We start from the raw sequence: 115,343 nt of genomic DNA, 5'->3' as shown, positions 1-115,343 counted from the left end.
GCGCGCGCGGAGCGCCGCCTCCACCGCGCGGCGCAGCGCGGGCGAGGGGCGCGGCAGCCCGACGGCGTCGAGCAAGGGGTCGTCGACGAGCGCATGGATGACCTTGGCCCCGAGGGGCCACAGGGCCCTCGGCAGCACCCAGCTCAGCATGAGATCCCGCGTCGCGACGGCGAGCTTCCGGTTGTCCTCCGAGAACCGCAGGTGCTCCGCCTCGTAGTCCACGTTGAAGCGCTCGAACGCCTCGTAGCTCGGCGGGATATCCTTGATGTTCATGTGCGTCCCGACGTGCTTCCAGTAGTGGTACTGCGCGAGCTTCTCCTTCTCGGTCGGCTTGCGCCAGCCGAAGCGCTCGTTCCAGCGGATGGGCTCGAAGATGAACGTCGACAGCGTGTAGACGTACTCGTCGTTCGGGATCGTGTAGCGCCGGTGCTGCTGGTTCATGCGCCGCAGCGCCGCCCGGCCGCGCTCGCTGTCGTATCCGTTCTCCAGCATCTCGGAGAGGATGAGGACCGTGTCGTCGTAACGCTTCTGGGTGCGCTCCAGGAGCTCCCCTGTCCGCACCAGGAGCCGTGAGCTCGCGGCGATGCCGAAGACACGGAGCAGCGCGAGCTCCAGGGCCCGGTGCGTGTCCCACGGGAAATCATAGCACGTCGACAGAAATACGATCTCCTGATGATTCCTGACGGGATCGAGGTTTGCCTCGATGTGGTCGCGGATCGCATGACGCGATCGCGATCTGGGAGGGGCCCAGCGCATGGAGAACTCCTGGTGCATATCCGCTCGATGTCGCCGATGTATCCATCATACCTCCGCGTATCCTGACGGAAACGTCGTTGAGCCACTGGAACGACGATGGTGCTGAGGAGGACGAGGATGGTGGTGAGGGCGACGAGATGAGGTGAGGGCGGACGCCGCACGGCGGTCCCCGACGTCGGATGAGGCGGGCCGTCCCGGCGAGCTGGCTGGTGGCGGCGCCGGGCCCGGCCTGGGCGCGCGCGGCCCGGGCGCCTGCGGGCGGGGGGCCGGGGTGCTCGAGGAGCTCAGTCCTGCGGGCGTCGGGGCGTGCGCGGTCTGCGCGCAGGTGCCACCCTAGCTCCGTGCGGCCTGTCATTGACGACATGATCCAGGAGCTCCTCACACGCCATCGGGCGAGCGGTCGGGTGGACCTCAACGACATCGCGGAGGTCATCGATGGCCGGCCGGTCTCGTACGAGGAGGTGGAGCACATCATCGATCGGCTCGAGTCGGAGGGCCTCCGGGTCGCCGAGCCGCTCGACGCGGTCGACGTCGAGGTGCTCCGCGCTGTCCTCGCGAGCGCCAGGCGGCTCGCCGACGAGCTTGGGCGCAGGCCCACCATCGGCGAGATCGCGCTGGCCTGTGGCCATGCCCCGCACGCGGTGCGCCGGGCGCTGGAACAAGCGGGGCGGGTCAAGGCTTGTTGAGAGGAGGCGTGCGGGCCCCGCCGGGCGCGGCGCGGCAAGCCGCGGCGCGGCGCGGCGCAGCAATGCGCGCAGCGACGGCGCGCGGAGCGCGAACCAACCGAGCGAACAAACAAAACGGAAGGACAGCTTCGTTGATGCAAGACCGGAGCTCTACCGCGGTGTTACTATAGAGATGGAGGGGAGCTCTGTAGCCGTAGTCGATTGTTTCATCTACGCATCAGGGGGAAGGAAGGCTGGCCCGATGAACATCACGATCACGTTCCGGCACATGGTGGGTACCGACGCCGTCAAGAAGCACGCTCACGAGAAGGTCGCCAAGCTCCAGAAATTTCTAAGGCAGGCGATGACGGCGCAGGTGACCCTCTCCGTCGAGGGCTTGGTACACGTCGCCGACGTCCGCATCTCCTCCGGCAGCCTGGCGTTCCAGGCGACCGAGCGGAGTGAGGACATGTACGCTTCGATCGATATTGTCCTCGACAAGCTCGAACGGCAGATCCGCGATGGCAAGGGACACACCATCGCCCGAAAGCGCGGTGGCACGAGCGCCGGCGAGTACGCCGCCGAGGTGGAGCGGGAGGCTGCGGCGGCGCGCTCCAGATCGTGAGCGGTCGCGCACTGCGTGAGCTGCGCCGCTGAGGCGGCCTCGCTCGCGGCGTGAGCCGCCGGGCGCCCGGTGACCGCCGGGCGCGCCGGGGGCTTCACGAGAGCCATCGGACGCGCCGGTGAGCCGCCGGGCGCGCCGGGGGCTTCACGAGAGCCATCGGGCGCGCCCGGCGAATCGCCGTGTTCGCCGCCGGCGCGGCGGCCGCGCTCGCCGCCGGCGCGGCGGCCGCGCTCGCCGCCAGCGCGGCGGACGGCGCCCTTCGCCGCGGGGCCGCGCCCGGGATCCCGCGCGCAACCTGCCCGGGGAGCCCTGCCTCCGGGGGCCGCCCGGTCGGCCCGCGGCGACGGCGGCTCGGAAGAACACCGCACTCTGGATCGCCCCTCGCGACCGCGTCCTTGAGTCGCGTACCCGTGGTCCACAGGGTACGATGGCGACGTCGGCGCGCTTGGCCCTGGCCGAGCGCAGCGCCCGCCGTCCCACGTGCGCCATCCCAGAGCCCCTCACCTCGTCAGAGCGCCGAAATCAGCATGCAAGTCTGCGACATCTTGACCGCGCACCAGGTATCCGTCGCCAGCGAGCAGGAGGGGGTCGTCCGCTCCAAGGCCGACGCGCTCCGCCGGCTCGCCGCCCTGCTCGCGACGGGACAGCAGGGGGTCAAGAGCGAGGACATCGAGCGGGTGCTCGCCGAGCGCGAGCGCCTCCAGTCGACCGGCGTGGGCAGCGGCGTCGCCATCCCCCACGGCGCCATGGAGGGCGTCGAGCGGCTGATCGGCGCGGTCCTGCTCTGCCCGAAGCCGATCGACTTCGACGCGATCGACGGGGCGCCGGTGTCCATCATCGTCGCCGTGATCGGCCCGAAGCGGGCCACCGGCGAGCACCTCAAGACCCTGGCGCGCATCTCCCGGCTCCTGCGGGACGAGACGTTCAGGAGGCGGTTGCTCGGCGCATCGACCGGGCGGGCGGCGTTCGAGCTCATCGCCGCCGAGGAAGGAAGGTCGGTATCATGAGCGGCGCGCATAGCAGCAGACAGGAAGGGGACGCGGGCGGCCAGGGGAAGCCCCCGGCCGGCGGAGGGCGCGCGGACCGCCCCGCCCTCACGGTGCGGAGCCTGATGACCGACGAGGGGCTCGGCACCGAGCTCTCGCTGATCGCGGGCGCCGCGGGCCTCGACCGGCCCATCATGAACACCCGCATCCAGAAATCGGGGCTCGCGCTCGTCGGACACTTCCACGGCATCGTCCCGACGCGGGTGCAGATCCTCGGGCAGACCGAGCTCTCCTTCCTCCACAAGCTCTCGCGCGAGGACCGGCTCCTGTCGCTGCGCGGCTTCTTCGAGCTCGGCCTTTGCTGCGTCATCCTCACGCAGGGCGACCAGCCGTTCGAGACGAACAGCTCCGGGATCGGCTTCTTCCCCGTGCCGGAGCTCGCGCAGTGCGCCGAGGAGTCCGGGACGCCGCTCCTCATCTCGGCGGTGCGGTCGAGCGTCACCATCACCGCGCTGCACGCGCTGCTCGACGACCGCCTGGCGCCGCGCATCCGCCTGCACGGCGTGCTCGTCGACGTCTTCGGCGTGGGCCTCTTGCTCATGGGCTCGAGCGCGATCGGCAAGAGCGAGTGCGCGCTCGACCTCGTGATGCGCGGCCACCGGCTCGTGGCCGACGACGCCGTCGAGTGCGACTACCGCCCGCCCGGCATGGTCTTCGGCTCTCCGGCGGAGCTCCTCCGCTACCACCTCGAGGTGCGCGGCCTCGGCATCCTCAACGTGAAGGACCTCTTCGGCGTCACCTCGATCCGCGAGCGCAAGCGGATCGACGTCGTGGTGAAGCTGGTCGAGTGGTCCAAGGACACCGAGTACGACCGGCTCGGGCTCGACGAGCGGTACCACACGATCCTCGGCGTGAAGATCCGGGAGCTCGTCATCCCGGTGCGCCCGGGGCGCGACATGGCGTCGATCCTGGAGGTCGCCGCCCGCAACGAGCTCCTGAAGAACGCCGGGTTCCACGCGGCGCGCGAGTTCTTCGGCAACGTCGAGGGCGAGCTGCTCGGCGAGCGCACGCCGGAGGAGTCGTCGGTGCCGCCGCCGGTGCGGTTCGCGGAGGAGGGGGGCCCGCGGGGCACGGCGCCGCCCGGCCTGCCCCGGCCGCCGCGGCCCGGCCACGGGACGGACGTGCCGAGCCCGCCGAGCAGCGCCTTCCGGCCGCCGGTGGACCGGGGGAGGCCGGCTCCGGACCGCGACCGCCCGAGCTCCGGGTTCGTCGCCACGGAGTCCTCCGTGAGCCTGCCGCGGCCGAGGAGGCGAGGGTGAGCGGCGGGAGCGGTCATCAGCCGCCGTCCGAGGGCGCGCCGGGGCGCGTCGTCGTCGTCACGGGGCTCTCCGGCGCGGGCAAGTCCACGGCGCTCCACGCCCTGGAGGACCTCGGCTTCTTCTGCGTCGACAACCTCCCCACCTCGCTCGTCCGGTCGGCGGTCGAGGCGTGCGAGGCGGGCGGGATCACCCGCATCGGGCTCGGCATCGACGTCCGGGTCGGCTCGTTCCTCGCGGGCGCCACGGCGGCGCTCGACTCGATCCGGGTCGGCCGCGACGTGGTGATCCTCTTCCTCGACGCCTCGGACGAGACGCTGCTCCGGCGCTTCAGCGAGACGCGGCGCCCGCACCCGCTGACGACCGGCGGCAGCGGCGCCATCGCGATGCTCGACGGCGTCCTCCTCGAGCGCGAGCGGCTGGCGTCGCTGCGGGCCAGGGCGACCATCGAGCTCGACACGACGCGGCTGTCGACGCACGACCTGCGCCGCGTCGTCCTCGAGCGGCTGCGCCCGGCGAAGGTGGATCTGCCCACCATGTCCACCCGGTTCATCTCGTTTGGTTACAAGTACGGCATCCCGCTCGACGCCGATCTGCTCCTCGACGTCCGCTTCCTCGACAACCCGTATTTCGTCCACGGCCTCCGCGAGCTGACGGGCAACGACGAGCCGGTGCGGGAGTACATCCTGAAGAACCCGGACGCCCTCGAGTTCATCAGCAGGACGGAGCAGCTCCTGTCGTTCTGCATGCCGCGCTACGCCAGCGAGGGAAAGAGCTACCTCACCGTCGGCATCGGGTGCACCGGGGGCCGGCACCGCTCCGTCGTGCTCACCAACGTCCTCAGCGACAGCCTGCGGCGGAAGACCGGGCTCCCGATCACGGTCGTGCATCGAGACGTCGCTCGAGCGAGCGGTAGTATAGTACCCTCGGCGGGCGAGGGGTTGGCCGGGACCCCGAGCGTGGACCTCCGGCTGACGCCGCCTGGGGTGACCGCGCCGGAGTCTCGCCCGGCATCGGGCAAGAGCGTGACGGGGGGCGAGCGGTGACAACCGGGGCGGTAACAAGGCGATTTACCATCATCAATGTGCGCGGGCTGCACGCGCGCGCCGCGACGAAGCTCGTGCAGCTCGCCGGGCGGTACGACTGCGAGATCTCCCTGACCGGGCCTGATGGGCAGTCGGCCAACGCGAAGAGCGTGATGGGCGTGCTCCTGCTCTGCGGCTCGATGGGCACGCAGATCGAGGTCCGCGCGACCGGCGATCAGGCCGCCGAGGCGGTCTCCGCCATCGGCGAGCTCATCGCCTCGCGCTTCGGAGAGCCCGAGTGACGCGCGGCCCGAGCGCGCTCTCCGCGGGGACCCCGGGCGACCATCCCGTCCCGGAAGACGCCGCTCGCGACGACTCGGCGGCGTCGGGGGTCCGGAGCGAAGCGGCGGCGTCGGGCGTCCGCAGCGACACGGCGGCGTCGGGGGTCCGGAGCGACTCGATGGCGCCCGGCCGGAGCGACTCGATGGTGCCCGGCCGGAGCGACTCGATGGTGCCCGGCGCCCGGACCGAGACGCTGCGCGGCATCGCCGGGTCGCCCGGGGTCGCCATCGGCACCGCCGTGGTGATCGGCGGGCACCGGACGGACCACCCGCGCCGCCGCGTCAGCTCCAGCGAGATCGACGCGGAGGTCGCGCGCTTCGAGGCCGCGGTCGAGCGCGCCCAGGACGAGCTCCGCGACATGTCGAAGCGCCTCGGCAACCACCGCGCCGAGGCGTCGATCCTCGAGGCGTACCTGCTCATGCTCGGCGACGAGACGCTCGCCGACGCGGTGAAGCGCCAGGTCACCGACGAGCGGCGCTGCGCCGAGTGGGCGGTGGCGACCGCGTGCGAGGCGATCGCGGGCCGCTTCGCCGCGCTCGACGATCCGTACCTGCGCGAGCGCAGCCACGACGTGATGTTCGTCGGCGAGCGCCTGCTGCGCGCCTTCACCCTCCCGCCCCAGGAGCCGCCGTCCTCGCGCGACACGTCGCCGCTGTCCACCCGCAGCCTGATCGAGCTGCAGAACTCGATCGCCATGCCCGCGACGTTCGGCGCGGCGATCCCGCGCTTCTCCGGGCCGACCATCGTCATCGCCCACGACCTGTCGCCCGCCGACACGACGGCGATGGTCGACGAGCCGGTCGTCGGCTTCGTCACCGAGGTCGGCACGCGCACGAGCCACACCTCGATCATGGCCCGCGCGCTGGAGATCCCGGCCGTGGTCGGCGTCAGCGACGTGCTGCAGCGCGTGATCACGGGCGACGTCGTCGTGATCGACGGCCTGCGCGGCACGGTGATCGTGCGCCCCGGGCCCGCCGAGCTCGCGGAGGCGCGCGCCCGCGCCGAGCGCCACGTCGCGCTCGCGAAGGAGCTCTCGGAGTCGCGCCACCGCGCCGCCCAGTCGAAGGACGGCGTCAAGGTCTCGCTGCGCGCCAACGTCGAGCTCCCGGCCGAGGCGATCCTCGCCCGCGATCAGGGCGCGGACGGCATCGGCCTCTACCGCACCGAGTTCCTCTACATCGACCGCAAGTCGCCGCCCTCGGAGGACCAGCAGTTCGAGATCTTCCGCGCGGTCGTCGAGGCGCTCCGCCCGAAGCCGGTCACGCTGCGCACGTTCGACATCGGCGGCGACAAGTTCGTCTCCACCTTCCAGGTGCCGCCGGAGATGAACCCGATGCTCGGCCTCCGGGCGGTCCGGCTCGCGCTCTCGCGCCCTGACGTCTTCCTCGAGCACCTCCGCGCCATGGTGCGCGCCTCCGCCTACGGCGACGTGCGGATCATGATCCCCATGGTCGCGGGGCTCGGGGAGCTGCGGCAGGTGCGCGCGCTGCTGCACCGCGCGCAGGAGCAGGTGCGCGCGCGCGGCCAGCCGTGCGCCGACGAGATCCCGCTCGGCGTGATGATCGAGGTGCCCGCCGCCGCGATCATGGTCGACCATTTCGCGCGCGAGGCCGCCTTCCTGAGCCTCGGGACGAACGACCTCATCCAGTACGCGCTCGCGGTCGACCGGACCAGCCGCTCGCTCGCTTACCTCGCCTCGCCGTTCGATCCGTCGATCCTCCGGCTGATCACGAAGGTGATCCAGGCGGGGCAGGACTTCAGCCGGCCGGTCTCGATCTGCGGCGCCATGGCGAGCGACCCGCTCGCCGCCCTGCTCCTGCTCGGCCTCGGGATCCGCGATTTCTCGATGGAGGCCGCGGCGATCCCGGAAATCAAGGAGACGCTCCGGCGCGTGTCGCTCGCCGAGGCCGAGGCGGTCGCGGCAGAGGCGCTCGCCTACGCCACGGCCGAGGAGGTCGAGTGCTGCGTCGCCGCGGCGTTCGCGCCCGATCTCTACGACCTGCTCACGGGAGAGCGCGAGATGAAGTGACCTGCATTGCAGGCTGACCGCCTCGCCGTCTTCACCTCCTTTTCGCTTGAGCTCGCGTTCAGGGCTTCCTAGCGTGACGTCGCTTCATGAAGTCCCGTAAAGCCATGGGCGCGGCGCCGGAGGCCACGACACTGCCCTCCGAGGCTCCCCTCTCTCCGGCGCGCGTCGCGACGAGCTCGCTGCGCTCGGCGCGCGTAACGCGCGAGACGCGCGAGACCCGTCCCGCGTCCCGCGTCTCGCGCGCGCTCCTGGCCGGCGCGGTCGCGCTCGGCCTGGGCGCGGCGGGCTGCGAGCAGGAGCCGCCCCCCACGCGGCTCGTGGGGCAGGCGCACCTGACGCTGCTCCACACGTCGGACATCCACTCGCGGCTCTTCCCGTACAACCTGCAGCTCGGCCAGGTCGACGCGGGGCTCGGCCTCGGCGAGGCGACCTCGATCGCGAACGTCGGCGGCGCCGCGCGCATGTCCCATATCATCGGCCGCGAGCGCGCGCGGTCGTCGCGCGTGCTGCACCTCGACGGCGGCGACTGCTTCCAGGGCGCGCCGATCTTCAACTTCTACTCGGGCGAGGCGGAGATCCGCACCCTCGGCGCCATGGGCGTCGACGCCATGATCGTCGCCAACCACGAGTTCGATCGCGGCGCGCTCAACCTCGGCATCCAGCTCCAGCAGCACGCCGGCTTCCCCATCCTCGCGGCGAACTACCAGCTCGAGGACCCAGCGCAGCCCGGCGCCTCGCCGCTCGGCGCGATCCTGCAGCCGTTCACGGTCTTCGACCTGGAGGGCCTCCGGGTCGGCGTCATCGGCATGGGCAACCTCTCCAGCCTGACGTCCATCTTCGAGGCGCCGAACCGGCTCGGCATCACGCCGCTGAACACGACCGAGGTCGCCCAGTTCTACGTCGACCTGCTCCGCCCCACGGTCGACGTCATCGTCTTCGTCACGCACCTCGGGCTCGACGTCGACGAGCAGATGATCGAGACGACCACGGGCATCGACGTCGTGCTCGGCGGGCACAACCACATCGTGCTCCAGCCGCCGAAGCGCGTGCGCGACTGCTCGCGGTACTTCGACGAGGAGAAGCAGAGCCACTACATCCTCCTGAACGACGAGCGCTCCCCCGAGCAAGGCGAGAAGCGCCGGCGCTACTGCAGCCCGCGCGACGTGGTCCTCGCGCACTCCGGCGCGTTCGCGAAGTTCGTCGGACGCCTCGACCTCGTGCTGTCGAAGGACCCCTCGGAGCTCGGCGCGGCCTACGACCCGCTGAACGGCTTCGAGGTGGTCTCGAACCGGTACGAGCTCTTCCCGGTGACCGAGGGCGTGCCGGCCGATCCGGTCGTCGCCTCGGTGCTCGAGCCGTACGGGCAGGGGCTCGACGCGCTCGCGAACCTCGATCTCCTCGTCGGCTACGCGCTCGACGGCTCGCGCCGCGTCTCGACGAGCGGCGGCGACTCGCCGCTCGGCAACCTGATCGCCGCGGCGATGTGGCTGCGCCTCGGCATCCAGACCGACTTCGCGCTCACGAACACGACGGGCATCCGCGCCGACCTCGTGCCCGGCCCGGTGACGGTCGAGCAGATGTTCAACATCTTCCCCTTCGACAACTCGATCTCGAAGATGCAGCTCTCCGGGCTGGAGGTGCAGGACCTCTTCGACTTCGTGGCGCGCCGCTCGAGCGGCCGCGGGTGCGTGTCGCAGGCGCAGATCGCGGGCGCGCGGGTCGTCATCGACTGCACCGCGCGCCCCTCCCCGGGCGCCGCGCCCGGCGTCGCGACCCACGTCTACATCGGCGCGCACGAGCCGAGGATCGCGTGCCCGAACGGCGACGCCGACTGCCCGGGCGGCGCGGTGGGCAGCTGCGACGTCGAGGCGAACCGGTGCTGGCAGCCGATTGACCCGATCGCGACCTACGAGCTCGCGACGTCGAACTACCTCGCGCAGGGCGGCAGCGGGTTCCGGGTGCTCCAGCGCAACACGACCCAGTTCGACACCCAGGTGCAGCAGCGCGACGCGCTCCTCGACTACATCCGCGCCGGCAGCCCGTGCGGCGCGGGCGAGGACGGCAAGCTCCCGACGTGCCGCGCGGACAGCGACTGCGAGGAGGCCCTCGGCGAGGACTACGTCTGCGCGTGCCCCGAGTCGGTCGTCGAGGGGCCGGTGTGCCGGACGGGCGACGCCCCGTGCTCGGCCGGGGCGTGCGTGCTCGCGCGCTGCCGCGACGACGTGGCCGCCTACCAGCGCGGCGTCTGCGCGGCGGCGCCGACGGCCGAGGTGCGGCGGCAGTGCGAGAGCGCGCTCTCGCCGTGCAGCGCCGCCGGCGAGCAGTGCAAGTACCTGGCGTGCGTCGACCGGCGGCTCGGCAACTTCTCCGACGGCCGCCTGCGGATGGTGGGCCAGTGAGGGCGCGGGCGCGGCGCTGGGCGGGGCTCGCGGCGCTCACGGCGACCGCGGCCACGGCGCTCGCCGGGTGCGGCAGCGAGGGCGAGCCCCTCCGCGGCGTCTCGAGCTTCTGGGTCAAGGTCGAGAAGGTGAACGGGGAGGCGCCGCCCTCCGCCGACGAGCCCCTGCCGGCGAACCGCGGCGACACGGTGGACACCTGGGACTTCCGGATCGAGGCGCGCGACCCGGCCGGCCGCCGGGCGCCCTTCGACGGCGTGGTCCGGCTCAGCGTCGAGCCCGGGGCCGTGATCGACGTCGAGGCCGCCGAGGAGGGCGTCGCCGTGGGGCGCAACATCCGCCTGCGCGGCGGGGTCGCGGTGGGCGCGGTCCACGTGACAGCGGTCTACGGCCCCACCCGGCTCTGGGCCGAGGACATCGGCTACCAGCCCGCGGACCGCGACGGGCGCGACCGTCCCGTGTGCTCGAACGGCGCCAACGACGACGCGCCCGGCGACGTGCTGATCGATTTCCCCGCCGACCCCGGGTGCGCCTTCGCCGACGACGACACCGAGGAGGGCGGCTCCTTCAGCGCCGGCGCCTCGAAGCCCGTCGCCTACGCCCTGCCGCGCGTCGCCGACGTCCAGGGAGGCGGCTCGGCGACGCCTTACGCGTTCGAGGGGATCCAGATCAACACCGCGGCCCCCCAGCAGGTCGTCGTCACACGCGTCGCGAGCGACGGCTTTTACGTCACCGACCTGGCGGGCCAGGACACCGGCTTCAATCACCTCTTCGCGTTCAACTTCAACACCCCTGCCAACATGCGAGTCTGCGATCGGCTCGAGTACCTCGCGGGCACCGTGAACGAGTTCTTTGGCTTCACCGAGCTCTCGTTCCCTTCCTACGAGATCGCGCCCTTCCAGGAGGGCACGGCGTGCCCGGTCCCGGAGCCCCGCGTGCTCGACGGGCGGACGATCGCCGACGCCACGGCCATGGAGCGGCTCGAGAGCGGGCTCGTGCGCGTCGAGGGGGTCCACATCAGCAAGAACTTCGGCCCGAAGCCCGCGCGGGACAACGTCTTCGCCCCGGACCAGTCGAACTGCGACCTGAGCGGCGACGGCCAGATCGACTTCGAGAGCCCGGCCGAGGGGAGCTGCGCGAACGCGTGCTCGCGCGACCCCGAGTGCAGCGAGTGGACGGGCTACTCCGCGCGCGGCAACTACAAGGTCACGGACGGATCGAGCATGATCCAGATCCAGACGGGCACGGTGAGCGACTTCGATCCGACCTCGCACCGGGGCCGGGAGCTCGACGCGGTGACTGGCACGCTCCGGAACTTCTCGGGCGGCTCGCTCAACTGGACGATCGAGGCCCGCTGTCCGGACGATCTCGTCTGCGATGCGCCCGGCTGCGCGCCCGCCGTGAAGAGCTCGAAGGAGGCCTGCGTGCGGATGCGCAGCCTCGACGACAACGATGCGGAGACCAACTAGCCCTCTCCTCCTCTTGCCGCGGCCGCGCTGCCCCGCCGCATCACCCAGGCCCCAAGGAAGTCCACCGCCCGCCATGCACCGAAGCGCGCTCCTCGCCCCCGCTGTCTCCGCGGCCCTCCTGCTCAACCTCGCGCCGGCGGCGCTCGCGCAGCCCCAGCCCGGCCCCGCCCAGCCCGTCCCGGCCCCGGCCGCACCCGCGCCCGCCCAGGCCGCGCCGGCGCCCGCCCCGGCCCAGGCGGCGCCGGCCCCGGAGCCCGCCGCGCCGGTCCAGCCGCCCGCCGCGGTGGCCCCCGAACCCGTCGCGCCGGGCCCGGAGCGCGCTGCGCCGCCGCCGCCGCCCACGCCGCCGGCGACGCTGCCCCTGGCGTCCACCGTGCCGCAGCTGCCAGGCCCGCCGCTGGAAGCGGCGCACGCGGCGGAGGATCCCGTCCGGGTGGGCGACGCCATGGACACGCGCCTCACCTGGACCCTCGGCGACGACGACCTGCTCAACGACACGGGCATTGCGCAGCCGCTCTCGGCGGATCTGAGCATCGGCGACCGGAAGCAATACAGGCTCTTCTTCGACAACCTGAACTCCCGCTTCAGCGGGCGCGAGAACCTGACGCACCTCGCGCTCTACAGGCGGATGCCGGGGTTCATCCGCGGGCTCGATACCGAGGCCTCGCTCGTCCTCCGCGTCGACATCGCGGCGCTGTCCAGGAACAACAACAACGTCAACCAGGCGTTCTACGACGCCGGCTCGTTCATCCGCGCCTTCTATCACACGGACGGCAGGGCCGACGGGAAGACCGGGGTGGGCGTCACGCTCTGGCCCCTCGACACCGATCGCTTCCGCCTCGGCTACCTCTACGACATCTCGTGGGGCGGCACGAACGCGTCGATCAACCAGTCCATCTTCCCGCGCATCATCGGCACCGCGCCCGGCGCGAAGGTCCAGTACGACACCGAGCGATTCAGCGTATATGCTGGGTTCAAGATCGCCAGCCTGACCCAGACGCAGCTGGTGCTCACCCCCGGAACGAGCGAGGTCGAGCGGGTCAGCATCGCGCAGACGAACTACGGCCTCCTCGTCGGCGGCGGCGCCGATCTCCACCCCTACGTGCACGCCGACCTCGGCGCGGGTTACTTCCAGCAGGGCACGTTCGACTGGCCCGACGTCGCGGGCGAGCCGGCCTACACGTACGGCGCCTCGGCCCGCGTCGTCGCCCACAAGAAGGGCGAGCCGATCCCGCAGTCGGTGGACTTCCTGCTCTACCGCAACGACCCGAACCTGCCGCAGATCATCTTCAAGCCCGAGACGTACACGCCGGGCAACACGACGTGGGCGGTGAGCCTCGAGGCGTCGAACCTCTTTCAGAACCTCAAGGACTTCGAGTCCGCGGGCGTGACCACCCGCCAGGCGGCCCGCGCCGGGGCCCTCCAGGCGGTCATCAAGTCAGGGTACGCGCGCGCGAGCCTCACCGGCATCTACCGCGATCTGCCCTTCGTGCTGCGCAACCAGCCGAGCTATATCCCGTTCCAGTCGATCCCTGACGTCCGCGGCGCCTCGACGGCCGACGAGCTGTTCTTCGCCTTGGCCGCCGACTACTACATCGCGTCGGCGCGGCTCACCCCCGGCCTCGGCGCGGGGCTCCAGCTCCCCGCCTCGTTCCGGACGACCTCCTTCGACGCCTTCAGCGCGCCGATCGCCCGCACGGTGGTCGTGCGCGAGCAGGGCAACCTGTCGATCCTCCCTTACAACACGTCCGCTGTCCCCATCGTCCAGGCCCGCGTGAGCCTCAAGTGGGATATCAGCAAGATCCTCTCCGCGGTCGCGTGGGCCCAGTACGTGCGCGACAACAACGGCACCTTCATGGAGCGCGACCCGTCGGAGGGCACGGTGGCGATGCGCACCTTCGTGAACCCGGACTTCTTCGGCCTCGGCACGAGCGTCCAGGCCCGCTTCTGACGCAGCGGCCGCCGCTGCGCCCCCGCGCCCCTGCAACCCGCGCCGCACGCCCCGGGCCGCCCCGCGCCGCCACGCCCCGCGCCGCCACGCCCCGCGCCGCCACGCCCCGCGCCGCCACGCCCCGCGCCGCCACGCCCTGCGCCGTGGCGCTGCGCGCTCATCGCGGCTGGAACGCCTTGAACGCCGACACGGCCCGCTGCGTCGTGCTCACCGTCTCGACGATGCGGAAGCCGCCCCGCAGGTAGAAGCCCTCGAAGTGCAGGACGCTCTCCCCCTCGGCGGGCTCGATCTCCCAGTAGCGCGAGAGGTCCTTCGACGTGCCGAGGACGGCGATCCGCCGCCACCCGGGCGGGATCATGCCAGTCCACTCCGGCCCGCGCTTCTCCGTCAGCTCGAAGTCGTCGCGGCTGTGCTTCACCCGGAAGCTCGCGTCCGGGCCCGAGCCGATGCGCGCGTCGAGCATGCCCCCGGGCGGCCCCTTGGCCTCCTGATCCTGCCGCCGCGGCCCGCGCTTGCTCACGCGGTAGCTCGCGACCGAGTGCGGATCGAGGTAGTAGGTGCCCCCCTCCTTGCTCGCGCGCAGCCGCCCCGCGTAGATCGCCTGGCGCACGGCGCTCTCCGAGATGCCGAGCTGCTGCGCGGCCTCCGGCACCGTCACCGTGTAGCGCGCCCGCGGCGTGGCCGGCGCGGCGTCGGGCGGCAGCCGCTTGCGCGCCACGCAGTCGAGCATCACGTGGAACGCCGGGTCGCGGTACACGTCGGCGGTCGCGACGCTCCGGCCTGCGACCGAGGTCCTGTCCAGCAGCGGGTTCTCCGGGCCGAGGACGAGGTCCGTCAGCTCGGCCTCGGACACGGACGGATCCCTGGCCGCGGTCAGCACCCGGCACAGGAACGTCCCGAGCTCGCCGGTCGGCGTCGCGAACTCGACCGTCTCGCCGGACAGCAGCGTGTATTGCGTCTTCATCTCGCCCCTTCGAAGCTCGTCTCGTGCGCTCTCCCGCGCCGCGCGCCGCACGCGTGCCCGGGGCCACGCGTGCCCGATCCGTCCAGAAGGCGGACGAAGTCCCTGGATGGCGCCGCTCCCGGCGCCCGCAGGCGGATCTCACCCCATCGGGGTCGCCGCGCCGGCGGAGCCCGCCTCATGGACAGGACCGCCCGCGCGTCGCCCCTCGGGCACGCGTTCAGCGCCGCAGCTACGTATTACTGTATGCCCGTTCAGTCAGTTTCCGTCTAGTGCCTTCGCGCCCGGGTAGGACAAAACCCGTCCCGCGCTGCGGCGGTTCCGCCGTCCGCAACTATCTGAAACGACTCGTTTATTCTGTGCGCTTAGAACGCTGGAAACCCGCGGAAAAATCGTCGACCCCCGCGAAGCGGGACGATCCGGGGCGCCGGAGCCGGCGCGGTGCCCGGGCTCGCCGGAGGCGACGAGGCGCTGTTCAGTGCCCGGGGGCGTCGTCCGTTCAGGGGGTGGGCTTCTGCCGCGTCTCGGCGAGGGCCTGGATCGTGTCGGGGTCGTGGTCGCGGATGAGATCCACGCCGTTGCGCGCGAACTGGACCGCCGCGGCCAGCGCGGTCCGGCTGCGCTCGCGGTCGATGGCCCACGCCGCGTGCCGCACGAGCAGCGCGAGCTGCAGCGCCCGGCCCAGCGTGATCGCCACCCTCCGGGCGCCCGCCTCGAGGCCGTCGCGGTCGGTGGCGGACATCTCCTTGATCCACGCGCGCGCGTGGGACACGGCGCGCGACGCGGCGGTCTCCGCCTCGGCGAGCTTCGGCTCGACCACGCCGGTGAGGAGGCGCGCCACCTCGGCCGCGAGGATGTCGAGCGAGCTGTCCTTCATGATCACCCGCAGCGCGTCGAGGGAGAGCACGTTCGTCGTGCCCTCCCAGATCGTGAGGACCTGCGCGTCCCGGAGCAGCCGCGGCAGCCCCGTGTCCTCCACGTAGCCGGCCCCGCCGAACGCCTCGAGCACCTCGCTCAGCACCGACACCGCCTGCTTGGCGGTCGTGAGCTTCGTGATCGGGATGATCAGCCGCAGGAGCTTCGCCTCCGACTCGGTGAGCGACCCCGTCTCCTCGCGCCCGAGCAGCTCGATCGCGCGGAAGGTCAGGTGGAAGGCGCCCTCGAACTCGGCCTGGAGCTCGGCGAGCGTGTCCATGTGCAGCGGCTTCTCCGCGAGCGGCGTGCCGAACTGGACCCGGCGCTGGGCGTAGGAGCGCGCCAGCGCGAGCCCCCGGCGCATCCCCGCGATCGCGCTGACGGCGTTCCAGGTGCGGGTGACGTTGAGCATCGGCGCGATCGACCGAACGCCGTTCGACAGGCCCGCGACCGGCGTCGCCAGGGCGCCCTCGAGCGCGATCTCGGCGGTCGGGACCTTGCGGGTGCCGAGCTTGTCCTTCAGCCGGTTGAGCAGGATGCCCTCGCGGCGCCCTTCGTCGTCGGCGAGCTCGAGGTAGAACAGCGCGAGCCCGCGGCTGCCCTCCGGGTTGCCCTCGGGGCGCGCGAGCGCGAGCGCCATCTCGGACGTGGCCGACGAGGCGAACCACTTCGTCCCGTAGAGCCGGTAGGCCCCGTCCGGCCCCGGCCGCGCCACCGTCTCGCTCCGCCCCACGTCCGAGCCGCCGGCGCGCTCCGTCATCCACTGGCCCGACGTCCAGGCGGCGGCGGGGTCGCGGCTCGTCAGCCGGGGCACCGCGCGGTCGATGAGCGCGTGGTTGCCGCTCACGAGGAGCGTCCGGGCGGCGCCGTCGGTCATCGCGAGCGGGCAGGTGTACACGTCGCTCGACGCGTCGAAGAGGTACGCCAGCGCGAACTGGTGGACGCGCGAGAAGGCGCCGTGCGCCCGCTCGTACGCCGCGGCGACCACCCCGTGCTCGCAGGCGATCCGCGCCGCCTCCTTCCAGAGCTGCGTCACCTCGACGTGGTCGACGCGCTGGCCCCAGGCGTCCCACGACGTGAGCTTCGGCTCGTTGGGGCGGTCCGCGATCTGCAAGCGGTAGAGGTGGCCGCCGGCGAGCTCGCCCATCTCCCGCAGCGAGGGCGTGATCGACGCGGCCACCTCGCGCGGCAGCGCGCGCGAGAGATAGGACCGCAGCACGCGATCGTCGTCGTACTGGTTCCCGAGCGTGGGGGGGTCTTGATAGAAAGCCACCGGCCGACTCCTAGGTTGTGCGCCGCAGCCCGAACGGTGCGACGCGGACGCGTCGATCCGCGCGCCGCGCGCGCCCGCATGGGGGCGCGCGCGGCGACTCGCTGCCTCGATAAACTCGAAGCTACTGAACCCGTCCCATCCGGTTCAACAGGAAGCCGAAGCTGCGTCGCGGCGACGCAGCGATCGGTGAACCTCTGCTGTCAATTTCAGCGCGATGGCCGGCTTCTGTGCGCTATACGGGTGCCTTGTCGCACGAAAAGAAGCGCAAGTCGCTCTATGTGCGGTTCTTGACTTCTCCGATGCACCAATGCATATGGCTGGCGGTGAAGCTCTCGAACAAGGGTCGCTACGGTGTGCGCGCATTGTTCGATATCGCCTTCCACAACGACGGGCGGCCGACCCAGATCCGGGAGATCTCGGAGCGGGAGGTCATCCCGGCGCGCTTCCTCGAGCAGATCTTCCAGGATCTGAAGAAGGCCGGGCTCATCAGCTCGAAGCGGGGGCCGCGCGGCGGCTACCACCTCGCGCGGCCCGCGAGCGAGATCAGCCTGGGGGACATCGTCCGCGCCCTCGAGGGGCCGGTCGCGGTGATCGCGCCCGATGACGACGGCAATCCGGAGAGCTCGCCGCTCGACCCGCCCACGGCCGTGTTCCACGATCTCGCGAGCGCGATCGAGCGCTGTTTCGACTCGGTGTCCATCGCCGACGTCTGCGAGCGCGGCGTCGAGCTCGGCGTGCGCCGCAAGGGGCGGCCGGAGCGATCGACCTACGTGATCTGAGCCGATGACCATGAGAAGCCCCGACCGAGCCGCCCCGTCCCCCGGCGTCCCCCGCGCAACCGCGGGGGACGCGGTCCAGCTGCCGCCGCTGCCGTCTCACCCGCGCGTCGTCGACAGCGTGCTCGACCTCGTGGGCGACACGCCGCTCTTCGAGATCCGGCGCGTCGACGCGGCGACGCCCCGGGGGCGCGTGTTCGGCAAGGCCGAGCAGCACAACCCGGGCGGCTCGCTGAAGGACCGGATCTGCCTCGCGATGGTCGAGGGCGCCGAGGAGCGCGGGCTGCTCGGCGCGGGCGCGGGCGGCGTCGTCATCGAGCCGACGTCGGGGAACACGGGGATCGGGCTCGCGATCGTGTGCGCGGCCAAGGGGTACCGGTGCATCCTGACGATGCCGGCGAGCATGAGCCTCGAGCGGCGCCAGCTCCTCGAGGCCTACGGCGCGGAGGTCGTGCTGACCGAGCCCGAGCTGCAGATGGAGGGCGCGATCGACAAGGCCCGCGAGCTCGCGGCCGAGATCCCGGGCGCGCTCATCCTCAGCCAGTTCGACAACCCCGACAACCCGCGGGTCCACGCGGAGACGACGGCGCGGGAGATCCTGCACGCGATGGCCGGCCTCGACGCGACCGAGCGGCCCGGCCCCCGGCAGTCGCTGGCGATCGACGCGTTCGTCGCCGGCGTGGGGACGGGCGGCTCGGTGAGCGGCGTCGGGCGCGTGCTCAAGCGGCTGCGCGCCGCGACGCGCGTCATCGCGGTCGAGCCCGAGTCGTGCGCGACGATCTCGCGCGGCGAGCGCGGGCCGACGAAGATCCAGGGGCTCGCGGCCGGGTTCGTCCCCGACAACTACGATCGGCGCGTGGTCGACGAGGTGCGCACGGTCAGCGATCGCGACGCGTACGAGACGAAGGTGGCGCTCGCCCGGCAAGAGGGGCTGCTCGTCGGCATCAGCGCGGGCGCCGCGGTGCGGGTGGCGCTCGACGTCGCCCGCGAGCTCGGCCCGGACGCGAACGTGGTGACCGTCCTCTGCGACACGGGCGAGCGGTACTTCAGCCTCGACGAGTACTTCCGATGAGCGGCGGCGACGGCGAGACGGTCCGCGGGTGCGTGCTCCTCGTCGGCGCAGGGGGGATCGGCGGGCCCGCCGCGCTCGCGCTGGCCGCGGGGGGCGTGCGCGAGCTCCGGGTCGCCGACGACGACGAGGTCGAGCTCACCAACCTGCACCGGCAGATCCTGTTCGACGACGACGACGTCGGCCGCCCGAAGCTCGACGCCTTCGCCGAGGCGCTGCGCCGCCGCTTCCCGCGGCTCCGCGTCGATCGCCGGTTCGGCCGGTTCACGCCGAGCGCGGCGGCGGCCCTGATGCCGGGCGTCTCGGTCGTCGTCGACGCGACCGACAACTTCGCGTCGCGGTTCCTGATCGCCGACGTGTGCCGCCTGACCAGGACGCCGGTCGTGCACGCGGCGGCGGTGCGCTGGCGCGCGACGGTGATGGCGGTCGCGGCGGGCGGGGGGCCCTGCTACCGCTGCCTGTTCGAGGACCTGCCGACCGGCGATGCGCCGGACTGCGCGACGGCCGGGGTGGCGGGCCCTGTGTGCGGCGTGGCGGGCGCGATCGCGGCGGACCGGGCGCTCGCGATCCTGAAGGGCGACACGTCGATCTTCGGCCGGATCGCGACCTACGACGGCCTCATGGACAGGCTGCGGAGCGTGCCCGTCGCCGCGCGGTCCGCCTGCGCCCTGTGCGGCGATCGCGCCGCGATCTCGACCATCGACGCATCCCGTTACGTGAACTCGTGTGCTGCGCAAGGGGACAGCGAGAGCGGCTCCCCGACCCACGTCGAAGGGGACAGCGAGAGCGGCTCCCCGACCCACGTCGAAGGGGACCGCGAGAGCGGCTCCCCGACCCACGTCGAAGGGGACAGCGAGAGCGGCTCCCCGACCCACGTTGAACGGAGCCGCGAGAGCGGCTCCCCGATCCATCTCAACACTGGAGAGCAAGACCATGGCTGACACCGCGACCGTCCGCATCCCGACCCCGCTCCGCACCCTCACCGGCGGACAGGACGAGGTCAAAGCCGCCGGCGGCACCGTCGGCGAGCTCATCGAGAACCTCGAGAAGAGCTACCCGGGCATCCGCGACCGACTCCTCGACGACAAGGGGGTGCGGCGCTTCGTGAACATCTTCGTCGGCGACGAGGACATCCGCTTCCTCGACGGGCTGAAGACGCCGGTGAAGGGCGGCGACCAGGTCGCGATCGTGCCCGCGATCGCCGGGGGCTGAGGTGGACGACCCGCGCTATCTCCGCCAGGTGCTGCTCGCGGAGATCGGTCCAGAGGGGCAGGCGAGGCTCGGGGCGGCGACGGCGCGCGTGCTCGGCGACGGCGGCGGCGCCCCGCCGCTCGCGCACGAGGTGGCGGAGCGCTACGCGCGCGGCGCCGGCTTCGGCGCGCTCGCGGCGGGCGCGATCGACCTCGCCGCGCTCGCGCCCGCCGACCTCGTGACCTCGCCGCCCGCGCGGGCGGTGCTCGCCGGCGCGCGGGCGGCGCTCGCCGAGATGCGCGCCGCGCTCGGCCTGGGCAGCGCGCGGCCGGGGCGCGCGGGGGAGGGCGGCCCGTGAGGCACGCGCTCGTCCGCTCCCGCCGGATGGCGTCGGTCGTCGACGCCGTGGGCGACACGCCGCTCGTGCGCCTCTCGCGCATCGGCCGCGAGACGCCGTCGGTCGAGGTCTACGCCAAGCTCGAGTTCACGAACCCCGGCGGCTCCGTGAAGGACCGCGCCGCGCTGCGGATGATGAGCCGCGCGGCCGCGGACGGCCGCCTGACGAGCCAGAAGACGCTCATCGACTCGACGAGCGGCAACACCGGCGTCGCCTACTCCCTCTTCGGGGCGGCGATGGGCTTCAAGGTGGCGCTCGTCATGCCGTCGAACGTGTCCAAGGCGCGCAAGGACATCGCGCGCGCGTTCGGCACGGAGCTCATCTTCAGCGACCCGATGGAGGGCTCCGACGGCGCGATCCGCCTCGTGCGCGAGCTGGTCCAGAAGGACCCGGAGAAGTACTTCTACCCGGACCAGTACTCGAACGAGGACAACCCGCTCGCCCACTACCACGGCACGGCGCGGGAGATCCTCGACGCTGTCGGCGACAGGATCACGCACTTCGTGGCCGGGGTCGGCACGAGCGGCACCATCGTCGGGACGAGCCGGCGGCTCCGGGAGCACCACCGGCCGATCCGCTGCGTCGCGGTGGAGCCCGAGGACGCGCTCCACGGGCTGGAGGGGCTCAAGCACCTCCCGAGCTCGCTCGTCCCCGCCATCCACGACGCGGCCGCGTACCACGAGACGATGCGGATCGGGACGGAGCAGGGCTGGGACATGTCCGATCGCCTCGCGCGCGAGGAGGCGCTGCACGTGGGGCACTCGGGCGGCGCGGCCGTCTTCGCGGCCTTCGAGATAGCGAAGCGCCTGCACAGCGAACAGCAGGGCGGGTGCGTCGTGGCGATTGTCCCGGACCGGGGCGACCGCTATTTTGCGCCCATGAAATGGGAGAAACGTTACATATGGTGATGTCTTCCCACCCGTGGACCGCCGGCGGGGTCGTCCTCAAGGCGAGCGTGCTCGCGGCGGTCGAGGCCGAGGCGCTCGCCGGCTACGCGCGCGACGAGGAGGCCTGCGGCTACCTGAAGGGGCCGGCGGGCGAGCCGCTGCTCTGCGACGAGCACGTCCGGATGGAGAACATCGCGAACAAGCTCCACGCGGTCGACCCGGAGCGGTATTTCCGGACGGCGCGGACCTTCTTCGACTTCAACGGCAAGCGCTTCTCCGATGCCGTCGAGAAGGGCGCCTCCGAGGGGCGCCCGGTGAAGGTGCTTTACCACTCCCACCTCGACGCGGGCGCTTACTTCAGCCCGACCGACGCCGCCATGATGAGCGGCGGCGAGCCGCCGGCCGACGAAGGGGGCCAGATCGTGATGGGGCCCGGGCCGGCGTTCCCGCTCGCGTTCCTCGTCACGAGCGTGCGCGGCGGCTCCGGCGAGGGGGCGCCCCGCATCGCCGAGCACCGCCTCTTCGTGTGGGACGGCGCCGCGTTCGTCGCGTCGACGTTCGACGTCGTCGATTGATCTCATCGCGTCGAGGCCCGCGTCTTTCGCCCTCGCGCTGCCCGCATCTGCTTGCAGGGGTTCCGCACCCGAGGCCCAGAGAGGCCAGATTCGTAGTCGTCACTTGATCATCGAAGGAGTTGCCTAAATGTCAGGTTTTGTTGTCTGGTTCACCGGTTTGAGCGGCGCAGGCAAGAGCACGCTCGCGGCGATGCTCTCGGCCGAGCTCCGCGCCCGCTCCGTCCACGTGGAGGTGCTCGACGGCGACGAGGTGCGCACGAACCTCTCGAAGGGCCTCGGGTTCTCCAAGGAGGACCGCGATACGAACATCCGGCGGATCGGATACGTGGCGAAGCTCATCGCCCGGTCGGGCGCTTGCGCGATGACCGCAGCCATCAGCCCTTACAAGGCGATCCGTGACGAGCAGCGGGCCCAGACGCCCCGCTTCGTCGAGGTGTACTGCTCCTGCACGATCCCGGTGCTCACCGAGCGCGACGCGAAGGGGCTCTACAAGAAGGCGCTCGCGGGCGAGATCAAGAACTTCACGGGCATCGACGACCCGTACGAGGCGCCCGAGAGCGCCGAGGTGGTCGTCCACACCGACAAGGAGACCAAGGAGGAGAGCCTCGCGAAGATCCTCGCGAAGATCGAGGAGCTCGGGTACATCCCGCGCCGCGGCGCCGCTGTCGCGGTGTCCGGCGCCGCCGCCGCGGGGGCGGCCGCGGCCGGCCGCGGGCTCATCGCGCCGCACGGCGGCGAGCTCGTGAACCGGTGGGTCGAGGGCTCGGAGAAGGCGTCGCTCGCGGAGCGGGCGAAGGGGCTGCCGGTCATCGAGCTCGACGAGCGCACGGAGAGCGACGTCGAGATGATCGCGGTCGGCGCGTTCTCGCCGCTGCGCGGCTTCATGAACTCGAAGGATTACCTGCGCGTCGTGCGGGAGATGCGGCTCGAGAACGGCCTGCCGTGGTCGATGCCGATCACGCTCGCCGTCTCGGAGCAGGCGGCGGAGGGGCTCCGCGTGGGCGCCGAGGCGGCGCTCCGCACGCGCGACGGCCGCATCGTCGCGGTCATCGAGGTGAGCGACAAGTGGCGGCCGAACAAGGAGATCGAGGCGCAGGAGGTCTTCCGGACGACCGAGACGAAGCACCCGGGCGTCGCGTACCTGATGAGCACGGGGCCCGTGTACGTCGGCGGCGAGATCCGCGTGCTCGAGCGGCCGGTCGAGTCGCCGTACCCGGCGTACCACCGGGATCCGGCGGTGACGCGGGCGTACTTCGCCGAGAAGGGGTGGCGCCGCATCGTCGGCTTCCAGACGCGCAACCCGATCCACCGGGCGCACGAGTACATCACCAAGACGGCGCTGGAGATCTGCGACGGGCTGATGATCCACCCGCTCGTCGGCGCGACCAAGTCGGACGACATCCCGGCGGACGTCCGGATGCGCTGTTACGAGGAGCTCATCGCGAAGTACTATGTGAAGGACCGCGTGCTCCTCTCGATCTACCCGGCGGCGATGCGCTACGCGGGCCCGCGCGAGGCGATCTTCCACGCGCTCGCGCGCAAGAACTACGGCTGCTCGCACTTCATCGTGGGGCGTGACCACGCCGGCGTCGGCAGCTACTACGGCACGTACGACGCGCAGGAGATCTTCAATGTCTTCAGCCCCGGCGAGCTCGGCATCACCACGCTCAACTTCGAGAACGCGTTCTACTCGACCGTCGTCGGAGCGATGGCGACGGCGAAGACGGCGCCGGGCGACGCGTCGACGCAGGTCAACCTGTCCGGGACGAAGGTGCGCGAGCTGCTCCAGAAGGGCGAGCTTCCGCCGCCGGAGTTCTCCCGCCCGGAGGTCGCGCGCATCCTCATCGAGGCGATGCGCAGCTCGTCGTAGCCCTTCCGTCCTGATCGCAGCGGCGCGCGGGGCCGTCGAGCGGGGCCGCCGTGCGGCCTCAGGCATGGCGCGCCCCGCGCGTACCGTGCGCGCCGCGGCCCTCACGCTGCTGGCCGCGCTCGCCGGGCTCTCCGCGGGGGAGCCGGCGCGCGCGGACCTCAGCGACGACGCCGCGCGCGTCGCGCGGATGTGGTCGCTCTCCGGCGCGCGCGTCGCGCGCCTGCCCCCTCTCTTCATCGAGCACGGCCGCACCAGGCTGGTCGCGATCACCCCGCTGCCCGTCGGCACATCCGGCGCGGCCGGCACATCCGGCGCTGCCGGCGCATCCGGCGGCGTTGCCGGCACATCCGGCGCGGCCGGCATACCCGGCGCGGCCGGCATACCCGGCGCGGCCGGCACACCCGGCGCGGCCGGCACATCCGGCGCGGCCGGCGCGAAGGCGGACGAGTGCCTCACGGCCGCGTTCCTCGCGCCTCGCATCGTGGAGTTCACGCTGGAGACGTCGCCCCTCGCGGGCGACGTCTCCGCCCTCGAGGGCCTCGTCGAGCGGCTGCGCGGCCGGGACCCCGACGAGGAGCGCCGCGTCCACAGCGTCGGCGGGGCCGCGGTGATCACGCGGTGCGGGCCCGCGCGCGAGGAGCTTGGCCGCGTCGCGGTCGAGGTGCTCTCGCCGCGCGGCGCCTTCGACGTTGTCGTCGCGGCGTCGAGCGGGCCGCCCGAGCGCATCGAGGCGATCCTGCCGGAGCGCGCGTTCGGGCCCGTGGCGCCGCGCGGCGACCCGGGGCGGCCGGCCGAGCCCGGTCCGCTCGACGCCCGGGTCGCGCGGGCAGCGCGCCGCGCGCGCGCGGAAGGGGCGCTCCGCGTCGTGCCGACGGACATGAGCGCCTCGGTGGTCGGGACGGGGCAGTTCTCGGTCAAGCTCGCCGAGGGGTGTCACCGGATCGATCTGATGGCCGAGGTGCCGAGCGCCACGGTGCGCCGCGCGACCGACCTCGACGCCGAGGCGCGCGAGGCGGGCACGGGGAGGCTGCTCGACCGCGACAGGTCCGACGCGCCCGACGGGCGGCTCGACTTCTGCCTGGGCGAGCCGGGCGTCGTGGAGGTGCCGTTCCTCGGGGCCTCGGGGCCGGTGAAGGTCGTGCTGTCCGACGCGCAGTGGCCGCTCCCCCCGTTCGTGCCGGGGCACTTCGGCGCGCGCGCCCGGGGCAACCTGGCCGCGGCGCTGCACCGCCGCCACGCGCCCGCCCCCCGCGCGCAGCCGATCGCCGAGGCGGTCGGCGCGCAGGGCGACACGCTGGTCCCGGTCCAGGTCGAGCCGGGCCGCTGCTACTTCGCCGCCGCGGGGCTGGTCCGGGGCGAGCTGCGCGGGCTGCGGCTCTCCGTCGAGCTGGGCGACCACGCCGGCCGCGACGACGCCGGCGAGAGCAGCGAGGGCGCCGGCGTGGCCTTCTGCTCCGAGCTCGAGGAGAGCGCCGCCCTCCGCGTGGGCGCGCGCGGCAACTCGCCGGTCTGGGTGCTCGCGGTCTGGCCGATGGACTGACGTCAGCGCGGAGAAGCCAGAGATGTGAACCACAGAGGCACAGAGGCGAGAGAAGAAGGAGCGGAAATTCTCTCTCTTCTCTCGCCTCTCTTCTCTCACCTCTGTGCCTCTGTGCCTCTGTGGTTGATTCTTCTTTGTCTGGCCGAAGCTCGCCCGGCGCGCGCTCTCACGTCGCCTCGCGCCGCCCTCTCGGGCGGCGCTCGGGGACCGGCTCCGACCTGGGTCCGGCCACGGCGCCCGACTGGGCCCGCTCCGGCAGGAGCTGGCGGAGCTGCCAGGCCTGCAGGCACGCGCGCCGCTCCGCGTCCCGCAGCGCGTGCTGGTGCTGGCCCATCATGAACGCCGGCACGACCAGCATGAACAGCGTCGTCAGCGTCAGCGCCGTCATCGTCGGGATCCTCGAGTGCTCGACGGCCTGGGGCAGGATGATCATCGCCCCGTCCGTGAACTCGTACGAGGGGGGCAGGATGCCCGAGTACTCGATCCACGCGGCGGCCAGCACCGCGGCGCAGCCGGTCACGACGACGGCGACGCGGTACGCCGTCCGGTACGTGAACGAGTTGCCGTACGTGAAGATGACGAGGAGCATCGGCATGAAGAGCAGCGGCCCGAAGCCGCGCCCGATGCACAGGAAGCTCAGCACGTTGAAGACGAACCCGGCGTAGGCGTACCACTCCGCCGCCGGGCGGTGGACGACGCGCGCGGCGACGCACTTCATCAGCGCCGCCAGGGCGGTGAAGACCAGGATGCAGGCGAAGACCTGCCACTCGCGGATGCCCAGCCACACCGCGGCGACGAGCGTCGCGATCGCCGTCGCGAGCAGCTCGGCGCGGATGCCCGCGTGCAGCTGCAGCCGGTGCCGCGCCGCGGCGGCCTCGTCCAGCTCGGCGAGCACCTCCTGCGGCATCTCGCGCGGCGGCTCGGTCAGGATGCGCCGGAGCGTCTCCAGGGCGCGCTCGTTCGACGGGTCGAGGGCGAGCGCCTGGCCGACCTCGCTGAGCAGCGTCTTGCGGGCGCTCTCGGCCTCCTTCCCGCCGTCGAGCGCCTTCGCGATCTTCTCCTCGGCCATGCCCGCGTGCCGCGCGGCGAGGCCGCGGCGCAGCTCGACGTCCTTGTCGCCGTCGAGGAAGCGCTCGACCGCCTCGTAGAGCGCGCGCGCCGTCGGGAAGCGCTCGGTCGGCTCGCGCCGCGTCGCCTTCACGCAGATGGCGTCGAGCTCCGGGGGTACCTCCCGCTCGGGCGCGCGCACCGACGCCCGGGCGTCGGCGCCGTGGATGAGCGAGTCGAGCATCTCGTTGCGGTCCTTCTTCGGGTGCAACGGCTTCAGCGTCAGGAGCTCGAAGAGGATGGCCCCGAGCGAGTAGACGTCGCTGCGCGCGTCGAGCGTGTCGACGCACCCCTGCGCCTGCTCCGGCGACATGTAGCCGAGGGTCCCGAGCACGTCGCCCGGGATGGTCCTCGTGCTCATCGGATCTTCCCCCATGTCGATGGTCTGGAGCGGCGTGTCGATGAGCTTGGCGACGCCCCAGTCGAGCAGGTACACCTCGCCGAAGTCGCCGAGCATGATGTTGGCGGGCTTGAGGTCGCGGTGGAGCACGCCGCGGGAGTGCGCGAAGTCCACGGCGATGCAGACGGACGAGAACGCGGTGAGCAGCTTGCGGCGCGAGAAGCTCTGGAGCGCGGCCGCGTCGCCCTCGCGCAGCTCGTTCAGGATCCTCGCCAGCGTGAGGCCGCGGAGGCGCTTCATCGTGAAGTAGGCCGAGCCCTTGGCGTCCACGCCGAGGTCGTAGACGGGCACGATGGAGGGGTGCTCGAGCTGGCCCTGCACCCGGGCCTCGCGGAGGAACCGGTGGTGGAGCGTCGTGTCGCCCTGGTGCTCCGCGCGGATGACCTTCATGGCCACGTCGCGGCCGATGCGGCGGTCCCTGCAGAAGTGGACCTCCCCCATCCCGCCGACGCCGAGCAGCGAGCGCACCTCGTAGCGAGGCCCGTCGCTGGCGATGTCGGACAGCTCCGCCCGGGCGCGGCCGGGGTTCACCGGCGTGGGGCTCTGGCCGAGCGAATCTCCGCCTTTTCCGCGAGATTTTCGCATCTCGGGGAGCTGCTCGAGCGTCTCGAAATCGTCGTCGAACAGAGCCATGGCCTTCGGGAAGCCAGGCTCAGTCGCGCCGTGCCAGCAAAACCCCACACCGGCAGGGCTCCGCCTGCGACCCCCGGACCTCGCTACTGACGGTCACGAGCTGCGCTGCGGATAGCTGGGCTTCCTTGAGGGAAGGATCTCGTATCGGGTGGTGATGTCAACGGGGTGCTGCGTCCGTGCATGACAGCGGGCGAGCCGTGCGGCCCCGCGTCCGATCTCGCCCGATCGGGGTGGAAGCGTGTGAACCGCGTGAAATGAAGGTCGATGTCGGGCGCCCAACTACGCGCGTCGCGCCGCGTTCAGGAGGGCTGTGCGGCGCGCTGTCGGTGTGCCTCGGCACAGGGATCATGCGTGTCTGGAGACCACCGCGCGCCGCGCGCCGCGCGCCGCGATCGACGAGCCGTGGAGTCGGCGCGCGGCGCCGCGCTGCGGGAGAGCTCCGAGAGGCCCCCGCGGGCGCGGCGCGCTCACGTGCTCGACGCGCTCAGCGTCCGACGAGCGCGAGCAGCGTCTTCTTGTTGGTCAGGCCGACGTGCCGCCCGAGCGGCGCGCCGTTCTGGAAGGCGACCACCGTCGGCAGCCCGCGGATCTCGAACTGCTTCGCGGCCGCGGGCGACTCGTCGACGTCGAGCTTGACCACCTTGACCTGGCCCGCCGTCTCCGCCGCGATCTCCTCGACGATCGGCGCGAGCCGCTTGCAGGGGGCGCACCAGGACGCGGAGAAGTCGACGAGCACCGGTGTGTCCGTCTCCAGGACCTCTCGCGCGAAACTCAGATCGTTGACATCGATGACGTTCTTGCTGCCCATGGCGCTGTCCTTTCAGTGCATCTCGGGGATGAGCGGCGCTGGTCGCGATGCGATGCCCCGGCCCGGCGCCGGCCTGCTCCTCGACAGCCACGCTCGCATCAACTGTTATAGGTACGGTTTCAGTTTCCGCCAGGGGAGGGGGGCCTCCGCCCGGGCGGAGCCCGGCGCGATCAGTCGGCGCTGGAGGGCGCCGGGCGGCCGAGGTGCTGCGCTCGGAGCGCGATGTCCGCGACCGTCTTGTGCGCGAGGCCGCGCAGCAGCCCCGCGTTGGCCGCCTCGGCGACCTCGTCGAACGCCCGCTGGATCCCGGCGCCGATCGGGCACTTCGCGTTCGGCTCGCACGGGCTCGGCGCGATGGCGCCCTCCGGCTCCACGGCGGCGTACACCTCGCTCAGCCGGATCGCCTTCGCCGGCCTGGCCAGGCGGTAGCCGCCGGAGCGGCCCTCCCGCGCCTCGATGAGCCCGGCCTGCGACAGCCGGGCGAGGATGCGCCGCAGGAACGCCGGGTTCGTGTTGATGCTCGCCGAGAGCGCGTCGCTCGCGCAGCTCTCGCCGGTCTGCGCGAGCAGCGCGAGGGCGTGCGTGGCGATGGCGAAGCGACCCGAGGACATCGAAGGGCTCCTCGCGGCTATCTGAGTGTTCCGGAGGTTCCCGTGTCAAGGCGCCGGGCGCGAGACGTCGCCGTCGCCGTCGCCGCCGCCGCCGTCCTCCTCCTCGCCGGGCCGGGCGGTCCTCAGGGCGCCCTGGCGGACGTCCGGGTCAGCACGAGCGCCGCCCCCTTGCCCGCCGCGAGCCTGAGCTCGATCGAGGCGGGGACGGGCGCCGGGCCGGCGCAGCGGCTGTCGGACACGACGTGGCGCGCGCGCGCGAGCGAGCTCTCCCCCGTCGAGGTGTCGACCAGCCGCAGGTCGACGCCGGCGCCCTCGGCGTCGAGCGCCGCGATCACCTCGGCGCACGTGTTGGCCGGGATCTGGAGCGGGAGGATCTTCAGGCGCGCCGCGTCGAGCGCCACGGCCTGCGCCCCGGCGGCCGACGCGGCGCCGGTCGCGCCGGTCGCGCTCATGCGCCCGAGCAGCCGCGCGGCGGCGATCGGGTGGGCCACGAGCGCCGGCGGGGCCTCGAGCTCCTTGCGGACCTCGACGGCGAAGGGGCCAGGCTGCGCCATCGACTCGACGTCGATCCGGGCGGGGCCGCCGCTGCCGCAGGTGAAGAGCGTCGCCTGGGCGCCGCCCCGGGCGCGGCCGAGCAGGGCGTGGGCGTCGCTCCAGAGCTCCGCGAGCACGTCGGCGAGCGGCTTGCCGGCGAGCACGTCGATCCGGGCGCAGCCGGCCGGCAGCTCGATCGGCAGCGTCGTCCGGCTGCCGAGCCGCGCGGCCCCGGTCGACACGCGCGGCGCGCCGTAGCCGCGGCTCGCGAGCGCGCGGCCGTGCGCCGCCCTCACCTCGGCGAGATCGCGGCCCTCGGTCACGCGCTCGATCGACGCGGCCCCGGAGATCTCCGCCTCGGCCCCCGGCTGCGAGCGGCCGACGACCACGGCCACGAGGCCCTGGGTGCCGCGCGAGCGGATCGCGATCGAGAGCTCGATCGAGGCCGTCGAGCAGAGGAGCAGGGTGCGATCCTGGCCCCGCTCCCGGGCGCGCGCGACGATCCTGCCGGTCTCGTCCTCCGCGACCACCTCGAGCGAGGCGACCTCGTCGCTCGGCGAGACGAGCACGTCGACGCAGCGGCCGCCCTCGAGGGTGGCGCCGATCCGGCTCGCCGTCCGCGAGCCCACGGGGAGCGCGACGCGCCGGACGTCCTCCCAGCGGGCGCCGATCGCGCCGCGGTGCGCCCTGACCTTCGCCTCCAGGCCCGGCCACGACTCGAGCCGGCCGCTCTCGTCGCCGGCCCTGCCGCGCGCGCCGACGGCGCGGGCGACGGCGTCCGCCGCCTTCTCCGGGACGCCCTGCACGCCGACGCTCACCGCGCCGGCGCCCGACATGACGCGCGCCATGACGTAGAGCCGCCGCGGGTGCGGCGGGCAGACGAGGATGGAGGCGCGCGCGTCGGCGGCCTCGTCCGTGGAGAAGGCGCTGCCGTCGTCCTCGAAGGCGAACAGGTCGACGTCGCCGACCGTCGGCGACACGCGCGCCATCGCGAGCATGCACTCGCCCGCGGGCACCTCGACGAAGGCGCCGAGGCGATCGCCCTCGGACAGCATGTCCGCGCCGACGACCCGGAGCGGGCCCGCGCCGGCCTGGGCGGCGCGCCCGGCGTCCCGGCCGAGCAGGGCGCTGCCGTCGATGCGGTCCGGCAGGGCGCGCAGCACCTCGGGCGCCGGCGCGCCCGACGAGGCGGCCGCCCCGGGGCGGCAGGCGGGCGCGGCGGCGAGCAGGGCCGCGAGCGCCCAGCCCGCCCGGGCGGGCGACGGACGGGGCGCGGAGGGCAGCGGGGGCGCGGGGGAGGGGAGGGACGCGGGGTGTCGGGGACGCAAGGTCGTGGGCTCGTCGGGGCGCTCGCTCGTCGGGGCGCTCTCCAGAGAGACGAGGTTTTACTTCAGCGCGGGTACGGCATCCAGGGCGCGTCCGTCACCGCGTCGCCGCCCGTCGCCGCGCCCCGCGCTCGGCGCTCGGGGCGGGCGCGCGCGGGCGCGGCGTGCGGCGTCAAAACGCGCCGGTCGCCGCTCGCCGCGTCACGCCTCGGTCGCCTCCGCGCAGATCCGCCCGAGCGTCCGGACCGCGTGCTCGATGAGGTCGGTGAACGGGTAGCCGCAGTTCACCCGGATGTAGTTCGAGAACCGGTGCTTGGCCGAGAAGATGGGCCCCGGGGCGACGCTGATGCCGTGCTCGAGCGCGCGCTCGTTCACCTCCAGCGCGCTCGCGCCGGGCGGCAGCTCGACCCAGAGCACGAAGCCGCCCGCGGGGCGCGAGACCCGGGTGCCGGGGGGGAAGTGCTCGGCGATCGCCTCGCTCATGCGCGCGACCTGGGAGGCGAGGCGGCGCCGGAGCGTCCGCAGGTGGTGGTCGTACCCGCCGTTCTCGAGGAACTCGGCGATCGCCATCTGCGGCAGCGTCGCGCACGCGACGCTCTGCCCGAACTTGAGCTGCTCGACCTCGTCGCGGAAGCGGCCGGGGGCCGTCCAGCCGACCCGGTAGCCCGGGGCCATCGTCTTCGAGAACGACGAGCAGAGCATCACGAGGCCCTTGCGATCGAACGCCTTGGCCGGGCGGGGGCGGACGTCGCCGAAGTGCACGTCGCCGTAGATGTCGTCCTCGATGAGCGGGATCTCGCGGCGCGCGAGCATCGCGACGAGCCGCTCCTTCGCCTCGTCGGGCATGGCGCTGCCGAGGGGGTTGTTGAAGTTCGGGATCGCGAGGCACGCCTTGATGCGGTGGCGGCCCAGCATCTCCTCGAGGACGTCGAGGTCCATGCCCGTGCGGGGGTTCGACGGGACCTCGAGCGCCTTGATGCCGAGGCTCTCGATGAGCTGGAGGAGCCCGTAGTACGCCGGCGACTCCAGCGCGACCGTGTCGCCGCGGCGCGCGACCGCGCGCAGGCACAGGTGGAGCGCCTCCATGGCGCCGACGGTGGTCACGATGTCGTCGGCGGAGAGCGCGACGCCCCACTCGACCGAGCGCCGGGAGATCTGCCGCCGCAGCGCGGGCAGGCCGGGCGGCGGGTCGTACGAGACGCCCGCGCCGCCCGCGCTGCGCGCGATCGCGCTGAGGATGCGGTTCAGCTTCTCGGTGGGCAGGAGCTCGGGGCTCGGGCACGCGGCGCCGAACGGGACGATGTGCGGATCGCGCGTGGCCCGGTACACCTTCGTGACCAGGGCCTTCACGCTGACGCGCGTGGCGGTGCTGCAGGCGCGCGCGGCCCGCGGCTCGGGCAGCGCCGAGACCCGGCGGGCGCGGACGTAGTGCCCCGACTGCGGGCGCGCCTCGACGAGGCCGCGGTTCTCGAGCTGCAGGTACGCCTGCAGCACCGTCGCGACGCTGACGCCCTGCTGCCGGCTGAGCCGCCGCACCGACGGGATCCGGTCGCCCGGCCGCAGCGTGCCGCGCGCGATCAGGTCGGCGATGTGCGCGGCCACGCGGTCGTAGAGGTGGGCATCGTCCTGCGGCTCGAGGGGCGCCTGCGCGTACACGAGGGAGAGTGTACAGCCGGGCGACCGCTGCGGTACCGGTACAGCAGGCGGGCGTAAGGACCAGCACAGTCGCCTATTTTCGCAACTGTACCGGCCTCAATGCGGAAGAGACTGCCTCTGTGCCGGTCGCCCGCCAGGGCTCAAGCTCCGGCACATGAAATTGACCTCACTTGTTCCGGAGGCGCAGTCGCGCTTCCGAGATGCGGCGCGGATCGAGCTGGGAAAGGGGGGCCTGTGGACGCACCGGCTCCGGGGAGGCCCGCTCCTCCTGAGCTGTACCTCCGGCTCGGTCTGGATCACGCGCGAGGGAGCGCCGGACGACGTGGTGCTGGAGGCGGGGTCCAGCTACGGCGGCGACGGGCGAGGGCTGCTCGTGGTGGAGGCGCTCGAGCCGGCGCAGATCGCGGTGGACGCGGGCGGGGCGGGGAAGGCGCTGCGGGCGGCGCTCGAGAGGGCGCGGGGGAGCTGGCTCGTGCTCCTCTCGCTGGCGGCGCTCTACGTCGTCTGGGGCTCGACGTACCTGGCCGTCTCGGTGGCGCTCGAGACGCTGCCGCCGTTCCTGCTCGCGGGCGTGCGCTTCGTGACGGCGGGCGCGCTGCTCTACGGGGTGCTGCGGCTGCGCGGCGTCCCCCGGCCGACGCTGCAGCAGTGGGGGGCGGCGGCGAAGGTGGGGGTGCTGCTGCTCGTCGGCGGCAACGGGCTGGTCGTCGTGTCGCAGCAGTGGGTGAGCTCGGGCGTCGCCGCTGTCGTCGTGTCCACGATGCCGCTCTGGCTGGCGCTGTTCACCACCGTGCGGGCCGCGCGGGGGGGCGCGACGGGCCCACGTGGCGCGCCGGAGGTCTCCCGCGGCGAGTGGGTCGGGCTCCTCGTCGGGTTCGCGGGCGCGGCGCTGCTCCACCTCGGCGGCGATCTCCACGCGGAGCACGCCGGCGCGCTGCTGATCGTGCTCGCCCCCGTCGCGTGGGCGCTCGGCTCGCTGTACAGCCGCACGACGCCCCTGCCCGAGGGCCCGATGGCGGTCGCGGCGGAGATGCTGTCCGGCGGCGCGGTGATGCTCGGGATCAGCGCGTTCTCGGGCGAGCAGCTGGCCGCGGCGCCGTCCTCGCGGTCGCTCCTCGCGCTCGCCTATCTCGTCGTGTTCGGCTCGATCGTGGGCCTCAGCGCTTACACGTTCCTGCTCAGGAACACGCGCCCGGCGATCGCGACGAGCTATGCCTACGTGAACCCGATCGTCGCCATCGCGCTCGGCATCGCGCTCGGCGGCGAGCGCGCCTCCGCCGCGACGTGGGCGGCGGCCGCCATCATCGGCGCCGGCGTCGTCATCGTCTCGCGCGCACGCCACTAGAGCGGCGCTCACCCGCTTCGGATACGGGCCCATCTCGACGTTTTCGGTGCTCAGCGCACAGGAGTGCGCTTCCGCGCCGAAAACGCCGATCTGGGCCCGTCTCCTGTGCGGGTGAGCGCCGCTCTGCTCCGCGCGATCCTGGGGCGCGCCGTCCGCCGTAGGCAATGCGGGGGGCGCCGTGTAGTGTGCGCGGCCAGGAGGCGAGTAGATGAAGAGAGGTTTCCGGCTGCTCGGATGGGCGCTGCTCCTCCCGGGCGCGACCTCGTCGTGCGGCGGCGACATCGGCGGCGGCGCGACGGTCACCGCGGCGTCGTCGGGCGGCGGCGAGGGCGGCAGCGGCGCGAGCGCGGTGACGAGCGTGAGCTCGGGCGGCGGCGACGGCGGCGCCGCGATGGGCGTGGGCAGCGGGGGAGCCGGCGCGGGCCCGACGGGCGAGTGCGCGCAGCTCGCGCCCGGGCCCCTCGCGCCGACCCTGGTCACGGACGTGTTCGACGGCAGCGCGGACTTCGCGTTCGATGGCCAGGGCCACCTCGTCGCCAAGCAGGGGCCGAACCTCATTCGCTATGACGCCACGGGACAGACGTCGAACTTCGCGTCTCTGCCGGGCACCGTGCTCGGGCTGAGGTACCGGCCCGACGGGACCCTCGTGGCCGCGCGGCCGGACCAGGGGACCGTCGCCCAGATCTCGACCACCGGCATCGTCGACGACTACGTGGAGAGCCTCCAGGCGCCGAACGGCCTCTCCGCGGACGCGGAAGGCAACGTCTGGGCGACCGAGCTCGCCGGCAACCGGGTGATTCGCCTCGCCCCGGACGCCACGGTCGAGGTGATCGCGAGCGGCGAGCCCGAGGTGAGCAAGCCGGGCGGCGTCGTCTTCGACCCGGCGCGGAAGGTCGTCTTCTACACGAACTCCGCCGCCGGCGAGATCCGCAGGATCGATCTCGCGGCCGCGGGCGCGCAGCCGGCGCTCGTGAGCACGGTGCCGTCGGCCGTGCTCGACGGGCTCGTCCTCGATAGGTGCGGTCACCTCTACACGATCGACAGCAAGGACAGGGAGCTCTATCGCGTGCAGCTCGACGCCGGCGGCGCGGCCCTGGGAGCGCCGGAGCTCCTGGCCGCGTTCCCGACCTCGGTCGCCAATGCGCAGTTCGGGTCGGGCCCCGGCTTCAATGCAAAGACCCTTTATGTCGGCGGCGCGGCCGGCTCCATCTACGCTGTTGCCCTCGGCATCGTCGGCGCGCCCGTCCCCGCGCCGCCAGAAGCGCCATGATGAGCGCTCCTCGGCGGCGCAACGGGACGCGGGTTCAGCCGGCGCCCTCGGTCGCGGCGACTTCGCCCTTCTTGAGCTTCCCTTGAAGCTCGCCGAGCTTCCCGGCGGTCCGCTCGAGGGCGCGCGCGGTGTTCTCGAGCGCGATCCGCCCATACCCGATGGCCACCTCTGCCCAGGAGGTGCCCAGCGCGCGCAGCGTCTCGACGAGCGGCGGCTTGGCCGCCGGCTTCGAGGCGCTCGCGTCGACCTGCTCCGCCGGGGCGGCGCTCCCGTTCACGCTGTTCGCGGCCTTCGGCTCGGTGATGCTCTGGGTCTCACTCATGATCTTCCTCCCACCTTGGTTATGTCCCCCCGCGATGCACGCGGGCGTACAGAGATGATGAATCGGACGACGAAACGAGCGATGGCTCCCCGCGCCCCGCGCGTCGCCCGCTCCCACGGGCTCGCGAGGAGCGATATGCACTGGAGCGCGGAGGCCTCGTGCGCGACCATGCCAGGGCACGAGGCCGGTTTTGCGGCTTCGTCGGAGGCACAAACGCGTCGCCACGACACTGCGACGCGTCGCGTTAACTGTCAAGGCCCGATGTCGATTTTGTTGCAGTCGTTTTTCACTCGGTTGTTTGATGAGGACGCTGCGGCGGCCATCGCGTTCGCTCGGCAGGTCAAAGAAGGGAGTTTCCCTATGTCGCTCGCGCGCTGGAACAAGGCGGTGCCTTCAAGGCTCTTCGGGCTTCTCATGCTGCTGTTGTTGCTCGCGGTCCCGTCACTGGCGCTGGGGCAGCCGGCGGCCGAGCCGACGGGAGCGCCAGCCGCGGGCGCGACGCCCGCGGCGCCCGCGGCGAAGCAGGGCGCGGCGGCGCCGGCCCGCGGGGCCGCGCTGCCGCCGGACTCGTGGGCGGGCCAGCTGGAGATGCTCTCGCGCTGGGTCGAGGAGCGCGGCGCCGCGGGGGAGTGCGCCGAGCGCTGTTACGCCCTCGACCGGCTGCGCATCACCGGCGCGGTGGGTGAAGGGCCGCTCCAGTTCGAGCTCTCGGGCGGCGTGCTCGCGGACGGCCCCGTGGCCGTGCCGCTCTTCGGGCCGCCGGAGCACGTCCGCATCGAGGCCGTGCTCGACGACGGCAGGCCCGCGTCGCGCCGCGAGGCCGCGCCGATCAGCTTCGAGGAGGGCCATTACTACCTCTGGACCGCGGCGCGCCGCTTCGTGCTCCGGGGCACGCTGTCGCTCGAGGGCGACCTCACGCTCCTCGTGGCGGGCCCGCTCAACTCGTTCGAGGCCGACGTGACCGGCGGCACGGTCGCGGAGGGCGCGCGGCTGTCGGGGCTCTCGGAGGCGACGCTCCACTTCAGCCCCGACGGGGGCGCGGCGGCAGAGAGCGCGGGCCCCACGGTCTTCCAGCTCTCGCGCGCGGTGCGGGTGGGGCGCGAGATCGGCTTCGAGTACCGGCTCGTCATGCGGTCGGGCAGCGACCTCGGCGTCGTGCGCCTGCCGCTCGCGTTCGGGGAGAAGGTGCTCGACGTCGCGGGCGCGAGCGGCTTCCGGATCGAGGGCAGCGAGCTCGTGCTGCCCACCTCGGGCCGCAGCGCGGAGATGAAGATCACGGGTACGCTCCCGAAGGTCGGCGCCTTCTCGCCCGATCCGCGCTCCGCCTACGAGTGGTGGCTGTTCGAGTCCGACGCGGAGCACCGGCTCACCGTGAAGGGCGACGCGCGCCAGGTCGACGCGGCCGAGTCGCCGATCCCGCGGACCCAGGCGACGTCGCGGCTCCTGCTCGTGCAGCGGGGGCAGCGCGTCGAGGTCAACGTCGAGCCGCTCGCGGGGGTCGAGGTGCTCGCCGCGGTCGTGCGCGAGCACCGCCGCACCCTGGTCCTGACCGAGCGCGGGGACCTCGTGGCCGACGACTCGCTGAGCTACGAGAACAATGGCATCGACTACCTGACCTACGCGCCCGGCGGGCGGCCGATCTACCTCGCCACCGACGCGAAAGCGCAGCGGATCATGCACCAGGGCGCGGAGGCGGAGGAGGTCCTCGTCCCCCTGCAGACGGGGAGCCACATGATCCAGGTGCAGTCGCTGGCGCAGGCGTCGGTGCGGCCGCTCGGCGGATCGATGGAGCTGCCGATGCCGAGCTACCCGCTCACCGCGAGCCAGCTCCGGCTCACGGTCGGGCTGCCCGAGCGCGTGCTGCCGCTCGCGCTGCTCGGCGGCGACCGGCCGGTGTGGTTCGCGGACACGGGCGACGCCGTCGCCGTGGTGATCGGCTTCGTGGCGGCGTGGATCGCCGTCCGCCCCGGCGCGGCGACGAGCCGCGGTCGGCGGCGCGCGCTGCGGGCGCTGGGCGGGCTGGTCATGGCGGGCCTGTGGTTCGTGGCGCCCGCGACGTTCGTGGCGCTCCTCGTCGGGATCGCGACGGCGGCGGCGGCGTGGCTCGTGGGGCGGCTCTTCCGGGGCACGAGCCGCGCTGTCGCGATGGTGGTGCTGCTCGGCGTGGGCGGCCTGGCGCTGCTGATCGGGCTCTTCGCTGTCTCGGCGGGGCGCTACCAGGGGGAGCGCTGGGACTACGCGGAGAATGCCGCGTCGGCGCCCTCGTCCGCGCGCACGCTCAAGGACGACGACCAGGCCAAGGGAGGCGGCTCCCTCGCGCCCGGCGGCGCCGTGCTGGAGGGGGTGACGCCTGTCGCGCTGGGGCTCCCGAGCTACGCGCGGAACCTGCACGTGAGCCGCGAGCTCGTCACGCGGGACCGCGCGTTCCGCCCCGTGCTCGTCTACACGACGTCCGCGGCGCTCGTGCCGCTCGCGCTCCTGTGGCTGGCGGGGGTGGCGGTCCTCCTCAACGCGCACCGCGCGGCGCTCACGGAGCTCTACCGGCGCGCGGCCACGCGCCTGGCGCGCAGGCCCGAGGACGGCCACGACGTCGACCGGCGCGGGGGCGGCGGCAGGTCCCACGGCAGCGGGCGGCCCGCGGCAGAGCCCCAGGGGCCGCTCGGCTGACGTGGCGCGGGCGCCGGCCGGCCGGCGTGGAGCCCCGGCGCCGGCCGGCTGATTTCTCCCTGCACCGAGACGTTGAGACGGAGAGCAACTCATGACCGACAAGAACCCCCCGCTCACGCTGTGCGAGCTCGCCGATCCGGGCGTCCCCGGGCTGGAGAGCTACTCGCCGTTCTGCTTGAAGGTGCACCGCGCCCTGAAGGCGGCCGGGCTGCCGTACGCGCGCCGCCACGGCACGCACCCGGGCGTCTTCAAGCGGTACAACCCCGCCGGGAAGGTGCCCGTGCTGCTCATCGGCGACGAGCCGGTCAGCGACTCGACCGAGATCCTGCGGCGCATCGAGGCGATGGCGCCGGGGACGCTCATGAGCGGCGACCGCGCGGCGCAGGCCGAGGCGTGGCTCTGGGAGGAGTTCGCCGACGCGAGCCTCGGCGGCTTCGTGACCGCGGCCCGGTGGGCCGACGAGCGCAACTGGCCGACGTTCAGGAAGGTCTTCTTCGGCGAGCTGCCAGCCCCGGTGCGTGCCGTCCTGCCCGTGGTCGTGCGCCGGCGGCTCATCCGCAGGCTCGTGACGCGCGAGGTCTGGGACGAGGGCGCCGAGCGCTGCTGGGCGCGGCTCGAGGCGCTGCTCGACGAGCTCGAGGTGCGCGCGCCGCGCGACGGGTTCTGGGTCGGCGGCGCGCTCTCGGTCGCGGACCTCTCGCTCTTCGCTCACCTGCGCAGCCTCCGCATCGACCTGACGCCGTGGCAGCAGGGCGCGGTCCGCCGCCGCGCGGCGCTGAGCGCGTACCTCGACCGGGTGGACGCGCGCACGTCGGGCGGGGCGGCCGCGCGCGCGGCGTGAGCGAGCAGGACGCGCGCGGCGCGCCGACGATCGGTGATACCACCCGGGCATGAGGTGGTTGCCTCGTCTTCTCGTGGCCGTCGCGCTCCTCGCGCTGGTCGCGCTGCGCATCGCCCAGCTGAGCCCTCCCGCCGTCGTCCCGGCCAGCGCCCCGCCCGAGGTGTTCTCGGCCGAGCGGGCCAGGGAGCACCTCGCGCGCATCGCCGCGGAGCCGCGCCCGACCGGCTCCGCGGCGCACGGGCGGGCGCGCGACTACCTGCTCGCGGAGCTCTCGAAGCTCGGCGTGCAGCCCGAGCTCCAGAGCACCTCGGTGCTCAGCAGGCAGTGGGGCCTGCCGTACGACGCCGCGCACGTCGAGAACATCGTGGCGCGGCTGCCGGGCGCGGACAGCACCCGGGCGGTCGCGCTCGTCGCGCACTACGACTCGGTGCCCGGCAGCCCCGGGGCCGCCGACGACGGCAGCGGGGTGGCGGCGCTGCTGGAGACGCTGCGCGCGCTGCGGAGCGGCGCCCCGCTCCGCAACGACGTGCTGCTCCTGTTCACGGACGCAGAGGAGGGCGGCGTCCTCGGGGGCAAGGCGTTCATGGACGAGCACCCGCTGCGCGGCGAGGTGGGGATCGCGCTCAACTTCGACGCCCGCGGGGCCGGCGGCGTTGTCGCGATGTTCGACACCGGGCCCGGGGACGCCTGGCCCGTCCGCGAGCTCGCCCGCGCCGCGCCCTACCCGGTGGCGTCGTCGCTCTTCCCCGAGGTCGCGCGGCGCATGGGCCACAGCACCGATCTCAGCGTGTTCAAGCGGGCCGGGATCCCCGGGCTGAACTTCGCCTTCAGCGACGGCGCCGCGCACTACCACGCGCCGTCCGACACCGTGAGCAACCTCGATCTCCGGAGCGTGCAGCACGCCGGCGATTACGCGCTGTCGCTCGCGCGGCGCTTCGGCGCGCTCGACCTCCGGCGCCAGGGCGGCGAGGACGCTGTGTATTTCAACACCTGGGGAGCCCACCTCGTCTCGCACCCGACGAGCTGGGTGCCCGCGATCGCCGCGCTGATCGCCTGCCTCTTCGCGGGCGTCGCGGCGGCGGCGCGGCGGCGGCGGGTCGCCTCGCTGGGCCGGATCGCCGCGGGATCGCTCGGCTTTCTGGCGCTGCTGCTCGGCGTGTCGGCCGCGGTCGGCGGGCTCGCATGGGCGCTGCGGCGCGCGCACCCGGTGCTGCGGGCGATGCCGTTCGAGCCGTACAACGCGCCCGCATACAGGCTCGCGCTCGCGCTCGCCGCGCTCGCGGCCGCCGCGGCGGGCTACCGGCTGCTCCGCAGGCGCCTCGGGGCCTGTGAGGTCGCCCTCGGCGCGCTGCTCGTCTGGCTGCTGCTCCTCGCGGCGGCGAGCCTCGCCATGCCTGGCGCGAGCTTCTACTTCGCCTGGCCGCTCGCGTCCGCCCTGGTGGGCCTCGCGGCCGTGACGATCCGGCGCGGCGGCGCGCCGCCCACGCTGCCTCCCACGTTGCCTCCCATGTTGACCGACGCCGCGCTCCTCGTGGCCGCCGCGGTGCCGGCGGTCGCGGTGGCCGTGCCCGGCCCGTACCTGCTCTTTGTGGCGCTGGGGCTGCCGGCGGCGGCGGCGCCGGCCCTCGCCGTCGCGCTCGTCTTCGGGCTGTTCCTTCCGCACGCCGAGCTCCTCGGCGGCGGCCGCTCGCGGTCGCTCGCGCTCGCCTTCGGGGTGCCGGCGGTCGCGGCGCTCGCCGTCGCCTGCGCGACCGGCGGCTTCACCGAGGCGCGGCCCCGGCCGGCGAGCCTCGCTTACGCGCTCGACGCGGCCGCCGGCGAGGCGCGCTGGCTCTCGGCCGACCGGGACCTCGATCCCTGGACGGCCGCGTACTTCCCGGAGGACCGCGCGCAGGCGCCCTCGTTCGCGGTGCCGTTCGTGCGCCTGACGCGCCAGAGCGAGGCGCCCGTCGCCGCGCTCCCGGCGCCAGCGCTCACGGTGCTCAGCGATGTGACGAGCGGGGGCGTGCGGGCGCTCCGGCTCCGCGTCGCTTCGCCGCGCGGAGCGCCCTGGCTGCTCGCGGAGGTGGCGTCACCGACCGAGGTGCTGCGCGCGGAGGTCGACGGCCGGCGGGTGGAGGAGTCGGCCCGGGGGGCGCAGGCGAGGCGGGATGTCCGCTGGGGGTTCACCTACATGGGGCTGCCCGCGGGAGGCATCGAGTGGTCGCTGGAGGTCGAGGCGTCCGGGCCGGTCCAGATCCGGTTGATGGACCAGACGTACGAGCTCCCGCGAGCGCTCGTGCGAGCGGCGCGGCCAAGGGAGCTCATGGGGGGGCCATACCGGCTCGCGGATTCGACGTTCGTCAGCGGGGCATTCTGGCTCTGAGCTGCGGGTCGCCCGGATCTGCCGGGCTGACCGGCCCCCGGGGAGGGGAAGCCAGGGCGAGCCTGGACGCGGGAACGAGGAGCGTGAACGAGCGCGCAAGAGAAGAGGTGATATCTCTCTCTTGGCGTTCTTGGCGTTCTTGATCAGTCGACGAAGATCGGCTCGCAGTTCGTGAACGCGAGCGACGACTGGATGACGAAGTTCGACTCGGTCGTGTGGCGCTCGGCGTGGAAGAAGTCGAGCGCGTACTCCTGGCCGGGGGCGATGCCGAGCTCGGAGGCCTTCTCGTCGAGATCGAGCTTGTCCGTCTGCGGACCATGGAGACCGCCGAGGTCGATGGCGAGCTTGTTGTTGATGAACACCCAGAGATCGTCGTCGCCGGTGAACGAGAACACCTCGCCGCCGTTGTAAACGAACTTCATGTGAAGCTCGAACGTGAAGTGGTAGTTGTGCTCCCTGCCCTCGTTACCGAAGCCCTCCTCGTCGATGGGGAAGAAAGCGCGGTTGTCGTAGGTGGCGATGCCGCTCGCGTCGACCGTGGGGGTGATGGTGAACTGGATGGGCATGTTCACCCCCTGGACGTCGCGGTACCACTGGTTGAACTCCTCTGGCCCGGTCGTGTGCTCGGTCCCCCCCTGGTGCGCATAGACGGGCTTCTGATCCGGGCCCAGCTCGCGCTCGACGATGCCCTTGAGGCCGCTGCCCTCGTACCTCTCGAAGTCAGGGTGCCCGTCGCCCCGCTCGTAGGCGCGGAAGTCGCGCACGATGCCCGTGAGGTTCGCGTCGCACCCGCTGCCGCTGCCGCTGCCATTGCCGTTGCCAGCGCCCGGCCCCGCCGCCACGCCGCTCCCGAAGTCGCCGCCGCCGGCGCCCGACCCATTCCCGGCGCCTGCGCCGGCGCCCGTGTCCCCCGAGCCGCTCGCCGCGCTGTCGCCACCGCCACAGGCGACCCCGGTCAAACCCAGCAGCGTTGCGAACAGAACGTACCAGTTCGATTGGAGCCGAAGCATGCGAAGTCTCCTTTTAAAGCGCGTCGCGCGTGGTGCACGTGACAGGCGCCAGGGCAGCCAAAGCAAACAGCTGCCGAGGGCGCAAGCGAGAAAGCGATCTTATCCCGTCGCAATGTCGAGGCGACGTACAAATTCATTTCCATGCGACAGCAGCACGACGCTGTCGACGCGCCGATATGTAGGTTTCTTATCGAGAACCGCCGCCGCAGTGGGCGCCCAGGCGCCGCGACAGCTCGGGTGGGAGGCGCTCGCAGAAGCCTTCCGGCCTGGGCAACGGCTCGCGCCGCGCTGTGTGCCAGAACAGCACCGGGCCGAGCCGGCGAGCCCGCGCGTCCTTCATGAGCGCCGCCATGGCCTTGCCGGTATAGACCGGCTCCAGCGAGATGCCCTCGGCCGCGAGCGCCTCGCAGGCGGCGAGCGACTCGGGCGTGGGCGAGCCGTAGCCGCGGCCCAGATGGCCGTGGACGACGTCGATCGGCGCGGCGGGCGGCACGGGCGCGACGCCCGCGCGCGCGAGGAACGCGCGGAGCTCGGCCGTGAGGGCGCGCAGGCGGAAGCGCGAGGCGAGGAGGCGCTCGACCACGGCGACGGCGACGACCCGCGAGCCCAGGCCGCCGAGCGCGAGGCCGACAGCGAGCCCGGCGGCGGTGCCGCCGGAGCCGAGCGCGACATAGACGCGCGCAGGCTCGGGGAGCTCGCCGGCCCGGACCTGCGCGCACAGCTCGAGCGCCGCGCGCACGGCGCCCACCATGCCGAGCGCCGACGTGCCGCCGAGCGGGACGATCGCCGCGCCGTCGCCGTCCCGCGCGCGGAGCGGCAGGAAGAGCGACGGGCGCGCGAGCGCGAGCGCGAGCCGCGAGCGATAGAAGCGGATCGAGGCCGGACCCGAGGCGATGAACGCGAGGTTGTCGACCACGCTCCTCGACAGGTCGGTCCAGAACAGGTGCGCGTGCACGCGCCGGCCGAGCCGCTCCGCGGCGACGACGAGCGCCGCCACGTTGCCCGAGCCGATGCCGCCCGCCGCGGACCACGCCGCCGCGGCCGACAGGGGGGGCGCGGCGAGCAGGTAGTCGAGCTTCCGCATCTTCATCCCGCCGTGGCGGGGCTCGCACAGGTCGTCGCGCTTGATGCCCAGGAAATCGAGGCCCAGCGCGGCGGCGAGCCGCGGCAGCGCCGTGACGGGCGAGGGCCCGACGACCCAGCCGAGGCGGGGGATGCGGTCGATCATCCGGAGGGCGGCGACGTCGCGCAACGAGGGCTCCTCGCGAAGGCGGCGGTCAGGATCAGCGATCGGCGTCAGCCCGGCGCGCCGGGGCGCTGCCCCGCGAGCACCGCGTCCGGCTCCAGCACGAGGAGGCGCACGCGCCCCGTGGCGCAGAGCCGGCCCTCCTCGTCGTGCACCGAGGCCTCCCACACCTGCGTGCGCCGGCCGCGGTCGAGCGGCCGCGCGGTGGCGCGGAGCCGCCCCGACCGGACCGCGCGCAGGAAGCTCGTGTGGTTCTCGAGCCCGACGACCGAGCGGCCCTCCGGCAACGCGTGGAGCGCCGCGCCGATCGACGCCAGCGTCTCGACGATGCCGGCGTGGACGCCGCCGTGCACGACGCCGTAGGCCTGCCGGTGCTGCGGCCCGATGTCGAGCTCGCCCTCCACCTCGTCGCCCGTGGCGCGGATCAGCCGCAGGCCCATGGCGTTGATCCAGCCGTCGATGCCGGCGGCGTTGAGCGCGGCGGCGAAGTCCTCGGGGTCCCCTTCGGCCATGGAGGCAGCCTAGTACACGCGCCGCCGGGATCGTCCGGCGATTTCTCCCCGGCGCGCGCGGGCGCGTCAGCCGGAGGGCTTTGCCGTGAGGAGATCGGCGAACTCCTCGCGCAGCTTCGACTTCAGGAACTTGCCGGTCGAGGTGCGCGGGATCCGCTCGACGAAGAGGTACTCGTCAGGGAGCCAGAACTTCGCGAAGCGGGGCTCGAGGTGGGCGCGGAGCTCGTCCTTCGACGCCGTCTGTCCCTGCCGCAGCACGACGGCCGCGAGAGGGCGCTCGCTCCAGACGGGGTGGCGCGCCGCGAACACGGCGGCCTCGAGGACCGCGGGGTGGCTCATCAGCGCGTTCTCGAGCGCCACGGAGCTGATCCACTCGCCGCCCGACTTGATCACGTCCTTCGAGCGATCCGCGATGCGCATGTACCCCTCGCCGTCGATCGTCACGACGTCGCCGGTCTTGAACCAGCCGTCCTTCGTGAAGCGATCCTCGCCCTCGTCGCCGAAGTACGACGAGGCGACCCAGGGGCCCCGCACCTCGAGCTCGCCCATGCTCTGGCCGTCCCAGGGCAGCGGCTCGTCGTCCAGGCCGACGTGGCGCTGGTCGATGAAAGGGACCGGGTAGCCCTGCGACGCGCGCGTGTCGAGCGAGTCGGCGCCCGGGCCGAGGCTCGCCCGGACGTGCGCGATGGTGCCGAGCGGGTTCGTCTCCGTCATGCCCCACGCGTGCGTGACCGTGAGCCCGTGGCGCGCGCGGAAGCCGTCGAGGAGCGACGGGGGCGCCGCCGCGCCGCCGATCACCATCGAGCGCATCGCCGAGAGGTCCCAGCGCCCCGGGTGCTCGTCGAGGAGCGCGAGGATGCCGAGCCAGATCGTGGGGACGCCGGCGGCGAACGTGACGCGCTCCCTGGCCATGAGGTCGAGCAGCGACGCGGGGTCGAGGTGCGGGCCGGGGAGGACGATCCTGGCGCCGGCCGCGACCGCCGAGTACGGCATGCCCCAGGCCATCGCGTGGAACATGGGCACGACCGGCAGGACCACGTCGCGCTCGCGGAAGCCGAGCGTGTCGTGCATGCACGAGACGAGCGTGTGGAGGACGATCGAGCGGTGGCTGTAGAGCACGCCCTTCGGGTTGCCCGTCGTGCCGGACGTGTAACAGAGCATGGCGGCGGCGCGCTCATCCAGCGTCGGGAAGTCGAAGTGATCCGGCTCGGGCGCGAGCAGCGCCTCGTAGTCCAGGCCGTCGCTCTCCACGGGCCCGTCGTCCCCGACGACGATGACGCGCCGGATACAGCGGACCTGCGGCGCGAACTTGCGGTAGAGCGGGAGCAGCGAGCGGTCGACCACGAGGACCTTGTCCTCGGCGTGCGAGGCGATGTACCCGAGCTCGCTCGGGTGGAGGCGCAGGTTGAGGGTGTGGACGACCGCGCCCATCGCGGGCACGCCGAGGTAGAGCTCGAGGTGCCGCGCGTGGTTCCAGCAGAGCGTCGCCACGCGGTCGCCCTCGCCGACGCCGAGCCGCGTGAGCGCGTGCGCGAGCTTCGCGGCGCGGCGGTGCAGATCGGCGTAGGTCGAGCGGGAGGAGGTCCTGTCCGGGTTCTGCGTCACGATCTCGCAGCGACCGTGGTACGTCCTCGCCCGCTCGAGGAAGTGCGTCAGCGTCAGCGGATAATCCATCATGCGGCCGGCGAGCATGGGTGGTGCCTCCTTAACTCCCGCGGTGAGCGGGTCGATCCGATCGGTGACGAGGGCGCTCCGAGGACGCCGCGACGCGCGGCGCTGCCCCCCGGGGGCGTAGGCTAGCGGCTCGCGGGCAGCGCGGCGCGGGGGAACGGGGCGGCGCGCTCGCCGCTGGATCGACCGGGCGCGGTGCTCGACGGGGCGGCGACGCTCGACGGGGCGGCGACGCTGCGCGCCCGGACGGCCGGACCTGTCGGCCGTCGGGCGCTGGTGAGGGACGGCGGCGGGCGATCGCAAGATCCTCCAAGAACGGCGCGGGCGCGCTCCCCAGGATGGCCATCGACCCGAGGCGGTCGCAGCAAGGGAGATCGTTCATGGCCGAGATCATTCTTCACCACTATCCATTGTCGCTCTTCGCCGAGAAGATCCGCCGGATCTTCGCGTACAAGAAGATCGCGTGGCGTTCGGTCGAGCAGCCGATGATGGCGCCGAAGCCGGATCTGACGCCGCTCACCGGCGGCTACCGGCGGATCCCGGTCCTGCAGATCGGCGCCGATGTCTACTGTGATACGGCGTGCATCGCGCGGCGGCTGGAGCAGCTGCAGCCGGAGCCTGCCTGCCTCCGGGCGGACCAGGCCGGCCTGGCCGCGCTGATCGAGGACTGGGCGGACCACCGGTTCATGTCGCAGGTCGTGCCGCCGGTCGTCGTGGAGCTGCTCCCCGTCCTGCCGCCCGGCGTGCTGATCGATCGCGCGGCGATGTCGCCGGCGATGAGCGAGGACGTGATCCACCGGGCGGCGCCGCACGCCCTGGGCCAGGCCCGGCTCTCGCTCGATCGGCTGGAGAGCCAGCTCCACGGCCGGCCCTTCCTGCTCGGTGACGCGTTCTCGATCGCGGACGCGGCGTGCTTCCACCCGGTCTGGTTCCTGAAGAAGAGCGTCGGAACGAGCGCCAGGCTGTCGGCCGAGATCGGGGCGCGGCCGGCGCTCGCGGCGTGGTTCGCGCGCGTCGAGGGCTTCGGCCCGGGCGACGTTCGACCGATGACCGCCGCAGAGGCGCTCGCGATCGCCCGCGCGTCCGAGCCGGCGGACGTCGCCGGCGGGGAGGTCGCCGCCGGGGAGGAGCTGCGGCCGGGAGACGCCGTGACGATCACGGCCGACGATTACGGTCCCGAGGAGAGCCGCGGCGTCGTCGCGCGGCTCTCGGCCTCCGAGATCACGGTCCGGCGCCGCGATCCGGCCGTGGGGGAGATCGCGCTGCACTTTCCGCGCGCGGGATATCGCATCCGGAAGCAGTGAGCCGCGCGGAAACGCCGGGTCCGGCCAGCAGGGGATGCCGCCCTGTCCGCCGCTGAAGCGAGATTCCTGATTGTCGGAGCGTACGCCGTCGGTGTGCATGGCCGCCCGCGTGTTGGCGCCAATGTCGAGGCGCTGGAGCGCCTTCACCGGCTCCGGCGGGATTGATCCTCTTCAGGTTCGTCCTTGCGCTGGCCGCCAGCGCTTCCGCCGCCCATCTGACCATCCGCCTTCGGCATCGCGCGCCGGAACGCGCGCATGTGGAAGCGCCGCTGCTCTTCCGGATAGACGTGCTCCTGACCGACCGGGCACGCGAGGCGGGACAGGCACCCTCCGGTCATGCAGCCTGCGGCCGGCAAGGCGTCGAGGTGGCGCACGCAGGCGTCGACATCATAGCTGCCGGGGGAGAACGCGGATACGGGGCAGGCGCTCAGACAGGGCCTGTCGGCGCAGGACGCGCAGGGGCTCGGCGCGTCGTTGCGCGGCGGGAGCGAGAGCCGCTCCGCGAACACGAGCGCGGCGCGGTAGCCGTGCCACAGGCCGAACCGCGGGTGGATGAGGATGCCGAGGGGCGACGTATAGACCGGCTCGGCGCGCTGCGCCCAGCGCTGGAATGGCCAGTAGGGAGGGCCGGTGAACGGGAAGAGCGCGGCCGCGCCGAGCTCCGCCGCGAGCGCGGAGACCACCGCGGCCGTCCAGTCGTCGAGCGATAGGTCGGGGGCGTCCTCGCGAGCGCGCGAGAACGCGCGCCACATCGACGGCCCCGCGTTGCCGAGCAGGACGAGCGTCTCCGCCGCGAGGTTCCCGGCCGCCGGGACGCGGTCGTCGCCGCGAGGGTGGAACCCGCCGCGCAGCGGGATGCCCGCGCGCTCGCAGCGCGCCGAGAGATCAGGCCAGGCGATGGGCATCGCTGGGCGCTTAGGGCGCCCGGACCGGCACGGCAAGCGAGCGCTGGGCCGGCGCGGCGCGCCGGATGGCGGGTCGTCGGCTCAGGGACCCGGAGCGGGCGCAAGGGCTCCGGCACCCGTGCGAAGGCTTCCGTCGCCGGCCAGAAGGCTTCCGTCGCCGGCTCGAAGGCTTCCGTCGCGCGCCGGAGGCTTCCGTCGCGGAGCAGGATGTGAAATTTACGGGAAAATTCGTCCTCCGGCGCGTGCCGGACGGCACTGGCGGCGAGGCGGACGCCCCCAAGTACGCGAAATCTCGTGCTCCGGAGCGCGCCGGAGGGCTTCGTTTCCGTGACGGAAGCTTCCGGAGCGCGCCGGAAGGTCTCGGACGTGCGCCGGACGACGAATTTTGTGCACTGGGTCACTTCCCTCGGTCGCCACGACCTCGTCCGCCGATTCGCCGACTTTCCGGCGAGCGGCCGTGTACGCCGCGGGCGGACGGGATGCCGCGCCGGGCGCGCTCCTCGGCTGAGCAATGTCCTACCGCTCTCGTGTGGACGCTTGCCTCTGGCGTTGGATGCGAGCGAGCGTGCGCGGCGAGAAAAATCGCGGGGTGGAGGCAATGAGAATGAGAACACGGCAACAGGGGACGATCCTCGTGGCGGCCGTCGCCGCCTGGGGCCTCGGCGCGGGGCCATCCGGGTGCTTGTGGGAGCGCAGCGACGACTCGCTCGGGAGCTTCTGCGCGAGGCCGGCGAACGGCGATGGCGAGGAGTACTGCGTCGGCGCGAACCGGAGCCCGGCCGACGCGTGGAGCCAGGCCGAGGCGCACGGAGATCTGCCGATCGAGATGTGGGCAGAGCTGCCCCGCGGCGTGTCGATGCGCGATCTCGCCGCGAGCAAGGACACACTGGGTCTCTGGCTCGGCAATGTGGACAGGGTGGTCTCGTACGTGCGCGACGAGGAGAGGAATGCTGAGTCTTACGGCGCGACGCTCTCCGGCGAGCTCCGCTTTCTGCTCGAGTACGCGGCAGGCCAACAGCGTTTGCTGCTCCAGGAGGAGCCCGTCCGTGCGGCCGATCGGTTCAAGGAGGCCATGACCGAGAAGGCGAACGCCGAGAAGGACCCGCTCCTCGCCGCGCTCGCGGCGGACAGGCAGTCCATGGCCGCCGCGAAGTCGGTCTTCGAGCAGGCGAGGGACGAGGCCCCGCCGCTGCAGGCCGAGTACGCGCGCGTTGTCGCGCGGTTCGTTGATTACCGCTCTACCGAGGCCGCGGAGACGACGGCGTACGCGTCGCTTTCGGGGGAGGCGTCGCGGTCGGCGCTGGACGATCTCGACGGCATCGAGCGGTCGATCCTCGCGGCGGCGCGCGAGGCGAGCCGCGCGCCGAGCGAGCTCACTGTCGAGATCATGGCGCTCTCGGCGCGAATCCAGGCGTCCGTGGCCTCGTTCGAGGAGGCGATCGCGCCGCACGAGGATTTCCTCGCCACGCACGGCGCGGTGGTGCCGGACATGAGCTCGGGGGCGCTGCGCTCGCTGAATGCGATGCTGGGGTACGTGCAGCAGCGGGTCGCCCGCAGCGACAGGACGGCGACAGCGCTGCTCGGCGGCGTCGGCCTCAGGCGGCAGGCGCTCCTGGTGTTGCAGGGGGACACGGAGGCGCGCGCGGCGATCGCGCGGTCGCGGACCCGCAAGGCGTCGGCGGTCTTCCGCGAGGCAGCGCGTGCGCGGGCAGCGGCGGTGTCGGCGGCGCCGCCGATGAGCGAGCGGCTCGGGTTGCCGCTGCTCGCTGAGCGCTGCGGGGAGCTTTTGGCGCTGGTACAGGTGCGGCCGCTCTGCGAGGCGGCGGGCTCGTCGTGGCGCGAGGCCGGGTGCGCGGAGCTTCGAGGAAAGTTCGACGCCGCGGAGGCAGAGCTCAGGACGGGCTTGCCGCGGAAGATCGCGGCGGGGCTCGCGACGCTGCGGGAGAAGGGGATGGCCGCGGCGCTGCTCGACGCCGCGCAGGCGCGGCTCGACGCGGGCGACGTGAAGGGCGCCGCGATGGCGTACGATGCCGCCGTGCGCGGCGTGGAGGGGACATGAGCCGTACGGTCTGCGTCGCGCTGCGCGTCCGGAGCGCCGCGGCTTTCCAGAAGCTCGTCGCGTTGGTGACGACGCTGGCGCTGCTGGCGCCGTCGCTCGCCTGGGCTGGCACGCCGTACAGCCTGAGCTGGATCAACACGCAATCCAGCACGTCGTGCGAGAGTACCGGCCTCGCCGACAACGGAGGAGCGTACTTCGGCGTCAACGACACGCCGCTGCCCACCTACGAGGTCCCGGGCACGTTCGTGGACCACGGGGACGGCTCGCGAAGCTTCCGGGCCGAGGCGGGGTTCGACTCGGTATTGCTGCGGATGGGCGCGAACGACTTCCACTTCCAGGCCTTCAACTCCGGCGGCGACGACTGGTGCACCGACGCGCATGAGATCGTGAGCCTTGTCTCGGTACCGCTCGGGCTGAACAAGCCTGTGTTCGACGTGTGGCGCACAGGGACGGCATTCTCGGGTGACACGATGCTCCACCTGAGCCTCGCGGAGATCAGCCCGCCGCTCGCACGCGACATCGCGATCCTCGAAACCGCGCTCGCCAAGCTGCTCGAGAAGCTCGTCCGGAACGCCGCCAGGATCGCGGACCTGCGGGCGAGGATGGACCTGCTCCAGCAGCTCGACACCGAGCTGCACGATCTGGTGAGCCGGCCGCTCGCCGAGATCTCGCGGACGGACCTCGACGCCATCCTGGACCGCTACGAGGACGTGGTCGACGCCGAGACGCGGGCTGCGATGGAGCAGCTTGTCGACGACCTGAAGCAGAGCGTCTCCGACCTGGAGAACGAGCTGGCGAGCTTGATCGACAACTTCGGCGCGCAGGTGGACGAGGTGGCGGACCTCGCGACGCAGGCGGCGCGCGACGAGGGGTGGGATCCGGACGACCCGTCGAACTACGCGCTCGGCGAGCACGACGTCCCGTGGGTCGAAGTGCCGGACATCTCGGAGGTGGACGGGGCGTTCGAGGCGGGGAACGACCCGTACGCGGCGTACGCGGACGCGGTGATCGCGGCGCTCGAGGCGGACGTCAGCGGCGGGGTGGTGGTCGCGCGGGCCGACTTCGTGGCGAACGTGCGGGCGTGGCGGGCGAACGAGGCGGCGCTGGAGCGCGCGATCCTGGCAAGGTCGGGGGTGTCGCTCGCGGAGACCAACGCTTTCCTGAAGGCGCAGAACCGGGTCACCGGGCACGTGCGGCGGTACATGGATGCGTCGGACTGGTTCGCTGACACGCCGGTGCCGGCGCATCTGCGGGCGCAGGTGGACACGGTGCTCAAGCCGCGGTTCGATGCGCTCGCCGACCAGATGAAGGACAGCCTGAACCAGTGGACGGGCGACGGGCTCGATCTGGAGCAGACACAGCTTTACGAGATGATCAATGCGTTCGCGGGGGCGATGTCGACGGTCGGGGAAGGGGTCGAGGCGTACGCGGGGATGATGCAGACGCTGGTGCACGCGACGACGCGCATCGGCGTCGGGTTCGTGCCGGTGGTCGGGCCGGTGCTCGACCTGTGCGAGGCCGTGACGGGGAAGGCGTGGTGCTTGCCGGCGGGGCAGGAGCTGAGCGACGAAGAGCGGATCTTCTCGGGGGTGGGCTTCGGGCTCGGGGCGATCGGGCCGATGTGGCGTGGCGTCACGAGCAGCGGCCTCCGGCCGTCCGCGATCCGGGTGGCCGGGGAGATCGCGGAGATCGAGGAGGCATTCGCCCAGATCCTGAAGACGAACCGCGTCAGGGGGTACAAGAACCTGCCCGGGGCGATCACCAAGTTCGAGGTGGACATCTTCGAGAAAAAGGCGGCCAAGTTCCTGGTGGACGACGGCCGATCGCTCGTCGGGGTCGGCGACGACGGCGTGCGCCGGGTGCTCGGCATACTGAAGGAGTCACGCCCTGGCACGATCGAGGGGATGGCTCCCGACTTCGTGTCGGTGTCCAGCGGGCACAAGCTCATCCTGAGCGAGGCAAAGGGCGGCGGAACGATCCCGGTTAGCGACGTGCGCAATCAGCTCACGAATGCCATGGAGGCGGTGACGAAGAAGGGTCTGGCCGGTGACGTGGAACGGGTCGAACTCATCATGGAGCAGGGCGCGAAGTTCAATCCGGAGAAGTTCACTGTCAAGGACGGGTACCTGTTCGACACCGAGACAGGGAAAACCGTGACCCTGAAAGGCTTCAACAAATTCATCATGGTGATCCGGCTATGAGCGAATCAAGGCCTCACTTTTTCGCCTGGTGTACCGAGCCAGAACGGGTCGATGCGTTCGCAGCGGCGCTGTCTGCGCTGGTCATCCCAGGGGATCTTATCTCGGTGGACGTGAGCCCCGACATCTGGTGCAAGACGTCATCCATGGAGGATGCGCTCGCGATGATCCGCGCCCACTTCGGAGGACGGAACAGCGCTCACGTGCTGTCCGGCATGATGCTGAACGATTCCGAACGCATCATGGTTTTCAGCGCCGCGTGCTACCCCGAAGTGAGCGAGCGTCGCCATCCTTTCGGCCCCGTCAGATTGGAAGCGGGCGAACGCAAGCGGGATTTTTACCCTTGCGAGATTCCCGTGGGCGGCGGCCCGCGCTCGGTCGAGGCCGAGGCCGCGGTCGCCTGCCACCTGGTTCAGGGCGACATCGAGGACCTCCTGCTCCGCCTCTGCGCGCCGGATACGAGCGGGCGCGTGCCGGCCGGCGCCTGCACGGACAAGGAGGACTGGCTCGCCCCGGTCGAGATGTGCGCGACCTACAACGCGAACGCCGCGGAGCTCGCGCGCGACCTCGCCCTCTCCTGGGTGAGCCTCCACGAGAAGCAGAGCGTCTCGCGCATCGCAGGCATGTCGATGGAAGCGCTCCACGCGCGCATCGACGCCGCGCCGCGCGGCGCGCGCGTGTCCATGAAAGGCGCGAGCGAGCTCACGCGCTCCCTCTCGCGCGAGACCGTGCTCAAGGCGCTCGCGACGCCGCCGGCCACGCTGCTCGAAGCGCTCGAGGCCGCGGCGGTGCCCGACGACGCGTGGCGCGCCGCCGAACCAAAAGCGCGCGAGATCATGGAGCTGCTCCGTCAGCTCGGGGAGGCACCCGAGGGCGAGGGCCCGCCCGCCTTCAACGCGAAGGTCACATCGCCCGGGCACGTCCGCTTCCTCGAAGAGCACGCCCCATTCCATGTCCGCCGCCTTCTCCCTAGCGGCGGCGTCGTGCTGGCGACGCACCCCTACCGCACGCTCTGGCCGCTCTGGTCCGACGCGCTCTTCGTGCTCGGCCTGATGTCCTGACGCAGGTCGTGCACGCTTTCATCTCTCCGAACTTCGCACCCGGGCCGGAGGTACCGGACGGCGCACCCCCTCCCTGAGCGCGCGGAGCGCGCGATTTGGGAGGGGTGGACCGCGCGCAGGCGCGAAGCGCCGAGCACGGGCCGGGGGTGGGCATCCGCTCTCCCTGAGCCGCTCGCGTCGAGCCGTTCGCGTCGAGCCGCTCGCGAGCTCTCCTCCCCGGGCCGGGCGTTCTGATCTAGAGTGCCGCCGTGGCCCGGAGGCTCCGTTGCCGGCTCGGGACGACGACGCAGTCCCCCTTCGCCCGTGCGGCGCGCGCGCTCGTCCGCGCCGCGCAAGCGCACGCGAGCGCGCCATGAGCGCGCCGCGGCCGCTCGTCACGCTCCACTTCGCCCAGACGCTCGACGGACGCATCGCGACGCCGGGCGAGCGCGTCGGGCTCAGCACGCCCGCAGGCATCGAGCACGCCCACCGAGCACGCGCAGACCACGACGCGGTGCTCGTCGGCATCCGCACCGTCGTCATCGACGACCCGCTCCTCACCGTGCGCGCATGCGCAGGGCCCCAGCCCCTGCGCGTGGTGCTGGCAAGCGCCCTCGGCGTGCCGGAAGGGGCGCGCCTGCTGATGTCGCCCGGCCACCCATCGTCAGGCCAGCCGCCAGGCGGACGCGTGCTCGTCATCGGCGCCGCAGGGCGCGCGCCGGACGCGGCGCGGGCGCGCCTCGAGGAGCGCGGCGCAGAGGTCGTCGTCGTGCCCGCGAACGACAGCGGCCGCGTCTCGCTGCCGCACGCGCTCGCCGAGCTCCACGCGCGCGGCGTCCGGCGGCTGCTCGTCGAGGGCGGCGGCATGGTGCTCACGTCGTTCCTGCGCGCGCGGCTCGCCGACCGCGCCGAGGTCGAGATCGCGCCGCGCCTCTTCGGCGACACGGCGATCCCCGCGGTCGGCGCGCTGGGCGAGGCGCCGCTCGCGTCGGCGATCGACCTGCGCGAGCCAGCCGTCGAGCTACTCGGGGGCAACCTGCTGCTGCGAGGAGACATTGGCTATCCCGACTGACGCCGCGCCGCCCGCGAGGGAGCTCTGGTTCGTCCGCCCCGGCGCCGTCGAGGTGCGGCCAGGCGCCCCGCCGCGCGCGCCCGAGGCCGGCGAGATCGTCGCGCGCGCTGTCGCCTCGGGCGTGAGCCAGGGGACGGAGCTGCTGCTGTTCCGCGGCGAGGGGCCGACGCCTTTCGATCCGTCGCTCGACGCGCCAGGCGCGCCGACGTACCCGCGCCGCTACGGCTACGCGTGGGTGGGCGAGGTCGTCGCCCGCGGCGAGGGGGCGGCGCTCGCGCTCGGCGACCGCGTCTTCGCGCTGGCGCCGCACGGCGATGTGCACCTGCTCGGGCCGGGCGCGGCGCGCGGCCTGCCCCGCGCGATCCCGGGCGAGCGCGCGGTGCTGGCCGCGAACCTCGAGACGGCGATCACGTGCGTGTGGGACGCGGGGATCGGGCTCGGAGACGCGGTGGTGGTGCTCGGCGGCGGGATCGTCGGGCTGCTCGTCGTGGCGCTCGCGCGGCGCGCGGGGGCGGAGGTCCGGCTGGTCGAGCCGAGCGAGCGGCGGCGCCAGGCCGGCCTCGCGCTCGGCGCCGCCGCGGCGACCCGGCCGGAGGACGACCGGCCGCGCGGCGACGCGGACGTCGTGATCGCCGCGACGGGCGACCCGAGCGAGCTCGACCGCGCGATCGCGCACGCGGCGCGCGAGGCGACGGTGACCGTGGCGTCGTTCTACGGGGCGCGCGCGAGCCCGGTCGCGCTCGGCGCGGAGTTCCACCGCCGCCGGCTGCGCCTCCGCGCGAGCCAGGTGTCGACGATCCCGCCCGAGCGCGCGCCCCGCTGGGATCACGCGCGGCGGTTCGCGCTCGTCCGCGCCCTCCTGGAGGACGCTGCGCTCGACGCGCTGCTGGACCCGCCCGTCCCGTTCGACGCCGCGCCATCGGCCTACGCCGAGCTCGCGGCCGCGCCCGGCGCTCGGCTGCAGACGGTCTTCCACTACGGATCGCGATCGGCTACGCGGGAGGCGACCTAGCGCGGCGAGCGGCCGCGCCGGGTACAGCGATCTCGATCGAGAAAGCCGCCGAGAGCGCCAGGGGAAGAAAATTCCAATTCATGTCTCCTGGCTCTCCTGGCGTGCTCGCCGTCCCTGGCGATTCATCTCCTCCTCGTCTCAGCACCGCTCCAGAGGCCTGCCATGTTCCTCCTCGGCGTCAGCGATCACGTGATGATCGCGCACAGCTTCTCCGATCCGTTCTTCGGCCCGGCGACCCGGATGCACGGCGCGACGTACGCCGTCGAGGTCGAGATCCGCGCCAAGGCGCTCGGGCCGCACCACGTGGTCATGGACATCGGCGCGCTGCACGCGTCGCTGCGCCGGGCGCTCGACACGATCGACTACCAGAACCTCGACGAGCACCAGGCCTTCCCCGGGCGCACCTCGACGACCGAGCGCGTGGCCGAGCACGTGGCCGGGCTGCTCGCCGCGGACGTCGCGAAGCTCCCCGCAGACGAGGCGCCCGTCGCCGGCGCGACGTTGCGGGTGCTCGTGCGCGAGTCGCCCACGGCGTACGCGGGCTTCGAGCGCGACCTGTAGCGGCCTCCCGCCGGTCAGGCTCGGCTTTCCCGCCGGCCGCGCGAGCGGCGCGCTGACGCGCGCCCGCGAGGAGCACAGTCGGCTCCCGCCTGCACAACAAGGCTTCGCCGCGCTCGCCGCAAGGCCGCGCGGCGCTCACAACAACGCTTCGCCGCGTTCACAGCAAGGCTGCGCGGCGCGCACAACGAGGCTGTGCCGCGCGCACAACAAGGCTGCGCCGCGCTTATTCCTCTGTCACGACGTCGTCGCGGATGTCGTTCGCTCAGGCTGCGCAGCGCTCGCAGCAAGGCTGCGCCGCGCTCACAACAAGGCTGCGCCGCGCTTATTCCTCTGTCACGAAGCCGTCGCAGATGTCGTTCGCTCCGGCGCCTGTCGTGCCCACCAGGCATCCGCGCGGTTTCTCACGGCGCGATCGGGGCTCTCCTGATTCGTCACGACACCCGGAACCAGACGTCTGCCTGGCTCCGTCTCCTGGGCCACAAGGACGCTGTGCATGAAGGCTGGCGCACAAGCTGGAGCGGCTGATGCATCCAGGATGCATCTGTAGATCCATGGCGAAAAACGGCTGAGCGCTCGTTGCCCACGCTCTGGGCAGCGATGGAGCGCTGTCTCCGGGGCGCGGACCGGCGCGCGCCCGCTCGGTGGACGACCGGGCTCGGCGGCGTGCCGGGCCCGCGCGCGCGGCTTTACGCAGTGAGTGGCTGTCTGGAAAGGAGAAGTGAGTCTCATGAGGAACGCATCGGGACTTGCCGCGCGCGAGGGCGGCGCCACCAGCACGAGCGGGCGAGAGGTCCCACCACAGGAAAGAAAGCGGCTCGTGGTGATCGGCAACGGGATGGCCGGCGCGCGGCTCGTGGAGGAGATCCTGGCGCGCGGGGGCAAGGATCGCTTCGAGATCGTCATGTTCGGCGACGAGCCCTACGGCAATTACAACCGCATCCTCCTGTCGAACGTCCTCGCCGGGACCCAGGACCCGGAGGACATCTTCATCAACCCGCTGTCCTGGTACGAGGAGAACGACATCCGCCTCCACGCCGGCGTCCGGGTCACCTCGATCGACCGCGACAGCAAGGTCGTCCGCGGGGCGTCGGGCGTCGTCGAGGCCTACGACAAGCTCGTCATCGCCACGGGGAGCAGCGCCTTCGTGCCGAGGATCGACGGCCTCCTGCGCGAGGGCGGGGGCTACAAGGAAGGCGCGTTCGTGTTCAGGACGCTCGACGACTGCAGCGGCATCATCGAGCGCGCGCGGCGATCGCGGCGGGCGGCCGTGATCGGCGGCGGGCTCCTCGGCCTCGAGGCCGCGCGCGGCCTGCTCGGGCTCGGCCTGGAGGTCCACGTGGTGCACCTGATGAAGCACCTCATGGAAGTGCAGCTCGACGCGGCCGGGGGCGCCGTCCTCCAGCGCGCCCTGGAGGGCATGGGGCTGTGCATCCATCTGGAGAGGTCCACCCGGGAGATCCTCGGGCAGGAGCGGGTCGAGGGGCTCCGCTTCGAGGACGGGAGCGAGCTCGCGTGCGATCTCGTGGTGATCTCCGCCGGCATCCGGCCGAACGCGCAGCTCGCGCGCGACGCGGGGCTCACCGTCGAGCGGGGGATCGTCGTGGGAGACGACCTCTGCTCGCCCGATGATCCGGACATCCACGCGCTCGGCGAGTGCGTCCAGCACCGCGGGCGCACCTACGGGCTCGTGGCCCCGCTCTGGGAGCAGGCGCGCGTCCTCGCCGATCGGCTCACCGAGCGCAGGCCCGACGCGGCGTACGTGGGCTCGAAGGTCTCGACCAAGCTGAAGGTGATGGGCGTCGACCTCGTGGTCATGGGGGAGCAGAGCGCCGCGGACGACACGGCGGAGGAGGTCGCCTACGTCGAGCAGGCACGGGGGATCTACCGGAAGCTCGTGATCCGGGGCGGGACGCTCGCGGGCGCCATCCTGCTCGGCGACGGGGCGACCGGCGGCCGGCTGCTCCAGATCTTCGAGCGGGGGCTCGAGGTCCCCGACGACCGCGCGGAGCTCCTCTTCGCCGGCTTCCCCGGCGCCGGAGGGGGCGCGGGCGAGCCCAGCATGGCAGACATGCCCGACGAGGCGCAGGTGTGCAACTGCAACGGCGTCTCGAAAGGCCAGATCGCCGCGGCGGCGCGGGGCGGCTGCCGCACGCTCCGGCAGGCGTGCCAGGCGACGCGCGCCGGCACCGGCTGCGGGGCGTGCAAGCCCCAGGTGCAGGCCGTCCTCGAGCTCGTCCTCGGCGAGGACGCGATGGAGGACCCCTCGGTCCACTACTACGTGCCCGGCGTGCCCCACGCGAAGCCGGAGCTCATCCGGCTCGTGAAGGAGCGCGGGCTGCGCAGCGTCTCGTCGGTGTTCCGGGAGCTCGCGGGCGGCAAGGAGGACATCGCGAGCAAGCCGGGGCTGGCCTCGCTGCTCAAGGGCGTCTGGGGGAAGGAGTACGAGGACGAGCGCGACGCGCGCTTCATCAACGATCGCGTGCACGCGAACATCCAGCGAGACGGGACGTTCAGCGTCATCCCGCGCATCTACGGCGGCGTCACGTCGCCGGCCCAGCTCCGGAAGATCGCCGACGTGGCCGAGCGCTACGACGCGAAGATGGTGAAGATCACCGGCGGCCAGCGGATCGACATCCTCGGCATCGCGAAGGACAGGCTGCCGGACGTGTGGCGCGACCTCGGCATGCCGTCCGGTCACGCTTACACGAAGGGATTCCGCACCTGCAAGACGTGCGTCGGGAGCGAGTTCTGCCGGTACGGGGTGGGGGACAGCACGTCGCTCGGCATCGCGATCGAGCGGCGGTTCCAGGGCTTCGAGGCGCCCCACAAGCTGAAGCTCGCCACCGCCGGGTGCCCTCGCAACTGCTCGGAGGCGACGACAAAGGACGTGGGCGCCGTCGCCATCGAGGGCGGCCGGTGGGAGATCTACGTGGGAGGCGGGGCGGGCTCGCGCGTGAGGAAGGGAGACCTGCTCTGCGTGGTTGATACGCACGAGGAGGTCATCCGGTACGCGGGCCGCTTCATGCAGTATTACCGCGAGCAGGCCAGGTACATGGAGCGCTCGTACGATTTCGTCGATCGGGTCGGGATCGCGAAGGTGCGGCGGGTGATCGTGGACGACGCCGAGGGGATCGCGGCGCGCCTCGACGCGGAGGTCGAGGCCTCGGTCGAGGCGTATGTCGACCCCTGGAGCGAGGCGGAGAGCCCGATCCATCCGTCCCAGTTCGCGACGCTGCTCCCGCCGACGGGCAGCGCGCCGTCGCAGGCGGGGTAGGGCGGGAGCGATGGAGCGGAGCGCCGGGAACGGGTATAGCGTCCCGGCGGAGATGAGGAGTTTTCTCCTGCCGGCGCGCGCGCCGGCAGGAGAGGAGGTTCTGTGATGAGCGATATCGCGCTGGATGAGAAGACGGTCTTCAACCTTGGCCCGCTGACCCAGATCCCCGTGGGTGAGGGGCGGGCATTCCACGTCGGCGGCCGCGAGGTGGCCGTGTTCCGGACGCGCGCTGGCGAGCTGTTCGCCGTGCAGGCGCGCTGCCCCCACAAGGGGGGACCGCTCGCGGACGGGATCCTCGGGGGCAAGGAGATCCAGTGCCCCCTGCACGGGATCGCCTTCGACCTCTCGACCGGCCACCCGATCGGGGCCGAGTGCAGCGCGCTCGTGCGCTTCCGGGTGGAGCTCGGCGCGTCGGAGGAGATCCTCCTCCACGCCTCGCGCCCCGGTGTCGACCTGCCGCAGTGGCCCTGCGGGGGGCGACCTCCGCTCCCGCAGCTGCGGGGCGAGCGCGGGGCCCGCGGCGCATGAGGGCCGACAGCGACAGTCGATCCGCGCCGCCGCCGGCGGAGCCGTGGGGCGCCGGGCGCGGCTACGGTCCCATCTCACCGCAGCACCCGATCGGCGGCGAGATGTCGGACGTCGCGCGCGGGATCTTCTCGCGCCTGCGGCTGCCGCGGCTCCTGCAGCGCTACGCGGAGGTGCCGGTGCTCGCGGCCTTCAGCTGCGTGAACGGGTTCGTCAGCATCGGCCTGATGGCGGCCCTCGCCGCGGTGACGAAGGCGCCGCTCGTGTTTCCGTCGCTCGGGCCGACCGCCTTCCTGTTCTTCTACACGCCGAGGGCTGCCTCGGCCGCGCCACGCAACACCCTCATCGGGCACAGCATCGCCATCGCGGTCGCCTACGTGAGCCTGCTCGTCACGGGGCTGACGGACGCTGGCCCGGCGATCTCCGGCGGCGTGACCCTCCCGCGCGCCCTGGCCGCGGCGCTCTCGCTGGGGCTCACGGCCGGCCTCATGGTGCTCGCCCGCGCGCCCCACCCGCCCGCGGGCGCCACGACGCTCATCGTGTCGCTGGGCATCGTGGACCGGCCGCCGATGCTGCTGGTGCTCCTCGGGGGCGTCGCCCTGCTCACGCTGCAAGCCATCGTCATCAATCGCCTCGCGGGCATCGATTACCCGCTCTGGGCGCCGCGGCAGGCGCGCCCGGCGGCCAGCGCGGCGGACGACGCGCCGCCGCGCCTCGCCGCGGTGCCGGAGCGCGGCGCGGCGGCGGCCGTGGAGGCGCAGCGATGAGCGCGGAGCTCGCCGACGGGCGCCCGTGCCGCGCGGCGCCCGCCCGCCCCCGCGAAGGCGGGAGCGCGCCGCGGCGCGTCCCGCTCGTCCACCTCGGCGCGGTCCGCAACGGGGTCGTCGCCACCGCCGCGCTCGCGGCGCTCATCGTCGTGGGCAGCCGCGATCTCGCAGACTTCGACTCCGCGCTCGTGGGCTACACCTTCGCTTGCCTCTTCATGACCTTCGGGGTCGTGTACAGGTACTCCGTCTGGCTCAGCAAGCCGCCGACCCGGAAGTACTGGGTCCGCGGCTTCCAGGTGCTCTTCTCGCCGCGCCGCTGGCCGCGGCTCCGCCGGCCGACCCTCATCGTCGAGGCGCTCTGGTCGAAGATCGTCGCGCAGGACTTCATCCTGCGGCGCGGCCTGACGCGGTGGATCGCGCACATGCTCATCGCGTGGGGCTGCATGCTGGCCGCGGCCGTGACGTTCCCGCTGGTGTTCGGCTGGCTTCACTTCGAGTCCGGCGCGTCCGGCGCGGGCGCGACCTACCGCGTCGTGGTCTTCGGCTACCCGGTGTCGGAGATCCCGGTCCATGGAGTCGTGGGGTGGGCGGTCTTTCACGCGCTCATCATCAGCGGGTTCATGGTCGTCCCCGGGGTGATGCTCGCCATGGTCCGCCGCACGCGGGAGAGCGGCGCGGTGGCGGTCCAGCGCTTCGAGCGCGACCTCCTGCCGCTCCTCCTGCTCTTCGCCGTGAGCGTGAGCGGGCTCTTGCTCTGGGTGAGCTACACGTGGCTGCACGGGTATTTCTACGGCGCGCTCGCCCAGCTCCACGCGCTGACGGTGATCGTGACGCTCCTCTACTTGCCTTTCGGCAAGCTCTTCCACGTGTTCCAGCGCCCCGCGTCGGTGGGCGTCACGTTCTACAAGGAGGCCGGCGACCGGGGCGAGAAGGCGACCTGCCCGGTCACGGGCGAGGCGTTCGCGGCGAAGCTCCAGACCGACGACCTCAAGGAGGTCCTCGGGGAGGTTGGGTTCGATTACGCGCCGCGGTCGGGGACCGGCGCCGCGTGGAGCGAGGTCTCGCCGCGCGGGCGGCGGATGCTCATCGGCCGCGCGCACGACAGGGCCCGAGGCGGGCGCTTCTCGTGAGCGACAGGACGGGAGGAGACAGCACATGACGCACCTGAGACTGCCCATCTCCGACTACATCCGCGAGTACGGACCGCACGTCTCCGACTCGCCCGTGACCGGGTGGGGGCCGAAGCCCGAGCCCGACAGGCTGGTCGAGACACACTGCTGCTTCTGCGGGATGCAGTGCGGCGTGAAGCTGCAAGTCAAGGACAACCAGGTCATCGGCCTGGAGCCGTGGGAGGAGTTCCCGTTCAACGAGGGGCGGCTCTGTCCGAAGGGCGTCAAGCGGTACATGCAGACGCACCACCCCGACCGCCTGACCGATCCGCTGATCCGGCAGGGGAGCGGGTTCCGGAAGGCGAGCTGGGACGAGGCGCTCGATCTCGTGGCGTCGCGGGCGCGCGCGATCCAGGGAAAGGCCGGCAAGGACGCCTTCGCGATGCTGAGCGGGGTGTCGCTCAGCAACGAGAAGAGCTACCTCGCGGGCAAGTTCGCGCGCCTCGCGCTCGGCACCGCCAACATCGATTACAACGGCCGGTTCTGCATGGTCTCCGCGGGCGCGGGGAACAAGAAGGCGTTCGGGATCGACCGCACGGCGAACGGCTGGGGAGACATCCCCGACGCGGACGTCGTGCTGCTCGCGGGCACCAACGTGAGCGAGTGCTTCCCGACGCTGACGCACTACATCTGGAGGGCGCGCGACCGGGGGGCGAAGCTCATCGTCGTCGACCCGCGCGAGACGCCCATCGGCCGCACGGCGGACTACCACGTCCCGCTGCGCCCGGGGACCGACAGCGCGCTCAACCAGGCGCTGCTCCGCGAGCTCGTCGAGAACGGCTGGGTCGACCGGGAGTTCGTCGAGCAGCGCTGCGCCGGCTGGGCCGAGCTCCGCGCCTCGGTGGAGCGCTGCACGCCGGAGTGGGCCGCGGAGATCTGCGGCGTCCCGGCGGCGCTCATCCGCGAGGTCGCCGCGGCGTGGGGGCAGGCGAAGACGAGCTTCCTCCTGCACGCGCGCGGCGTGGAGCAGCACACGAAGGGCGTCGAGAACGTCCTCAGCCTGATCAACCTCGTGCTCGCCACCGGCAGGATCGGCCGCAAGGGCTGCGGCTACGGGACGATCACGGGGCAGGGGAACGGGCAGGGCGGGCGCGAGCACGGGCACAAGTGCGATCAGCTCCCCGGCAACCGCGATATCGAGAACCCCGAGCACCGCCAGCACATCTGCGGTGTCTGGGGGATCACCGACGCCGAGCTCCCGCGCAAGGGCAAGACCACGGTCGAGATCTTCGAGGCGATCCACGCGGGCGAGATCCGCGGGCTCCTCAACATCTGCTTCAACCCGATGGTCAGCCACCCCGACACCAATTTCGCGCGCGAGGCGCTCGAGAAGCTCGATTTCTTCTGCGTCATCGACTTCTTCATGAGCGAGACGGCCCGCTACGCGGACGTCGTGCTGCCCGGCTCGCTGCACGAGGAGGAAGAGGGCACCTCGACCACCGCGGAGGCCCGCGTGGTGCGCATCCGCGCCGCGGTGGACCCGCCGGGCAACGCGCGGCGGGACACGTGGATACTCCTCGAGCTCGCGAGGCGGCTCGGGAGGGGGGAGCATTTCGCGTTCTCGAGCAGCGAGGAAATCTTCAACGAGCTGCGCCGCGCGAGCGCGGGCGGGACCGCCGATTACGCGGGCATCACGTACGAGCGCGTCGAGCGGGAGATGGGGGTGTTCTGGCCCTGTCCGTCGGAGGGGCACCCGGGGACCCCGAGGCTGTTCGAGGACGGCAGGAGCTACCATCCGGACGGCAGGTTCAAGCTGATCCCGACGCCCTACCGCCCGAGCGCGGAGGTGCCCGACGCCGAGTATCCGCTGTACATGACGTCCGGCCGGAGCGTGTTTCATTATCTCAGCGGGACGCAGACGCGGCGGATCAAGTTCCTCGTCGAGAAGAGCCCCGGGCCGGTCTGCGAGATGCACCCGGCGCTCGCGGCGGAGCTCCGCCTCGTGGACCGGCAGCTGGTCACGGTCGAGACCCGCCGCGGCGGGATCACGGTGCCGCTGCGGATCGTCGAGACGATCCGCCCGGACACGGTGTTCCTGCCGTATCACTGGCCCGAGGAGCTCGCCGCCAACCAGCTCACGGTCCGCGCGCTCGATCCCGTGAGCAAGATGCCGGAGTTCAAGGTCGCGGCGTGCCGGGTGCGCGCGGCGACCCGCGCGGAAGCCGATCGGGCGCGGTCGCTGTTCGCCGAGCTCACCCTGGAGGCCTCATGAGCGCTGTGGTGCGTGATTTCTTCATCGATTTTCAGCGGTGCATCGGCTGCCAGGCGTGCGCCGCGGCGTGCTCGGAGTGCCACACGCACCGCGGGCTGCCGATGGTGCACGTCGACCTGGTCGAGCCGGGCGTGTCGATGCAGACCGCGCCGATGGTCTGCATGCACTGCGCCGACCCGACGTGCGCGTCGGTCTGTCCGGCCGACGCCATCAAGGTGGATGAGAACGGGATCGTGCACTCGAGCCTGACGCCCCGGTGCATCTCGTGCGGGAACTGCGAGCTGGCGTGTCCGTTCGGGGTCCCGATCATCAAGGTGGGGATCCAGCAGATGCAGAAATGCGACATGTGCTTCGACCGGACGAGCGCCGGGAAGAAGCCGATGTGCGCGACGGTCTGCCCCACGGGCGCGCTGTTCTACGGGACGCGCGAGGAGATGGCGCGGCAGCGGCCGGCGAGCAAGGCGATCAACCGCTGGCGGTTCGGCGAGCAGCGGATCACGACGCGCGTGCACGTGATGGTGCCGCACGAGGTGGACGAGATGGCGGTCGAGCTGCCCGCCTTCGACGAGGGCGGCGGCCCCGCGGCGCTCGCGACCGCCTTCGCGGCGAGCGCGGCGAGCGCGGCCGGCGCGGGCGGAGGGCGCGCGGCCGAGGCGGGCGGCGCGGGGGCGGGGAAGGAGGCGGAGTTCCTGTGAAGAGCGCGGACGATCTGCCGAAGTGGCGAGAGGACTTCCCTTACGAGTCGGAGGGCGACGACCACGTGACCCGCCGCGATTTCGCGCGCTTCCTCGTGCTGGTGAGCGGCGGGCTCGCGACCGGCAACGCCCTCGTGTACCTGCGCTCGCGCCGCCCGCCTGCGGAGCCGCGCGCCCGCGCGGAGATCGCGCGCGTCGACGACCTCGCGCCCGGGAGCGCCGTGGTCTTCCGCTACCCGGACGAGACGACGCCGGCGCTGCTGATCCGCCGGGGGGACGGCGAGCTGGTCGCGTTCGAGCAGAAGTGCACCCACCTCGGCTGCCCTGTCTCCTACGAGCGGGGCGCCGAGGGCGGGGAGGAGCACCTCCGGTGCTACTGCCACAACGGCCGCTTCGACGCGGCCTCGGGCGAGGGCACGTCCGGTCCACCGCGCGACATGCGGCCGCTCGGGCGCATCGCGCTGGAAATAGAGGACGGCAAGGTGTTCGCGGTGGGGCTCTCGCCGCGGCGCGAGGGGTGAGGGGAGGAGAGCGATGCCGATCCCTGGACCGAAACATGACCTTCGCCCGGGCGCGAAGGGCGCCATGAGCGCGAGGCTGCTCGTCGTCGCGATGCTCTGCGCGTTCCAGTACTGGGTCCTCACGTCCACGGTCGAGGCGTACAACGGCGGTGATCGCGACATCCCGCTGCCTGCGCTGGCGACCTCGCTTGTGTGCTTCGCGCTGGGGGCCGGCCTGGTGGCGGCGGGGGAGCTGTCGGCCCTGCGCGCGCGCCGGAGATCGCCGCCCGGCGCGTGACGCCCCGGCGCGGCGCGCGCGGCTCCAGGAGCGGCGCGCGGCTCCGGGCGGGGCCGTGGTACTGGGCTGACGCATGCGCATCGCCTGGGTCGTCTACGGCGCCCTCGACCAGATCACGGGCGGCTACATCTACGATCGGCTCGTCGTCGAGCGGCTGCGCGCGCGGGGCGACGCCGTGGAGGTCGTGTCCCTCGATCCGGCGCCGCGCTCGCGCGCGCTGGCCGGGCTCGCGCTCGCGCGGCGCCTCGCCCAGGTCGACCCCGACGTCGCCGTCGGCGACGAGCTCTGCTTCCCGGAGCTCGGGCCCGCGTTCGCGGCGCTGCCGCGCCGGATCGCGCGCGCGCTCCTCGTGCACCACCTGAGCGCGTGGGAGCTGCCGCCCGGCCCGCGGCGCGCGGCGCTCGCGCTCCAGGAGACCGCGGTGCTACGGCTCTGCGACGCGCACCTCGCGACGAGCGCGACGACCGCGGCGCGGCTCCGGCGCGAGCACGGGGTCGCGCGGGTCGACGTGGCGCCGCCGGGCGCGGACCGGCTCCCCCTGCGCCCCCGCGCGGGCGGCGCCGACCGGGACGGCGGCGCGCTGCGGCTCACGTTCGTGGGGAGCTTCATCCCGCGCAAGGGCCTGCTCGAGCTCCTCGCCGCGTTCGAGCGGATCGGCAGCCCGCGCGCCACGCTCGCGCTCGTCGGCGACGCGGCGCGCGACCCCGCCTATGCCGGGCGGGTGCGCGGCGCGATCGCCCGTTCCGCCTTCCTGCGGGCGCGCGTCGTGGTCCCCGGCGTGCTCGGCGACGACGCGCTCGCGGCCGAGCTCGCGGCGACGGACGCGCTGGTCCTGCCCTCGCTCCTCGAGGGCTACGGCATGGTCCTCACCGAGGCGGTCCGCGCCGGCGTGCCGGTGCTCGCCGCCCGCGCCGGCGCGGTCGCCGAGGTGGTCCAGGACGGCGCCGAGGCGCTGCTCTGGGACGACGGCGAGGGCCTCGTGCGGTCGCTCTCCCGCTTCCTCGAGGACGGGGCGCTGCGCGCTAGCATGAGCCGCGCCGCGGCGGTCCGCTCCGCGGCGCTGCCCACGTGGGACGGCGCCGCGACCGCGGTGCGCGCGGCGCTCTCGCGGGCGGCGAGGCCGGGGCGCTGAGCCGTCACTCCTCCGCGGCCACGGGGGCGCGCAGCACGCAGCGCTTGGCGCGGACGAACGCGTCGAACCGGGCCTCCTGCAGGCCGTCGGCGTCGACCGTCCGGTCCTTCAGGAGGCACGCCTCCACGGAGAGCTCCCCTTCGTACGGGTCCTTCTCGCGCGTCGTCTTGTGGTTCAGCTGGCAGACCCCGTTGAGCCCATCGTCCCCGAGGTGGACGGACACATTCCAGGCCTCCTCGGTCGCGTCGGGAGACGCGCGGAGGATGATCCCCCAGAAGCCCTTCTTCTCCCGGATGGGGTCGTTGAAGATCATCACCTCGAACTCGTCGTCTTTTATCCCACAATCCGTGTACCAGCTGCGCTGGTGGTCCTCGTCGAAAGCGACCGCTGTCTCCCCGTTATTGCCCGTGTCGAGGAAGAACTGCTTCGCTCCCAGGGTGAGCACGGCTCTCCCGGCGACCAGCGGCGGCTCGAAGTCGCTGCCGCACCCGGGCGACGCGAGCAACAACGCGGCGGCGAGAGGTATTCTGAGCATGGGTGTCCTCAGTGCGGAGGATCCTGCCGGGCCGATCCACAAGTCAATCATCAAATCGACAATTTGGGCCCTTTTGAGGCGGGAAATTAAGCGCGTCGAAGGGAATGCTGCGCGCCCGAGACGGGGTGAAGCTCGCCTCTGTAATAGTCACGATTTCATGAACCTTCGGGCTCGGGACGAGAATCGACTCAGAGCGTGGCAATCCAATCGGTCTCAAGGGAATGTTCCGCCTCTCCGCGTCATGGAGTTTTCCCGGCCCGATGTGCGCTGGACCCATGGCTCTGTCGGCGCTTCCACGCAGCCGCCCACCGGCGCAGCGTCATCCTCCCCACCGCAGGCCGCCTACCTGCCGAGGATCGCCGCCGCCTCGTCCCGGAGCCGCCGCGTGAGCCCGGCGTCGTCGTCCCCCCCGCCCGCGACCGCCGCGGCGTCCCGCGCCTCCCCGAGCCGCACCCGCACCTCGACGTCGTCGAAGCCCGGCAACGCGATCTGCAGGAGCGGCGCCAGCGTGGTGATCCCGCGGCGCTCGGCCCACCGCGTGATCGGGAGCCGCTTCGCCCGCGCCGAGTGCACCCCCGAGACGACCGCCACCGCGACGCGCCCGCCCGCCGCCGCCGCCGCGCGCAGCAGCGCCCCGGCGCTCGGGTGCCACGCCCCGAGCAGCGCCTCGCCCGCGCCCGCGAACGCCGCATCCGCCTCGATGCGGCCGGCGGGGAAGTGGAGCAGCGCGCCGCCGCCGCGCAGGTGCCGCAGGGCGCGGCGCACGCCGGCGGTCCGCGCCGCGAGCGCGCGCCCGCCGCCGCCCTCGTCGATCGGCACGAAGAGCAACCGCTGGCTGACCTGGGGCAGCGCACGCAGGAACCGCCGCTCGGCCGCCACGATCATGAGGTCGCCCCGGCCGAGGGCCGCCATCAGCGCGAGCGCGTCGTAGGCGCCCGGGTGGTTGGACACGACGAGCAGCGCCCCGCGCGGCGGCGGGGCGGCGTCGGCCGTCCAGCGCGCGCCGAACCCGGCGAGCGCCTCGCGCGCCGCCACGTGGATCCCCGCCTCGCCGGTGCGCTGGTCGAAGCGCGCGAGCACGCGCCCGAGCGGCAGCGAGGGGACGGCGAACGCCGCGCGCCCGGCCCGCCGCACCCACGCCGGCGCGCCGCCCAGGCCGAGCGCCGCGACCATCTCCTCGCCGGACAGGCGCGCCAGCTCCCTCTCCAGCGGCCGTGCCATGCCCGCCGTCTCTACCTGCGCCGAGGCCGCCACGCCAGCGCCGTCGCGCCGCCCGGCCGCGCGGTCGCGCGGCAGCCAGCCGCCCGCGGGCGCGCGCGCCGTCGGCCGCGCAGCCGCCCGCGACGCCGCGGCGCCGGTGTCGGACGGCGGCCCAGCGCGGGCAGCGTGCGAATGCGCGCGAATGCATGGTTGTTCAGCGAACCTGGCGAGTCCCCTGCTGCGTGGGGGGTTTGCATCGGGGCACGCCGGCTCTGTATGAAGAGAGAATGAAGCCCACCTGCCCAGCTCCTGATGAAACCACCCGCCGCAGCGCCGGGGCTGCGCGTCCGCGGCGGACCCTGGCGGACCTCCCGGGGCCCCGGGGCCTGCCCGTGATCGGCAATCTGCACGAGCTCCACGCCGACCGCTGGCACCTGGAGTTCGAGCGGTGGTGGCGCGCCTTCGGGGACGTGTTCGTCGTGCGGATGGGCCGCCAGCCGATCCTCGTCGTGGCCGAGGGCGAGCTCGTTCGCGACGTGCTCCAGCGCCGCCCCGCGGTGTTCCGGCGGACGCGGGCCATCGAGGACGTGTCGCGCGAGGCGGACATGGTCGGGCTGTTCTCGGCGGACGGCGAGGCGTGGAGGAAGCAGCGGCAGCTCATCAATCCGACGCTCCACGCGCGGAACGTCGAGGGCTTCTTCCCGAGCATCTGCGAGATCACGGGCAGGCTGCGCGAGCTGTGGTCGCGCGCGGCCGACGAGCGCGCCGCGCGCGACGTCCTCGGCGATCTCATGCGCTACTCGGTCGACGTCACGTCCACCATCGCCTTCGGCCGCGACCTCAACACGCTCGGCGGCGGGCCGGACGCGCTCCAGGAGCACCTCCAGCGCGTCTTTCTCGGCCTGAACCGCCGGATCCTCGCGCCGCTGCCCTACTGGCGGTACCTCGGCCTGCCCGCCGACCGCGCCTACGATCGCGCCCTGCTCGCGGTGAAGCGGCTCATCTTCGAGCTCGTGGCCGCCGCCCGGCGCGAGCTCGAGGGCGGCGCGGACCGGCCCGCGCGCCCGCGGACGCTGCTGGAGCTCATGATCGTGGCGCGCGACGGCGAGGACCCGAGGGCGCACCTCTCGGACGCCGAGGTCTACGCGAACGTCCTCACGATGCTGCTCGCGGGCGAGGACACGACCGCGAACACCCTCGCGTGGATCCTCTATTATCTGGCCTCGCGCCCCGACGTGCAGGCGCGCGCCCGCGAGGAGGCCGACCGCGTCCTCGGCGGCGGGCTGATCCCGACGCTCGAGCAGAGCAAGCGCCTGGAGTACACGGGCGCCGTCACCCAGGAGACGCTTCGCCTGCGCTCCGCGGCGCCGCTGCTCTACCTCGAGGCGAACCACGACACGGTGGTCGGCGACGTGGCGGTGCCCGCCGGCGCCGGCGTCGTGGTGCTCACCCGCGCGACCGGGCGGAAGCCCGAGTATTTCGGCGATCCGGAGTCGTTCCGCCCCGAGCGCTGGCTCGGCGGCGCGTCCCCGATGCTTCCCCACGAGCCGCGGATGGCGCTCGCCTTCGGCAGCGGGCCCCGCGTCTGCCCGGGCCGCTCGATGGCGCTCCTCGAGTGTGCCGTGACCGTGGGCATGGTGCTCCGGAGCTTCACGGTGCAGCTCGCGGATCACACGGCGCCGGTGCGGGAGCGGATGGCGTTCGCGATGCAGCCGGAGGGGCTGCGCGTCCGGTTCACGAAGCGCGCGTGCGCGTGAGGCGCGGGCGCCGGCTCACCGCACCTGCGCGCATGGGGGGCGCAGGTGCGGGCTCACTGCACCTTGGCGAGGGCCGCGTCGTAGTCGGGCTCCTGCGCGATCTCCGGGACGAGCTCGGCGTGGATCACCTTGTTCTGCTCGTCGAGCACGAGGACCGAGCGCGCGAGCAGGCCCGCGAGCGGCCCGTCCACCAGCTTGACCCCGTACCTGTCGGCGAAGTCGCTCCGGAACGTCGAGAGGCTCTCCGCGTTCTTGATGCCCTCGGCCCCGCAGAAGCGGGCGTGCGCGAACGGCAGGTCCGCCGAGATGTTGAGCACCGTCACGCCCGGGAGCTTCTCGGCGCGCTCGTGGAACGTGCGCACCGACTTCGCGCAGACCCCGGTATCCACGCTCGGGAAGATGTTGAGGATCTTCTTGCCTGTGTAGGACGAGAGCTTGCCTTCCGAGAGGTCGCTCTTGACGAGCTGGAAATCGGGGGCAGTCGAGCCGACGGGCGGCAGCTCGCCGGCGGTGTGGACGGGGTTTCCCTTGAACTTGGTCTGGGCCATGATCGCATCCTCCTCTGTGAAGCCGCGCTGGTCGTACGCGCGCCGAGGGCGGATGCCAAGCCGATCTGTACAGCGCTGCCGGATGGGGGCTCACCTTGGCCGGCCGCGTGGGCGGTGCGCTGTCGGGTGATTCCCGTTGTCCGCGCACGAGCGGGGCTCGCGCGCGGGGCTTTTGTGGTCCGCGCGCGACCGGGGGCTCGCGCGCTGGGCAATCAGCTCAGGGGGGAGCGGCTCACCAGGGGAAACGGCTCCACCTCGGCGTCGTCGGGGTTCATCGAGTCCCTGCTGTACGCCATCTCCTGCTCGGCCGTCGTGATGATGAAGGGGCCCCCGACCTCCTCGGGATCCACCATGTCTTCATAGTCTTCCGTGGTGTCGCCCTTGCCCGATGTCGCCGAGGCGAGATACTGCTCGGCGATCTGCTCGGCGAACTCATCCATCACCTCCGGCGGGCCGTCGCCCGGGTCGGGGATGAACGCATCGCGGTCGTCCTTGCGAGCCGCGCTCTGGCGCGCTGCCTCCACGAAATCCTGTCCGTGGCTCCTGCTTGTGGCCCGCTGGGAGCCGTCTTGCTTGGTCTGCATGGATGATCTCCTCGCTCGGCGGCGCGCTCCCACGCGCATTCAGCGGCGCCGCCCGTCCGGTGTTCTGATAACGAGAGATGCACCGCGTGTACCAAGGCTGGATCGCGTGCGTGTCACGCGCCCTGGCGAGAGGATCTGATCGGTATTTCGTTCGCCGTGGCGCTTCCGCTGTACCGGACGTGCGTCGGGTGTAGCGCCGTGCCACAGCCGGAGAGACGCGCCGGTGCCCGGATGCCCCGGCGCCGCGCCCTGATGCCCCGGCGCCGCGCCCTGATGCCGCGGCGCTGCGCCTTGATGTCCCGGCGCCGCGCCCCGATGCCGCGGCGCCGCGCCCTGATGTCCCGGCGCCGCGCCCTGATGCCCCGGCGCCGCGCGCAGGGCGCGGCTGCGGCGCTGCGTCCCGTCGTGCCCCCGAGTCGAGCTCCGATGTCGCCGGACGGCGCTCCGACGGAGCCCTTCGACACAGGGCTTCGACGGAAGGTCTTTCAAGGAAAACCAGGACGACCTGTGCGGGGGCGCAGCGCAGCAGCGATGTCGCTGCGCCCCGCCGCCGCGCTGCTACCAGTCGAGCTCTTCGCTGATCGCCTTCGAGAGCTGCGCGGCCATCTGCTCGTTCGTCTTCTTGCTCGGGTGGTAGTCGCAGCCGAGCCCGTTCTCCTCCCCGTTCTGCGCGGGGAACTCGAGCAAGCGGACCCGATCGTCGCCGCTGGCCGCGCGATCCTCGACCACCTTGCCGATGTAGCTCCGCGCCCTGGTGAGCGCCTCGGCGCCCTCCGGGTACCCGTCGCTGAGCATGGGCCCGATGGTGCAGAAGATGAACGCCTCCGGATAGTTCTCCCGGACCGTCTCGACGAGGCCCGCGTAGGCGTTCGTGAACGGCTCACGGAACGCGGCGTCGCCCGGGACGTTGATGCTGAAGTCGTTCGTGCCCAGGTTGATCACCACGACCTGCGGCACCCAGGACGAGAAGTCCCATGCGGGCTCCGGCTCGTCGGCGATCGTCCGGCCGTAGATCTCCGGCATGGTGTCGGCCACCTCGTCGTCGTAGTTCCGGTACACGCCCCTGCCGGACCAGGCGACTATCGTGGTGTCCGCCTCGAGCTGCCTGCCTGTCAGCGCGCTGTAGGCGAGGTAGTTGTTCTCCGTGTCGCTCGTGAAGGGGCAGGTCTCGTCCGCGCCATCGATGCCGTAACCAGCCGAGATCGAGTCGCCGATCACCTCGATCCGCCGCTCGGGCGCCGCCGCGACGGGCAGGAGCTCCTCGCCCTGCTGCGGCACGAACTCGAGGAACTGCGTCACGCCGACCAGCGCCTCGGTCCGGCGGTGGAGCAGGAGCTCGTGCTCGCCGTCGGCCAGCCCCTCCGCGACCGTGTAGAGCTCCTCCTGGTTGTTGACCTTGAGGACGCCCTTGGACTCGCCGTCGATCACCACCTGGAAGAAGTTGGACTGCTCCGGGGTCGACTTGTCGCTGAAGCGGGCGCTGATCGATGTCCCCGAGAAGCGCGTGACGATCGCGCTGCCGGGCCAGGAGAAGCGGGGGCCTTCGGGCTTCGTCGTGTCGAAGCGCCCGATGAAGCGGATGGTGTCGCCCGACGGGTTGCCCCCGCCGGTGCCGCTCGCTGTCGATGTCGTCGCGCCGGCGCCGCCCTCGCCGGCGCCGCCCGCGCCAGCGCCGGCGCCGCCTTCACCAGCGCCGCCAGAGCCCGAGGCGCTGGTCGCGGTCGACGAGCCGCCGCCGGTGCTCGTCGCCGCGCCCGAGTCGTCGTCACCGCAGCCGGTCATCAGCGCCGACCAGGCGATGCAGAGCGCGGAAGCGAGCCTGGGGAGGTTGGAATAAGCTTTTGTTTTCATGGCGCGCGAGGATGCTGCAGGTCCGTGGCGCAGACAACACCAATCTTCGCCTGCGAGTCGGTGAAGACGCCGCGACGCGGGCGTCGGCGCCGGGCACACGGCCAAAGCATCTTCCGGTAAACGTCGCTCTCGGACCTGGAGATTCACCGCCTCTTCGACGCGGCACGCGGCGCCCCCTTGTTGCTCCACGGGCGTGGCCGCGCGCGACGGCGCGCGTCGGGCCTGCCGCTGCGCGAGGCGTCACCGGTGCTGTGATCGTCGCTGCAGCGGGAGCGCTCGGCGGGGCCGAGGTGGTCGGCGGGGCAGCCGGCGGCGTGAGCGGTGGGCGATGAAAGGGCGCGGGGCGGGGCGCGCCGCCCCGCGCGGGCTCAGGAGGGGGGCCGTTTCCCGCGCGGCGGCGCGATCGGCGCTGAGCGATTCAGTTCCAGGTCCGGTTCTGGCGCTGATGCTCGGAGCGACCGCTGTCGTCTGCCTGGGGGCGATCGCGGTCGTGCGAGGCGCGCGCTTCGTCGCGCTCGTGGGTGCGTGTCGAGTACCCCTGCGGCAGCTCATCGCCCATGAAGCGGCCGAACCCCGGCCGCCGCTCCGGCTGGTTGTACAGGTCGCCTCGCCCGGTGCGCTCATGGCCCTGGCCGTGGCCTTCGCGCTCGTCACTCCGGCCCTGATAGCCGCGGTGCTCGTCCCGACCGCGCTGGTCGCCGCGCTCGTCGCCACGGCCGTAATGGCCAGGGTTCTGGTGCTCGTCGCCGCCACGATAGCCCTGGTACTGGCTCTCGCCGCGGCCGTAGCCGCGATTCTGGCCCTCGCGGCCCTGGTGCTCGTCCTGCCTGCCGAAGCTGCGGCCCTGGTAGTCCTCGCGGCCCTGGTGCTCGTCCTGCCTGCCGAAGCTGCGGCCCTGGTAGTCCTCGCGGCCCTGCGGGTAGCCACGGCCCTGGTGCTCGTCCTGCCTGCCGGAGCTGCGGCCCTGGTAGTCCTCGCGGCCCTGCTGCTGGTAGCCGCGGCCCTGGCTCTCGCCGCGGCCGTAGCCGCCGCGGTGCTGGCCCTCGTAGCTGCGGCCCTGGTGCTCGTCCTGCCGCCCGTAGCCGCGGTGCTGGCCCTCGCGGCCCTGGCCCTCGTGGCTGCGGCCCTGGTACTCGTCCTGTCGCCCGTAGCCGCGGTACTGGTTCTCGGAGCTCTGGTATTCGTGCGGCGCCTGGCCGCGGTGCTGGCCCTCGTCCTCGCGGCCATAGTAGTCGCGCCCGTAGGAGCCGCGGCCCTGGCCCTCTTCCGGCCCGGTGAACCCGCGGTTCACGTCGCGGCCGTAGTAACCGCGGTTCTCCTCGCGTCCTCGCTGCGCTGAGCCGAACCCGCTGCGCTCGTCGTCCGCGCCCCGCCCGCCGAAGTGATTGCCGCGCCCGCCGCTCTGCCCCCAGGAGGGGCTGTCCTGCCCGTAGGCGCGGCTCTCCTCGTGCTCGCGGTAGCCGCGGCCGCCGAAGCCGCCTTGCTCCTGCCCTCGGCCGCCGAAGCCGCCTTGCTCCTGCCCTCGGCCGCCGAAGCCGCCGCGGTAGTCCTGTCCGTGCTGGCCGCCCGCCTGCCACTGGCCCCTGCCTTCGCGCCCCTGCTGGCCGTACTGCGGCTGGCCGTACTGCGACTCCTGGCCGAGCTCGCCCTGCCGGCTGCCGCCGCTCTGGTTCGCATAGTTGCCGCGGCTGTACGACCCTCGTTCGAACGCGTCGCGCTCCTCGTCGTGACCGTGGTAACCGCGCTGGTCGTTGTTCCCTGGAAAGCGCCCGTGCTCTTCCCGGTGACGCGAGTCGTCGCGCGTCCCCTCGTTGCGGAAGTCTCGGTTCTCGTAGCGATCTCTTGCCATGTCGCTCTCCCTCCGGGTGCTGATGGACAATTCTCGACGGCTCACACAGGCGAGGCACCTCCGTGAGCGGTGGGTCCACTTGCCCAGCAACCGACGTGCCCAGAGGGGACCACAAAGAACCAGAGTGGAAGCTGCGCCCGGCCTCCTGAACGAGGCCGCCGCAGCGGCCAGTCGAGCGCGCCTTCATGGGCCAATGCGCCACACGATGGGGCAAGCTGTCACGCAAGCGCAGCCGCTCCCGTCCAGGACGAGCTTGCACGCGAAGGACAGATGAGCTCGTGTTCGCTGGCAGGAGCTGCGGCGCGCCGCGGACAGCGGCGCTCGCCCGGCGCTCAGTACCGCGTCTCGCAGGGGTGCTTGTCGGCGAACGCCTTCACGGCGGTCTTGTTCGACGACCAGGGGAAGTTCCGATCCGTGATCGACCAGGAGAGCGCGCCCGCATACCGGATGTTGTAGAGGTCGCTCACGAACTTGTCGTAGGTCACGTCCATCTCGGCCATGTTGATGGGGAACTCGCCCATGACGACGGGCTTGTCCGTGAGGCCCCACTCCGAGGGAGGCGTGTTGTACGGGAACCACTCGTTGACCCACCCGTACATGTGGACCTGGTAGAAATCGACGTCGGCGTGCGTCCACGCCTGACCCCACTTGATCGCGGCGCTGCCGACGCTCACGGGTGCGCCGGTCTCGCCCCTCAGCACGGCGGCCGACTCCTTGGCGAGCGCCTCCATCTGCTGGTGCGTGACCAGATCGAACTTGCTGGAGTCGCCCTCGAACGCCGGGTCGCCGCCGTGGAGGCTCGGCCCGGTCATCGCCCACTCGGGCTCGTTGATGACGTCCCAGGCCAGCATGCGGCTCCGGTGCGGGCTCGACGCGACCGCCTGCGCGACAGGCCGGACCACGTTCTCGATCAGCCGGGCGCGCCGGGCCGGGTCCGCGACGATGGGCCCCATGCTCACCGCCGTCAGGCCGCTCGGCGGGTTGTACGTCGCCTTGTAGAAGCCGTCGAAGGAGAACAGCGTGAACATCACGTTGACCTGCGCCTGGTCCGCCAGCTCGAGCGCCGCCAGGATGTCCTGCGTCGAGGTGCCCCCGAGCCCGGTCGGGTTGCCCTGCCCGTCGAAGGCGATCTGGTCCCCGTAGAAGCGCGGGTAGATCCACCAGCGGACCACGTCCACGCCGTTGGCGCGCATGTCCTGCAGGTCGGCGAGCACCTGGCCCTTCTTGCCCGAGATGCCCGACTGGCTCCACTTGGACTGACCGCCGAAGTCAGCGCCGAAGTCGCGCCAGGCGTAGTTCACGCCGTACATGAAGCGGAGGCGGCAGTCGATCTGGACCCCGCCCTCGAACGGACAGGCGTCCTCCCCGGCCCCGGCGCAGGTGTCCGGCGTCCCCGCGCCCGTCGTGGCGCCGCTGCCGGTCGTGGCGCCGCCGCCGCCGGTCGTGGCGCCGCCGCCGCCGCTGCCGGTGCTGGCGCCGCTGCCGGCGCCGGTCGTGACGCCGCCGCTGCCGGCAGGGCCGCCGCTGGCACCGGTCGTGACGCCGCCGCTGGCAGCGCCGCTGTCTCCCGTGCCGCCGCCCGCGCCATCAAGGCCGTCGTCGCCCGACCCGCCGCCGCCACAGCCGAATCCAGCCGCGGAGAGCTGGAGAACCCCGACAAGAAGAAGCCAATCGCGCATGCGCCGATTATCGCCAGGAACACGCCGACAGGCCAGCACGATTTGTTAATCGGTTCAGTGACTCACTGCGCCACGTTCTGCTCTTGCTACAAGATCCTGATCACAGCGGCCCAGGGAGATCAGCTGCTCTCCTCCAGGTCACGCTCCTCACCGTGCCTTACCGGGACGGCCCGCGCGGCCTCGGGTGAATCCCCATGTACGCCGCCGCACTCTTCGCCGCGGGGTCGTCCGGATGGCGCTCGATGAGGTCCTCGGCGAAGCTGCGGGCCTCGCCGATCCGGTCCATGCGCACGAGCGCCCGCACGCGGAGCTGGCCCCGCTCGGCGGCGCGCGGGCTGTCCCCGAGCTCGCGCGACGCCGCGTCGTCGAGCCGGAGCACCTCCGCGGGATCGCTCGTCAGCGCGGCGCGCATGCGATCGAGGACGCGCGCCTCCGGGTCCTTGTCCGGCGCCGCTTCCGACTCCGGTGCTGCGGCGCTCGCGGGGGCAGCGAGCGGCGGCGGCGCGGGAGGGATGGCGGATGACTCATCGCGTCGCCGAGGCCTGGTGTCAGCGCTGGACTCCGCGCTCGACGGCCGCGCCTTCGGCGAAGGGGGCTCGTCGCGGTTCATGAAGAGGAACGCCGCCGCGGCGAGCGCGGCGAGGGGGAGGCCGATGAGCAGCGCGCGGCGAGTGCCGGACGGTCGGGGTGCGTCCACGGCGGCCAACGTAGCGCGGAGGAGCGGTCGGCGGTAGCGGTCGCTCAGGGGCGGGGCGGCCGGCTCGGGTGGTGTTGGAGCCTCAGCGGCGGCAGCAGATTCCGCCTTCGACGCCGAATCGCACGTTCCCGAGCAGCTCCTCGCCCGCGGGGCAGCTGTCGCGCTCGCTGCTGCCGTCGCCGGGGTCGCCGATGACGTAGCCGCCCTCATCCTCGCAGTCTTCGGGAGAGAGCGCGTCGGAGTCGTCCCCGCAGGCGCCGAGCAGCAGACCACAGAGGAGAGCTACGATGAGCAATCGAAGAGCTCGCATCAACCAACCTCCGTCGAAGTCGCGAACGACCGTACCTGGAAAGGCGCGGAGCGCCCATCGGACAGCAGCTCTCCGACGGCGCCGGCCGACTCCTCCTCACCGGAACGCGCCGATGCCGAACGACGCGCACGGCTCGCCGTCGCGCACCGAGAACGCCGCGAACTGCTTCTCCGGCGGGTACATGTACCCGAACAGCGTGCACATCTCGTTGTCCCCGAGGCCGAACGTGAGGGCGTGCCCGGACGTGTTCTTGAACCGGCACGCGTACCGGAGGGAGTCGCCCTCCTCGAGCGCGATCGCCGGCCGGAAGACCTCGATATCGCTCTCCAGATCGAACGCGCCGCCCTCGTAGACGCGCGCCTCGCCGCCGCCCGCGCGGACGACGTCCACGTCGAAGGCCTCGGCGTAGCGGTGCGTGTGCGGCATGAGCGAGACGATGTTCCCGCCGAACGTCGAGCACGTCGCGCCGACGGTCCGCGTGGCGCGCGGCGGGACGAGGAAGTCATTGACGTTCATGACGAACGGCACGAGCTCCTCGGCGCGCTCCGCGAGCGGCATGGTGAAGAAATCATAGGCGAGCTCGACGACCTCGGGCTCGGCCGAGGCGTTGAGCAGGTGGACGCTCGTCGCGATCTCGCGGGACGTATCGAGGGTGAAGCCCATCCCCGGCGGGAAAATGAGCGTCTCGTCGCCGACGACCTGGGTGGAGCTCGCGAAGAGGACGTCCGGGATGACGGCCGGCAGCGCGCCAAAGGGGTCGTCGGCGCCCGGGTGGCAGTCCGGATAGGGGTTCGGCCCGAACGCCGGGTTGACCGGCTTGGCGATCACGTTGCTGTGGTGCAGCCCGGCCGTCGTGTAGACGCGCGCCGCGTGGACGGTCCTGTTCACGAGGGCAGGGAAGGGCCAGGAGAGGCAGAAGGTCACCTCCTCGCCGGGCGAAAGGGTCCGCGGCGGCGCGATGATCCTGAATCCGCTGCGCGGCGGCTCCGGCAGCGTGAGCCGGGTGGGCGGCGCGCCGAAGGCGACGACGTTGTCCCGGTCGATGCGCTCCTCCGGCTCGTAGCGGGCGGCTGGATGGACGCACCGCCCGCGATGGAGCTCCTCGCCGGGGGCGCACGCCGGGGGCGGCGAGGGCTCGACTCCCGCGCAGGCGGAGAGGAGCGGAATCCAGACGATATACCTCGAACGTGCTCTGTCCCCGGGGACGGAGCGGGTCTTTGGATGTTGCATCACAGACCATCTGCGGCTGGCGGCGTCTCACCGGAAGCCTCGACTCTGGATCTCCCCTGTCGAATCGAAGCGCCTCGCGCGGCCAGGGCGGAGCCCGCGGCCCTGCCGCCCCGCGCTGGGCACAACCAGGGACAGCGCGGGCTCGCTGCCGCGCCTGGGCACAGCCGGGGACAGCGCGGGCCCGCTCAGCCGAGGCGCGGGCAGCCGCCGCGGCGTCGTCCAGCGCGGCGCAAGGCGGGATCATCGCTCGCCGCAAGCTCGGCGCAGCCCGGCGCAGCGGGCCTGCAACCTCGACGACGGCCTCTACAGTCGCGGGCCCGCCCACGCCGACACCCTGTTCGCCCGGGTCGACGCTGTGCGCAAACAGCGCGTGACGTGAGCGTCGCGGATCGTCTAGCATTGCGCCGACGAGGGGCAGCGTGCCCCACGATCTCCTGCATCGCCCGACGACCACGCAGCGTGGTCCCAGCTCGTGGAGACATAGCATTGAGCGAGCAAGCAACCGAGCCGGCCCTCCCAGTCACCGCTTTCGAGAGGCGCTTCAAGCACCCGCCGGGGCTCGTGATCCTCTTCTTCGCGGAGATGTGGGAGCGCTTTTCCTATTACGGCATGCGCGGCCTTCTCAAGCTGTACATGGCGAACTACCTGTTCGTCGCCGCGCGCGAGGCGTACCAGGGGTGCCGCCAGCACGCGCAGCCGTGCGCGCTCGTCCCGGGCAACCCGGACACGGTGTTCGCCTGGGAGTTCATCCGGGGCCTCCTTCCGGCCGCGCCCGGCGAGCAGGCGTCCGTGCTTTACGGCCTGTACACGGGGCTCGTTTACCTCACGCCGTTCTTCGGCGGCATCCTCGCCGACCGGGTGTGGGGCCAGCGCAAGACGGTGGTGATCGGCGGCGCCCTGATGGCCATCGGACACTTCGTCATGGCGTTCGAGAACTCGTTCTTTCTCGCGCTGCTCCTGCTCATCCTCGGCAATGGCGCGTTCAAGCCCAACATCTCGACCCAGGTAGGCAGCCTGTACCCGAAGGGTGATCCGCGCCGCGACGGCGCCTTCACCATCTTCTACATGGGCATCAACCTCGGCGCCTTCATCTGCAACTTCGTCTGCGGCACGCTGGCCGCCGTCTACGGCTGGCACTACGGCTTCGCCGCCGCGGGCGTCGGGATGTGCCTTGGGCTGGTCGTCTACCTGATGGGGCAGAAGTACCTCGCCAAGGACAACCTGACCAAGGCGGCCGAGGGCGTCGGCGAGCAGAAGCAGCCGCTCACCAGCGACGAGTGGAAGCGCGTCGGCGCGCTCGTGGCGCTCTGCGCCCTCAACATCGTCTTCTGGGCGGTCTACGAGCAGCAGGGCAACACGATGCAGTCCTGGGCCGACGAGAAGACCGTGTGGCCGAGCGTCCTCGGGTTCCAGCTCCCCTCGACGTGGTTCCAGTCGGTGAACCCGCTCTGCATCATCCTGTTCGCCCCGATCCTCGACATCTTCTGGCGCTGGCAGGCGAAGCGGGGCTCGGAGCCGACCAGCGTGTCGAAGATGGCGATCGGCTGCACCATCCTCGGGCTCTCGTTCATCGTGATGATCCTCGGCGCGCAGGCGGTCGGCGACGGCAAGGGCAGCCTGTTCTGGCCGGTCTTCTGCACGCTGCTGCTCACGATCGGCGAGCTCTACCTGTCGCCCATCGGCCTCTCGCTCGTGACCAAGGTGTCGCCGGTGCGGATCGTGTCGATGATGATGGGGATGTGGTTCATCTCGAGCTTCCTCGGCAACACGCTGAGCGGCTACATCGGCATCTTCTACGAGCGCTGGTCGAAGGACATGTTCTTCCTGATGCTCACCGTCCTCGGCATCGGCGCCGGCGCGGCGATGTTCGCGTTCAACAAGCCGCTCCGCCGCGTGATCGGCAACCAGTGACACGGCCCCTCGCCTGACGCGCGGCGCCCTTTTCGGAGGGCGTCGCCGCGTCAGGGCGACCGCGCGCCGCCGGGGTCGACGATCCGCTCGTCGAGGGTCGCGAGCCGCCCTTCGGGCAGCGCGCCGCCGATGGCGGCCACGGCGCGGCGGACGCTCTCCAGCGTGCTGCACGACGCGACGTCGACGAAGAGCCGCCCCGACTCGGGCCAGGAGTGCAGCGCCACGTGCGACTCGCCCACGACGGCGCACGCGGTGATGCCCTGCGGCGAGAAGGGGACCACCACCATCTCCAGCAGGGTGAACGGCCCGGCGGCGACGGCCGCCTCCAGCGCCCCGCGGAGCGCGGTCGGGCTGTTCAGGAAGTCGAAGGGACAGCCTTCGAAGAGGGCGAGCGCGATGAACAGCTGCATCGGTGGGCAGGCGCTTGCGGCGATCCGCGCCGCAGGCGGCGTAGGGTAGCCGAGGCCGTGCGTCGCGGGACCGGAATCGGGCGGGCCGGAAGAGGCCGCCCGCCTCGGGGGCGCGGCGCGGCGGTCCGAGGGGATCCCGAGCCGAGCGCGACGGCGGGTGGTTCCGCGCGGCGGGGGCGGGCGGGCGCTCGGCCATCCGCCAAGACAGGGACCGGGGAGCTTGCGCAGGGAACACCGCCCGGCATGTCTCCCTTCGGGCCACGCCCGCTGAGACGTTTCGTCGCGCGCCACACGAGGCGCGCCTGAGACCTCGAGCCCCCTGAAACCTTATGGCACCTCGGTCGGTGCTCGCCGCGCCCGCCCGCCCCCGCCGCGCGGAACCACCCGCCGGCGCTTGCGCCGTCGAGACGGTGTGCTGCCCCCGCGCTCAGCGCCGCGCGATCGGGAAGACCTCGCGCACGCGCTGCCCGCCGACATCGAAGCGCCCCTGGAGCCCGGCGAACACGAAGGTGTTCACGCGCTTCCCTGGCACCTCGCGGGCGCGGATCGACGCCCCGGTGTCCTCCCAGAGGAACAGGTTGAGCCCGCCGCCGAGCGACGGCCCGAGCGCGACGCTGTCCGACATGCGGACATCGAGCACCGCCTGGAGGCGCGCGAGCTCGATCCCGTGGGTGACCGTGTCGCTCGCTCGCCCCGGCGCCGCGGTCCACAGGACCCGGTAGCCACCGCCCAGCGAGATCACCGGATCGACGCGATCGAACGGCGCGAGGTGGAAGCTCGCCTCCGTGCCCACCGTCATGCCGCGCACGTCGGTCCCGCGCCGCTCCGTGCCCCGCGCCATGTACTGCTCGTAGCTCGACGTCAGCCCGAGGCCGACCCCCGGGACCGCGCGGTAGCCGAGCGCCACGCCCACGCGCGCGCCAGGGCCCGACAGGTCGCGCAAGCGCCGCTCGCTCCCGATGTCGCCGAACCCCTGCGCGTACCCGACGCTGACCCCCATCTCGAGCGCGTTGCCCGGCGCCCTCAGCGGAGAGCGCAGGTAGCTCGGCGGGACCTCGCCCTCGTAGTCCTGCGCAGAGGCGACGCTCGCGCAGAGCACGGCGAGCGCCCCCGCGGCGATCGCGACCCCGGTGTTTGCCTTCATTGAGAATTCTCCTCGCTTCGCGGCGTCACGAGGACGGCGGGATCCCGTGATCCACGCCGGGAACGCCGCTCGCCGGGGCGCGAGCATCGCGTGTGCCACGGAGGCGGCGAGCAACGCCTTCCCGGTCGCGGACGGGCCGCCCGAGCCGCGCCTACCCGCCGCGCGACGCTGGCGCCTGCCGGCCGCATCCGGCCGGCGTCCACCCGCTGCGCGCCGGCCGCGCCCGTACGCCGCGCCAGCCGGCGCTACCAGCGGTGGAAGGCCGGGTGCCCTTCCTTGACGGCCACGAACGTCCCGCGGCACGTCGCCGTGACCCGGCCACCGGCCTCCAGGGTCGCCTCGACGACGACGCGATCCCCCTCGGTCTCCGCCACCTGCGCCCGCAGGTGAACCGGGCCGAGCGGCGTCGGCTTCTTCAGCTTCACGTGGAAGTCCGCCGTCACCGTGCACGGCGGGGCGTCGGCCCCCCGCGCCTGCATGAGGTGGTAGGCCGCGGTCCAGTTCGAGTGGCAGTCGAGCAGCGCCCCGATGATGCCGCCGTTGAGCATCCCGGGGAACGCCTCGTGGTGCGGCTCCGGCGTGAAGTCGCAGACCACCGCGTCACCCTCGACGCGGCTCTTCAGCCGGAGCCCCCGGTCGTTCGCCGGACCGCACCCGAAGCAGCGATTGTGCGGCGCGTACCTGTCCTGCAGGCTCGCCGCTTCGCTCAAAGCTTGCCCCCGACGAACGCCTCATCCATCAGCATCTTCTGCTCGAGCAGGTGGCTCGCCCGCGAGCCGGTCGCCGGGCTCGAGCTCGGCGCGCGGCTCACGCACGAGAGCGGGAGCCTGTCGCCGATGCGCTGCCGGAGCACCGCGAGGATGTAGTACCAGGACCCGTAGTTGCGCGGCTCCTCCTGCACCCACACGAGCGGCGTGCCGTCCTTGTAGGGCGCGAGCGCCTCGACGATCTCCTCGTTCAACGGGAACAGCTGCTCGAGCCGCAGGATCGCCACGTCCTTGAGGCCGCGCGTCTCCCGCGCGATCGCGAGGTCGTAGTACACCTTGCCCGAGCAGAGCAGGATCCGCTTCACGTCCGAAGGATCGACCCCGCTCGTGTCGGGCAGCACGCGGTGGAACTTGCCCTCGGCGAGGTCCTGGATCGTCGACACGGGCCGGTGCGGGCCCTTCGACGTCGCCGGGACGCGCAGCAGGCTCTTCGGCGTCGCGATGATGAGCGGCTTGCGCCAGGGCCGGTGCACCTGCCGCCTGAGCACGTGGAACAGCTGCGCGGGCGTCGTCAGGTTGCACACCTGGATGTTGTCCTCGGCGCTGTTCTGGAGGCAGCGCTCGATGCGCGCGCTCGAGTGCTCGGGCCCCTGGCCCTCGTAGCCGTGCGGCAGGAAGAGCACGATGCCGCTCAGCCGGTGCCACTTGTCCTCGCTCGACGTGAGGAACTGGTCGACGATGACCTGCGCGCCGTTCAGGAAGTCGCCGAACTGCGCCTCCCAGATGACCAGGCCGTCGGGGTAGTCGAGGCTGTAGCCGAAGTCGAAGCCGAGCACCCCCGCCTCGCTGAGCGGGCTGTTGTACGCCTCGAAGCGCGCCGGCCCCTCGGCCACGCGCGACAGCGGCGCGTAGCGCACGCCCGTGTCCACGTCGCGCAGCACCGCGTGCCGGTGGCTGAAGGTGCCGCGCTGCACGTCCTGCCCGGAGAGCCGCACCGGCGTCTTCTCGGAGAGCAGCGACGCGTAGGCGAGCATCTCGCCCGTGCCCCAGTCGAACGGCTCGCCGGCGACGAGCCGCTCGTGCCGCTGCTTGAGCGTCGGCAGCACCTTCGGGTGCGCCTTGAAGCCCTCGGGCAGCTCGAGGAGCCGCTCGGACAGCGCGATGAGCTTCTCGGCCGGCACGCTCGTCGGCACGTCGGGCGTCGCCTGGTCGGCGCCGCCGCGGTAGTGCGACCAGACGCCGCCCATCGAGTAGAGCACCGGCGCGAAGCCCTTCTGCTTCACCTCGTCGAGCGCGGCGGCGAGCGCCTCGCGGCGCCGCACCACGATCTCCTCGGCCTTCTCCTCGGTGACCTGCCCGAGCTCCATGAGGCGCCGGACGTACACCTGCCGGACCGTCGGCTTCTTGTCGATCGCGGCGTACATCCGCGGCTGCGTGTAGCGCGGCTCGTCGCCCTCGTTGTGGCCGTACCGCCGGTAGCAGTACATGTCGATGACCACGTCCGAGCCGAAGCGCGTGCGGTAGTCGATCGCGAGCTGCGCGACGTGCGCGACCGCCTCCGGGTCCTCGCCGTTCACGTGGAACACGGGGACCTTGAGCATCCGCGTGATGTCGGAGGCGTAGCGGGTCGAGCGCCCCTCCATCGGATCGGTCGTGAAGCCGACCTGGTTGTTCACGATGACGTGCACCGTGCCGCTGGTCGTGTAGCCGGGCAGGTTCATCATGTTGAGCGTCTCGGCGACGACGCCCTGCCCGATGAACGCCGCGTCGCCGTGGATGAGCAGCGGCATCACGCGGCGCCGCGCGTCCTGGGTGCCGTCGGCGAGCCGCCGGTCCTGCTTCGCGCGGACGCGCCCCTGCACGACGGGGTTCACGAACTCGAGGTGGCTCGGGTTGAACGTGAGCGTGAGGTGGACGTTGCGCCCGTTCTCGAGCGTCCGGTCGGTCGAGTAGCCGAGGTGGTACTTGACGTCGCCGCTGCCGAGGTGGCGCTCCGCGTCCTTGTCCTCGAAGGCCGCGAAGATCTCGCGCAGGCTCTTGTCCATGATGTTCGCGAGGACGTTGAGCCGGCCGCGGTGCGCCATGCCGACCACGATCTCGTCGACCTCGTGCCCGCCCGCGCGCTCGATGATGAGGTCGAGCAGCGGGATGAGGCTCTCGGCGCCCTCGAGCGAGAAGCGCTTCGTCCCCGCCTCGTAGGACTTGTGGATGAACTGCTCGAAGATCTCGGCGTCGGAGAGCTTCGTCAGGATCCGGAGCTGCTTCTGGCGGTCGAGCGTCAGGCGGTTGCGCGTCGACTCCATCTGCTGCTGGAGCCACTGGCGCGCCTCGGGCTCCTCGATGAACGTGAACTCGACGCCGATCGAGCGGCAGTACGTCTCCTCGAGCCGGCGGATGATCTCGCGCAGCGTGAGGACGGGCGGCACGCCGGCGAGGTCGGTCGTCGGGAAGGCCAGGTCGAGGTCCTCGACGCGGAGCCCGAAGTTCGTGAGGTCGAGCTCGGGCGGCGTGGCGGGCGGCAGGCCGAGCGGGTCGACGTGCGCGAAGAGGTGGCCCCGCACGCGGTACGCGTTCACGAGGGCGTAGACGCGCGCCTTGAGCGCCGCCTCCGCGAGCACCTTGAGATCGCGCGACGTCTCGGTCGAGGTCGGGTGCTCGCTCAGCGTCTGGGCGAACGCGGCCTCCAGCGTCTTCGCTGCCTCGCCGTTCGTCTTCTTGCCGTTGCCGTTCCCCGGCGCGGCCGACGGCCGCAGCGCCTGGGCCTGCATGGTCGGCAGCGGGGCCGGAGCGGGCAGCCTGCCGGGCGCGGCGCCGCCGTTCTTGCCCTCGAAGAACGAGCGCCAGCCGGGGTCTACCGACTCCGGGTTCTCGAGGTACTGGGCATAGAGCTCCTCGACGAGCCCTGCATTGATTCCGAAATCAAGCTGCATCGTGGTCGGCCTGCAAATAACGCGTGTCGGGGCGGCACGCTAGAGTCGTTTTCCGATGACTCCGGCGCATGGGGCGGAACATCGCGCGGACAAGGGGTTCGAGCGCCTGGAGAAACGGTAGGTAGAAGCGGTAGAAGGGGGCCATGGATCAAGACCGCGCAACCCGGGGGCGAGGACCGGCGCCCGCCGGCATCCCCTTCGACCGTTTCCGGGACCACCTCTTCCACGACGCGAACCTGGGTCTCTGGCTGGACGTGAGCCGGATCCGCTTCGAGGACGGCTTCTTCGCCGCGATGGAGCCGCGGATGCAGGCCGCGCTCGCCGAGATGGCGGCGCTCGAGGGCGGGAGCATCGCGAACCCCGACGAGGACCGCCGGGTCGGCCATTACTGGCTGCGCGCGCCGGAGCTCGCGCCCGAGGCCGCGCTCCGCGCCGCCATCGAGGAGACGACCGCGCGCATCCTGAGCTTCGCCGCGGACGTCCACGCGGCGCGGGTGCGGCCGGAGCGGGCGGCCCGCTTCCGCAAGGTGCTCGTGGTCGGGATCGGCGGCTCGGCGCTCGGGCCTCAGTTCGTCGCCTCGGCGCTCGGGACGCCGGCTGATCGGATGCAGCCGTATTTCTTCGACAACACGGATCCCGACGGGATCGATCGCACGCTGGACGCGATCGGCGACGACCTCGGCGCGACGCTCGCGGTGATCATCTCCAAGTCGGGCGGGACGAAGGAGACGCGCAACGGGATGCTCGAGCTCGAGGCGGCGTACAGGCGGCTCGGGCTCTCGCTCGGCGCGCACGCCGTCGCGGTGACGGGGGAGGGGAGCGAGCTCGACAAGTTCGCGGTGAAGCACGGCTTCCTGGCTCGCTTTCCGATGTGGGACTGGGTCGGCGGGCGGACGAGCGAGCTCTCGGCGGTCGGCCTGCTGCCGGCGGCGCTCCAGGGGCTGTCGATCGCGGAGATGCTGCAGGGGGCGCGCGAGGTCGACGAGGTCACGCGCTCGAAGGAGGTGCTCCGGAACCCGGCGGCGCTGCTCGCGCTCGCCTGGTACTCGGCGACGGGCGGCGCGGGCCGGAAGGACATGGTGCTGCTGCCGTACAAGGACCGGCTCGAGCTCTTCTCCCGCTACCTCCAGCAGCTCGTGATGGAGTCGCTCGGCAAGCGGCTCGATCTCCAGGGCAAGGAGGTCTTCCAGGGGATCGCCGTCTACGGCAACAAGGGCTCGACCGATCAGCACGCGTACGTGCAGCAGCTCCGCGACGGGCTCGACAACTTCTTCGTCACGTTCATCGAGGTGCTCCGCGATCGCGCGCCGTCGCGCGGCGCGATCGAGGTCGACCCCGGCGTCACGACGGGCGACTACCTCTCTGGCTTCCTCCAGGGGACGCGCAAGGCGCTGACCGAGAGCGGGCGCGAGTCGATCTCGATCACGATCGAGGCGGTCGACGCGCGCGCCGTCGGCATGCTGATCGCGCTCTACGAGCGCGCGGTCGGCCTGTATGCGTCGCTCGTCGGCATCAACGCGTACCACCAGCCCGGGGTCGAGGCCGGCAAGAAGGCAGCGCAGCAGGTGCTGGACCTCCAGGCCCGCGTGCTCGCGGCGCTCGGCGCGGCCGCGGGGCGGGCGCTGCCGCTCGACGAGATCGCGCGCGCGGCGGGCACGGACGACGTCGAGACGGTCTTCTGGATCCTGCGCCACGTCGCGGCGAACCCGGATCGCGGCGTCGTCCGCGAGGTGCCGCAGGGGGGCTCGCCGTTCGACGCGACGTATCGATCGACGAAGAAGTGAGGCGACGAAGCGAGGCCGCATGGCCACCATCGCACGACGGTGCGGTGATGGCCGCGCGGTGAGGTCGCGGGGTGGGGCCCCGCGGTCGCGGGCCGCTTCTGCTCAGAAGCGGATCAGAAGCGGACGCGGAGGGTCCCGCCCGTCGGGCCCACGACGAGCTCGGGGTCGTGGAGCGACACCTTGCGCGGGATGTCGTCGCGCACCCAGACCTTCTGGTTGGCGACGAGGCCCGCGACGAGCAGCGCGAACCCCGTGACCTGCGTGAGCCCGTCGAGGAGCACGAGGGTGCCGGTCACCTGGCCGTCGTCGTCGGAGAAGTCGACGTCCTCGCCCGTGGCGAGCGTGATGAACGGGCCGCCCACGGGCACGAACAGCGGCGAGTAGCTACCGCTCCCGCTCTCTCCCTCGCTGAGGATGGTCCCCGCCGTCAGCGCCGAGAGCGCCCACGCGCTGCCGAGGACGATGGACCCCGCGACGATCAGCCGGCGGCTCATCTGCGTCTCGAGGCGGTAGCCGTCTGGCCGCTCGCCCTCTTCCTTGAACGGCAGCGTCCGCGGCATGCCGTAGATGACGGCCGGCACATACGGCGCGTAGCCGGGCGGCGGCGCGTAGCCGGGCGGCGGCGCGTAGCCGGGCGGCGGCGCGTAGCCGGGCGGCGGCGCGTAGCCGGGCGGCGGCGCGTAGCCGGGCGGCGGCGCGTAGCCGGGCGGCGGCGCATAGCCCGGCGGCGGCGCGTAGCCGGGCGGCGGCGCGCCCTGCGCGGGCGAAGGGGCGCTCTCCGCGGCGGCCGGCGCCGCGAGCGCGAGCGCGAGCGCGCCGAGCAGCGCGGCCATCGAATGGACAGTGCGGATCGCGGTCACGTGCGTCTCCCTTCGGGGTGAGCGCTCCCGGCGCGGGAGCGCCGGCTCAGAATCGCCATCGGAGCTCGGCGGACGACGCGCCGATCGAGAGGGTGGGCGCGCGCAGCGAGGCGGCCTCGGCGCCGCGCGCGCCGACCGCGAACTGGCGCTGGAGGTAGACCTCCTCGTGGGCGAAGCCGGCGACGTACAGGAGGAGCCCGCCGACCTGGGCCACGGCGTCCATCGTGAGCCAGAACATGGCCGAGCCCTCGGCGCCTTCCAGCGTCGTCGCCGCGATCATCGGGCCGACGAACGGGATGAACAGCGGCCCGAACTGGTCGAAGTCCTCGTCCCCGAGGGTCGCGATGCTCGCCACCGTGAACGAGAGCGCGTACGGGACGCCGAACGTCACGAGCCCCGCCCCGACGAGCGTGCGGTCCGCCCTGGTCTTGAACGCGTAGCCGCGCGGGACCGGATCCCCCTCCACGTACTCGATGGTCCGCGGGTTGGCCCACGGCGGGAGCGGCGGCGGCAGGTAGTAGCCGTGCGGAAAGGGCATCTGCGCGCCGCCCGGAGGCGTCTGGGACACGCCCGGAGGCGTCGCGGGATCGCCGGGAGGCGTCTGGGACGCGCCGGCAGGCATCGCGGAATCGCCAGGAGGCGCCTGGGACGCGCCCGGAGGCGCCTGGGACGCGCCCGGAGGCGCCTGGGACGCGCCAGGAGGCGTCTGGGACGCGCCCGGAGGTGCCTGGGACGCGCCGGGAGGCGCCTGGGACGCGCTCGCAGGCTTCGGGGACGCGCCCGGCGCCGCAGGAGGCGCAACCTGGTTGCCGGATGCAGCCTTCGGGCGGGCGGCCGGCGCCTGCGCGGCCGCGGGCGCGGCCATCCCGAGCAGCATGACGATCGACGCGACGGCCGGCGCGCGGCGGGCGCGCGACGCGGCGGCGCGGCGAGGCGGCACGGTACTCCCTTCCAATTGCCTGTGCGGCATGCTGGCTCCCGTCGCGCTCACGGCGACTCCAAGGAACTGCGGGTGCTTCGGTGCAGCGAGGCCAGGATACGCGGACCGTTCACGAACTCAACGCCGTGCGCACGTCGCCCGCGCGCCGCGGCGAGGCGCGCTGGCGGGCCAGCCGCGCCGCGCCAGAGCGGCCGCGTCGCCCGCAGGGTCGGCGCCGTCGAGCCGCACGTCGGGCTCGAAGCCGCGCAGCTCGGCGAAGTCGCCGAGCGGGTCGCGAAACGCCCGGGTGCCGAGCGAGAGCGTGACGCCCGAGCGCGGGAGCCGGAAGAGCGCGACCTCGCCGACGCTCATGCCGCCGCGGGTGTTCTGCCCGGCCACGAGCGCGCCGGGGATCTGGCGGACCAGCGCGAGCAGCATCTCGCACGCCGACGCACAGCCGCGGTCGACCAGGAAGACGGCGCGCCCCTCGAGCGCCCCCGCCGCCTGCCCGCGCACCACGGCGCCGCGGGTCGTGAGGTCGGCGCGCGGTGCTGCGGAGCCCGGGCGCGCCCGCAGCGCCCCGGCGAGGCGCTCCAGCGCGGCGAGGTGCTCGACGAAGCGCGGCCGCGCCGCCTCCGGGACGTCGCCGCGCGCGAGCCGCCGCCGGACGCTGTTCGCGCGCCCCTCCGCCGCGGCGACGGAGATGACCTCGCGCTCGTCGAGCGCGCAGAGGGGCGCGTCGGTCAGCGCGAGCGCGAACCGCTCGGCGAAGCGGTAATCGCCGCCGGTGTTGCCGCGCAGGTCCACGACGAAGGCGGGCGCGCGCCGGAGCTCGGCCGCGAGCGCGGGCAAGGCCGCGAGCGACGCGGTGGCGGCGCTGTCGAAGGTGCGGATGGCGAGCACCGGGACGCCGTCGCGGCCGCGCGTGAGCTCGACGGGCGCGCCGTGGCGAGGGCGGCGCGGCGGCGCGGCCCATCGCGGGAGGCCCGACAGCGGCGCCTCCGCCACAGCGACCGCGCGAGGGGAAGCGCGCGGGCGCGCGCTCGAGGAAGCGCGCGCGGAGCTGCGGGGCGCGGGGCCGGACGGGCGCAGCGGGGCGGCGGTCGACCGGAGCGGGGCGCGACCGCCGTGGCCGAACGCGAGGTGGCCGTCGGGCGCCCCGAACAGGTCGCGGAGGAGCCGCGCGAGCTCTTCGGGCCGCCACGCCGCGCGGCCGCGGAGCGCGCCCTCGGCCCGGGCGATCGCGCGCGGCGAGGGCGACGGCGAGCGCCCGTCGAGCCCCGCGTACGCTTGCTCGAAGGCGTAGCGCGCGTCGTCGAGATCGCGGAGCGCCTCGGCCGCGGACACGATCCGCGGCCCGCGATCGAGGTCGGCGTCCGGGATGCGCAGGCTCCGCAGCGGCGCGGGGTCGCGCGAGGGGGCGCGCGCCGGCGCCGGCGCGCACGCGAGCGAGGCGAAGGAGAGCACCGCGATGAGCGGCGCGGCGACCGCGCCGGCCGGGGCGCGGCGCCGCCGGTCGGGCGAGCTTCTGGCGAGCATCGCGCGCGAGGGTGCGACGGCGCGCGCCGCCGGCGCAAGCGGCGCCGCCCGGGCTCGTGAAGGCGGCCACCACACCGCACCGAGATCCAGGGCAGCAGCACCCGGGCCTGAACGACGTCATCGGCGTGACGATCGGCGACGTCGGCACGCTGGAGCGCTGGCTCGACCAGGCCCCTCACGGCGGCGACCGCCGCCGAGGCGCTGCGCTGACGCGCGCGGCGCCCGCGCTCCTGCTGCTGGCTCGAGGCCCGGCGGCAGGCGCGATCGCGATCAGGGCGCGTCCGCGAGCCGCGAGACGAACCCGCGCGGCCCTGCGGCTGCGTCGCCGCCGAGCAGGTCGCCGAGCTCCAGATCGAGCTTCCCCGTCACGTTCCCCGCGACAACCAGGGGGCCGCCGGCGGCCCCGGCCGCCACGCCGACCTGCAGGTCGGCGGTGTCCCCTTCGAGCTTGGACGCCGAGACGAGGTGACCGGCTGCGTCGAGCTTCATCAAGAACCCTGCCTGCTTCCCTGCCGGGGCCGCGAGCTTCAGGCCGCTCCCCAGGTCGAGCTCGCCCGAGAACAGCCCGGTGACGTGGATCGAGCCCGCCCCGTCCACCGTCACGCCGGAGGCCCTCTGGGCGGTGGACGCGTCGCCGAACCCGCGGCTCCACACCGCCCCGTACTCCGAGACGCGCGCGACGAAGACGTTGTCCGTGTTGCCCGCGTCGGGCATCCGCGGGCAGGCATCGCCGAGCTCGAGGGGCCCGGCGTAGTTGCCGACGAGGACGAGATCGCCGTCCGGGAGCTGCGCGACCCCGCGGGGCTCGACGCGCTGGTCTCCCTCGGCGCGCAACGTCGTGAACTGCCGCGGAGCGCCGTCGTCCAGCGCATAGCGCGCGACGAAGAGCCCGTGCCCCTCCGTGGTGCGGGACGGGTCCTCTCCGACCGTGACGGCTCCGTTCGCGGCGTTGTAGCTGCCCACGACCGTCAGGGACCCCGCCGTCGCGCTGGCGACGAGCGCCCTGACGGACACGGCCGCCGGGTCGCCGAGGTCGAGGTCCCACTTGCACGCGCCGCTCTCCGGATCGAGGGCGGCGATCAGCGAGGCCCCCTCCGCGACCGTCCGCCGGATGACGCACGGGCCGTAGCTCCTGCCCTTGCCCGCCGATTCGATGGCGAGGACGACCGCGCCGGAGGTCGCCGCGAGGCCGCGCGGGGTGGTGCCCCCATCGAAATCGACGCTCCACGCCCAGGTGCATTGACCCGCTGAATCCAGCGCTGCCACGAAGCTGGGCCGGTGGCTGACCCCGCCCTGAGGGCCGATATGGCACTGCGCCCCGGAGAGCCGCACGCTGGCGCTCGACTCTCCCGCCACGAACGTGACACCCGGGGTGACAGCCAGGTGCGTGCCCTGGACGCCGGACGCCGGGGCCGGGAGATCGCTCTTGCGTGCCCCGCTCGCGCTCCACCTCGCGACGGTGAACGAGGATGTCGCGGTGAGCGAGGCTGTCTCGTTGACGAGGGCCATCACCTCATCATCCAGCGCCGCTATACCGTTTACGCTCGCGCCGACCGTGTCGCCCCAGAGGCCGGACGGCTCGACGAGCGCTGCCCCCTCTGCCTCGTTGCAGGCCGGATCCCCCCCTCCCGCGCCCGAGCCGACCGCGCTGACCGCGGACGCGCCGCCTGCGGACGCGCCGCCCGCGGACGCGCCGCCCGCGGATGAGCCGCTCACGGACGAGCCGCTCACGGACGAGCCGCTCACGGACGAGGACGCGCCGGCATCCGCGTCTATCGGATCTTCCTGACCGACCTCGAGGCCGATGAGGTCGTTGCAACCTCCGGCGGCGGCGGCGCACAGCCCAGCGCAGCACACGGCTCGGAACTTCATGAGAGGTGGATTCATCTCGGCGCCGTCTCCGCCGTCTCTATTGCACGGTGTGGTCCTGCCCGCCATGAGGCCAGCGCCAGCGCAATGGCTGGTCCTCCTCGACACGCAGGGTGCTCGAGCTCGGCGCCGAGAGCGTGGCGCACACCCCGAGCACGACTCCGTTGCTGTAGACGACGTCTGTCGGAAACACGGTGGTTGCGTCCCGACAACCCGATTCACCCTTGAAGTCGATTGCGGGGATCTCCTTACGCCTCCTTGCCGCTCCAGTCGGCGTCGAAGCCCTCCTCCCGGATGTCGAGGCCCGTCCTGGCTCGGCGGAGGGAGGCCGAGGTGGATCAACGCGTCACCACCGTGGCGGCCCGTGCCGCCGAGCTCGGTGGGCAGGCGGCCCGCCTGCGTCGCTGCAGGCGGCGACGCCCGGGAAGCTCGGTCAGGGCGAGCGGACTCAGGCGTCTGGCGGCTCCGGGGCGCGAGCGCGGCTCAGCGCACGCCCGAGAGCCTCACGATGAAGCCGTGCGACCCCGGATCGCCGTCGTCGCTGTCGCCGTCGTCGCCGCTGCCGAGCGGCTCGTCGAGCCCGAGGTCGAGCGTCCCCGTCACCTCGCCGGCGACGTAGAGCGGCGCGCCGGGAGCCCTGCCGGCCGCGACGACCCTCAGGGCGACGGCGCCGTTGCCCTGGAACCTGGCCGCCGACACGAGGTTGCCTCGCGAGTCCAGCCGCATCAGGAAGCCCGCCCGGCGCTCCGCCATGAGCGTGCCGGCGCTCCCCAGCGCGATCGCGCCCTCGAAATGTCCCGTGACGTAGATGGAGCCAGCGTCGTCCACCGCCACGGAGGTCGCGGTCTGGTCGGCGGTCGCGTCGCCGAACCCGCGGCTCCACACGACGCCGGACTCCGAGACGCGCGCGATGAAGAAATTCTCGGTGTCGCCCGCGTCGGGCAGCTCGGGGCATCCTTCCCCGAAGCCGAGGGTCTCCCGGTACATGCCGGCGATCACGACATCGCCGCCCGGGAGCAGCGCGGCCCCGTGCGTCGGCACGTACTGGTCTCCCTTGGCGCTCAGCGTCGTGACCTCCTGCCTCGCGCCGTCGCTCGACACGAAGCGCGCGACGAAGATGTCGCGTCCCTGCGAGGCGAAGGGCGTGTCCCCGCCGAACGAGACCTCTCCGCTGCGCGCGTCGTAGTCGCCCACCACGGCCGTCAGCCTCGATCCTGGCCTCGAGTCCGCGGCCAGCGCCTTGACCGTCACGGATTCTCGCGGCCCGAGGATGTGCTTCCACTTGCACGCGCCGTCCTCCGGGTAGACCGCGGCGACGAGCGTCGAGTTCGCCGGGAGATCGTCGAGCTTGCAGGGGCCGAAGGTCGTGCTCTTTCCCGTGGAGTCGAAATCGACGGCGAAGATGACCGCCTCGGACGTCGCCGCGAGATCGCGCGCGGTGATGCCGTGATCGGAGTCGAGGCCCCACGCCCAAGCGCAGCGGCCGCTCGTGTCGAGCGCGGCCATGAAGCCGAGCGTGTTGCTGGTGCCGAGCAAGGGCGGGCCGACGCGGCACCCCAGCACCCCGCCGGGCAGATCGACGGCCCCCTGGGCCTCGCCGGCCACGTAGGTGAAGTCCTTTCCGACAGCCACATGCGAGCCCCAGACGTCGTTCGCCGACAGGCCGTATCCACTGTTGCGCGTTCCACCTTCGCTCCACTTCGCGACGGAGAAGCGATAGCGCCCGTCGGCGAGGGTGTCGGTGAAGACGGCCGCCACCGCGTCGTCCAGCGACGCGAGGTCGCCCACGTCGAAGCCGACGGTCTCGCCCCAGACGCCGGACGGCGCGACGATGACTCCGCCAGCCTCGCTGCACCACGGACCGCCGCCGCCGCTGCCCCCGCCGCCGTCGCCGCCGGCGCCCGAGCCGCCGGCGCCCGAGCCTCCCGCGCCCGCGCCCTCGCCGCCGGCGCCTGACGCTGAGGCCGCACCTGCTCCGCCGGAGCCCCCCGCGCCGGCGTCGCCCGAGGAGGAGGTCGCGCCTGACACCGAGGCCGGGCCCGCGCCGGCCTGCGATGGATCCAGCTCGCCGATCTCGAGCCCGATGATCGTAGTGCAGCCTCCCGTGAGGGCGGCGAGCACGAAAGCGCAGGACACGCCGGAAAGAAGCTTACCGTGCTCGCGTTTCATCACGTCGACTCTCCATTGCGTGGCACCCTCGAGGCCGCCATCGAGCGCGCGGGCTCAGTGGCACTTCCTGACGTAATTGGGATAGAGGACGCCGAACTGGCAGGTGGCGCTGCAGGTGCCGAACGCGGTTACGGCCCCGCACGGGACGTCGGCCTGGAACACGTTGGACGCGGCGCTGCAGAGAGGGAGAAGGTTGGAGCAGTTGACCGCCCGGAATTCCCTCTCCTCGGCGCCGCTGCAGTCGTAATCGAAGCCGCCCCCCGTCGTGATCGGCGTGCCATAGAACGTGCTGGGCTGGCCGGGGTGGACCAGGGGATTGTCGTCGTTGCAATCGGTGCCGCCCTCGCACGCCTTCGACCGGTAGCCGTCGTCGTCGGCGTCGCAGTCGACCGTGCCGCCGCCGCCGGAGCCGGAGGCCGACGAGCTGGCGCTGGAGCTCGCCGTCGCGCCGCCGTCGCCGCCGGCGCTCGCGCTGGAGCTCGCCGCGCCGCCGTCGCCGCCGGCGCTGGCGGTGGAGCCCGCCGCGCCGCCGCCTTCCCCACCCTCGCCGCCGGCGCTGGCGGTAGAGCCCGCCGTACCGCCGCCGGAGCTCGCCGCGTCGGACGACGAAACCGTGCTCGCCGAGGACGCGGTGGAGCTCGCGGCGCCTCCGCCAGCGCTCGAGGCGCTCGCCTCTCCGGTGAAGGTCACGTCGGGGAATCCGCACCCGGCGCCGGCGCTCAGAGCGGCCGCCACCGCGGGGAGAGCCAGGCGGAAAACGGGATGAAGCGATCGCATCGTTGGATGGAATGCCACCGTTCTCACCGGCGTCAACCGGCGGCTTGCGCCGCGCTGCGGCGATCGGGTCGCAGCGCCTGCGGCGTCGTGTGGAAATGTCGTGGGATCCTGGCCAGGCACGCCGGATCCCGGCGAGGGCCGAGCGCCGCGGTCACTGCATGCCGGTGACGCGCGCGATGAACCCTTCTCCCGTGTCGTCGCTGGAGTGATCGCTGGGCACGAGATAGAAGGTCTGCGTCAGCTCACCTGCGACGTAGAGCGGATCGCGGAGGGTCGGCCCCGGCGCGACCGCCCACACCCAGACCATCCCCTCGCCGACGAGCTCGGAGGCCGAGAGGACGTTGCCGCGGTCGCTGAGCACGAGCAGAAAGCTCGCGATCTGATCCTCCGGAGCGGCGAGCTTCATGCCGTCCCCCAGGTCGATCGTGCCCTCGAGCGTCCCTGTTGCGTAGATGGAGCCCTCCCGATCCGTCGCCACGCTGACGACCAGCTGATCGTCCACTTCGTCGCCGAAGCCGCGGCTCCAGACCAGGCCGCCCCTGCCGACGCGCAGGATGAAAGTGTTCCCCGTCCTCGACGTCTCCCCTGCAGACGGCATCAACGGGCATTCGTCCTCGAAATCCAGGAAAAGCCCCGAGTAGGTCCCGGCGATCACGACGTCGCCGTCCGGGAGCAACGCCGCCCCGCGCCGCGCCACCGCCTGGAACCCCGGCGCGTTGATCGTGATGACGTCGTTCAGGCCACCGTCGGTCAGGCGGAAGCGCGCGATGAAGAGATCGCTCTCCTGGGAGGCGGGGAGCGGCCTTCCCTGCATCAGGATGGGGTTGTCCGGCGCCTTGTAATCGCCGACCACCACCGCCTCCATGGCCTCGGTGTCGACCATGACCGACGCGATGTGCACGGCGTCCGGCGTTCCGAGCGAGCGGCTCCACTGGCACTTCCCGGCCTTGCTGAACGCGATGACCTCCGCGGAGGTCTTCGCGTTTTCGGACCCGAGCACGCAGTCGTCGGTGCTCGCGACGGCCGGCCCTGACAGCGACGCCGCGAAGATGATCTGCTCGGGGGTCGCCGCCAGGCCGAGCGGGGTGGTGTTGGACTCGGCATCGACGCTCCACGCCCACCTGCACGCGCCCTTCTCATCGAGCGCCATCAGGAAGCTCGGCCTGGGGGTGGTGTCGGCCTTCGCCGTGATCGCGCATCCGTCGGCCAGCACGGGCACATCGACGCGTGGCACGCCGACGCCGGTGATGTAGGTCATCTCCGACGCGATGGTCAGGTGCTCGCCCTGGAAGCTGCCCGCCAGCTCGCTCGTCTCCATCGCATAGTCGCTATCGGGGGTCCCGGAGGCGGCGTTCCACCGCGCGACGGCCAGATTGCTCGCCTTGTTGACGAGGGCCGTCACCGCGCCCCCCTGCGCCTTGATGTCGATGATCTGCAGGCCCGCCAGCGTGCCCCACTCGCCCGAAGGGGCGCGGGTGGCCCCTTCGCGCACGTAGCTGCAGAGGGGCTCCTCGCCGCCGCCGCCGCCGGTACCGCCGCCGGTACCGCCGCCGCCCGCGTCGCCGCCGCCCGCGCCGCCGCCGCCGCCGGTACCGCTGCCGCCCTCGCCGCCCGCCGATACGCTCGACACGGTCGCGCCCCCGCCCCCGGTCGATTCATCGAGCTCGCCGATCTCGAGCCCGATGATCGTCGTGCAGCCTCCCGTGGAGGCGGCGGCGAGCAGCGCGGCGCCGCAGACGGCCCGAATGCTCCCGAGATCGCGCTTCATCACTTCGGCTCCCCGCCGCACGACGACCCCGCCGCGGCCGAAAGACCGCCCCCACCGGACCTGCGGTGTCCACTCATGTCGTCGCTCCGGGGGTCGAAGAGGTCTGGACGCATCCGTCGATGAAACCCGCCGCTCTCTCCGGCGTCAACGGCCCGCCGGAGCGCGCGGCGCGGCGCGCCGGTCAATCTGTGAGGCGCCGTGGTTGCGTGTCGTGCGCTCTGTGCTCCGGGGCGGTGAGCTCACGTCGCTCGTCCAGATCGAGCTCGGCTCGAGGGCCCGTGTCGAGCGCGACGGGCGTCGCGGAGCCCTCAGAAGACCAGCGTGGCCACGGCGCCGCCCGGCACGACGCCGAGCGTCGCCCGCGGGGCGGAGGACGCCGGCGCCGACGAGGGCGCCGTGAACACGAGCACCGCGCCGGCGCCCAGCGCCGCCGCCCCGACGACGAACGCGACCGTCGAGAGCGTCCCCGCGGTCGCGCCCTGCTCCTGCAGCCGGATCCCCTCCGCCGAGCAGACGTTGGCCTCGTTGCAGTGGTCGTCCGCGTCGCCCATCTTGCCGATCGCGCGCAGCCCGAACACGGCGCCGACGCCGATCCCGACCGCGCCGACGCCGGCGCTGATCCAGCCGGCCGTCCGCCACCCGGAACTCCCCGCCTCGCGCGGGCCCTCCTTCGGCGGGAGCCCAGGCCCCGCGCTCCCGCCGGCCGCGGGCGCCTCCGGCGCGACGAGCAGCTCGGCCTGCGCGCCCTCGGCGAGCTGCAGCGTGAACGTCTTCTGCTTCCGGCCCGGCGCCGACGCCGTCACCTGGACATCGCCCGGGTCCACGGGCAGCGGCGAGCCAAGCGAGCCCGCGCCGACCGGGATCCCCGCGCGCTGCACGGCCGTGTCCGGCGGCGCGCCGGGCGCGAGGCGGATGGTGAGCCTCGGGACGCGGCCCTCGAGCGCCGTCGCGCGCGCCTGCGCGATGGGCCGCCGGTCGTCGCTCGCCGGCAGATCGCGCGCGAGCTGGCGGAAGATCGACCACGCTGTCGCGACCCTGCCGCGCTTCTCCTCGCAGTCCGCGAGGTTGAGCAGCGCCCCTGGCGCCGGATCGAGCTCGTAGCTCTCCCGGAACTTCGGGCACGCGGTCTCGTAGTCCTTCGCCTGGAGCGCCGCCCTGCCGGCGTCGAAGAGCGCCTCGGCGGCCGCAGGATCGCGCGCCTGCGCGGAGGCGTCGGGGCAGGCGAGGAGCACGGCTCCCCCCAGGGCGAGCACCTCGGCCGGGAATCGTCTACGCGAGCTCGATCTACGCATCCGTGCGACCTCAACGTCTCCTGTTGAACGGGTCCTCCGCGGGCGGCGGCGGGGTCGCCGGCGGCGTCGCGGTCGGCGCCTTCGCCACCGGCGCGCTCGCGGACGGACGCGCCCGGGTCCCCACGGCCGGCCTCGAGGTGGGCGCGGACGCGCTCGCGGGCGCGGACGGCGCGGAAGCGCTCGCCGGCGGCGCGCTCGCGGGCGCGGACGGCGCGATCGCCGGGACCGCATCGCCGGACGGCGCCCCGGCCCCGGGCGAGGCCGCGTGGCCGGGCGGCTCCGGCGCCGCGGCGGCGCTCGAGAGGGTGTGCGGCTCGGCCTCGACCGGGGAGGCGTGCGACGCGTCCTCGGAGCCCGCGGCGCCGTCCCCGCGCTGCCACCACACGAGCGCGACAAGCGCGCCCACGGCCAGCGCGCCGGCAGCAGCGATGACGGCGCCGGTCATCGTCGAGCGCGGCACGGCGCGCTCCCCGCCGACCGAGCGCTCCACGACCGGCGAGACCGTGCCGGCGCTGGCGGCGCCGCCGCCGGACGCGCCGCTGCCGGGCGCGCTGCCGATGGCGGTGCCCGCCGTGGTGAACTCCGTGCCGCCCGGCCCGCTCCCGGGGCCGCGCACCTGCACCGACACGCGCCCGGACTCCGACTGCGCGGCCTGGCGTCCGGGCTCCGAGGACGCGGAGACGCGCCCGGGATCGCTGAACGTGAACGGGCGCCCGGCCTCCGAGGACGAGCCCGGGGACGCGTCGAGCCCGGCGCCGCCCCGCGCCAGGTCGAGCCCGGCGCCGCCCCGCGCCTGGCGGAGCGCGCGCTGCATCGCGCGGGCGTTTGGCCAGCGCCTGTCGGGGTCGAACGCGAGGGCCACGTCGATGACGCCGGCGACCGGCGGCGGCAGGGAAGGCAGGACGCTCCCCACGGGGGGGGCGGGCTGGGTCATGGCCGCGAGCAGGAGCAGCGGGAGCGTCTCGGCCTCGTGCACGTAGCGCCCCGAGAGGAGCTGGAACATCGTGCTCCCCACGGCCCAGAGGTCGGTGCGCGCGTCGACCCTGTCCCACTGCCCTCGCGCCTGCTCAGGCGGCATGAACTGCGGCGTGCCCATCAGGCTGCCGGCGCGCGTGGACGCGTTCGTCGGGCCGGAGAGCTCGCGCAGCCGCGCGATGCCGAAGTCGAGCACCTTGAGCTGGCCCTGGCGCGTGAGGAACAGGTTGTCGGGCTTGAGGTCGCGGTGGACGATCCCGCGCTCGTGCGCCACGGCGAGCACGTCGAGCAGGTCGTCCACGATGCCGAGCACCTCGCCGACGCCGAGCATGCCGGCCGGCTCGCGCGCGCGGCGCGCCTCGACCGTCTCCCCCTCGAGCAGCTCCATCACCAGGAACACCGAGCCGTCGTCGGTGACGTCGTCGTCGAGCACGCGGACGATGCCCGGGTGATCCACCCGGTTGGCGACGTAGCCCTCGCGCAGGAAGCGCGAGCGCGCTTCCTCGTCCCCGGACAGCTCGCGGCGGAGCATCTTCACCGCGCCGCGCATCCCGTTGCGGTGCGTGCCGGCGTAGACCACGGCCATCCCGCCGAAGCCGAGCAGGCGGTCGAGGCGCCATTTGCTGCGCAGGACCTGGCCCACCAGCGCCTCCGGCCGGAAGCCTTCAGGGTCGACTCGGGTCATCGGCGAGGACCATTCCCTGGACTGGCCACGTGGGGCATCGCCTCGCCAGCGAGGCCCGCGGAGCCGGCGAGGCCAGCGCGGCTCGAGGGGCAGGGATGGCTGACGGGAGCGCAAGGCATGACGGGCGCATGTTACCCCGGTCTGGCGCGGCGGGGCGTGAAACCGTCCAAGGTCGGCGCAGGGCACGCGCGCGCCCGCGCCGGGATTCCGGCGGCGCGGGGAGCGGCGCGGGACGCGGGGCGTGGCTCCGATGCCCTTGACGTCGCGCGCGAACGGGGACACTTCGCCTGCTTCCCGGAGGATCGAGCGAGCATGCGCAAGACGGTGAGCCACGCGGCGTTGATCCTCCTCGCCGCCGTTTCCTCGGCCCGGTGCGGCGGGGCGAGCCCCGGCGAGGGCGCCCACCACCCCGCGGGGCCCTCTCGACATGCGCAGGGGGCCGCGCAGCACGCGCACGGGCCCGCGGGGCATGACCACGGGCGCGCGCCGGGTCGGCCGTCCGCGGAGGCTCAGGACGAGGAGCTGCGCGCGGTCGCCGCGATCCACGGCGGGGCGGGGCCGTGGGCGGTCGCCGGCTACCGCATGGGGCGGTATGCGCTCGCGAGGCTCGGGCTGCCGGCGCGGAGCTTCGACCTCGAGGTGGTGCACCACAGCCCGCGGAGCGTGCAGTTCTCCTGCATCGCGGACGGCGCGGCCGCGGCCACGGGGGCCAGCCTCGGGAAGCTCAACCTCAGCCTGGTCGAGGCGAGCGAGGCCGGTATCGAGACCACGTACCGCCGCAGGTCGACCGGGCAGGCCGTGACCCTGCGCCCGTCGGCGGCCTTCCGCGCGCGCTTCCGCGATGTGCCGAGAGAGCGGCTGGCGGAGGCCGGCAAAGAGGTCCTCTCCTTGCCTGACGCCGAGGTGTTCGAGGAGGTGCCGGCGCGCGCCGCCAGCTCGCCGGAGTGACGCGCCCCTCCCGCGGGCGGGCCGGCGCGCTCGATGGGGGATCTCAACTCTTCGGGACGAGCCAAGCGCCCCCTCATTGACGCGCCCGCTGCGGCCTGGGGCGATTACCCCTCGTCCTCGCCCTCGTTTGGCTCGCCGTCTTCCGTTGCGCCCTCCTCCGACGCGTCGCCTTCCGGCGCGCCGTCCTCCGCGGCGGCCTCGCTGTCCTCCTCATCTCCGGTGGACGCGGCGCCGCGGGAGAGGGGGAAGGGCGCATAGTCCTTCATCTTGTCGGTGCCAGCGTACCAGTACTCCGCGGCGGCGCGCAGCCTCCGCTCGGCGTGCACGACGAGCGTGTACGCAGCGTCGCGGAGCTTGCGCGAGCGCTGCGCCTCGGGAGAGAGCGTCTTGTCGGCGAGCATGCGCGCGAGCAGCGGCGAGAGCTCGCGGAGGCGGGCCGCCGCGTCGGCCTCGCCGCGAGGCGCCTTGTGGAGGGCCTCCGCGTGCTCGGAGCAGAGCAAGAGGAGGTCGGAGACGTCCTGAACCAGATCCGCGTCGCCGCTGCCTGCGCGGATCGCCATGAGCCGCTTTTGCCCTTCGGGGCTCTTCTTGAAGCGGAGATCGAAGAAGCGGAGGAGCGTTTGCCTGTGCAGGGCGGCCTCGGCGGCCGGCCCCTTGAACATCGCGACGGCCTGCTCTTGACGCTGCTGCGCGGCTTGCCAGCGCGATTGCGCGGCGCGCAGGAGCTCGATCTTGTCGCGGAGCGCGTGGATCTCCTCGCGTGTGAGCGTGGGCTCGTCCTCGGGGAACGGGGTGCGGACGAGATCGGCCGCGTCGCGCTCGGCGGCGAGCTGGATGCGGCTCGTCCAGATGACGCGTCGAGCGAGCTTGCCTGGAAACACCACGGTGTCGTCGCCGAGCGACTCGGCCTCTCGGAGGAGCTCGGCCTCGCGGGCAGCGCTCAGCGCCTACGCTGCTGCTCTCGTCGAGGAGCGAGGCGCGCCCTGTGTCTCGCGCGCGGCGCGCTTCCTTGCGGCCTTGTTGGTCCTGGACGACGTGGTGGTGGATGCCTTTGCCATGGTGAAGATGCGCCTCCTTGTCGGGGCCAGCGCCCCCCGGAATGAGGGGCCGGAGGATCGGCGAGGGTATCGGCGAACAAGGCATTGGCCAGAGGAGAGCACGAGTCGGTCACGTCGCGAGGGAGGCGCTGGGGCCGAGGGTTGGGAGAGGCGGTGTGCCGCGGCATCGAGGGGAGCGGCGTGCCCGGCGCCGCGCGCAACGGGCCGCGGAGCTGGCGGAGGGGGCGCACGAGGGAGGAAGAGCTGCGCAGCCATCATGAAACGCGCGCGAGACGACGCTGAGGCTACGCAGGAGACCCACCGGGGCTGCGCAGGAGCCGGACGATGGTGACGAAGGACACCGACAGGGGTGCGCAGGAGGGGCGCGGGGGCCGCGCAGGACTGGGCCGAGTGTAGCGTAGGACACCAACGGGGGGCGCAGGAGGGCCGAGGGGGCCGCGCAGGAGGCCGCCAGGGCTTGCGCAGGAGGCCGTCGGGGCTTGCGCAGGAGGTCGTCAGGGCTTGCGCAGCAGGACCGATGGGCTGCGCAGGAGGGCCGATGGGCTGCGCAGGAGGGCCGATGATGCAGATCCGGGAGTTCGCCGAGGGTGACTGGTCTCAGGTGTGGACGATCGTGCGGGAGGTGGTGCAGGCGCAGGAGACCTTCGTGTACGACCCGGAGATGACCGTCGAGCAGGCACACGACATCTGGGTCGAGGTACCGCCCGGGTTGACGGTGGTTGCCGTCGAGGACGACTGCGTCCTCGGAACTGCCAAGATGGGAACGAATCGTCCCGGACCGGGAGCACATGTGTCGACAGCGAGCTTCATGGTCGCTGCCGACGCCCGGGGTCGGGGTGTGGGTACCGCGTTGTGCCGGTTCGCGCTGGACTGGGCCCGGAGACGCGGATACGCCGGAATGCAGTTCAACGCCGTGGTCGAGTCGAATCGCTCAGCTGTAGAACTCTATGAGCGGCATGGCTTCAGCGTGATCGGCACGGTACCCCGCGCCTTCGCGCATCCGGCTCTGGGACGCGTGGGGCTGCACGTCATGTACCGCGACCTCTAGTACACCGGCGGCGTGATCGAGGCGGACTGGTGAGCAGCGGCGCGGTCTGGACGGCACCGCGGCCGCCGCATGGTCATCTGCTTGCGCCGTCGCTCGGCGGAGCCACGGCGTGTCGTGGAAGCCGCGCGACGACACGCCGGCATCACCGCACCGTGATGTTGGGCCTGGGGGGCTCCCTCATGCCGCCGCCGATGTGGAAGCTGGTGTGCGGCGGCTGGTTGTAGGTCGCGTTTTGCGCCGACACGTTGGCACGGTACTGCGGATCGTGCATCAGCGTGTAGATGCGGCGGTTGGTGACGTGATTGGTGGTGTAGATGCGCAGGCTGCTGCCGCACAGGAACACGACCTCCTCGCGCCAGTCGCCGAACAGATCCGCGCTGAGCGTCGGCACCGATTTGCTGCCGTTGATCGAGGTGCAGCCTTCCGCGGTGAAGCCCCGACCTTCGCGGTCGAAGTTCACGACGGTGTTGCCGTTGAGCAGCTCGCGGCTCTCGTCGCCGTCCCACCAGACAAGGAAGTTCACCTCGCGGGGACGGGAGCCGATGCTGCGACCGTTGGCGGCATTGAACAGGCCGGCGGTGTTGGTCCAGGCCTCACCTCCGGGGTTGTCGGGAGTGATGTCGTCGGCAGCGCCGCGGCCCGGTCCCTCGCCGTCGCTGTTGGGGCCGCGCCACAGGACCTCGCAGGTCTCCGCATCCCGAAGGAAGTACGAGGGCACGCCGTCAGCTTCGGTCGGCTGGAACACCTCGAGCCCGGGGCGCGAGGGGACCAGGTCGGCGACGTGCAGCGCGTCGCCGTGTGCGTAGAAGCCGACGGCGCACTTGCCCCTGCCGTCGGGGCCGATCGTCGCGCCACCCGGGATGATCTCCTGCCTCAGATCGCCGTCCGTGTCCGCCGCCATGACGCTGTGAACGCCCTTGCCGGCGTAGGCGCCATTGCCTCTCGCCGAGGAATCGAAGCTCCACATCAGGCTCAGCCTGCCGTCGCGGTAGTTGTACGCTCCGAACGTCGTCCGGGCGTAGTAGCCCCGCTGCATGACGACGCTCGGTCTGCCCGAGTCATCGAGGAACGCCAGCGTCGCGTTGTAGCGATCCGAGCGGTTGCCGTTGTTGTCGCCGAAGCTGCCGCTTCCGTAGGGGGCGTGGTACGCGATGGTCGCGAGCTCCGAGCCGTCGACGCCGCTGAAGACCGTGAGATATTCCGGCCCGCTCAAGATCTTGCCCGCCCCGTTGCGGTAGTCTCGCCGGTCGTCATCGCTGGCGGCGGGGCCGGTGTGCAGGAATTCTCCCTTACCATCGCGTGTGCCGGGCGCGGTCTTGACGGCGATCTCCGCGCGACCATCGCCATCCAGGTCGTACACGACGAAGGGCGTTGTGTGCTCGCTCTCGCGGATGTTGATGCCGAGGTCGATGCGCCACAAGAAGGTGCCGTCTGTGTCGTAGGCCGCGAGCTTGGGCTGGCCGGTGCGGCCGTCTTGCGACGGATCGCGCGGGGTGTCCTGCTCTTTGACCACGAGCTCGTAGTCGCCGTCGCCGTCGAGATCGCCGGGGGAGGCGTCACCGGCGTCGTAACCGGCGGGCGTTCGGAGCGGGATGGTCAGATAGTTTCGCTCCCACGTGGGTGTGCCCGCGTCCCCGTCACGCGTGTTGGCCGAGTCGCCCTGCTCGGCGCCACCGATCACGGCGCGGACAGTGTACTTCGCGGTTCTGGGGGCCCCCGAATCGTAGTAGTTGGTCGAGTTGGTGATGGGAGCGCCGTTCACCTTGGTGCCGTCGCGGTAGACGTTGAACCCGATCCCGCGATCCTCGTAGCCCATGAGCCGCCAGCTGATGAAGTTGCCTTCGCCCGAGCGCACGGCCACCACGCCGCGGCACAGGTTCTCCATCGCGACGTGGCCGGTCGCGGCGCCCGGCTTCACTCCGCAGATTGACTCGCCTGGATCTCCGGTGCCGCTGCCACCACCACCAGTCGAGGCGCTGCCACCACCACCAGTCGAGGCGCTGCCACCACCACCAGTCGAGGCGCTGCCACCACCGCCGCCCGAGCCGGCGCCCTCCACCGGCACGAGCTCGATGTAGTCGACCTTCAGGTCGTAGCCCGACGCGGAGGAGTTCTTGCCCGTGACCTGGAACGAGAACTCGACATTGCCGGAGAGCGCCTTCTCCCCGAGCGTCGCCGTCGTCCAGCTGTCGCCTGTGGACGAGTTGTAGGCGTCAATGCTCGCCACCGTCGAGCCGGCCACCTTGACGTCGTACCTGCCGTACACGTTCCGCCTCGAGTAGCGGAGGACGATCTTGTACGTGCCAGCCTCGACCGACTTCGAGAACTTGAAGAAATCGCCGCCCTGGTTGGCGCGGAACTTCACGTCACCCGCGTTGGTCTCGATCCTGTCTCCGGAGGAGATCGACCACGACTGCCCCTCGGCCTCCATCCTGACGACGCTGAGCGCGTCGCTCAGGGAGTCCACGTCCACGAAGCCATCGCCCGCCGCAACGCAGCCGGCGAGACCGAGCGACAGCAACCTACCGAGAGTGTAAGCAAACTTGAATTTCATGGTTGCACCTAATCCAGTTGGTTAAGAAGCCTCGACGCCGATCCGCCCGCTGAGGTCGTCCGACACCGCAGGCTCGCTGCGCTCCGGCTCGACAAGCGCTCCACCGCGCGTTCGCCAAAGGCGTAACGCAACGCGCGGGCCAAAAGGCGGCTGCGGTACGCACTCAGGGCTCTCGCCATGAGCAAGGCCATGGTGCCGTACGCAATGTACCTGACTTTAATACTCTCCTTTCAAGCGAATCTGGAAAAGCTGAACGCTGACCCGACGTCGCCGGAGCCTTGCGTGCGTGAGCAGGTCAGAACACTCAGGGACCGAGCGACCGCTGAGCCGCCGCACGGAACGTCCCAGATCACATGTCTAAGAATCGACTGGTATGTGTGATGAGGCGCTGGCTTTCGGTCACCACTCTGAGGCGTCCGCTCGTCTTTTTTTGGTGACGCCCCCGGCGGTTCCGCAACAACGGAATTTGGTGGCGGAGCGGATCACCCGTGGCGCTGCAGCCGCGGCGCGAATCCGGCTTCGCGCAGGCCTTGGCGGGCCTGAGCCGCAGACATCACCTTGGGCCGACGGTCGTCGCGCCGGCTTGCGGCATCACCATCCAACGATGGGGCCCACGAACGTCACCCCGCCCGCGACGGCCGTCGCCGCGGCGAGCCCGGCGCGCGGCCTCGACCGCGCCCGCCGTCGACGAGCAGGCCATTCAGGCCAGTGCCAGCCTCCAGGTCATCTTTACCTGCGCCACGCCTGCGAACAGCCCTTCACCCGCCAGACGTTCGTCCAGGAGGAGCTGCGTTCTCCGGCGCTCCACCTGTTCCTCCTGCGGTGCGAAGGAGGCACCCTGGACGAGCTTCGGCGAGCGGCTCGTCGCGCAGCTCCGGAGTCAGGGCGTTCCCCTCGCGCCCGACGCCCTCCAGGCGGCGGGCACCTCCATCGAGCCTGCCCACGCGGCCTTCGCGCGGGCCCTCCAGCAGGTGCTCTTCCCGCTCCGCGCCCGGCCCATGGACGTCGACCTGGCCCGGGTCCTCGGGGGCCGCGAGCGCCACGCGCTCCGCCTCGCGAGCCGCTACTTCGAGCGATACACCTCTCGGTGGCGACCTGGCGCGAGTACGTCCTCGTGATGCGCGTCCACGCTGGCCGCTCACGGCTACGGGCTCTCCTGGTTCGAGCAGGTTCCAAACGCGGCCCGTTCTCATCGACGACGATTCGGGGGTAGGCACCCAGCTCACGGTCGCGGACGGCAACGGAGACGGCCGGCCGGACATCGTCATCTCGAACAAGAAGGGTGCTTTCGTCTTCCTACAACGCTAGGGCAGAATCCTCGCGCCGATCCAAGACGGCCTCCCACCGGCGCGAAACTTGCGAAGCGACGGAGGCGAGGTCCCGGTCGCGGGCCCGCGGAGGCGCTCCTCGGAACGCGCGCTCATGGCCGGACGCATCCGCATCGGTATCCTCTGCCGCGGCCAACCTCTTCTCGCTCGTGGCGAGCTGCAAGCTCCACGGTCTCGACCCCGAAACCTACCTGGCCGACGTCATCCGCGCGATGCCCTACTGGCCGCGAGAGCGCTACCTCGAGCTCGCCCCCAGGTACTGGGCGCGCCCCCGCGCCCGGCTCGTCGCCGACGAACTGAACCTCGCCCTCGGGCCGATCACCGTCCCGCCTCCGCTTCCCGCGGAAGAGCAGCGCGCGACGAGCTGACCGAGCCGGTTCTATCGCCCCCATCCTGCACCAGCTGACCGAGGTTGGGGCCGACGGCGCTTCATGCAGCGCTTACGCTCTTCCACGTCGAGGTGCCGCCGCACGCCTCGCGCTAGCCCTCGAGCTTCGCGCCGCTTCCGCCGCTCTCGGTGAGCTGGGTCCGGTACAACGCGTGGTAGGCGCCACCCGAGGCGAGGAGCTCCGCGTGCGTGCCGCGCTCGACAATGCGGCCTGCGTTCATCACGAGGATCATGTCGGCGTCGCGGATCGTCGAGAGGCGATGCGCGATCACGAAGCTCGTGCGCTGGGCGCGCAGGGCGGCCATCGCGCGCTGGACGAGCACCTCGGTCCGCGTATCGACCGAGGAGGTCGCCTCGTCGAGGATCAGGATCGCCGGGTTCGCGAGGAACGCGCGCGCGATCGTGATGAGCTGCTTCTCGCCGGCGCTCAGGTTGCCCGACTCCTCGTTGATGACCGTATCGTAACCGGCGGGCAGCGCGCGCACGAAGCGGTCGACGTGCGCCGCGCGCGCCGCCTCCTGGATGTCGGCCTCGGTCGCGGCCGCGTTGCCGAACGCGATGTTGTCGCGGATCGTGCCCGAGAACAGCCACGTATCCTGCAGCACCATGCCGAGCTTCGCGCGCAGCTCGTGGCGAGGCAAGCGCGCGATGTCGACACCGTCGATCAGGATCCGACCGCCTTCGAGCTCGTAAAACCGCATCAAGAGGTTCACGAGCGTGGTCTTGCCGGCGCCGGTCGGGCCGACGATCGCGACCGTCTGGCCTGGCATGATCGCGAGGTCGAGGTCCTCGATCAGGGGCTCGCCTGGCTTGTAGCGGAACGTGACGTGCTCGAACCGGACCTCCCCGGTGACCTTCGGCAGGGCCGCGGGCGGGGTGGCGTCGGGCGACTGGCCCTGTTCGTCGAGCAGCTCGAACACCCGCTCTGCGGAGGCAACGCCCGATTGGAGGACGTTCGTGACGGACGCGAGCTGGCCGAGCTGCTGAGAGAACTGGCGCGAGTACTGGATGAACGCTTGCACGCTGCCGAGCAGCATCGCGCCCGACGCGACGCGCAGGCCGCCGACGACGGCGATCGCCACGTAGGTCAGGTTCCCGATGAAATTGACCGCCGGCATGATGGTGCTGGACATGAACTGCGCGCGGAAGCTGGTCTCGAACAGCTCCTGATTCGTGGACTGGAAGCGCGCCTCGACGTCGCGGCGTCGCCCGAGCACGTTGACGAGCGAGTGGCCGGTGAACGCCTCCTCGATCTGGCCGTTGAGCACGCCGACGTGCGCCCACTGCGCGACGAACTTCGCCTGCGCGCGCTTCGCGACCGCCGCGGTCGTGAGCACCGAGAGCGGCACGGTGAAGAGCGTGATCACCGCGAGCACCGGCGAGATCACGACGAGCATGACGACGATGCCGACCAGCGTCAGCGCGCCATTCATGATCTGCGTCAGCGTCTGCTGCAGGCCCTGCGCGATGTTGTCGATGTCGTTCGTGACGCGGCTCAAGAGCTCGCCGTGCGGCCGGCCGTCGAAGTAGGCGAGCGGCAGGCGGGCGAGCTTGTCCTGCGCCTCGGTGCGGAGCTGCCGCACGGTGCGCTGCACGACGTCGTTGAGCAGGTAGCCCTGCAGCCAGGCGAACAGCGACGCGCCGGCGTACAGCGCCATCACGAACAGCAGCAGCTCGGCGAGCTCGCGGAGCTGGATGCCGCGGCCGGGGACGACATCCATGTGGCCCACGAGCTCGGCGAGCCGCGCCTGGCCGGAGCGCTGGAGCTCCGCGACGGCCTCGGCCTTCGTGGCGGCCGCCGGGAGGTGAGCGCCGATCACGCCGGAGAAGATGATGTCCGTCGCATGGCCGAGCAGCTTCGGGCCGGCCAGGCCGAGGCCCACGCTGAGCAGCGAGCACGCGATCACGACCGCGAGGCGCGCGCGCTCCGGGGCGAGGCGGCCGAGGAGGCGCCGCGCGGAAGGCGCGAACTGCTTCGCCTTCTGCGGCGGTGCAGCCCCCATGCCGCCGAACGGACCGCGCTGCAGCATCGGGGAGCGCGCCCCCTCGGGGGCGGCGGGCGGGGGACCAGCAGGGCGCGCGCTCACGCGGCCACCGCCGTGTCGCGCTGCGAGGCCACGATCTCCGCGTACGTCGGGCAGGACGCGAGCAGCTCGCCGTGCGTGCCCTGGCCGACGATCTCGCCGCTGTCGAGCACGAGGATCTGGTCCGCGTCGACGATGCTCGACACGCGCTGCGCGACGAGGATCACCGTGGCAGCGCGCGTGCGCTCGGCGAGCGCCGCCCGCAGCCGGGCCTCGGTCGCGACGTCGAGCGCGGAGAAGGCGTCGTCGAACAGGAACACGCGCGGCCGGCGCAGCAGGGCGCGGGCGATCGACAGCCGCTGGCGCTGGCCGCCGGAGACGTTCGTGCCGCCCTGCCCGATCGGCGTGTCGAGCTGCTGCGGCATCGCCTCGACGAAATCGCGCGCTTGCGCGGCGGCGAGCGCTGCCCAGAGCTGCTCGTCGGTCGCCGCGGGGTCGCCGTAGCGCAGGTTCGAGGCCACCGTGCCGGAGAACAGGAAGGGTCGCTGCGGCACGAGCCCGATGCACGACCACACCGCCTCGAGGGCGAGCATGCGCGCGTCGACGCCGTCGAGCCGGACCTCGCCCCTCGTCGGATCGATGAGCCGCGCGATCAGGTCGAGCAGCGTGGTCTTGCCCGAGCCGGTGCTGCCGATGATGGCGGTGACCTGCCCGGGGCGCGCGACGAACGAGATGCCGCGCAGGACGGGCAGCTCGGCGCCCGGATAGCGGTACTCGACGTCTCGCAGCTCGACGACGCCGGTCGGCTCGACGAGCGTCACGGGCTGGTCGGGGGCGCGCACGGAGGGCTCGGTGTTCAGCACCTCGACGATGCGCTCCGAGCACGCGGCCGCGCGCGGCAGCATGACGGCCATGAACGTCACCATCATCACGGACATCAGGATCTGCACCAGGTAGGCGAGGAACGCCGTCATCGAGCCGATCGCGAGCCTGCCCTCCGCGATCCGGTGCGCGCCGAACCACAGGACGGCGACGCTCGAAGCGTTGAACACGAAGATCACGGTCGGGAACATCATCGCTTGCAGGCGCCCGATGCGCAGCGCGGTCTCGGTGAGGTCGCCGTTCGCGCGATCGAAGCGCGCTGCCTCGGCGCGCTCGCGCACGAAGGCGCGGATCACGCGCACGCCGGTGATCTGCTCGCGCAGCACGCGGTTCACCGCGTCGATGAGGGGCTGCATCAGCCGGAACTGCGGCACCATCCGCGCCATGATCGCGACCACGGCGCCAGCGAGCACCGGCACCGCGATGGCGAGCAGCCAGGCGAGCGACTCGTCCTCGCGCAGCGCCATCACGACGCCGCCGACGCACATGATCGGCGAGAGGACGAGCATCGTACAGCCCATCATCACCACCATCTGCACCTGCTGGACGTCGTTGGTCGTGCGCGTGATGAGCGACGGCGCCCCGAACCGCGACAGCTCGCGCGCGGAGAACTCGCCCACGCGGTGGAACACCGCCGCGCGCAGGTCGCGACCGAAGCTCATCGCGGCGCGCGCCCCGGCGTAGTTCGCGGCGACCGAGCACACGATCTGGACGCCGGTGGTCGCGAGCATGATCGCGCCGAGCTTCAGGATCCGCGACGTGTCGCCGGCGGCGATGCCCTGATCGATGATGTCGGCGTTCAGGCTCGGCAGGTAGAGCGAAGCGAGCGTCGCCACGAGCTGGAGCGCGACGACGATCGCGAGCAGCTGCGCCTGCGGGCGCAAGAAACGGCGCAATAGCTGGCTCAGCAAGGCTCCTCCTCTTCGGAGCGGCTGCGGATACCGTCGAGCAGGATCGCCACGACCTCCGCGGCGGTCAGGGGCATGCCGTCGGTGATCCGCGGGTGCGTGCCCGCGAACGACATCATGCGCAAGAGCCGCGCTGCATACGCCGGATCGCAGCGCAGCTCGTCGCGCGACGGCTCGAACAGGCGCTCGAGCTGCTCGTAGAGCTGCCCATCCTGGCGCGGCGTCTGAGCGCACCCGGGCTCGGGGCGCACCGGCGGCGGCATCGTCATGCCGAGCATCGATATGAGCTGCCAGATCCCCTCGACGCGGCGCTGCAGGATCTCGATCGCCTGGATCAAGCGCTCTCGCAGCGGCGCCGCGAGGTCGATGCGCTCCAGCTCTCGCAGCGTCGGCGTCGGATCGAACAGGGTCGTGATCGCGGCCTGGATCAGCGACTCCTTGTCGGGGAACACGCGGAACAGCGTCCCCTCCGCGGTGCCGGCAGCCATCGCGATCTGCGCCGTCGTCACGCTGCGGCCGTGCAGGCGCAGCAGCGGGATCGTCGCGGCGATGATGCTCGCGCGACGCGCCTCAGGGGGCAGGGGAGGAGCTCGCCGGCTTGGTGGTGCCATGCGTCCCCTGTACCGGAGTGAGCGCTCACTCGTCAAGAGTGAGCGCTCACTCACTTGGCTCGAAGACGGCCGGTTGGGCCCGCGTCGGGGCACGACGGAAGGAGGACCCAGCCGTCCCCGTCCCGTGAAACCATCGAGATCGTTGCGATTTTCGTCGTCCGCTCCGCCGTGCCAACGGCGAGGCGGCGGCCGCCGGGCCGCGGCTGTTCTACGGCGCGCTCATCGTGCGCCTGGGGGTCAGCGGCAGAAGAGGAACCTGCAGTTGCCGGACTGGCACTGGTTGTCCTTCGTGCACGCCGCGCCTCGGCTGCGCTTGGTGACGCACTCGCCTTCGTTGGCGCCCCAGCCGCAGAACTGGTTCGCGCCGCAGTGCGAGTCGTAGCGGCAAAGGCAGGTCTGGGTGAGGTCGCCGCAGCGGTTGCTCGGGCACTCCTCGTTCACCCGGCACCCCTGGCCGATGGCCTTCGACCCGGGCGTGTAGCACCAGCCCGCGCCGGCGATGAGGCCGCCGCAGCGTCCCGAGGCGCACTGGCCGTCGCGCGTGCAGGTCGCATGGTCGCCCTTGTCCGGCACGCACTCGTTGTCGCCCCCGACCCCCGGCGTCTTCATCGCGCAGTAGGCGTGGCTGTCGCCGCAATCGGCGTCGTCGTTGCAGACGCAGCGGCCCGGGATCGCGTTGCAGGCGACGGCGGTGCACTGGCCGCTCTCGCACTCGTCGTTGAACCGGCAGCTGCCCCCCAGCTCCTGGAAGCCGGGGCAGTAGGCGGCGCCGCACTGCGTCGGGTAGGCGAGCTCTCGCTCCTCCGCGGCGGCGAAGGGCGCGATCCCGCTCTCGTCCATGTCGGCGGCGGGGTCGGCCATGCCAGCGCGCGGGCCCTGGGCGCGCTCCCACATCCGGAGGAACGACTCGGCCGAGGACCTCAGGGCCGACGTATCCACGCCGAGCCGATCGAGATCGTCGAGCAGATCGGGCAGCAGCCCCGTGTGCGCCAGGCCCTTCTCGTCGAAGTCGGTGCCCAGGGGGCCAGGCCCGTGCTCGCGCTCGTCGCGCGCCTGGCAGTCGGCCTCGGCCCTGAACGCCGCGGAGCAGGCGCCGTCCTCGCCGAAGCGCGGGCGGGTCTGCTGGATGAAGCCGTTGAGATCGGCCCCGAACGCCATGGGGACCTTGAGGCCGAGCCGGCCGTAGTCATAGGCCTGCGCGAAGGAGCGCGACGAGCCCTGGCACGTGTTCTCGACCGCGCTGCGGGTGTACTGCTTGGTCTCGTCGTGCGCGGTGCGCAGGCCAAAGATGCCCCCCGTCTGCCGGAGCATGCGGATCACCCGCGCAGGCGTGGACTTCTCGGTGTCCGCCACGCTCGGGCCCATGATCTCGCGGAAGTGCCCGTGAGAGATGTAGATCGGGTAGTAGCTGCGCGCCTGCGCCAGCTCGAAGACCCGGTCGACGCCCCGCTCGGCCATGTGGGCGACGTCGATCAGCATGCCCCGGCTCATCATCTCGCCGATCAGCTGCTCGCCGAGCGGCGTGAGCCCGCGCGTGTTGTTGCACTCGGCGTCGACATCCATGCCCAGGGTGACCCCCGCGAGGGTGGCGCCGCAGTCGGTGTCGATGAAGCAGGTCTCGGTGTACTGGGCGAACTGCAAGATCGGGTTGTGCAGCGCCGCCCCGCCAAAGGGGTTGTCGACCTGGTGCACCGGCTGCAAGGTCCGGACCCCCAGGGCGTGGTATCTGTCGAGCTGCGCGCGCATCCTGGCCGCGTCGACGTCGCGGCCGAACAGGTGGCTGGCCTCGATGGACAGCACGATGGCCAGCTTGCCCGCGCCGATGATCTGGCGGGCGTGCGCGGGCGAGAGGGCGATCTCCATCCAGCCGGAGTTCCGCGCGACCAGCGCGTGGGTCATCTGGATCTGGAGGTCGACGTCGGCCATCTCGTCGCACGGCCGCTCGCGGTTCTGCTCCGGCAGGATGGAGCAGAGCCAGTCGAAGCTCACCGCCGACATGACGATGAGGTTGAGGCCGCCCTCGTGCGCGCTGCGCAGCCAGTCGACGTGGCCTTGCTGGTGAGCGATGGTGTCCCAGCGCGGCCACCCGTCGCCGAACTCTCGCCGGTTCAGGTGCAGCCCCGTGTCGCCCTGGGTGCCCTCGATCTTGCCCATCGCCTCGGAGCCGACGACGCCGCCCCCGAGGCTCAAGAGCGCCGAAAGTGCACCGCTACTGGCAAAATCCAGCATGGTTGATTGCGGGCACCTGTCGAGCAGCTCGCTGAGGTTCTGCCGGAGGCGCGCGTGGTCGCTCTCGGGAATGCCGCCGTCGCAGTCGTCCAGGGCGCCGGGGCCGTCGTGCTTGCCGTGCAGCCATCCGCCGCCGAAGGCCTCCTCGGACATCATGTGGAAGTGCAGATCCGCGAAGCCGCTCACCGGGGCTGCGCCGGGCGCCGCCGCGGCGGGGAGCGAGCTCGACGCGGAAGCGGCCGTCCCGGCGGAGAGGTCGCTCCAGGCAGAGAGGGTGAGCTCGTCCATCGCGTCTCGCCCGCCGTCAGAGGGCACGAGCGCGGAGTCACACCCGGACGTCGACAGGGCGAAGGCGGCCAGGGCAGCGGCCGCGAACGGGTTCGAGCGGCGCGGGCGGCGCGCCGTGCCGGGGAGGGCTGATTGACTGAGGCGTGAGGGGTGGTCGGAGCTGATCATCGCTAGTGCAGCCGCGGGGGGCGATTGATGTGTCCGCGGCTCGCAGAACCCATCGTAGCTACCCAGTCATCGAGTGGAGGGCGCTACAGGTTTACATTTCGCGACACGCTCTCATAATGCGACACCGTGCCAGCTGACGGTTCGGGATCGACGGAGCTCTTGCGAGTCCTTGCGACGGCCGCGGCAAGAGACGGGCTCGAGGTCCAGGATGTCCGGCGCCTGATGGCAGTCCCCGGCGATCTCCTGGAGAAGCGGGGTGCCCGCGTCCCCATCGCCATGGTCCGCCGGGCCTGGAGCGGGCTGACGGACGGGGCGGCAGGCCCCCTCCTGAGCCTCCGCGCTGCCCGCAAGCTCCCGCCGGGCAGCCTCGACATCCTGGACTACCTGGCGCACACGAGCACGACCGGGGCCGAGGCGTTCGAGCAGCTGACGCGGTACCTCCCGCTGCTCGCGGACGCCGGGCGCGTCTGGACCGAGGCTGACCGGCAGACCTTCCGGTTCCGTCACGCTGCGCCCGGCGGCCTGCCCTCGCTGGCGGAGCTGCTGCTCGGGCTGATCGTCGAGCGCTCCAGGACGATGTTCGGGCCGGCGTTCGCGCCGCGCCTGATCCAGTTCGCGCACGCGCCCTCGGCCACGGCGAGCGCGTACGAGGAGGTCCTGGGCGTCCCGGTGCGGTTCGGGGGCGACTACGACGAGCTCATCTTCGAGCGCGAGATCGTCCGGGCGCCGATCGCCAGCCACGACCCGGCGCTCCGGAGCATCCTCATCGCGCAGGCGGAGGCGGCGCTCTCCCGCCTGGACCTCCGCGGCGCCGTCTCGCTCGACGATGAGTTCGTGCCGGCCTTCCGGCACGCCCTGGCGCTGGCGCTC

The 115,343-nt window shown here is 72.5% G+C and carries 90 protein-coding genes (2 of these 90 running past the window's edge); 47 read left to right on the top strand and 43 right to left on the bottom strand.

What is annotated here, in order from left to right; genetic code table 11:
• Positions 1 to 756, bottom strand: partial view of an oxygenase MpaB family protein gene (locus tag WME89_RS36585; RefSeq protein ID WP_438004257.1) — the 5' portion only. Its footprint begins 111 nt before the window's first position; the window shows 756 of its 867 coding nt (coding positions 1–756); the start codon lies at positions 754 to 756; the stop codon falls past the left edge of the window.
• A 341-nt stretch (positions 757 to 1,097) separates the two neighbouring features.
• Here WME89_RS36585 and WME89_RS36580 point away from each other — a divergent pair, with 341 nt between their 5' ends.
• The 10 genes from WME89_RS36580 to WME89_RS36535 all read left to right on the top strand — a co-directional run bounded on the left by WME89_RS36580 (position 1,098) and on the right by WME89_RS36535 (position 13,560).
• Positions 1,098 to 1,442, top strand: a complete 345-nt coding sequence (locus tag WME89_RS36580) for a sigma-70 domain-containing protein (protein ID WP_438004256.1) — start codon at positions 1,098 to 1,100, stop codon at positions 1,440 to 1,442.
• A 241-nt stretch (positions 1,443 to 1,683) separates the two neighbouring features.
• Positions 1,684 to 2,046 carry an HPF/RaiA family ribosome-associated protein gene (hpf, locus tag WME89_RS36575; RefSeq protein WP_437303475.1) on the top strand — a complete coding sequence of 121 codons (363 nt, stop codon included), beginning with the start codon at positions 1,684 to 1,686 and terminating at the stop codon, positions 2,044 to 2,046.
• A 527-nt stretch (positions 2,047 to 2,573) separates the two neighbouring features.
• Positions 2,574 to 3,053 (top strand): PTS sugar transporter subunit IIA, encoded by a 480-nt coding sequence (locus WME89_RS36570; protein WP_437619257.1) that lies wholly within the window; start codon positions 2,574 to 2,576, stop codon positions 3,051 to 3,053.
• A complete protein-coding gene (gene hprK, locus WME89_RS36565; RefSeq protein WP_438004255.1) occupies positions 3,050 to 4,351 on the top strand; it encodes an HPr(Ser) kinase/phosphatase in 1,302 nt (433 codons plus the stop codon). Before WME89_RS36570 ends, hprK begins: the two co-directional genes overlap by 4 nt.
• Positions 4,348 to 5,394 carry an RNase adapter RapZ gene (gene rapZ / locus WME89_RS36560; protein WP_437660487.1) on the top strand — a complete coding sequence of 349 codons (1,047 nt, stop codon included), beginning with the start codon at positions 4,348 to 4,350 and terminating at the stop codon, positions 5,392 to 5,394. Before hprK ends, rapZ begins: the two co-directional genes overlap by 4 nt.
• Complete coding sequence (locus WME89_RS36555) at positions 5,391 to 5,675, top strand: HPr family phosphocarrier protein (RefSeq protein WP_436622048.1); 285 nt, start codon at positions 5,391 to 5,393, stop codon at positions 5,673 to 5,675. Before rapZ ends, WME89_RS36555 begins: the two co-directional genes overlap by 4 nt.
• Entirely contained in the window at positions 5,672 to 7,744 is a 2,073-nt protein-coding gene (gene ptsP, locus WME89_RS36550; protein ID WP_438004254.1) for a phosphoenolpyruvate--protein phosphotransferase, read from the top strand. The genes WME89_RS36555 and ptsP overlap by 4 nt, the downstream gene beginning before the upstream one ends.
• Positions 7,745 to 7,830: 86 nt before the next feature.
• Positions 7,831 to 10,143 carry a bifunctional metallophosphatase/5'-nucleotidase gene (locus tag WME89_RS36545; RefSeq protein WP_438004253.1) on the top strand — a complete coding sequence of 771 codons (2,313 nt, stop codon included), beginning with the start codon at positions 7,831 to 7,833 and terminating at the stop codon, positions 10,141 to 10,143.
• Positions 10,140 to 11,609 (top strand): hypothetical protein, encoded by a 1,470-nt coding sequence (locus WME89_RS36540; protein ID WP_438004252.1) that lies wholly within the window; start codon positions 10,140 to 10,142, stop codon positions 11,607 to 11,609. The genes WME89_RS36545 and WME89_RS36540 overlap by 4 nt, the downstream gene beginning before the upstream one ends.
• Positions 11,610 to 11,682: 73 nt before the next feature.
• On the top strand, positions 11,683 to 13,560 hold the full coding sequence (locus WME89_RS36535) for a hypothetical protein (protein ID WP_438004251.1): 1,878 nt from the start codon (positions 11,683 to 11,685) through the stop codon (positions 13,558 to 13,560).
• A gap of 157 nt (positions 13,561 to 13,717) precedes the next feature.
• Here the strand turns inward: WME89_RS36535 and WME89_RS36530 are convergent, their stop codons facing one another.
• Positions 13,718 to 14,524, bottom strand: a complete 807-nt coding sequence (locus WME89_RS36530; RefSeq protein WP_438004250.1) for a helix-turn-helix domain-containing protein — start codon at positions 14,522 to 14,524, stop codon at positions 13,718 to 13,720.
• Positions 14,525 to 15,020: 496 nt separating this feature from the next.
• Complete coding sequence (locus tag WME89_RS36525; protein ID WP_438004249.1) at positions 15,021 to 16,709, bottom strand: acyl-CoA dehydrogenase family protein; 1,689 nt, start codon at positions 16,707 to 16,709, stop codon at positions 15,021 to 15,023.
• 299 nt (positions 16,710 to 17,008) lie between these two features.
• On the opposite strand from WME89_RS36525, the gene WME89_RS36520 reads away from it, so the two are divergent.
• From WME89_RS36520 to WME89_RS36480, 9 genes are all read left to right on the top strand, one after another.
• Entirely contained in the window at positions 17,009 to 17,488 is a 480-nt protein-coding gene (locus tag WME89_RS36520) for an RrF2 family transcriptional regulator (protein ID WP_437619248.1), read from the top strand.
• A gap of 10 nt (positions 17,489 to 17,498) precedes the next feature.
• Positions 17,499 to 18,557 (top strand): cysteine synthase A, encoded by a 1,059-nt coding sequence (gene cysK / locus WME89_RS36515; RefSeq protein ID WP_438004248.1) that lies wholly within the window; start codon positions 17,499 to 17,501, stop codon positions 18,555 to 18,557.
• Positions 18,554 to 19,495 (top strand): HesA/MoeB/ThiF family protein, encoded by a 942-nt coding sequence (locus WME89_RS36510; protein WP_438004247.1) that lies wholly within the window; start codon positions 18,554 to 18,556, stop codon positions 19,493 to 19,495. Before cysK ends, WME89_RS36510 begins: the two co-directional genes overlap by 4 nt.
• Positions 19,488 to 19,766, top strand: a complete 279-nt coding sequence (locus WME89_RS36505) for a MoaD/ThiS family protein (protein WP_437303463.1) — start codon at positions 19,488 to 19,490, stop codon at positions 19,764 to 19,766. The genes WME89_RS36510 and WME89_RS36505 overlap by 8 nt, the downstream gene beginning before the upstream one ends.
• 1 nt (position 19,767) lies before the next feature.
• The gene (locus tag WME89_RS36500; RefSeq protein WP_438004246.1) at positions 19,768 to 20,103 is read left to right on the top strand and encodes a hypothetical protein; all 336 of its coding nucleotides are present in this window, start codon (positions 19,768 to 19,770) and stop codon (positions 20,101 to 20,103) included.
• Positions 20,100 to 21,050, top strand: a complete 951-nt coding sequence (locus WME89_RS36495; protein ID WP_438004245.1) for a PLP-dependent cysteine synthase family protein — start codon at positions 20,100 to 20,102, stop codon at positions 21,048 to 21,050. Before WME89_RS36500 ends, WME89_RS36495 begins: the two co-directional genes overlap by 4 nt.
• Positions 21,044 to 21,604 carry a Mov34/MPN/PAD-1 family protein gene (locus WME89_RS36490; RefSeq protein ID WP_438004244.1) on the top strand — a complete coding sequence of 187 codons (561 nt, stop codon included), beginning with the start codon at positions 21,044 to 21,046 and terminating at the stop codon, positions 21,602 to 21,604. Before WME89_RS36495 ends, WME89_RS36490 begins: the two co-directional genes overlap by 7 nt.
• Before the next feature lie 127 nt (positions 21,605 to 21,731).
• Complete coding sequence (sat, locus tag WME89_RS36485) at positions 21,732 to 23,474, top strand: sulfate adenylyltransferase (RefSeq protein ID WP_438004243.1); 1,743 nt, start codon at positions 21,732 to 21,734, stop codon at positions 23,472 to 23,474.
• 64 nt (positions 23,475 to 23,538) lie between these two features.
• Positions 23,539 to 25,014 (top strand): hypothetical protein, encoded by a 1,476-nt coding sequence (locus WME89_RS36480; RefSeq protein WP_438004242.1) that lies wholly within the window; start codon positions 23,539 to 23,541, stop codon positions 25,012 to 25,014.
• Between the two features lie 166 nt (positions 25,015 to 25,180).
• On the opposite strand, the gene WME89_RS36475 is transcribed toward WME89_RS36480, so the two are convergent.
• The 5 genes from WME89_RS36475 to WME89_RS36455 all read right to left on the bottom strand — a co-directional run bounded on the left by WME89_RS36475 (position 25,181) and on the right by WME89_RS36455 (position 32,088).
• The gene (locus tag WME89_RS36475; protein ID WP_438004241.1) at positions 25,181 to 27,154 is read right to left on the bottom strand and encodes a serine/threonine protein kinase; all 1,974 of its coding nucleotides are present in this window, start codon (positions 27,152 to 27,154) and stop codon (positions 25,181 to 25,183) included.
• Between the two features lie 484 nt (positions 27,155 to 27,638).
• Positions 27,639 to 27,962, bottom strand: coding sequence for a thioredoxin (gene trxA / locus WME89_RS36470; RefSeq protein WP_437619239.1), 324 nt, complete (start codon positions 27,960 to 27,962; stop codon positions 27,639 to 27,641).
• Between the two features lie 170 nt (positions 27,963 to 28,132).
• Positions 28,133 to 28,573, bottom strand: coding sequence for an Rrf2 family transcriptional regulator (locus WME89_RS36465; protein WP_438004240.1), 441 nt, complete (start codon positions 28,571 to 28,573; stop codon positions 28,133 to 28,135).
• A 122-nt stretch (positions 28,574 to 28,695) separates the two neighbouring features.
• Entirely contained in the window at positions 28,696 to 30,435 is a 1,740-nt protein-coding gene (locus tag WME89_RS36460) for a hypothetical protein (RefSeq protein WP_438004239.1), read from the bottom strand.
• Positions 30,436 to 30,633: 198 nt separating this feature from the next.
• Complete coding sequence (locus WME89_RS36455; RefSeq protein ID WP_438004238.1) at positions 30,634 to 32,088, bottom strand: PLP-dependent aminotransferase family protein; 1,455 nt, start codon at positions 32,086 to 32,088, stop codon at positions 30,634 to 30,636.
• 154 nt (positions 32,089 to 32,242) lie between these two features.
• On the opposite strand from WME89_RS36455, the gene yedA reads away from it, so the two are divergent.
• Positions 32,243 to 33,433: a drug/metabolite exporter YedA gene (gene yedA / locus WME89_RS36450; protein WP_438004237.1), complete on the top strand. Its 1,191-nt coding sequence runs from the start codon at positions 32,243 to 32,245 to the stop codon at positions 33,431 to 33,433.
• Positions 33,434 to 33,641: 208 nt separating this feature from the next.
• Positions 33,642 to 34,703, top strand: a complete 1,062-nt coding sequence (locus tag WME89_RS36445) for an SMP-30/gluconolactonase/LRE family protein (RefSeq protein ID WP_438004236.1) — start codon at positions 33,642 to 33,644, stop codon at positions 34,701 to 34,703.
• A 34-nt stretch (positions 34,704 to 34,737) separates the two neighbouring features.
• Here the strand turns inward: WME89_RS36445 and WME89_RS36440 are convergent, their stop codons facing one another.
• The gene (locus tag WME89_RS36440) at positions 34,738 to 35,025 is read right to left on the bottom strand and encodes a hypothetical protein (protein WP_437752728.1); all 288 of its coding nucleotides are present in this window, start codon (positions 35,023 to 35,025) and stop codon (positions 34,738 to 34,740) included.
• Positions 35,026 to 35,439: 414 nt separating this feature from the next.
• Here WME89_RS36440 and WME89_RS36435 point away from each other — a divergent pair, with 414 nt between their 5' ends.
• The 3 genes from WME89_RS36435 to WME89_RS36425 all read left to right on the top strand — a co-directional run bounded on the left by WME89_RS36435 (position 35,440) and on the right by WME89_RS36425 (position 40,898).
• Positions 35,440 to 37,692, top strand: a complete 2,253-nt coding sequence (locus tag WME89_RS36435) for a hypothetical protein (protein ID WP_438004235.1) — start codon at positions 35,440 to 35,442, stop codon at positions 37,690 to 37,692.
• Between the two features lie 91 nt (positions 37,693 to 37,783).
• Positions 37,784 to 38,533 (top strand): glutathione S-transferase family protein, encoded by a 750-nt coding sequence (locus WME89_RS36430; protein ID WP_437660526.1) that lies wholly within the window; start codon positions 37,784 to 37,786, stop codon positions 38,531 to 38,533.
• Between the two features lie 49 nt (positions 38,534 to 38,582).
• Complete coding sequence (locus tag WME89_RS36425; RefSeq protein WP_438004234.1) at positions 38,583 to 40,898, top strand: M20/M25/M40 family metallo-hydrolase; 2,316 nt, start codon at positions 38,583 to 38,585, stop codon at positions 40,896 to 40,898.
• A 143-nt stretch (positions 40,899 to 41,041) separates the two neighbouring features.
• Here WME89_RS36425 and WME89_RS36420 read toward each other — a convergent pair whose 3' ends face one another.
• From WME89_RS36420 to WME89_RS36405, 4 genes are all read right to left on the bottom strand, one after another.
• Entirely contained in the window at positions 41,042 to 41,908 is an 867-nt protein-coding gene (locus WME89_RS36420) for a fibro-slime domain-containing protein (protein ID WP_438004233.1), read from the bottom strand.
• A gap of 187 nt (positions 41,909 to 42,095) precedes the next feature.
• Entirely contained in the window at positions 42,096 to 43,160 is a 1,065-nt protein-coding gene (locus WME89_RS36415; protein ID WP_438004232.1) for a 1-aminocyclopropane-1-carboxylate deaminase/D-cysteine desulfhydrase, read from the bottom strand.
• Between the two features lie 44 nt (positions 43,161 to 43,204).
• Complete coding sequence (locus WME89_RS36410; protein ID WP_437619227.1) at positions 43,205 to 43,666, bottom strand: PaaI family thioesterase; 462 nt, start codon at positions 43,664 to 43,666, stop codon at positions 43,205 to 43,207.
• A gap of 66 nt (positions 43,667 to 43,732) precedes the next feature.
• Complete coding sequence (locus tag WME89_RS36405; protein ID WP_438004231.1) at positions 43,733 to 45,358, bottom strand: long-chain fatty acid--CoA ligase; 1,626 nt, start codon at positions 45,356 to 45,358, stop codon at positions 43,733 to 43,735.
• A gap of 359 nt (positions 45,359 to 45,717) precedes the next feature.
• Here WME89_RS36405 and WME89_RS36400 point away from each other — a divergent pair, with 359 nt between their 5' ends.
• Entirely contained in the window at positions 45,718 to 46,641 is a 924-nt protein-coding gene (locus WME89_RS36400) for a glutathione S-transferase family protein (protein WP_438004230.1), read from the top strand.
• A gap of 143 nt (positions 46,642 to 46,784) precedes the next feature.
• On the opposite strand, the gene WME89_RS36395 is transcribed toward WME89_RS36400, so the two are convergent.
• Positions 46,785 to 47,546, bottom strand: a complete 762-nt coding sequence (locus tag WME89_RS36395) for a hypothetical protein (RefSeq protein WP_438004229.1) — start codon at positions 47,544 to 47,546, stop codon at positions 46,785 to 46,787.
• A gap of 604 nt (positions 47,547 to 48,150) precedes the next feature.
• On the opposite strand from WME89_RS36395, the gene WME89_RS36390 reads away from it, so the two are divergent.
• The 15 genes from WME89_RS36390 (at position 48,151) to WME89_RS36320 (ending at position 66,060) form a co-directional block, all read left to right on the top strand.
• Positions 48,151 to 49,605: a hypothetical protein gene (locus tag WME89_RS36390; protein WP_438004228.1), complete on the top strand. Its 1,455-nt coding sequence runs from the start codon at positions 48,151 to 48,153 to the stop codon at positions 49,603 to 49,605.
• Entirely contained in the window at positions 49,602 to 51,806 is a 2,205-nt protein-coding gene (locus WME89_RS36385) for a hypothetical protein (RefSeq protein WP_438004227.1), read from the top strand. Before WME89_RS36390 ends, WME89_RS36385 begins: the two co-directional genes overlap by 4 nt.
• Positions 51,803 to 52,864, top strand: coding sequence for a hypothetical protein (locus WME89_RS36380; protein WP_438004226.1), 1,062 nt, complete (start codon positions 51,803 to 51,805; stop codon positions 52,862 to 52,864). Before WME89_RS36385 ends, WME89_RS36380 begins: the two co-directional genes overlap by 4 nt.
• A gap of 352 nt (positions 52,865 to 53,216) precedes the next feature.
• Positions 53,217 to 53,915, top strand: coding sequence for a RibD family protein (locus WME89_RS36375; RefSeq protein ID WP_438004225.1), 699 nt, complete (start codon positions 53,217 to 53,219; stop codon positions 53,913 to 53,915).
• Complete coding sequence (locus tag WME89_RS36370; protein WP_438004224.1) at positions 53,899 to 54,927, top strand: zinc-binding dehydrogenase; 1,029 nt, start codon at positions 53,899 to 53,901, stop codon at positions 54,925 to 54,927. Before WME89_RS36375 ends, WME89_RS36370 begins: the two co-directional genes overlap by 17 nt.
• A 162-nt stretch (positions 54,928 to 55,089) precedes the next feature.
• Positions 55,090 to 55,488 (top strand): 6-pyruvoyl trahydropterin synthase family protein, encoded by a 399-nt coding sequence (locus WME89_RS36365; protein ID WP_438004223.1) that lies wholly within the window; start codon positions 55,090 to 55,092, stop codon positions 55,486 to 55,488.
• A gap of 727 nt (positions 55,489 to 56,215) precedes the next feature.
• Positions 56,216 to 58,762, top strand: a complete 2,547-nt coding sequence (nirB, locus tag WME89_RS36360) for a nitrite reductase large subunit NirB (RefSeq protein ID WP_438004222.1) — start codon at positions 56,216 to 56,218, stop codon at positions 58,760 to 58,762.
• 105 nt (positions 58,763 to 58,867) lie between these two features.
• Positions 58,868 to 59,290, top strand: coding sequence for a Rieske (2Fe-2S) protein (locus tag WME89_RS36355; RefSeq protein WP_438004221.1), 423 nt, complete (start codon positions 58,868 to 58,870; stop codon positions 59,288 to 59,290).
• Positions 59,287 to 60,054: an HPP family protein gene (locus WME89_RS36350; protein WP_438004220.1), complete on the top strand. Its 768-nt coding sequence runs from the start codon at positions 59,287 to 59,289 to the stop codon at positions 60,052 to 60,054. Before WME89_RS36355 ends, WME89_RS36350 begins: the two co-directional genes overlap by 4 nt.
• Complete coding sequence (locus WME89_RS36345) at positions 60,051 to 61,184, top strand: MFS transporter (RefSeq protein ID WP_438004219.1); 1,134 nt, start codon at positions 60,051 to 60,053, stop codon at positions 61,182 to 61,184. The genes WME89_RS36350 and WME89_RS36345 overlap by 4 nt, the downstream gene beginning before the upstream one ends.
• 25 nt (positions 61,185 to 61,209) lie before the next feature.
• Positions 61,210 to 63,435, top strand: a complete 2,226-nt coding sequence (locus WME89_RS36340) for a molybdopterin oxidoreductase family protein (protein WP_438004218.1) — start codon at positions 61,210 to 61,212, stop codon at positions 63,433 to 63,435.
• On the top strand, positions 63,432 to 64,130 hold the full coding sequence (locus tag WME89_RS36335; protein ID WP_438004217.1) for a 4Fe-4S dicluster domain-containing protein: 699 nt from the start codon (positions 63,432 to 63,434) through the stop codon (positions 64,128 to 64,130). Before WME89_RS36340 ends, WME89_RS36335 begins: the two co-directional genes overlap by 4 nt.
• A complete protein-coding gene (locus WME89_RS36330) occupies positions 64,127 to 64,651 on the top strand; it encodes a ubiquinol-cytochrome c reductase iron-sulfur subunit (RefSeq protein ID WP_438004216.1) in 525 nt (174 codons plus the stop codon). Before WME89_RS36335 ends, WME89_RS36330 begins: the two co-directional genes overlap by 4 nt.
• Positions 64,652 to 64,715: 64 nt before the next feature.
• On the top strand, positions 64,716 to 64,928 hold the full coding sequence (locus WME89_RS36325) for a DUF6755 family protein (protein WP_438004215.1): 213 nt from the start codon (positions 64,716 to 64,718) through the stop codon (positions 64,926 to 64,928).
• 73 nt (positions 64,929 to 65,001) lie between these two features.
• Positions 65,002 to 66,060, top strand: coding sequence for a glycosyltransferase family 4 protein (locus tag WME89_RS36320; RefSeq protein WP_438004214.1), 1,059 nt, complete (start codon positions 65,002 to 65,004; stop codon positions 66,058 to 66,060).
• A gap of 4 nt (positions 66,061 to 66,064) precedes the next feature.
• Here the strand turns inward: WME89_RS36320 and WME89_RS36315 are convergent, their stop codons facing one another.
• On the bottom strand, positions 66,065 to 66,595 hold the full coding sequence (locus tag WME89_RS36315) for a hypothetical protein (protein WP_438004213.1): 531 nt from the start codon (positions 66,593 to 66,595) through the stop codon (positions 66,065 to 66,067).
• Positions 66,596 to 66,937: 342 nt separating this feature from the next.
• Entirely contained in the window at positions 66,938 to 67,816 is an 879-nt protein-coding gene (locus tag WME89_RS36310; protein WP_438004212.1) for a 1-acyl-sn-glycerol-3-phosphate acyltransferase, read from the bottom strand.
• 266 nt (positions 67,817 to 68,082) lie between these two features.
• On the opposite strand from WME89_RS36310, the gene WME89_RS36305 reads away from it, so the two are divergent.
• Positions 68,083 to 69,552, top strand: a complete 1,470-nt coding sequence (locus WME89_RS36305; protein WP_438004211.1) for a cytochrome P450 — start codon at positions 68,083 to 68,085, stop codon at positions 69,550 to 69,552.
• A gap of 53 nt (positions 69,553 to 69,605) precedes the next feature.
• Here the strand turns inward: WME89_RS36305 and tpx are convergent, their stop codons facing one another.
• The 8 genes from tpx to WME89_RS36265 form a co-directional block, all read right to left on the bottom strand.
• Positions 69,606 to 70,100: a thiol peroxidase gene (gene tpx / locus WME89_RS36300; protein ID WP_438004210.1), complete on the bottom strand. Its 495-nt coding sequence runs from the start codon at positions 70,098 to 70,100 to the stop codon at positions 69,606 to 69,608.
• Positions 70,101 to 70,312: 212 nt separating this feature from the next.
• Positions 70,313 to 70,684 carry a hypothetical protein gene (locus WME89_RS36295; protein WP_438004209.1) on the bottom strand — a complete coding sequence of 124 codons (372 nt, stop codon included), beginning with the start codon at positions 70,682 to 70,684 and terminating at the stop codon, positions 70,313 to 70,315.
• 558 nt (positions 70,685 to 71,242) lie between these two features.
• Positions 71,243 to 72,535 carry an SGNH/GDSL hydrolase family protein gene (locus tag WME89_RS36290; RefSeq protein WP_438004208.1) on the bottom strand — a complete coding sequence of 431 codons (1,293 nt, stop codon included), beginning with the start codon at positions 72,533 to 72,535 and terminating at the stop codon, positions 71,243 to 71,245.
• Positions 72,536 to 72,953: 418 nt separating this feature from the next.
• Positions 72,954 to 74,384, bottom strand: coding sequence for a hypothetical protein (locus WME89_RS36285; RefSeq protein ID WP_438004207.1), 1,431 nt, complete (start codon positions 74,382 to 74,384; stop codon positions 72,954 to 72,956).
• A gap of 332 nt (positions 74,385 to 74,716) precedes the next feature.
• Positions 74,717 to 76,063 (bottom strand): endo-1,4-beta-glucanase, encoded by a 1,347-nt coding sequence (locus WME89_RS36280; protein WP_438004206.1) that lies wholly within the window; start codon positions 76,061 to 76,063, stop codon positions 74,717 to 74,719.
• A 157-nt stretch (positions 76,064 to 76,220) separates the two neighbouring features.
• Entirely contained in the window at positions 76,221 to 76,760 is a 540-nt protein-coding gene (locus tag WME89_RS36275) for a hypothetical protein (protein WP_438004205.1), read from the bottom strand.
• Between the two features lie 82 nt (positions 76,761 to 76,842).
• Positions 76,843 to 77,055 (bottom strand): hypothetical protein, encoded by a 213-nt coding sequence (locus WME89_RS36270; protein WP_438004204.1) that lies wholly within the window; start codon positions 77,053 to 77,055, stop codon positions 76,843 to 76,845.
• Between the two features lie 111 nt (positions 77,056 to 77,166).
• The gene (locus tag WME89_RS36265) at positions 77,167 to 78,300 is read right to left on the bottom strand and encodes a hypothetical protein (RefSeq protein ID WP_438004203.1); all 1,134 of its coding nucleotides are present in this window, start codon (positions 78,298 to 78,300) and stop codon (positions 77,167 to 77,169) included.
• A gap of 486 nt (positions 78,301 to 78,786) precedes the next feature.
• On the opposite strand from WME89_RS36265, the gene WME89_RS36260 reads away from it, so the two are divergent.
• Positions 78,787 to 80,211 (top strand): peptide MFS transporter, encoded by a 1,425-nt coding sequence (locus WME89_RS36260; protein ID WP_438004202.1) that lies wholly within the window; start codon positions 78,787 to 78,789, stop codon positions 80,209 to 80,211.
• Between the two features lie 50 nt (positions 80,212 to 80,261).
• On the opposite strand, the gene speD is transcribed toward WME89_RS36260, so the two are convergent.
• The 4 genes from speD to WME89_RS36240 form a co-directional block, all read right to left on the bottom strand.
• Positions 80,262 to 80,621 (bottom strand): S-adenosylmethionine decarboxylase, encoded by a 360-nt coding sequence (speD, locus tag WME89_RS36255; protein ID WP_438004201.1) that lies wholly within the window; start codon positions 80,619 to 80,621, stop codon positions 80,262 to 80,264.
• A 427-nt stretch (positions 80,622 to 81,048) separates the two neighbouring features.
• Positions 81,049 to 81,765, bottom strand: a complete 717-nt coding sequence (locus WME89_RS36250) for a hypothetical protein (RefSeq protein WP_437660589.1) — start codon at positions 81,763 to 81,765, stop codon at positions 81,049 to 81,051.
• A 245-nt stretch (positions 81,766 to 82,010) separates the two neighbouring features.
• Positions 82,011 to 82,475 (bottom strand): PaaI family thioesterase, encoded by a 465-nt coding sequence (locus WME89_RS36245; RefSeq protein ID WP_436622108.1) that lies wholly within the window; start codon positions 82,473 to 82,475, stop codon positions 82,011 to 82,013.
• Complete coding sequence (locus WME89_RS36240) at positions 82,472 to 85,402, bottom strand: 2-oxoglutarate dehydrogenase E1 component (RefSeq protein ID WP_438004200.1); 2,931 nt, start codon at positions 85,400 to 85,402, stop codon at positions 82,472 to 82,474. Before WME89_RS36240 ends, WME89_RS36245 begins: the two co-directional genes overlap by 4 nt.
• 143 nt (positions 85,403 to 85,545) lie before the next feature.
• On the opposite strand from WME89_RS36240, the gene WME89_RS36235 reads away from it, so the two are divergent.
• Positions 85,546 to 87,186: a glucose-6-phosphate isomerase gene (locus tag WME89_RS36235; protein ID WP_438004199.1), complete on the top strand. Its 1,641-nt coding sequence runs from the start codon at positions 85,546 to 85,548 to the stop codon at positions 87,184 to 87,186.
• Positions 87,187 to 87,299: 113 nt separating this feature from the next.
• Here the strand turns inward: WME89_RS36235 and WME89_RS36230 are convergent, their stop codons facing one another.
• The 9 genes from WME89_RS36230 to WME89_RS36190 all read right to left on the bottom strand — a co-directional run bounded on the left by WME89_RS36230 (position 87,300) and on the right by WME89_RS36190 (position 100,039).
• Entirely contained in the window at positions 87,300 to 88,046 is a 747-nt protein-coding gene (locus tag WME89_RS36230; RefSeq protein ID WP_438004198.1) for a hypothetical protein, read from the bottom strand.
• A gap of 46 nt (positions 88,047 to 88,092) precedes the next feature.
• On the bottom strand, positions 88,093 to 88,614 hold the full coding sequence (locus WME89_RS36225) for a hypothetical protein (protein ID WP_438004197.1): 522 nt from the start codon (positions 88,612 to 88,614) through the stop codon (positions 88,093 to 88,095).
• Between the two features lie 489 nt (positions 88,615 to 89,103).
• Positions 89,104 to 90,504: a S41 family peptidase gene (locus WME89_RS36220; RefSeq protein ID WP_438004196.1), complete on the bottom strand. Its 1,401-nt coding sequence runs from the start codon at positions 90,502 to 90,504 to the stop codon at positions 89,104 to 89,106.
• Positions 90,505 to 90,774: 270 nt separating this feature from the next.
• The gene (locus tag WME89_RS36215; RefSeq protein WP_438004195.1) at positions 90,775 to 92,376 is read right to left on the bottom strand and encodes a hypothetical protein; all 1,602 of its coding nucleotides are present in this window, start codon (positions 92,374 to 92,376) and stop codon (positions 90,775 to 90,777) included.
• Between the two features lie 480 nt (positions 92,377 to 92,856).
• Positions 92,857 to 94,509 (bottom strand): hypothetical protein, encoded by a 1,653-nt coding sequence (locus WME89_RS36210; protein ID WP_438004194.1) that lies wholly within the window; start codon positions 94,507 to 94,509, stop codon positions 92,857 to 92,859.
• Between the two features lie 87 nt (positions 94,510 to 94,596).
• Positions 94,597 to 95,232 carry a hypothetical protein gene (locus WME89_RS36205; protein WP_438004193.1) on the bottom strand — a complete coding sequence of 212 codons (636 nt, stop codon included), beginning with the start codon at positions 95,230 to 95,232 and terminating at the stop codon, positions 94,597 to 94,599.
• 238 nt (positions 95,233 to 95,470) lie between these two features.
• Positions 95,471 to 97,087: a hypothetical protein gene (locus WME89_RS36200; RefSeq protein WP_438004192.1), complete on the bottom strand. Its 1,617-nt coding sequence runs from the start codon at positions 97,085 to 97,087 to the stop codon at positions 95,471 to 95,473.
• A gap of 308 nt (positions 97,088 to 97,395) precedes the next feature.
• A complete protein-coding gene (locus WME89_RS36195; protein ID WP_438004191.1) occupies positions 97,396 to 98,379 on the bottom strand; it encodes a tetratricopeptide repeat protein in 984 nt (327 codons plus the stop codon).
• 10 nt (positions 98,380 to 98,389) lie between these two features.
• Positions 98,390 to 100,039 (bottom strand): serine/threonine-protein kinase, encoded by a 1,650-nt coding sequence (locus WME89_RS36190; RefSeq protein ID WP_438004190.1) that lies wholly within the window; start codon positions 100,037 to 100,039, stop codon positions 98,390 to 98,392.
• Between the two features lie 312 nt (positions 100,040 to 100,351).
• On the opposite strand from WME89_RS36190, the gene WME89_RS36185 reads away from it, so the two are divergent.
• Complete coding sequence (locus WME89_RS36185; protein WP_438004189.1) at positions 100,352 to 100,987, top strand: FmdE family protein; 636 nt, start codon at positions 100,352 to 100,354, stop codon at positions 100,985 to 100,987.
• A 104-nt stretch (positions 100,988 to 101,091) separates the two neighbouring features.
• On the opposite strand, the gene WME89_RS36180 is transcribed toward WME89_RS36185, so the two are convergent.
• Positions 101,092 to 101,868, bottom strand: coding sequence for an ATPase (locus WME89_RS36180; RefSeq protein WP_438004188.1), 777 nt, complete (start codon positions 101,866 to 101,868; stop codon positions 101,092 to 101,094).
• A 739-nt stretch (positions 101,869 to 102,607) separates the two neighbouring features.
• Between WME89_RS36180 and WME89_RS36175 the strand changes: the two genes are divergently transcribed.
• Positions 102,608 to 103,093: an N-acetyltransferase family protein gene (locus WME89_RS36175; RefSeq protein WP_438012015.1), complete on the top strand. Its 486-nt coding sequence runs from the start codon at positions 102,608 to 102,610 to the stop codon at positions 103,091 to 103,093.
• Positions 103,094 to 103,235: 142 nt separating this feature from the next.
• Here the strand turns inward: WME89_RS36175 and WME89_RS36170 are convergent, their stop codons facing one another.
• Positions 103,236 to 105,647 carry a rhamnogalacturonan lyase gene (locus WME89_RS36170; RefSeq protein WP_438004187.1) on the bottom strand — a complete coding sequence of 804 codons (2,412 nt, stop codon included), beginning with the start codon at positions 105,645 to 105,647 and terminating at the stop codon, positions 103,236 to 103,238.
• Positions 105,648 to 107,124: 1,477 nt separating this feature from the next.
• On the opposite strand from WME89_RS36170, the gene WME89_RS36165 reads away from it, so the two are divergent.
• Positions 107,125 to 107,343: a transposase domain-containing protein gene (locus tag WME89_RS36165; RefSeq protein ID WP_438004186.1), complete on the top strand. Its 219-nt coding sequence runs from the start codon at positions 107,125 to 107,127 to the stop codon at positions 107,341 to 107,343.
• A gap of 112 nt (positions 107,344 to 107,455) precedes the next feature.
• On the opposite strand, the gene WME89_RS36160 is transcribed toward WME89_RS36165, so the two are convergent.
• The 4 genes from WME89_RS36160 to WME89_RS36145 form a co-directional block, all read right to left on the bottom strand.
• Entirely contained in the window at positions 107,456 to 109,393 is a 1,938-nt protein-coding gene (locus tag WME89_RS36160) for an ABC transporter ATP-binding protein (RefSeq protein ID WP_438004185.1), read from the bottom strand.
• Positions 109,394 to 109,446: 53 nt separating this feature from the next.
• The gene (locus WME89_RS36155; protein ID WP_438004184.1) at positions 109,447 to 111,180 is read right to left on the bottom strand and encodes an ABC transporter ATP-binding protein; all 1,734 of its coding nucleotides are present in this window, start codon (positions 111,178 to 111,180) and stop codon (positions 109,447 to 109,449) included.
• On the bottom strand, positions 111,174 to 111,788 hold the full coding sequence (locus WME89_RS36150; RefSeq protein ID WP_438004183.1) for a TetR/AcrR family transcriptional regulator: 615 nt from the start codon (positions 111,786 to 111,788) through the stop codon (positions 111,174 to 111,176). The genes WME89_RS36155 and WME89_RS36150 overlap by 7 nt, the downstream gene beginning before the upstream one ends.
• 237 nt (positions 111,789 to 112,025) lie before the next feature.
• Positions 112,026 to 114,473, bottom strand: coding sequence for a membrane dipeptidase (locus WME89_RS36145; protein ID WP_438004182.1), 2,448 nt, complete (start codon positions 114,471 to 114,473; stop codon positions 112,026 to 112,028).
• Positions 114,474 to 114,599: 126 nt separating this feature from the next.
• Between WME89_RS36145 and WME89_RS36140 the strand changes: the two genes are divergently transcribed.
• A protein-coding gene (locus WME89_RS36140; RefSeq protein WP_438004181.1) for a helix-turn-helix domain-containing protein crosses the window boundary here: on the top strand, positions 114,600 to 115,343 show its 5' portion. Its footprint extends 342 nt past the window's final position; the window shows 744 of its 1,086 coding nt (coding positions 1–744); it begins with the start codon at positions 114,600 to 114,602; the stop codon falls past the right edge of the window.

Origin of the sequence: Sorangium sp. So ce321 (assembly GCF_051530195.1) — a bacterium.
Taxonomy (GTDB): Bacteria; Myxococcota_A; Polyangia; order Polyangiales; family Polyangiaceae; genus Sorangium.
The sequence above is the reverse complement of the archived record's forward strand: the minus strand, read 5'-3'. Positions and strand labels throughout refer to the sequence as shown.

Coding starts and splice junctions, on each gene's coding strand:
- hpf (WP_437303475.1), top strand. CDS start 1,684: ATGAACATCACGATCACGTTCCGGCACATGGTGGGTACCGACGCCGTC.
- WME89_RS36570 (WP_437619257.1), top strand. CDS start 2,574: ATGCAAGTCTGCGACATCTTGACCGCGCACCAGGTATCCGTCGCCAGC.
- hprK (WP_438004255.1), top strand. CDS start 3,050: ATGAGCGGCGCGCATAGCAGCAGACAGGAAGGGGACGCGGGCGGCCAG.
- WME89_RS36545 (WP_438004253.1), top strand. CDS start 7,831: ATGAAGTCCCGTAAAGCCATGGGCGCGGCGCCGGAGGCCACGACACTG.
- WME89_RS36535 (WP_438004251.1), top strand. CDS start 11,683: ATGCACCGAAGCGCGCTCCTCGCCCCCGCTGTCTCCGCGGCCCTCCTG.
- WME89_RS36530 (WP_438004250.1), bottom strand. CDS start 14,524: ATGAAGACGCAATACACGCTGCTGTCCGGCGAGACGGTCGAGTTCGCG.
- WME89_RS36520 (WP_437619248.1), top strand. CDS start 17,009: ATGCACCAATGCATATGGCTGGCGGTGAAGCTCTCGAACAAGGGTCGC.
- cysK (WP_438004248.1), top strand. CDS start 17,499: ATGAGAAGCCCCGACCGAGCCGCCCCGTCCCCCGGCGTCCCCCGCGCA.
- WME89_RS36510 (WP_438004247.1), top strand. CDS start 18,554: ATGAGCGGCGGCGACGGCGAGACGGTCCGCGGGTGCGTGCTCCTCGTC.
- WME89_RS36505 (WP_437303463.1), top strand. CDS start 19,488: ATGGCTGACACCGCGACCGTCCGCATCCCGACCCCGCTCCGCACCCTC.
- WME89_RS36490 (WP_438004244.1), top strand. CDS start 21,044: ATGGTGATGTCTTCCCACCCGTGGACCGCCGGCGGGGTCGTCCTCAAG.
- sat (WP_438004243.1), top strand. CDS start 21,732: ATGTCAGGTTTTGTTGTCTGGTTCACCGGTTTGAGCGGCGCAGGCAAG.
- WME89_RS36480 (WP_438004242.1), top strand. CDS start 23,539: ATGGCGCGCCCCGCGCGTACCGTGCGCGCCGCGGCCCTCACGCTGCTG.
- WME89_RS36475 (WP_438004241.1), bottom strand. CDS start 27,154: ATGGCTCTGTTCGACGACGATTTCGAGACGCTCGAGCAGCTCCCCGAG.
- trxA (WP_437619239.1), bottom strand. CDS start 27,962: ATGGGCAGCAAGAACGTCATCGATGTCAACGATCTGAGTTTCGCGCGA.
- WME89_RS36465 (WP_438004240.1), bottom strand. CDS start 28,573: ATGTCCTCGGGTCGCTTCGCCATCGCCACGCACGCCCTCGCGCTGCTC.
- yedA (WP_438004237.1), top strand. CDS start 32,243: ATGAAATTGACCTCACTTGTTCCGGAGGCGCAGTCGCGCTTCCGAGAT.
- WME89_RS36445 (WP_438004236.1), top strand. CDS start 33,642: ATGAAGAGAGGTTTCCGGCTGCTCGGATGGGCGCTGCTCCTCCCGGGC.
- WME89_RS36440 (WP_437752728.1), bottom strand. CDS start 35,025: ATGAGTGAGACCCAGAGCATCACCGAGCCGAAGGCCGCGAACAGCGTG.
- WME89_RS36435 (WP_438004235.1), top strand. CDS start 35,440: ATGCTGCTGTTGTTGCTCGCGGTCCCGTCACTGGCGCTGGGGCAGCCG.
- WME89_RS36430 (WP_437660526.1), top strand. CDS start 37,784: ATGACCGACAAGAACCCCCCGCTCACGCTGTGCGAGCTCGCCGATCCG.
- WME89_RS36425 (WP_438004234.1), top strand. CDS start 38,583: ATGAGGTGGTTGCCTCGTCTTCTCGTGGCCGTCGCGCTCCTCGCGCTG.
- WME89_RS36420 (WP_438004233.1), bottom strand. CDS start 41,908: ATGCTTCGGCTCCAATCGAACTGGTACGTTCTGTTCGCAACGCTGCTG.
- WME89_RS36410 (WP_437619227.1), bottom strand. CDS start 43,666: ATGGCCGAAGGGGACCCCGAGGACTTCGCCGCCGCGCTCAACGCCGCC.
- WME89_RS36405 (WP_438004231.1), bottom strand. CDS start 45,358: ATGCTCGCCGGCCGCATGATGGATTATCCGCTGACGCTGACGCACTTC.
- WME89_RS36400 (WP_438004230.1), top strand. CDS start 45,718: ATGGCCGAGATCATTCTTCACCACTATCCATTGTCGCTCTTCGCCGAG.
- WME89_RS36395 (WP_438004229.1), bottom strand. CDS start 47,546: ATGCCCATCGCCTGGCCTGATCTCTCGGCGCGCTGCGAGCGCGCGGGC.
- WME89_RS36390 (WP_438004228.1), top strand. CDS start 48,151: ATGAGAACACGGCAACAGGGGACGATCCTCGTGGCGGCCGTCGCCGCC.
- WME89_RS36385 (WP_438004227.1), top strand. CDS start 49,602: ATGAGCCGTACGGTCTGCGTCGCGCTGCGCGTCCGGAGCGCCGCGGCT.
- WME89_RS36380 (WP_438004226.1), top strand. CDS start 51,803: ATGAGCGAATCAAGGCCTCACTTTTTCGCCTGGTGTACCGAGCCAGAA.
- WME89_RS36375 (WP_438004225.1), top strand. CDS start 53,217: ATGAGCGCGCCGCGGCCGCTCGTCACGCTCCACTTCGCCCAGACGCTC.
- WME89_RS36365 (WP_438004223.1), top strand. CDS start 55,090: ATGTTCCTCCTCGGCGTCAGCGATCACGTGATGATCGCGCACAGCTTC.
- nirB (WP_438004222.1), top strand. CDS start 56,216: ATGAGGAACGCATCGGGACTTGCCGCGCGCGAGGGCGGCGCCACCAGC.
- WME89_RS36355 (WP_438004221.1), top strand. CDS start 58,868: ATGAGCGATATCGCGCTGGATGAGAAGACGGTCTTCAACCTTGGCCCG.
- WME89_RS36350 (WP_438004220.1), top strand. CDS start 59,287: ATGAGGGCCGACAGCGACAGTCGATCCGCGCCGCCGCCGGCGGAGCCG.
- WME89_RS36345 (WP_438004219.1), top strand. CDS start 60,051: ATGAGCGCGGAGCTCGCCGACGGGCGCCCGTGCCGCGCGGCGCCCGCC.
- WME89_RS36340 (WP_438004218.1), top strand. CDS start 61,210: ATGACGCACCTGAGACTGCCCATCTCCGACTACATCCGCGAGTACGGA.
- WME89_RS36335 (WP_438004217.1), top strand. CDS start 63,432: ATGAGCGCTGTGGTGCGTGATTTCTTCATCGATTTTCAGCGGTGCATC.
- WME89_RS36325 (WP_438004215.1), top strand. CDS start 64,716: ATGAGCGCGAGGCTGCTCGTCGTCGCGATGCTCTGCGCGTTCCAGTAC.
- WME89_RS36320 (WP_438004214.1), top strand. CDS start 65,002: ATGCGCATCGCCTGGGTCGTCTACGGCGCCCTCGACCAGATCACGGGC.
- WME89_RS36315 (WP_438004213.1), bottom strand. CDS start 66,595: ATGCTCAGAATACCTCTCGCCGCCGCGTTGTTGCTCGCGTCGCCCGGG.
- WME89_RS36310 (WP_438004212.1), bottom strand. CDS start 67,816: ATGGCACGGCCGCTGGAGAGGGAGCTGGCGCGCCTGTCCGGCGAGGAG.
- WME89_RS36305 (WP_438004211.1), top strand. CDS start 68,083: ATGAAGCCCACCTGCCCAGCTCCTGATGAAACCACCCGCCGCAGCGCC.
- tpx (WP_438004210.1), bottom strand. CDS start 70,100: ATGGCCCAGACCAAGTTCAAGGGAAACCCCGTCCACACCGCCGGCGAG.
- WME89_RS36295 (WP_438004209.1), bottom strand. CDS start 70,684: ATGCAGACCAAGCAAGACGGCTCCCAGCGGGCCACAAGCAGGAGCCAC.
- WME89_RS36290 (WP_438004208.1), bottom strand. CDS start 72,535: ATGAAAACAAAAGCTTATTCCAACCTCCCCAGGCTCGCTTCCGCGCTC.
- WME89_RS36285 (WP_438004207.1), bottom strand. CDS start 74,384: ATGGCAAGAGATCGCTACGAGAACCGAGACTTCCGCAACGAGGGGACG.
- WME89_RS36280 (WP_438004206.1), bottom strand. CDS start 76,063: ATGCGCGATTGGCTTCTTCTTGTCGGGGTTCTCCAGCTCTCCGCGGCT.
- WME89_RS36265 (WP_438004203.1), bottom strand. CDS start 78,300: ATGCAACATCCAAAGACCCGCTCCGTCCCCGGGGACAGAGCACGTTCG.
- speD (WP_438004201.1), bottom strand. CDS start 80,621: ATGCAGCTGTTCATCGCGCTCGCCCTCTTCGAAGGCTGTCCCTTCGAC.
- WME89_RS36250 (WP_437660589.1), bottom strand. CDS start 81,765: ATGAAGGCAAACACCGGGGTCGCGATCGCCGCGGGGGCGCTCGCCGTG.
- WME89_RS36240 (WP_438004200.1), bottom strand. CDS start 85,402: ATGCAGCTTGATTTCGGAATCAATGCAGGGCTCGTCGAGGAGCTCTAT.
- WME89_RS36235 (WP_438004199.1), top strand. CDS start 85,546: ATGGATCAAGACCGCGCAACCCGGGGGCGAGGACCGGCGCCCGCCGGC.
- WME89_RS36220 (WP_438004196.1), bottom strand. CDS start 90,504: ATGCTCGCCAGAAGCTCGCCCGACCGGCGGCGCCGCGCCCCGGCCGGC.
- WME89_RS36215 (WP_438004195.1), bottom strand. CDS start 92,376: ATGAAGTTCCGAGCCGTGTGCTGCGCTGGGCTGTGCGCCGCCGCCGCC.
- WME89_RS36200 (WP_438004192.1), bottom strand. CDS start 97,087: ATGAAGCGCGATCTCGGGAGCATTCGGGCCGTCTGCGGCGCCGCGCTG.
- WME89_RS36195 (WP_438004191.1), bottom strand. CDS start 98,379: ATGCGTAGATCGAGCTCGCGTAGACGATTCCCGGCCGAGGTGCTCGCC.
- WME89_RS36190 (WP_438004190.1), bottom strand. CDS start 100,039: ATGACCCGAGTCGACCCTGAAGGCTTCCGGCCGGAGGCGCTGGTGGGC.
- WME89_RS36185 (WP_438004189.1), top strand. CDS start 100,352: ATGCGCAAGACGGTGAGCCACGCGGCGTTGATCCTCCTCGCCGCCGTT.
- WME89_RS36175 (WP_438012015.1), top strand. CDS start 102,608: ATGCAGATCCGGGAGTTCGCCGAGGGTGACTGGTCTCAGGTGTGGACG.
- WME89_RS36170 (WP_438004187.1), bottom strand. CDS start 105,647: ATGAAATTCAAGTTTGCTTACACTCTCGGTAGGTTGCTGTCGCTCGGT.
- WME89_RS36160 (WP_438004185.1), bottom strand. CDS start 109,393: ATGCTGCAGCGCGGTCCGTTCGGCGGCATGGGGGCTGCACCGCCGCAG.
- WME89_RS36150 (WP_438004183.1), bottom strand. CDS start 111,788: ATGGCACCACCAAGCCGGCGAGCTCCTCCCCTGCCCCCTGAGGCGCGT.
- WME89_RS36145 (WP_438004182.1), bottom strand. CDS start 114,473: ATGATCAGCTCCGACCACCCCTCACGCCTCAGTCAATCAGCCCTCCCC.